The organism is Nocardia sp. NBC_00881 (assembly GCF_045207455.1).
GTDB lineage: Bacteria > Actinomycetota > Actinomycetes > Mycobacteriales > Mycobacteriaceae > Nocardia.
In genome coordinates this window covers 3,562,399-3,677,741 of sequence record NZ_CP108798.1, presented here as the reverse complement: position 1 = coordinate 3,677,741, position 115,343 = coordinate 3,562,399, and the positions used below count along the sequence as shown (strand labels likewise).

The window sequence follows — 115,343 nt, the reverse complement described above, 5'->3', positions numbered from 1 at the left end:
CAGTCATGCCGAATGGCTTCTAGCTACTGCCGAACAGGCCGGTCTGGCGGAACTGGTAGAGCGGGCCGAGCCGGCGCGGCGACTACAGGTCGACCGGGATGGCCTGGCCGCTGGAGCGTTCGCGGGTCCACAGCCGTTCGGGGTGCACGGTAAGCAGGTCGGCGACCTGGCAGATGGTGGCAGGTCGTTTGTCGACGTGCTCCAGGTCGGGGGTGATGACCAGGACGCTCGGCTTCGGCCGACCTTTCGCGGCCGCGGCGGCGTGCAGGCAATCGATGGCATCTAGCAGGCGCCCGATCGGCCGGTCCATGCGGGGCCCGATCACGACGGTGCGCACCAACTGGAAGCCGTGCTTGCAGGCCACGGATCGGATGCGTTGCTCGGCGTGGCTTTGCCGCGCGGGGGTGGCGTGGGCCAGCATGTAGCCGACCGCGATCCGGCGGGTCACCGCTCACCCGGAGCGGGTACCGCAACGTGTGTGCGGGCGCCGGTGGTGCAACAGCCGATCACGCCTCCGAGTAGCACGCCCAAGGTAAACACGAGCAGCAGGTCCAGCACGGCCACGCTCCCTCCGTCGACGGACGGCGACCCGGGGCCGGGTTGCGCCGGACCTATCGCGTCCGCTCTCGTGGACGCGACACCGTGCCCGTAGACGCAACCGGTCCAGGGTGCCTGTCGGACCGTACGGGGCGACCCCGACCGGAGGCCAGCCGAGTGCGTGAAAGTGCGCGCACCGGTGACATCGGCCTATGCTCCCGCCACGATGAGTGCAATATCCATGCACACAACGCGCTATAAGGGAGCCCTTATCATGCAGGTTCGATTCCTCGGCGGTCCGTCCGGCGGGCAAGGCTCACCGCGGCTATATGCCACCGACCGCGACACTTTCGCCGTCCAAGGGTGGAAGACCGACCGCAGCGATCAGGTCGAGATCCCGCACCGGCTGTTGGTCCACACCGAGCCGGGCACGGCTGTGGCCGGGCTCGTCGACACGGGGCACGGCACGTTCCTGCTTACCGGCGCGCCGGTCATCGACCCGGAAGCGCTAGCGACGATGAAGATCCCCGGGCATGAGGCGGCGGTGGAAGTGCCGATCGCGCGAGAGGTGACCCGGGATGATCCGCATCGAGCCGGGTGAGCGCTTCGATCAGCTGCTCGGCCGCGCCGAGCAGCTGGCGTTCCATCTCGAAACCGCAGACGACTACGACGCGGAGACCGAGACCGAGTCTTTCGCCGCCTGGCGAGGCAACGAAGCCCGCGACCCCGGCGGCGACTGGTTCACCCCCTGGACGCGGCAGGTGCGGGCGATGACCGGGCGTGGCGTCGCAGTGCGGCGCGCCCGCATCGTCACCGTCCCGCACACCACCTACACCCGCTACCTCCTTGCCCTTGGCCGCTACAACGTCGATGCCGGTGAAGATTTGCGCTACCTCACGCGCGCCCAGGCCGACCCGGATGACGCTGTTGCCGAGGACTTCTGGTTGCTGGATACCCACACTGTCGCCTACAGCCTGTTCGACGAGCGCGGCCGCTGGATCGGCGCGGCCATCACCAGCGAGCCGCGCCAGCTGCGCGCCGCGATCGCTATCCGTGACCGCGTGTGGGCGGCGGCAACCCCATACGAGCACTACCTCCTCGGCAGGTACCCATGACCGCGACCGGGGTTGATCGTGCCCGCCAAGCCCTCGGTGCCCGACTGCGCGAACTACGCCGCGCCAAGGGCTTGGACGGACGCGAATTCTCCACCGCCGCCGGATGGCACTGGTCGAAAACGTCCCGCGTCGAGCTCGGCAAACAACGCCCCAGCCGCGACGATCTCGCGGTGTGGTGCCGGCTGTGCGATGCCGAACTCGCGCTACCCGACCTCGTCGCGGCCCTCCAGAACGTTGATGCCCAATGGCAGGAATGGCGGCGGATCACCGCTGGAGGGCACGCCCGCCGTCAGCGTCGCGGCGCCGACCTCGAGGGGCGCGCCCGCTCGCTGCGCACCTACAGCATGGTGCTCATCCCCGGCCTATTGCAGACCGAGTCTTACGCGAAAGCCGTTCTCAGCCAGTGTATTCGGTTCCTCGGCACGCACGACGACCTCGACGACGCCGTAGCCGCGCGCCTGGCCCGCCAGCGCGTGCTGCGCCGAGGCGACCACCGACTCGTGCAGCTCGTCGACCAGTCCGCCCTCCACACCCACGTCGGCGACACCACCGTCATGACCGACCAACTCCAGCATCTGCTCGACACCGGATTCGGCAACCCCCGCCTCATCCTCGGCGTCGTCCCGGCCGGCACCGGATTCATCTACACCACTACCTCATTCGATCTGCTCGACCGCCGCACCGCCCTCGTCGAAACGATCAGCGCCGAACTCACCATCACCACCCCCTCCGAACTGACGCTTTACGAAAAAGCCTGGACCGGACTCTACGAACACGCCGTCTTCGGCGATCAGGCCCGCGCCCTCATCACCACCGCACAGCAGCAGATCACTACCCGAAGCTCATAACGGCGCCGGATCCGGACGAAGCCGCGAATTCGAAGAATCGCAGAAGGCCGCACAGTAGGTCGCGGTGGGCGCCTGCTCGTTACTCGCTCGTAGTGGCGCGGGGGCCTAAGGTTCTTCGAGACAACGGGGTCAGGTATACGAAGATTCTCTGCCCGAACGGATTGTGAACCTTGCCCAACTCGACGAATCTCGACCCCACCACAACCGTCCCGAGTCCGGCCTCGGCTGGTCGGCGTCCCGAGGCGATCCACCGCTTTCTCGTCAAACCTGCCGACGCCGGCATCGTGGGATCGGTCGACGGTGGCAAACTTCTCGAATGGATCGACAAGGTCGCCTACGCGGCGGCGGCGCAGTGGAGTGGCCGCTACTGCGTCACGGCCTATGTCGGCAACATACATCTCGACCGGCCGATCGCGGTCGGTGAGCTGGTCGAATTGCATGCGAATCTGGTCCACACCGGGCGCACCAGCATGCACATCCTCGTCACCGTCTATTCCACCGATCCCACGCGGGTGAAGCCGGTGCAGTCGGCCCAATGTCTCACGATCTTCGTCGCGGTCGATGACGATCGGCGCACCGTCGAAGTGCCGCAATGGAATCCGACAACAATCCTCGAGCTGCAGCGGCATCGGCAAGCGCAGGCAAGGATTTCGGTGCGCAAACACATCGAGGAGGCGATGGCCGCGCAGCGCTACACAGCCGCCGGCACCGCGCCGAGCGCCACGCTGCGGTTCCTGGCAGCGCCCTCGGACATCAACTGGGGCGGCAAGGTTCATGGTGGCCGGACGATGCGGTGGATCGACGAGGCCGCCTACGTGTGCGGCGCCGATTGGTCCGGACAACGCGTCATCACGTCCTACTTCGGCGGAATCCGCTTCTACCGGCCGATCGTCATCGGCCACGTCGTCGAGGTCACCGCCCGGCTGATCCATACCGGCCCGCGCAGCATGCACATGAGTGTGCACGTGACCTCCACCGACACCTATTCCGACGAACCCGCGCTGGCCGCACACGGTCTCGCCGTGGTTGTCGCGGTGGACAACGACGGAAAAGCGCTGGCCGCGCGGCAATGGACGCCGGTCTCCGAGGAAGATCAAGCGCTCGACGCACACGCCCGGCATCTTGTCGAATTGCGTTCGCTGGTCGAGCCGTTCACCCCGGCGAGCGTCATGCCAGCTGATGCCGAACCCAGTCATTTCCGGGTACCCGTGCATCGGTGATGCAAGGACGTAGAACCCGTTAGAGGTGTAGGTCGCGTCCGGCGGCGGGCATCCGGGACCGCGCGGTCCGCCGTAGTCATCGATGCGCTGGTTGCTCGGCGATTACGACGCGGTGTATTGGTGACTGAACGATCGTGAACTTGAAGCTATCCTGATTCACATGGTGGCGGATCCGCCCTGGACACGGGACGAGCTAATTCTGGCCTGTGATCTGGTGATGCAGAACGATTGGCATGAACTGCGGCAGAACGATCCCCGGGTTGTGGAGCTATCAGCACTGCTCCGGGCTCTGCCGATCCATCCGCCGGAACGCAGAAGCGATCGGTTCCGCAGTATCGATAGCGTCTCCCGCAAGACGACCAACTTGGCCTCCGTTCACCCGGCCTACACAGGTGCAGGCACACACGGTTCGAAGCTCGATCCCGAAGTTGTAGAGGACTTCCGGGCTTCGCCGGGGGAGATGCATGTTGTGGCTGAGGCTATCCGGAAGGCTGCGCAAACGGATGGGTTCGCGAAACAATCCACCGATGGGAGTTGGGACATAGCGTTTCTCGAGGACGTGGAAGTTCGAGAGGGTCGTCTACTGGCAGCTCGGTACTTCCGTCGGGAACGCGATCGTCGCTTGCGCGACAAGAAGATCGCCACGTTTGTGCAGCAAGAGGGCCGAGTCCGGTGTGAGATCTGCTCTTTCGATTTCGAAGCTGTATACGGTGAGCACGGAGTCGGCTACATCGAATGCCACCACGTCGTTCCGCTTCACGTGTCCGGCGAAACGAAGACAAAGCCGGCGGATCTGATCCTCTTGTGCTCGAACTGTCACCGAATGATCCATCGTGGCCCCCGTTGGCTCCAGCCGAACGAGCTGCGTGAGCTACTAAACTTGCAGTCATCGCAGAGGCCCTCCGCCGAAGACTGATTGGTTTCGCATTTGACAACCATGTGCTCCTGACCCGACCTAGGGGGTCAGGAGTGCACGTGTTCAGGGTTCGAGGTAGAGGCGCTCGTTCGGCAGTCGCGGTAGTCCTGCGGCATCGCCGGGGACGATCGCCACGGCGTCGGGACCATGATGGGTTTGCCAGTCCTGCATGAACACCAACGCGGCGGTAAAGCAGGCGGCGAAATCCATTCGAGCGTCATGGAGTCGGACCGACAGATGTATGTCGCGCTCATCTGGACGCGGCGACTCTGACGCTATCGAACGTGGCCATGTCTCGTATCCAGGTGACTCGTACTCGTAGCGGATTCGGTCCCACAGCGTGCGCGGCATCAGGCCGAAGCATTCTCCCAGCGACGGCGCGCCGGGACGCTGGATAGTCGTGCCGTCCTGATGCTGAACACTGACCACGCGGATCACTCCGCTATCTATGAACCATGTGGCTGCTACGCCGTCCCGTTCGGTGGTGTGCGTCTCGTCGCTCACGGTTCTACCGACCAAATTCCCGAGGTCCGGCACATGTGCGGATGGCTCTGATGACGGCCAGCCCGGACGGACGGTAGCTGTCGCGCGGCGGCTGTACCCACACACGAAACCCGTGCCGGTCGGTCGGCGACGGGAGTGCGATTTGGGCACCGAGGCGGGCGACAGACGCATTGAGGCGGAACAGTTCTCCGAACAAAGCAAGTTCGTCGTCGGGGACGTCGGGACGTATGAGGAATGTCCATCGCTTCGACCGAGGGTGCGAGACGATTGGGCCGAGCTGCACACCGCACGCCTGCATGTTCCCTTTCACGGCAGCACCGAGCTTCGCGGGAACGGTGATGGCGCCGACGCTGCCCGAGGGGATGAAGAGCTGTTGGAGTTCCGGTTGTACTCGCGCCGGCAGCCCGCAGACCTCTCGATAGAACCGGCACCGCGACGCCAGGGTGTCGGCGGAAATGACCGGAAAGTCCTCGGTGACATCGTCGTTCACGAGCTGTGCTCCCTGTTTCGTGCCTCATGCCGTCGTATCTCGTCGAACCAACCCATTTCCCTGCCCCTCCTTGCTCGCTCCGATCGAGGAAAGAGACCCGACGCCAGAGAGCGGTGCGACTCGTCGTCGGGTGCTGTAGCCAGATTCCGTCTCGGCGTGGGGTTGTGGGAACGCTCATTCGGGGGAGGGCAAGGGGAGGTGCGAGGGAGGGCAGACCAGTTTGGCGGCGGACGTCCCAGCTGGGTGGGATGATTCCGGGGTCAAGGTTGCCGATGAGGGGGACGGCGGGGTTGTACGAACCGAATCACCAGCTCAGCGCCGCGAGAGTGCGAATCCGTTCAGAATCGACAGGACACCCGTTGTCGCGCGCGGAACTGGCCGACGCGGTGAACGCCTGGGTGTACCGGCGGACCGGTCGGGTTGTCCAGTTGTCCGGCAACTACATCGGCAAGTTGGAGCGCGGGGTGTTCCGCTGGCCCAACCCTGATTACCGTGCAGGGTTGAGGGCTGTTCTCGGCATCGCGACGGACGCCGAACTCGGCTTCCGCCAAGCTGCGCGTCAGACGGGCCCCGATAGCATGGAGTCAGATACGAATGATCCGCCGACGTTCCTGCCGAGCGCAGGGAAAGAGGTTGACGACGTGCTCCGCCGAACCTTCCTACTCAGCGCTTCGGCCGCCGGTGTCGGTGCGACGCTCGGGTTGGAGTCGGCTCGGCATGGGCTCAATCGGGGCATTTCCGATGTCTCGGTAGATCTCGATGACTGGAACGAGGTCGTCCGCGAGTACGGAGACGCTTACGTTACGGACACATCCACCGAGTTGCGCGAGATGCTGTTGGTCGACGTTCTGAGCCTCGAACTGGCGCTGAGCACATCGCCGGGTCACAAGCAGCGCCGGGAGCTGTACAAGATCGGTGCTCTGCTGAGTCACTACATGGCTCAGGCCGTCGGCGATCTCGGCCAGCGACGCGTGTCAATGCGATGGTGGCGGACGGCCCGCTACGCGGCCGATTTCTCCGGTGACCGGCAGACGATGCTCTATGTCCGGGGACGCAAAGCAATTCGAGCCATCTACGACGGGCAGTCACCGGAAGCCATCATCGACGGCATCAGCAAGGCCGACGACCTGATAGCAGACGGTCCGACAGTGGGACGACCGAGTCTGCTCGCCGCTCGCGCGCAGTCGTTCGCATTGCTCGGTTGCGCGGAGGAGGCGGAGACGTCCTTGGTCGCACTTCGAGAGACGTTCGCCGCCTTGCCCTCCGCTATGACCAACGATCATGGATGGCACTGCTGGGCGTACCCCGAGGAACGAGTCCGGTTCGCGGAGAGCTTCGTCTACTCACACCTCGGCGACAGCCGCCGGGCCGAACGAGCACAGTCGGCGGCGCTCGACCTGTACCCGCCGCACAGTCGGCGCGGGCCTGTGCAGATCGAGCTCCAGCGCGCTTTGTGCCTGGTACGCAGCGGAGATCCCAGCCAGGGCGCCCGATACGCGACGACGACCTTGGACGGCCTGCCGACCGAGCACCGGACCCGGTTCGTCATGGGGCTGGGAGAACAAGTGATTGCGGCGGTGCCATCTGATCAGCGCCGCACGCCAGCCGCCCGGGAACTCCACGAACTTCTCCGGGACGATGCCCTGTGCGCTCAGCGGGCGATCGAGTCATGACTACCGACCCACTGGAGCTCACGCGCTACAGCGCAGCCGAAACGCTCGAATTCGCCGAAGAACTCCAGGTCGTTTACCTTGCCTCGCACCGCGACCAGCAGGACAATCCGTGGTACGCACCCGAAAAATTCTGGATACGCTTGGCAGAGATGTACGCCCCCATACCAGGTTTCGAATTGGTCGCGGGACGGATCGACGGACGCATGATCGGCTATGCCTTCGGCACCCCTTACGGCCGACCTCGGGCTGTGTGGCACAAGGCTGTTCGGATCTATCCCGAACTACTTCCCGCTACGACCGGCGCACCGGTTTACATCTTCCGCGAGTTCGCCGTACACCCCGACCAGCAGGGCCGTGGGTTCGCGCGAATCATTCACGACGCTTTGCTATCCCAGCGTCCGGAACCACTGGCTTACCTGCTGGTGCGCGTCGGCAACCCTGCCAGAGCAGCGTATGAGTCGTGGGGCTGGCGGGTGATCGGACAAGACCAACCCTTTGCCGAGTCGCCGGTGATGGACGAGATGGCTCGGCGGTTGGCCGGAGCACCGCCGCATGACGCACCTCGGCAGCACGGGTAAGGCGTTGATGTCCGTGGCGCAGGCGCGGGGCAGGGTCGATTTGGTGCACCGCGAATCGGTCAAGCCGTTGCGCTTCAGGGCTCCGACTATCCGCGACCACGGACGTTCTCGATGATGCGGTTGGCAACGCTGGCGATGCGGTGGGAGATCCGAGGGCCGCCGCAGCTATCGGCATGCAGGCAGCGCAGCAAGCAACCGCCTTTCAGTCGCACCGTATTCGGGATCAACTGCGGACCCTTGCCGAAGCTGCTGCGCCGCATCGTCGGATGACTGAAGTCGGCGAGCTGAGATGTGCACTCCTCGGCTGTTCAGCACCTGGCGCGGCGCGGTGAGTTCTGCTGGCGCCATGTCGTCTTACGAGGTGCTGGCGAAGGCGGCCCAGAGGGTGGGCATCGACGCACGGGGAGTCGAGGTGATTCGTGATGGGTCCAATACTGTCTACCGATGGCCGATGGCACTGTCGCGAGGATCGGCAAGCCGAGCAGCGCTGAGGTCGCGAGTCTCACGGTGGCTCAACAATTCCGGTATTCCCACAGTTCAACCCATATCGACGGTGGTCAAGCCGATCGTCGTCGACGATCGCCCCGTTAGATGGTGGCATCTGATACCCGACCTGCGGTCGTCGACACCGGAAGAGTTGGGCACTGTTCTCAGGGCGTTGGGCGCTCTGCCGATTCCGGCCGAGTTGATGCTCGTGCTCTACGATCCGCTTGTCGGGCTGTCGGAAAGGCTGTCTGCTGCAGCCACACCGGCGTCTGGGCCTGATCCTGCTGTGCGGTAGGCAGAATGGGGTCGTGAGCCCAATAGTGCAACAGCTCCTCACGCTTGTCGGGGTGGTCCTCGGTGCGGGCGCTACGTTCGCCGCGACGACGTTCACCGAGCGTGCGAAGTGGCGGCGGAGCCAAGACACACGGTGGGACGACAAGCGGTTGACCGCGTACATCGAATATGCGAGTGCTCTCAAAAGCTACGTGCAGGTGGCATACCGGCTGGCAGCAGCACGGGGGTACGCAACGAACTCCGAGCCGATCGACCTCGATGTCGGTGGTCGAGCGCTGGCGGAGGCGTCCACCGAACGCACGGTCAAGTGGGAAGTAGTGCTCTTACTGGGGTCTCCGGCAGCTGTCAGCGCTGCCCGAAGGTGGCATGAGGCTGCCTGGAAGTTCAGTTCGGCGACAGGAGGAGACGAGGTCGATCAGGACGCCTACGACCGTTACTACAAGGAGCTGGCGCTGCGACGCGATGATTTCTACGCATGCGCGCGTGCCGACCTCGAGGTTCGTAGCGGTGCGCTCCCGGCAAGCTACCGAGATTGGCTTCCCTCTGTTGTCAGCGGCGAGGTGGATCTCCCCGCTGGCGGACAGGAGAGCTGACACGCTGGTGGACACGGCTTTCCTCAGCGTGTGCCTGGGTTACCGGCTGGCGTGTGTGGTGGGTGTCTGCTCGGCGAGGGTGGCGGTGGCACGGTCGAGGAACTCGCAGAACAGTGCGTGCTCGTCGGGGGCGAAGCGGTGGGTGAGGGCACGTTCGAGCACGACGACTTCCTGGTAGGCGCGGTCGAGCACGTCGCGGCCGGCGGCGGTGAGGGTGGTGATCATGACTTTCGCGTGCACCGGGGAGGGTTGCCGGTCGATGAGTTCCTTGTTTTGCATGCCAGTCAGGACGGTCGCCATGCTCTGCTGGGTGACGCCGCACGCGCGGGCCAGCTGGGCGCCGGACATGCCGTCCTCGCGGGACAGGGTGAGCAGCACCGTGTATTGGATCATGGTCAGCCCGTAGCCACGCAGCACCGCCTCGTGGTGGGCCATCAGCGCTTGCTCGGCGCGACGGAGACGGGTGCACAGGTACTCCTCGACCGGCAGGTCAGCCATGTCACAACTCCCTCATTTGACTCAGGTATCTGATACTGCTTAAGTTCTCTGTATCAGGATACTGAGTCAAGACAGAAAGTTGAATGTGATGAAGGCTGTTGTTCTGGACACCGACGACCAGTTCCGGATGAGCGAGGTGGCTGAGCCTGTTCCGGGGCCCGGTGAGGTCGCGATCAGGGTCGCCTATGCCGGCGTGCAGTACGGGGATGTGCTGGTGCGCGAGGGGCATTTCCCGATCCCGCGTCCGTTCGTGCCGGGTTTCGAGGCATCGGGTGCGATCGTCGCGGTCGGCGACGGTGTGGACCAGGCCCGCCTCGGGGAACAGGTCACCGCGCTTATCAGCGGGGGCGGCTACGCCGAGTTCGTGATCGCGCCCGCGGTGCTGGCGATCAATGCCGCTGGACTCAATTTGCGTGACGCGGCGGGGTTCGGGTGGGTCGCGCCGACCGCCTATGACCTGATCAACACCGTGGCCGCAGTACGGGTTGGGGACAGCGTGCTGATCCACGCCGCCGCCGGGGGCGTCGGTTCGCTGGCGGGACAGTTCGCCGCCGCGGCGGGCGCGGAACGGATTGTCGGTGTGGTCGGCAATCCCGATCAGCTCGATTACGCCCGCCGATTCGGCTACCACCAGGTGCTGACCCGCGACGAGTTCCCCGCCGCCCTGGGTGAGGAGTCCTTCGACGTGATCCTGGATCCGATCGGCGGTCAGGCCCGCATCGCGAACCTGGCGCGGCTGGCGGCGCACGGACGGATCGTGGTCTACGGCAACATCGCCACCTTCGAACCGGTTACCGTGTCCGCCAACGACCTGCTGATGCGCGGACAATCCCTGCTTACCTATAACAGCAACCTGGCAAGCCAGACCCGTCCGCAGCGGCTGGCCGACAGCGCCGCCCGCGCCCTGGTCCTGGTCGCCGACGGGTCGGTGCGCATCGACATCACCGCCGAATATGAGTTGTCCGACGTCGAGACCGCGATCGCGAATCTGGCCGGCGGACAGACCCGCGGCAAGAGCATCGTCCGCGTCGGCTGAGCCGGGCCTTCCGGTCCGACGGACACGCCGCGGGACCGGAAGGGTGGCGTGGTTGCTCAGCGACGAAAACCGACGTGGAGATCCTGGCCGCCTACGATCTGCCCCGCCGGCAGAAGAAGCCGAAGGCCGGGCAGCTGCCGGTTTCCCCGACGTCGCCGAGGGCTTGTACACGCCTCGTCGACGCAGAGCTTGTCGCCGGTAGGCGGGCCGGCGAAGCGGAACCTCAGCGAATTTCGGCTACCTTGACCGGCCGTGCTTCCCGGCGCGATATTTCGCAAGCCTCAGCGATATAGAACGCCTCGAGGGCGTCGGTGGGGCTACATGGGTTGTCGAGATCGCCGATCGCGACGGAGACAAAGGCGGCCAATTCTTCGGTGTAGGCGCGGCGGAAGCGTTCGATGAAGCCTGGGTAGGCGGGGTGAGGGGAAGGGGTGTGGCCGGGCTCGACCGACGACAACGGTGAACGGTCGTCCAGGCCGACTATGGCGTTTCCCTTGGAGCCCAACGCTTCCAGTCGGACGTCGTACCCCGCCGCGTTGTATCGGGTGAGGGAGACGGTGGCGAGGGCGCCGTCGTCCAGACGCAGCACGACGGCGGCGGTGTCGACGTCGCCCGCGTCGGCGAAGAAGGACTCTCCGCGGTTGGCGCCGACCGCGTAGACCTCGGTGACTTCCCGTCCCGTCACCCACCGAATGATATCGAAATCATGCACCCCGCAGTCCCGGAACAACCCACCCGACCGTGCGATGTATTCGGCGGGCGGTGGCGCCGGATCGAGGGTGGTGGCACGCAGGGTATGCAGCCATCCGAGGTCGCCGGACCTGATGGCCGCACGCGCGGCGCGGTAGCCGGCATCGAAGCGGCGTTGGAACCCGATCTGGACCGGGACGGCGGAGTGCCGGATGTGGTCGATGACGGTGCGGGTGCCTTCGATGTCGGCGGCTACCGGCTTCTCGCAGAAGACGGGGATGCCCGCGTCGACGGCGCGGATGATGAGGGCGGGGTGGGAGTCGGTGGCGGTGGCGATGACGAGGCCGTCGAGGTCGGAGGCGAAGAGGGTGTCTAGGTCGGGGGCGAATTCGACGCCGAGTGCGGTGGCGGTGGCGCGGGCCCGGTCGGTGTCGGCGTCGGCGACGACGACGGTGGTGACATTCGGGAGGTGCTCGAGGGTTTCGGTGTGCAAGGTTCCGATTCGGCCGGTTCCGGCCAGGCCCAAGGTAATGGCTTTATCGGATGACATCGGCTCTCCTTCGGGTGAAATCTCGATGTGCGGTCGGTGATCGGCCGCTCGCGAGGCGGTTCAGTGGCCGGGGGCGCTCGTGGTCGAGCGGACGACGAGGGAAGGCTGTAGACGGCGTCGGATCGGGGCGGTACGTCCGTCGCGGAGGCGTTCGGCGAGCGCCTCGACGGCCAGGTGGCCCATTCGGACGCGTGGCTGGTCGATGGTGGTCAAGGCGAGGTGGCGCAGCGCGGCCAACGACGTGTTGTCGTATCCGATGACCGAAACATCTTCCGGCACGCGCAATCCCGCTTCCTCTAGTGCGGACATCGCTCCGACCGCGTTGAAGTCGTTTCCACAGACCAGCGCGGTGGGAAAGTCGCTGCGAGAGAACAGGTTCAACAATTTACGCACCGCGATCATGCCCGCGGAGTCGGTGTGCTCGCTCGGGATGACCATCGGCTCCAGACCGTGGCGTGTCATGGCGGCACGGTAGCCCTTGCGGCGCGGCGCGGAGGTGAAGGCGGCACCGCCGTCGAGGTGCACGATGCGCCGATGCCCCAGGGACACCAGGTGATCGACGGCCAGGCCCGCGCCGATCTCGCCGTCGTCGTTGACCGTGTCGATGTCGGCGACCGTGGAGCTGCGGGAGACCAGCACGAGCGGTGCCTGTTGTGCCGCTTCGCGAATCGCGGCGGCGGGCAGAATGGGGGAGAGCAGGATGACGCCGCCGGGCCGGAAGGACAGCAGGCTCTCCAGAGCGGTGCGTTCGCGGGCGGCGCTGCGGCGGCCGGTGTTGAGGATCAGTTCGAGGCCGCAGTCCTGCGCCGCGGCGTCCATGCCCTCGACGACGTCGGCGAAGAAGGCGTTGCGGAGGTCGGAGACCATGACGCCCACGATGTTGGAGGTCCGGCTGGCCAGCGAGCGCGCCAAGATGTGCGGCTGGTATCCGAGGTCTTTCGCGGCTTCCAGCACGGCCCGGCGGCGGTGCTCGCTGACTTTGGGGGATTCGCGCATGACGAGCGAAACGAGGGCACGGGAAACGCCGGCGCGCTCGGCGACGTCTTCCATGGTGGGTCGCGCCATGTCGCCTCCGTTCCCGTTCGGTGAACCGTGCCCGGTCGGACGATACAAGATCGGCGAATCCTGAGCAATAGAGCGCTCTAACAAGACATTTCCCGAAAACTATTTCTCGGAGGCTCTGCATGTATTGCGGTGTATTGCCAGGTAGTGGCGATAGAATCGGGCCACGGAGAGTTCTTGACACACTATGACCCACGTTACATAGTTGGAGCGCTCCAACCGCTTCAACTCGACACTGAAGGTCGGAGAAGTGCCGATGACGGAATCGCTCTACCCGCTGCGTATCGCGGCCGCTCCGATCTCCTGGGGAGTCTGCGAGGTTCCCGGCTGGGGTCACATGCTCGACGCGCGCACCGTCCTGTCGGAAATGGCCGAGCTCGGCCTGTCCGCTACCGAGCTCGGCCCACCTGGCTATTTCCCGCGCGACCCGGCCGCGCTGCGGAGGCTGCTCGAGGGCTACGGGATCGCCTCGGTCGGCGGGTTTCTGGCCCTCGTGCTGCACCGGAACCCCCGCGAGGCGATCGCACAGGTGAAGGACACCACCGCGCTGCTGGCGGCTACCGGCGCCGAGGTCCTCGTCCTCGCCGCCGCCACCGGACTCTGCGGCTACGATTCGCGCCCACAGCTCGACGACACCGAATGGCGCACGTTGGTGGACGCCGCCGCCGCGATCCGCGACGTCGCCGCCGAACGTGGCCTACGCACGGTACTGCACCCACACGTCGGCACGCACGTGGAGAGCGAGACCGAGGTCGAGCGTTTCCTCGCCGACTCCGAGCTCGACATCTGCCTGGACACCGGGCATTTGCTGATCGGCGGCACCGACCCTGTGCGGCTCGCACGGCGATATGCCGAACGGATCGGGCACATCCACCTCAAGGATGTCCGCAGCGCACTGGCCGACCAGGTGCGCGGCGCCACGCTGGAGTACAGCGAGGCGGTGCGGCGCGGGCTGTATGTTCCACTCGGCGAGGGCGACGTCGACATCGAGGCGCTGGTGCGCAGCGTCCGCGCCGCGGGCTACCGGGGCTGGTATGTGATGGAACAGGACACCGCCCTGCTGCCGACCGGCTCGGCGGACCTGCCGCGCCGCGACACCGAACGGAGTCTGCGTCACCTCGCGGACATCGCGCCCGCCGCGGCACGAATCTAGTTGGAAAGTGATGACAACGATGTCTCTGAGACCACCGAGCGATGCGACCGCGTGGTGGCGGCGCCAGGGTCGCCTGCTGCCGTGGGTCGCCACGGCCGCCCTCCTGGCCGCGTGCAGCGGGCCCGGCACGGACGCGCCTGCGCCGTCACAGGCACCGGTCGCGGCGGGCCGACTGGAGTCGGTAGCGGTGGTGACACACGGCAGCCCGGGCGACGCGTTCTGGAACGTCGTCAAGAACGGGGCGGAGGCCGCGGGCAAGAATCTCGGCGTCCGCGTCGAGTACAACGCCTCGGGTGACCCCGGCCAGCAGGCGAAGCTGATCGACAACGCGGTGGCACAGGGCGTCGATGGCCTCGTCGTTTCCATGGCCAACCCCGAGGCGTTGCGGCCATCCCTCGAAAAGGCCGTCGCCGCGGGCATCCCAGTGGTGACGATCAATTCCGGCGAGGCCGAGAGCGCGAAGTTCGGTGCGTTCGCCCATGTGGGCCAGAGCGAATCGCTCGCGGGCCAGGCCGCGGGTAGACGGCTCGCGGACGCCGGGCGCGGCAAGTTGCTCTGCGTGATCCACGAGGCGGGCAATGTCGGCGCCAGCGAACGCTGCGGCGGCGCGACGAAGGCCTTCGGCAACGCGACCACGCTCCAGGTGGACATCAACAACCCGACCGACGTGCAGTCTCGGATCAAGGGCGCGCTGGAGGCCGACCGCTCCATCGACGCGGTCTTGACGCTGACTTCCCAGATCGCCGCGCGGGCGGTGGACGCGGCACGAGAAGCTAGGTCGGCGGCAACGGTTGCGACCTTCGACCTGAATTCGGATGTGGTGGAAGCGATCCAGGCAGGCAAGCTCCTGTTCGCGGTCGACCAGCAGCAATACGAGCAGGGCTACCTGCCGATCGTGCTGCTGCAGCTCTACCGGTCGAATCTGAACACCGTCGGAGGCGGCGTGCCGGTGCAGACCGGCCCTGGCTTCGTCGACAAGAGCAACGTCGACGCCGTGGCCGCGCTGGTCGCGCAAGGCACGCGGTGAGGTGGACGACATGACCGTTGTGACAAAGACTTCCGACGCGACGCAGGACCAGACCGCGGGCCCCTCGCCGCTGCAGCGCCTGTTCCTGCGGCCGGAAATCGGGGCAGCGCTCGGCGCGCTGCTCGTGTTCGTGTTCTTCTCGATCATCACCGATCGGTTCCTCAGTCCGCTCGGCGTGGCGACTTGGCTGGATGATTCGTCCACGCTGGGCATCATGGCGGTGGCCGTGGCCCTGCTCATGATCGGCGGCGAGTTCGACCTGTCGGCGGGCGTGATGACCGCCTCCACCGCGCTCGTCACCGCGTTGCTCGCGGTACACGCCGGGTGGAACGTATGGTTCGCGCTGCTGGCATCGTTGGTGTTCGCCCTCGCTGTCGGCGCGTTCAACGGCTGGGTGGTGATGCGCACGGGCCTGCCGAGCTTCATCGTCACCCTCGGCACGTTCCTCGCGTTGCAAGGCTTGAATCTCGGTGTAACGCGGTTGGTTACCGACACGGTTCAGGTGTCGGGCGTGCGCGCCGCCGACGGCTACCAGTCGGCGGGCTGGGTGTTCGCCTCGACGCTGAACATCGGCGACGCCCGTATCCAGGCCTCGGTGGTGTGGTGGATCGTGCTGACCGTTCTCGCGGCGATCATCTTGGTGCGTACCAGGTTCGGCAACTGGATCTTCGCGGTGGGCGGGGAGCTGCCCAGCGCCCGTGCAGTCGGCGTGCCCGCCGATCGCACGAAGATCCTGCTGTTCATGGGTACCGCGTTCGCCGGCTGGGTGGTCGGCTCCTGCAACATCCTCCGCTTCGCGAGCGTGCAGGCCAACCAGGGCGTCGGGCTCGAGCTGCACTACATCATCGCTGCCGTGGTGGGCGGGTGCCTGCTGACCGGCGGCTTCGGCTCGGCGGTCGGCGCCGCGACCGGCGCGCTGATCTTCGGCATGGCCCGCCAGGGCATCGTGTTCGCCCGCTGGGACAGCGACTGGTTCATGTTGTTTCTCGGGGGGCTGCTGCTGGCCGCGGTGTTGGTCAACAACAGATTCCAGAAGCGGGCCGAAAGGGTACGCCGATGACCCCCCTCATCGAAGCCGTCGACCTCGGCAAGAGCTACGGCGGTGTCGTCGCGTTGCGCGAGGTGTCCACCGTAGTGAACGCGGGCGAGGTGACCTGCGTACTCGGCGACAACGGCGCGGGAAAGTCCACGTTGATCAAGATCCTGGCCGGGGTGCACCAGCACGACCGCGGCGAGCTGCGGGTGGAGGGCGAATCGGTCCGGTTCTCCTCGCCACGTGCGGCATTGGATCGCGGCGTCGCCACGGTGTATCAGGACTTGGCGGTGGTGCCGCTGATGAGCGTGTGGCGCAATTTCGTGCTCGGCTCCGAACCCACCGTCGGATACGGCCCGATCCGGCTGCTGGATCGCAAAAAGGGCGTCGAGATCGCACGAACCGCGTTGGCGGACATGGGTATCGACATTCGCGACCTGGAACAGCCGGTCGGCACGCTTTCGGGCGGCCAACGGCAGTGCATCGCTATCGCGCGCGCCGTGCACTATGGCGCGAAGGTGCTCATTCTCGACGAGCCGACCGCGGCGTTGGGCGTGAAACAGGCCGGGGTGGTGCTGAAGTACGTCGTGCAGGCGCGCGATCGCGGCCTCGGCGTCGTCCTCATCACGCACAACCCGCATCACGCCTACCCGGTCGGCGACCGATTCCTGTTGCTGAAGCGGGGCGCCGTGCTCGGTGCGTACGAGAAATCGGAGATCGACGTGCAGGAGCTGACCCGCCAGATGGCGGGCGGTGCGGAATTGGACGCCCTGCAGCACGAGCTGCGGCGGGTGGTGACGCCATGAATCCGGGCAGACAGGAGGCCAGCCGGTGACGGATCTGGAGGCGCTGACCATCGGCCGGGTCGGGGTGGACCTGTATCCGGAGCAGAGCGGCGTCGGGCTGGCGCAGGTGCGGACCTTCGCGAAGTTCCTGGGCGGCACTGCAACCAATGTCGCGGTGGCCGCCGCCCGGCTCGGCAGGCGGTCGGCGGTGCTGACCAAGGTGGGGCCCGACGGTTTCGGCGATTTCGTGCGCTCGGCGCTCGACGGTTTCGGCGTCTCGTCTCGTTACGTCACGACGGCGCCGAATCTGCTGACGCCGGTGGTGTTCTGCGAGCTCGCGCCGCCCACCGACCCGCCGCTGCTGTTCTATCGGGCGCCGATCGCGCCGGATCTCACCATCACCGAGGACGAGGTCCCGTGGGAGGTGGTGGATTCGGTACCGCTGCTCTGGGTCACCGGCACCGGCGTGAGCGCCGAGCCGGGGAGCAGTACACAGCGCGCGATCCTGCGGCGGCGCGCGCGACGCGGGTACACCGTGCTCGATCTCGACTACCGGCCGATGTTCTGGCCCGACGTGGACACCGCGCGAGCCGAGATCGGCTGGATGCTCGACCACGTGAACGTAGTGGTCGGCAACCGCACCGAGGTCCAGGTGGCGGTGGGTACCGCGGACCCGCACGCGGCGGCGGACCGGTTGCTGGCGCGCGGCGTGCGCTTCGCGGTGATCAAGCGAGGTGCCGACGGGGTGCTTGTGGCCGACGACTCCGAACGATGGACGGTACCGCCATGCCCCGTCGAGGTGGTGTGCGGGCTCGGCGCCGGCGACGGATTCGGCGGTGCGCTGATCCACGGTCTGCTGTCGGACTGGGACCCGCAGCGGATCGCCACCTACGCCAACGCCGCGGGCGCGCTGGTGGCCTCGCGCCTCGCCTGCGCCGACGCGATGCCGACCGAGGCGGAGATCGAGGAATTGCTATGCGGCTGAGTCGGAGCCGGACCGCGGAACGGAGGAAGCCGTGCATGTGACCGACGATCGCTGGCGTGAGCTGCTGCGCGTCCGCGCGACCGAACCCGCGGCGGTCGAACGGGCGTATGTGGAACGGGTGCGGCGCCCGAGCCTGCTGGCGGGCAAGCAGACCCTGTTCCTGGTCGCCGCGGATCACCCGGCCCGCGGCGCCCTCGGTGTCGGCGCGGACCGCACGGCCATGGCCGACCGGCGCACCCTGCTGGAACGGCTGCTGATCGCGTTGGAGAACCCGGACGTAGACGGCGTGCTCGGTTCACCGGACGTGGTGGAGGAGTTGCTGCTGTTGGACGCGCTGGACGACAAGGTCGTGATCGGCTCGATGAACCGTGGCGGATTGGCCGGCGCGGAATGGGAGATCGACGACCGCTTCACCGGTTACGACGCCCAATCTCTTGCGCGCTTTCGCCTCGACGGCGGCAAAATGCTGTTGCGCTTGGTCGATTCCGACGCCGGGACGGTGCCGACCCTGCAAGCCTGCGCGCAGGCGGTCTCCGAATTGGCGGCGCACGGGCTGATGGCGATGGTCGAGCCGTTGCCCTACCACCGGGACGATTCCGGCGCGCTGGTGATGAGCAAGGACGCGCCATCGCTGTCCAGGGCGATCACGGTGGCCTCCGGCCTCGGCGTCACCTCTGCCTACACCTGGCTGAAAATTCCCGCACCACAGGATATTTCGGTACTGGACGCGACAACCCTCCCGGTGGTCGTGCTCGGCGGCGCGCCCTCCGGCGACCCGGCGGCGGATCTCGCATTCTGGTACGGCGCGCTCGGCCACGACGTGGTCCGCGGTCTGGTAGTCGGACGCACCCTGCTGTATCCGCCGGACGGCGACGTCGCTCGAGCGGTGGATACCGCCGCCCGCCTGTTGAAGGAAGCCCGATGAGTCGCCGGGGTGGCGTTGGCACGCGGCGCTGGATCGAGACGCGATGACGTTGCATCGGCCTGAGGGGACGCTGCGCCGCGACGGCGACCCGATCCTGCTGACCCCCGAGGAGGCCGGATGGACCTACACGGGACTGCGGGTGCTGCGGATCGGCGCGGGAACAGCGCGGACCGTGCGGACCGGGGAATTCGAGGCGTTCGTCCTCCCGCTGGCCGGGGGATGCACCGTGCGCGTCGACGGTAGGGCCTTCACACTGACGGGACGGAAATCGGTCTTCACCCGTGTGACGGATTTCGCCTACGTTCCGCGCGACGCCGAGGTGGACATCGTGGCGGAAGGCGATCTGGAGGTGGCGTTGCCGATGGCGCGCTGCACCCGTCGATTGACACCGAAATACGGTCCGGCGGAACAGATTGCGGTGGAAGTCCGCGGCGCGGGCGTAGCAACCCGGCAGGTCACCAATTTCGGCGTACCCGGCGTCTGGGAGCACGCCGACAAGCTCAACGCCTGCGAGCTGATCACCCCGGACGGCAACTGGTCGTCCTACCCGCCGCACAAGCACGACGAGGAGAGCGACTGCGAGGTCGTCAACGAGGAGATCTACTACTTCCGCATCGCCGGACGTGACGGGATCACACCCGCACGCGAGGGGTTCGGCCTGCACCGGACCTACACGGTCGACGGAGCGTTGGACGAGGCCGTCGCAGTGCGGGACGGGGACGTGTTCCTGGTCCCGCGCGGCTACCACGGCCCGTGCGTTGCCGCGCCCGGCTACCCGATGTACTACCTCAACGTGCTGGCGGGTCCGGCGCAGGATCGGTCGATGGCGTTCTGCGACGACCCGGCGCACCACTGGGTGCGCGCGCGGTGGGACGCCGAGCCGATCGACCCGCGCTGTCCGGTCACCACTCACGAAGGACGGATCGGATGAAGCTGACCACAGCGCAGGCGCTGGTGGCCTGGCTGGTCGCCCAGCGCTCCGAGACACTCGACGGCCGTGAAGTGCCGCTGTTTCCGGCGGTGTTCGGGATCTTCGGGCACGGCAACGTGCTCGGCCTGGGCACCGCGTTGTACGAGCGGCGCGCGGAGATCCCGGTCTGGCGCGGGCAGACCGAAGAGGGGATGGCACTCGCGGCCGTCGGTTACGCCAAGGCCACGCACCGCCGCCAGGTCGGCGTCGCGACCTCCTCGATCGGTCCAGGCGCGTTGAACATGGTGACGGCAGCGGGCGTCGCGCACGCGAATCGCCTTCCGCTGCTGCTACTTCCGGGCGACACCTTCATCGGTAGGGCACCGGACCCGGTACTCCAACAGGTCGAGCACTTCGGTGACCCGACCGTCACGGTAAACGACGCGTTCCGTGCGGTGAGCCGGTATTTCGACCGCATCACCCGCCCGGAGCAGCTGATTTCCACACTGTCCCAGGCCGTTCGGGTGCTCACTGACACAGCGGAAGCCGGGCCGGTCGTCCTCGCGCTCCCGCAGGATGTCCAGGCCGAGACCTACGATTTCCCCGACGCGCTGTTCGCTCCCGTCGTGCACCGCGTCGCGCGGCCACGCCCAGATCAGCAAGCACTCACCGAAGCCGCCGCCACGCTGTGCGCCGCGCGGCGTCCGCTGTTGGTTCTCGGTGGTGGCGTTCGGTATTCGGGCGCGGGTCGCACCACCGTGGAATTCGCCGAGCACGTCGGCATTCCGATCGCGGAGACCACCGCGGGACGCACCTTGGTGCCGCACGATCATCCGCTGTACGCGGGTCCGCTCGGTATCACGGGCTCGGCGTCGGCGAACGCGATGGCGGCCGAGGCTGACTTGGTCCTCGCGGTCGGAACCAGGTTGCAGGATTTCACCACGGCGTCCTGGACCGTCTTCGCGCCGGACGTGCGCCTTGTGACGGTCAACGCGGCACGGTTCGATGCCGTCAAGCACGGTGCCATCGCCGTGGTCGGCGACGCCGAGGCCACCGTGCGGGAGCTGGCCGGGCAGCTGGGACAGTGGCGTGCGGATTCGGCGTGGACCGCGCGCGCCGCGGTTCTGCGCAGCACCTGGGACTCGCATATCGATAAGTTGCGCGCACCGACGCCCGGCACGCCGAGCTACGCCCAGGTCGTCGGGGTGGTGAATGAGCTGAGCGGGCCGAGCGACTACGTCATGACGGCATCCGGTGGTTTGCCCGGTGAGCTCGTCGGTGGCTGGCGCGCGTCGGGCGGAGCGCCCACGATGGACGTCGAGTACGGCTTCTCCTGCATGGGCTACGAGCTCGCCGGCGCGTGGGGTGCGGCCATGGCGCACCGGGACGGCGTGGTGACGACGCTGCTCGGGGATGGCTCCTATCTGATGTTGAACTCGGAATTGTTCTCGGCGGCCTTCGCTGGGCACCCGTTCGTCGCGGTGGTGTGCGACAACGACGGCTACGCCGTGATCGCCCGTCTGCAGGAGGGCCAGGGTGGCGCCGCGTTCAACAACTTCTACGCCGACTGCCGCACCAATCACCAGCAGCCGCCCCGCGTCGACTTCGCCGCCCATGCCGCAGCGCTGGGATGCGCCGTCTTCACCGCATCCGACCTGCACGAATTTCGTGCCGCCTACAGACGAGCGCGGGCGGCGGCGGCCGGCACATCCGGGCCGGCCGTGGTCGTGGTGCGTACCCAGCCGTCCGCGTGGACCGAGGCGGGCGCCTGGTGGGAGGTCGGCGTGCCGGAGTACCTGTCGGGTCGGGCCGCTTATGACGAGTCGAAGCCGAACCAAGTGCGCTATCTGCGGCCGTGAACAGAGAACTCGACACTGGTGCGTGGCCCGCCCCGACCCGTGGGCTGAAGCGTTGGAATCCGCATGCGGTAAGCTGTATCACATTGGGGCTCAAGGAAACTGGTAGCAGAAGCGTATCGGTGTCGAACCGCGTCGAAGAAGGAGTTCATGATGCCCGGCGCGGTAGCCCATGCGATCGGGGTGCGCTCGTCGAGGACGACGGCGAGCGCACCCGGCGAGAAGTGCGGGTTCTCGAGTGACTGTTCCGGTGGTTTTGTCCGGATCGTGACCCGACCGAGCGTGGGAGGTGACAGACGCAGCCCGCTGCTGAGCGTTGGATAGCTCACAGTTTTTTGGGCTGAAGGTGGAGTAATTCGTCGGATCATGGCATCGTTGATCTACGAGACCAGGGCATATCGATTTCAACACCTGGCTCGTCTACAGAAAGTATGAAATGGCTCAAGGCATTGTGAAGTGGTTCAACAGCGAGAAGGGCTTCGGCTTCATCGCGCAGGACGGCGGAGGACCCGACGTCTTTGTGCACTACTCGGCTGTTAGCGGCGCGGGTTTCCGGTCCCTCGATGAGGGGCAGCGTGTGGAGTTCGAGATCGGCCAGGGACAGAAGGGGCCCCAAGCCCAGGATGTCCGCGTTCTCTGATCGCGACTTAGCTTTCTCAAGGCCCCGAACAATGTTGCGGGGCCTTTCCCCTGTTCGGGGCATTTTTTTGGCCTTCGATCGCCGCTCCGAATCCGCGTATGGAGTACCGAACACCCGCTGGTGCAGGCCTCCCGCACAAGCGGGATGTCGAGGCCTTGGTTCGGTCCCGCGACAGATCCGTCGCGAGGGATCGACAGGTTGTACGCACAATGTCGGCGCCGTTCGCGCCGTTAGCGATTTCGGTTTGCAATTGGTTGCGCACGATGTTGGATAGACTGGTTGTCTATTGCAAGCGGCATTTGTCTATGCGGAGAGTGCCGGATGCGTGACGGCGGACGTTCGGGATGCCCGATCAACGCGACGATCGAGGTGATCGGCGATCGGCGGACGCTGCTTGTGCTGCGTGACGTGATATTCGGCGACCGTCGCCACTTCCGGGAACTGCTCGCCGGATCAGAGGGAGGCATCGCCTCCAATATCCTGTCCGATCGGCTCGATCGGCTGGGGCTGGTCTGCCAGCGCCTCGGCGCGGAAGAACTCCGCCGTGATCGCTCTGGCTCGCGCGGAATCCCGGCTGCCCGACTTGGGGAACGCGTCGGCGGCGCGGTCGAATTCGGCCGTGATGAACGCGGCGATCGGTGCGGGCGCCGTCCCGCTACCCATCTCGCGGGTGCGCGACTTCAGCTCGGTCAGCTCGGCCACCGCCGCCACGAGGTCGGCGGGTAGATCGCAGTGCCGCATCAGCGTCGGCAGATGCATCGGGGCGACCGTCGCACCGGGATGCTCGCGCAACCACCGCAGAGCCATCGCCGGACGCAACGAATAGAACACCTTCTTCAGCGACCGCGCGCGGTCGAACAATGCCCACTGCTTGGCGCCCAAATGCAGATAATGCCGCGCCACCTTGTTCCGGTCGGCGACGTCCTCTGCCACCGCGCGCAGCCGGCCGCGGAACTGGGCGTCACCGCGGTACACGATCGGCGACATCAGCCACTCGATGAGCACCGCGTTACCCTGCACCAGCAGGCGCAGTGCCTTGGCCAGGTCCCAGCCGTTCACGTCGAGCAGGCCGGCGAGCGGCGTCTCCAGCACATCGCGGGCGCGCCACGGGGAAAGATAGGTCTCCAGCCGGGCGACGTACACGAACCGGCAGTCGTAGTCCGAGTCCGGAGAGGGGAATCCCCAAGCGCGACTGCCGCTTTCGATCGCGAGTCGAATCGACACGTGGTTTTCCCGCTCGACCCGATCCAGTTCGCGATCGATGGACCCGACCACCGTCGGGTCCATCGAAGCCGGTATCGCGCGCAGGGACATGGACGCGATGGTAGATGTTCGAACGAACGCGACGCAGCTCCTTTTTCGTCGTTCGGACCCGGCTCCGGCCGCCGAATAGGTGCACCGACATGGTGCCGCTATTCCCTCTTTGGTATTCGATGCGCAATGGTGAGTTATTTGGAAGCTCTATTGTTCTATCGGCGGAGCCTCTTCCCGAGGCCGGTCGGCTCCCTCCCTTTTCGGGGCTCCTTCGATGGACGAGGTCAGCCGCGCGCCGCGACGGCGGATACGCGGGCGAGTTCGGCCGCGAGCCGCGCTGGATGGGTCAATTGCGGGTAGTGGCCGGCGCCCTCGATCGAGATCGAGTCCCGAGCTGTCGCGACAGTGACCGGATCGGTGGAACCGGCGATGATCCGCACTGGTACCTCGATCTTGTCGAGTAGCGCACGCAATTCGCCGCGCCGGTCAGGCGCGCTTGCTCGGCGCAGTGCCGCGATGGTGCGGACGGCGCCACCGGGCCTGCGCAGGCCCCACGCGGCGTTCGCGAGAGCATCGCTCTCCGGCACGCCGAGCTGTTTCGCCAAGGCGGCGGCCGAGATCCGACGCAGCGCCGCCGCCGCCAGCGGCGAGCGCAGCAGCATGCCGGACCGCGGTTGCAGGAACGCGGGCGAGACCAGCACCACACCGGAGATCCGCTCCGGATGCGCGGCCGCATACCGCAGCACCGGGCCGCAACCGAGTGAATGCCCCACCAGCACAGGGCGAGTGCGCACCGAGGGCAATCCCGGCAGCACCGCATCGATGTCGCCTGGCGCCGACCGCCCGAGCCCGGGCAGGTCGAGCACCAGGCTAGGCGCGTCGAGTTCGGCACGGACCTCGTTCCAGGACTCGCCGTCCAGTGGAAGGCCGTGCACCAGCACGTAGGCCGGATCTTCGCGTTCACCGGAAACCCAGACCCGGTCGGTGAATCCAGCGGACGGATCGGCCTCTACCGCCCCGAATCGGCTGGCTACGAGATGGTCGGCCCACGCAAGCACGGTCGCCTCCGTCGGCGGCATGGTGAGCCCGAGCCGCCGCGCGACCGCGTCCGCGGCGGACGTGTCGTAGCGGTCGTCGGCGATGAACGTCAGCGACTCCGGATCGGCGCCGGTCAGCGCGCGCGGGAGTCTCGCGACCACGCCCACCGGAATCGAGAAGCGCGGCGCGCGGACGCCCAGATGGGTGGCCAGCAGGCGAATCAGTTTCGGCAACACGGGAGTTCGGGGATCGAGCACGGTGTACGACCGGCCCGCGGTGTCCGGCAGGGTGGGCAGACCGATCAGGAAGTCGGTGAAGTAACCCAGATCGACGATCGGAACGAAGGTGTCCCGACCGCCGGGAATCGCCGCGAGCCTGCCGTGCCATAGTTCCTCGACCACGCTCGCGAGTCCGACGTATTGGCCGGGGCCGATCACGGAGCTCGGGTTCGCGATGGTCAGCGCGACCCCGAGTTCGGCGGCACGCCGCCGCAGGAGCGGATCAGATTCGAACTTGGACGCGCCGTACGCGCCCCGCTCGTAGTGCTGTTCGTCGGATTCCTCGACGGTGATCCGGTATCCGGTGATGTGCACCACGCGCCGTAGGCCAGGTAGTGCGGCGGCCCAGTCGAGGACCCGCAGCGCCCCGGTGACGTTGACCGCGTACGCATCCTCGGGTGCGAGTCCGAAGGCGAAGCGGGCCGCACAGTTGTAGACGTCGCGGATGCCGGAGGGATCGAACCCGGCGGGTAGGCCGAGGTCGGGTGCGGTGACGTCGCACGCCACCATTTCGAGCTCGTCCAGGTCAACGCCGCGTTTCCGCAGCCATCCGATGAGTCGCTCCTCGCTGCCCTGCCGCAGTGCGGCGGTGACGGAATGGCCTTGCTCGAGCAGGTGGGCGACCGCGGCGCGGCCGAGGAACCCGGCGGCGCCGAACACAATGCTGTCGGACATGACATTCTCCTGACTAGACCGGTCTACATATTCATTGGACAAAGAAAACTGCTGGTAAATCGCGTCATGGCGTCAGATCAGGGCCCGGATGGTGCGTTCTACCCGTTCCAGCGGCTCGCGGCTGCGTTGTGCGCGGGCCAAGAGCAACGCGCCCTCGACCATGGCCAGCAGCGCGGCCGCCAGATCATCGGCATCGGCACGGCCGTCGGCGCGGAGCCGAATCCGCAGCGCCTGCTCCCATGCCGCGTAGGCGGTCGCGCACTCGACTTGGATGGGGTCGTTCGCCGCCGCGATGTCCAGAGCGACCGTGGCGACCGGGCAACCCTGCTGCCACCCGGAGGCCTCCAGGCGGTCGCCGAATACCGCGAGCAGCCTGGTCGCGGCGTCGGCGATGCTGCCGGGCTCGATCGTGTCGATCAGCGCGGCGATCTCCTTGCCGGACTGGGCGATCGCCTCTGCTACGAGCTCGTCCTTGCCGCCGGGGAAATGGAAGTAGAGCGAGCCGCGCGGTGCGCCGCTGGCCGCCAGGATCTGGTTGAGCCCCGCGCCGTAGTAGCCGTGCCGCTCCACCAGCGCGCGCGTCGCGTCGACCAGCTTGCCCCGGGTCTCGGTTCCCTTTGCGCCCATTAGGCAATGGTAGACCGGTCTTCATATTTTCGCGACCCATAAGACTGACGACGGCCGCCCGCCAGGTGGTAGAAGGGACCCGAATCGCGCGGACTAAGCTGGTCGGCGGTAAATGCCGACCCCCTTTTCCTCAGGAGTACCCCACAGTGAGCCAAGCAGGCCGTCCCGTAGTTCTGATCGCCGACAAGCTCGCCCAGTCGACCGTCGACGCGCTCGGTGACGGTGTCGAGGTGCGGTGGGTCGACGGCCCCGACCGCCCGGCCTTGCTCGCCGCGGTGCCCGAAGCCGACGCACTGCTCGTGCGCTCGGCGACCACGGTCGACGCCGAGGTCTTGGAGGCCGGAAAGAACCTGAAGATCGTCGCACGCGCGGGCGTCGGCCTGGACAACGTCGACGTGCCCGCCGCGACCGCGCGCGGCGTCATGGTCGTCAACGCGCCGACCTCGAACATTCACACCGCCGCCGAGCATGCGGTCACCCTGCTGCTGGCCGCCGCGCGTCAGATCCCGGCCGCGGACGCCACCCTGCGTGAGCACACCTGGCAGCGCAGCAAGTTCAACGGCGTCGAGATCTTCGACAAGACGGTCGGCGTCGTCGGCCTCGGCCGCATCGGCCAGTTGTTCGCCGCGCGCCTCGCCGCCTTCGAGACCAAGATCGTCGCCTACGACCCGTACGTGTCCCCCGCGCGCGCCGCGCAGCTCGGCATCGAGCTGTTGAGCCTCGACGAGCTGCTCGAGCGCGCCGATCTGATCTCGATCCATCTGCCGAAGACCCCGGAGACCAAGGGCATCATCGGCAAGGAGGCCATCGCCAAGACCAAGCCGGGCGTGATCATCGTCAACGCCGCCCGCGGTGGTCTGGTCGACGAGGCCGCGCTGGCGGAGGCGATCAAGTCCGGTCACGTACGCGCCGCGGGCCTGGACGTGTTCGAAACCGAGCCGAGCACCGACAGCCCGCTGTTCGACCTGCCGCAGGTCGTCGTGACCCCGCACCTGGGCGCCTCCACCTCAGAGGCCCAGGACCGCGCGGGTACCGACGTCGCGAAGTCGGTGCTGCTGGCCCTGGCCGGTGAGTTCGTGCCCGGCGCGGTGAACGTCACCGGCGGCACCGTCGGCGAGGAGGTCTCGCCGTGGCTGGACATCGTGCGCAAGCAGGGCGCCCTGCTCGGTGCGCTGTCCAACGAGCTGCCGGTCAGCGTCGAGGTCCAGGTGCGCGGCGAACTGGCCACGCAGGACGTCGCGGTGCTGCAGCTGTCCGCGCTGCGCGGCGTCTTCTCCGCGCTGGTCGAGGACCAGGTCACCTTCGTCAACGCGCCTGCCCTCGCCAAGGACCGCGGTATCACCGCCGAGGTCACCACGGCGCCGGAGAGCCCGAGCCACCGCAGCGTCGTCGACCTGCGTGCCGTGTTCGGTGACGGCCGCACCCTCAATGTCGCGGGCACGCTGACCGAGCCGCAGCTGGTGCAGAAGATCGTCAACATCAATGGCCGCAACTACGACATGCGCGCCGAGGGCCTGAACCTGGCCGTGCTGAACTACGAGGACAAGCCGGGTGCGCTGGGCAAGATCGGCACCAAGCTCGGCGAGGCCGATGTCGACATCCTCGCCGCGCAGCTGAGCCAGGACGTCGACAAGGAAGGCGCGACCTTGGTTCTGCGGGTGGCCCGCGAGGTACCCGCCGATGTACAGGCCGCGATCGCCGAGTCGGTCGGCGCGGCCAAGGTCGTCCTGGTCGATCTGTTCTGATCGCGTCGGGATCTGGCATCCCGATACCGGAGAATCGATGCCGCGCCCGAGGTAGTTCGTGGTGCGGCATCGGTCTGCCGAAGCGCGATCGGCGCGCCGCCGTGCCGATCTGCTCGCGAGAGGCGTGCGCGATGGGTTCGCCGCAGCGCCTGGTGCTCGACCGACCGACCGCACCAAGTACCGTGACGGTGCTGCGGTCACCCGGTCGGAAAGTCGGTGCCTCACCCCGACGGCCTTACCCGTGCCGCGCGCTATGGCGGCCGCGGTCGGCAAAATCGAACGGAGCATTGTTGTCATGAAGCTTGCTGTCATCCCGGGCGACGGTATCGGGCCCGAGGTCATCGCCGAGGCGCTCAAGGTGCTCGACGTGGTCGTGCCCGGTGTCGAGAAGACCGAATACGACCTCGGTGCGCGGCGCTACCACGCGACCGGCGAGATCCTGCCGGACTCGGTGCTGCCGGAGCTCAAGCAGCACGACGCGATCCTGCTCGGCGCGATCGGTGATCCGTCGGTACCCAGCGGCGTGCTCGAGCGCGGCCTGCTGCTGCGCACCCGGTTCGCGCTGGACCACCACGTGAACCTGCGACCTTCCAAGCTGTTCCCTGGTGTGACCAGCCCGCTGGCCGGCAGCCCCGAGATCGACTTCGTCGTGGTGCGCGAAGGCACCGAGGGGCCCTACACCGGTACGGGCGGCGCGATCCGAGTCGACACCCCGCACGAGGTGGCGACCGAAGTCAGCACCAACACCCGCTTCGGCATCGAGCGCGTGGTGCGCTACGCCTTCGCCAAGGCGCAGGCTCGGCGCAAGCACCTCACGCTCGTGCACAAGAACAATGTGCTCACCTTCGCCGGTTCGCTCTGGCAGCGCACCGTGGACGAGGTCGCGGCCGAGTTTCCTGATGTCACAACGGCTTACCAGCACATCGATGCCGCGACCATCCACATGGTGAACGACCCGGGCCGGTTCGACGTGATCGTCACCGACAACCTGTTCGGCGACATCATCACCGACCTCGCCGCCGCGGTGAGTGGCGGCATCGGCCTGGCCGCGAGCGGCAATATCGATGCCTCCGGGACGAACCCGAGCATGTTCGAGCCGGTGCACGGCAGTGCCCCCGACATCGCGGGCCAGTCGAAGGCCGACCCGACGGCGGCGATCCTCTCGGTCTCTTTGCTGCTCAACCATTTCGGCGACACCGCGGCGGCAGCCCGCATCGAGTCGGCCGTCGCCGAGGACCTCGAGTCCCGCTCCGGCGCCGACTCGACCGTGCAGATCGGCGACCGCATCGCCGCCACCGTCTGACCCACCACCCGACGAAGGTCCCGTTCCCGATCCGGGAGCGGGACCTTCATTCAGTCGCCGTGCGGCCCAAGGATTTCGGTCGACGGGCTCGGTTGCCTCTTTCGATACAGACTCATCAGCTGGTCTGCCGCACGACCCCTGACCACTCGGCTCACCGGGCCCTACGCTCGTCATAGTCCGTGCGTGGAACCAAGAGTGGCGCGGCTTGTTCTTCGATGTTGCGGTGAAGCGGCTCGCGATGACGACACCGCTGACAATCGCCAGCGAGCCTCGCTGAGGAAGGTCAGGCGGCGGCGAACGCGACGCTCGGAACGAGCGGCGAAGTGGGTCGGAAGCTGGAGGGCGTGAATTCTGCGGGGGTTCCAGCTAATCGGGGTCATCGGGTACCAGCGGAATCGCCGCTATTGCCGTGGCGGCCGCGAGCAGGAACGCGGCGGGGAAGCCGCTTGCCGTGATGAGGGCGCCGAATACCGGAGGGACCGCTGCCATCGCGAAGTTCTGGCCGGTGTTCTGGATGCCGAGGCCGCGGCCGCTCCAATACGGTCCCGCGATTTCGGCGACCGCGGTGAACGCCAATCCGTTGTCGGAGACGGTGATTACCGACGCGGCGATCAGCAGCGGGATGGCGGCCCACCACCAGTGCGTCCACGCGGTCAACGCCAAGGCGGCCATCGAGATGACGGCGGCGACGGCGACAGTACGCAGCGGGCCCATCCGGCTCCCGACGCGATCCGACCACGCCCCTGCTCCGATCCGACCCAGCGCGCCCAGGAGTTGGGTGGCGGTCACCAGCACGCCCGCCGCGGCCAGCGACCAGCCGACGTCGCGGTGCAGCCACAGCAGCGCGAACGTCCAGACGGTGCCTTGCGGGACAACCAGCAGCACCGAGACCAGATGGATTCGCCATAGTGTCGCGTCGTCGCGATAAGGGTTGGCGCGCAAGGCCGAATCGGCGGCGGCGCCTTCTGGACGAGGCGGGTCGACGATGCCGATCCGACAGCCGACGGCGGCCACGCCCGCCATGATCGCGGGTACCAGAATGGCCGCAGGCACGCCGTACGTCCCGGCCATGGCCGGAATCGCCAGGGCGCCTACTCCGACGCCGAGCGGCTGCGCGGTCTGCCGGATGCCCATGGCCAACCCGCGTCGCTGCGGCGGGAACCAGCCGACGATCACCCGGCCGCTGGCGCCGTTGGTACTCGCCGCCCCGATGCCGCCGAGGAATAGCAGCGCGCCAAGGGCGATGTCATCGGTCGTGTTCGCCGCCGCGCAACCCGCCGCCAGCATCAGCAGCGGACCGCAGACCAGCACCTTGCGCTCGCCGACCCGGTCGACTACGTATCCCCACGCGATGAGCGTGCACACCAGCGCGACGGTCGGCATGGCAACCAGCAGACCGGCCGTGGCCAGTGGCATGCCGCGGTCGGTCAGCGCGGGCAGCAGGAAGGGGACGCCGTGGATGAAGACCGCGCTGGAGGCCTGTGCGAAAACCCCGAGGCCGAGCATGGACCACCGGCGAACCTCGTGGACCTGCGTGACGGTAGCCATCGGCACCACCTCGAATCTCAATATTTGGGATAACGTTCTCATCTATTGAAAAGATGTGCTTACCGTACACGCTGACCGAGCCGTTCGCCGAACAGCGGCTGTCGCACTGCTCACAGCTGATCCGGGCAGCTGCGAGCCGGGCCGGGCCGTGGTTCCGTACCACTCGGTCGGGCGCGTACGAGCAGGTGGAAGCAAGGTCGATAGACTGCCGGGCATGCGTCTAGGTCGAGTTGCCAGTCCCGATGGGGTCGCCTTCGTGAGCATCGAAGGCGATGGAAGCGACATCGCAGGAGGGGGTAAGGCAGGATCGGAGATCGCCAAGGAGATCGCGGAACACCCGTTCGGCACGCCGACGTTCACCGGCCGGAGCTGGCCGCTGGCCGATGTGCGATTGCTCGCGCCGATTCTGGCGAGCAAGGTGGTCTGCGTCGGCAAGAACTATGCCGCGCACGCGGCCGAGATGGGCGGCCCAGCGCCCGCCGACCCGGTGATCTTCCTCAAGCCGAACACTTCGATCATCGGTCCGAACGCCCCGATCATCCTGCCGCCCAGCTCCGCTCAGGTCGATTACGAGGGTGAGCTGGCCATCGTCATCGGCCGCCCGTGCAAGGACGTGCCCGCCTCTCGCGCGCTGGACGTCGTGCTCGGTTACACCGCCGCCAACGACGTGACCGCCCGCGACCAGCAGCGCCACGACGGCCAGTGGACCAGAGGTAAGGGCTACGACACATTCTGCCCGCTCGGGCCGTGGATCGAAACCTCTTTGGATCCTTCGGATCTGGAGATCGTCACCGAACTAGACGGTGAGGTCCGGCAGCGCAGCCGCACTTCTCTTCTGCTGCACGATATTCCGAAACTCATCGAGTGGATCACCACCGTGATGACGCTGCTGCCCGGTGATGTCATCCTCACCGGCACCCCCGAGGGCGTCGGCCCGCTACAGAACGGGCAGCAGGTGTCCGTGACTGTGGAGGGCATCGGAACCCTCACCAATCCCGTTGCCGCCAAACGCTGATCGAAAGAGAGCCATGACTGAAGTACGGGTCCGATTCTGCCCGTCACCGACGGGAACACCACACGTCGGCCTGATCCGGACGGCGCTGTTCAACTGGGCGTATGCCCGCCATCACGGAGGCACATTCGTCTTCCGTATCGAAGATACCGATGCCGCACGCGATTCCGAGGAGTCCTACCGGGCGATCATCGACGCGTTGCGCTGGCTCGGCCTCACCTGGGATGAAGGGCCGGAGGTCGGCGGGCCCTACGAACCGTACCGCCAGTCGCAGCGAAGGGACCTGCATCTGGACGTGGTTCGGCGTTTGCTGGAGGCCGGGGAGGCCTACGAATCCTTCTCCACGCCTGAGGAAGTCGAGGCCCGCCACCGCGCCGCTGGACGCGATCCGAAGCTGGGCTACGACAACTACGACCGCGACCTCACTCCCCAGCAGATCACGGCACATCGTGAGGCCGGGCGCCCCGCCGTGATCCGGCTCCGGATGCCCGACGCGGATCTGTCCTGGCATGATCTCGTGCGCGGCGAGACCACCTTCAAGGCGGGGACCGTGCCAGATTTCGCGCTTACCCGCGGCAATGGCGATCCGCTGTACACGCTGGTCAACCCCGTCGACGACGCGCTGATGCGGATTACCCACGTCCTGCGCGGCGAGGACGTGCTCTCCTCGACCCCGCGTCAGCTCGCGCTCTACGCCGCATTGCGCCGGATCGGGGTTACCGACTTCACTCCCGAGTTCGGCCATCTGCCCTTCGTCATAGGCCAGGGCAACAAGAAGTTGTCCAAGCGTGATCCAGAGTCGAATCTGTTCGCTCACCGCGACCGAGGATTCATCCCAGAGGGTTTGCTGAATTACCTCGCGCTACTCGGTTGGGGCCTCGCGGAGGATCGTGATGTGTTCACCATGACGGAGATGGTCGAGGCTTTCGACATATCGAAAGTAAATTCGAATCCGGCCAGATTCGACCAGAAGAAGGCGGACGCGATCAACGCCGAGCACATCCGATTGCTGGAGCACGGTGATTTCGCGCACCGGCTTCGGGATTACCTCACCGAACACGGCCACATCGGCGCGGAAATCGATGAGAAGGTGTTCACCGCGGCGGCCGAACTCGTGCAGACCAGGATCGTGGTGTTGTCGGACGCTTGGGAACTGTTGCGTTTCTTGTTCGCGCCGTCGGATCAGTTCACGATCGACCCCGTCGCGGGCGCCAAGAATCTCGGCGCCGACGCGACCGCGGTATTGCAGGCTGCTATTGCCGCAGTGGAGCCGCTGACGGAATGGATGGCACCGGCGCTCGAAGACGCGCTGAAAACGGCGCTGATCGATGATCTGGGGCTGAAACCGCGTAAGGCCTTCGCGCCGGTGCGGGTCGCGGTCACCGGCTCACATATCAGCCCGCCGCTGTACGAGTCGTTGGAACTGCTGGGCCGTGCGGTCACCGTGGACCGGCTGCGCGCGGCGCTGGCGTGGACCGCGCAGGCCTGAGCGCGCGAACTGGGCGGAAAATGCTGTCTTGACCAGGCGATTTGTAATATACCGGTAGCCGTTTGGTACTCTTCTTCTCGGTCCGGAACACGGTCTCGAGTCACCCAGATGCGAGACCGAGTGACCTGGTCATTGGGGTATGGTGTAATTGGCAACACAGCTGATTCTGGTTCAGCCATTCTAGGTTCGAGTCCTGGTACCCCAGCGGAGAGTGTTGTTCGACTTCGGTTCGCGGCCGAAATGAGTACAGCATCCGGCGATTTGGTCGCCGAGCTTCGGCCGGTTATGCTAGCCAAGCCTCCTGATCGAAAGATCACCACGGCGCTCCTCGCGCAAGCGGGAAGCAGTCCTGGCCCCGTCGTCTAGAGGCCTAGGACGCCGCCCTCTCAAGGCGGTAGCGCGGGTTCGAATCCCGTCGGGGCTACACGAGTGAAAGGTCCATGCCCATAGGGCATGGACCTTTCACGTTTCGCGGCGTTGACTGAGCCTCCAGCAGGCAGCTGGGATTGTGTTGACTGGGTGCTCGGTCCGGCAGCCGCAGACCGCGTTGGTCGGGGATTCAGTGCGGCGACGGGTACCGAGCGGTCTGGTCGGGGCCGCTGGTCAAGGGTGTCTCTGCCAGTCCGAGATGAGTTGCCAGAAATTTGCTGCTGAGGGTGGCGGGTGCGTTGCCTCGGTTTCGCGCTGTAACTGCACTGGTACGGAAGGCCCTCCTGCCGTTCGGCCGGAGGGCCGTGCCCGTCTCGCGGATCAACCGCTCTTGCGGCGGAATTCCCGCTTGTGGCTGGCCGCGGTGTGCGCCGCGGAAGCCTTGGACCGGCCGTCGAGGTGGTCGGCCGCACGGGCGTGCTGCTGATTCTTGCGCTCGAGCGCCTCGCGGAACTTGCGCTTCACCTCGTCGGCGCTGTCATGGGAACTATCCGAATCCGCCATCGCCTGCTCCTCGTCATCGCGGCCGTGCACCGCATCCCCCTCGGGCCGTGGTGCCCGGCCGATTCGTGTCGAACGCCTCGACGCTATCGGGTTCGAGGCGGTTGTGTCAGTTGGAATTCGGGCGCGTCGCTCGCCCGGATCGTGCTCGGCTCAGTCGAGCCACTGTGCGGTGGTGCCGCCGAGCGGTAGCTGTGGAAGGCCCAGTTTGCGGTGATCCCAGCTGCGTACGTGCTCGGGAACGACGCGGACGGCGACCCGCTTGTGCAGCATCGACTCCACCATCGGGCGCGTCTCTTCGCTATAGGGCCCGGTGTAGCGTTCCCAGACGCTCACACCGACCGCGAACAGTTTTCCGGCGTCCTCGACGATTTCGGCACGACCCTCGATCGACACACCGCGCAGCTGGTCGTAGGTCTGGCCCGCCTCGACCATGCAGGTGACCCGTGGATCGCGGCGCAGGTTCACCGCCTTCTGCGACTTGGCCTTGGTCTCGAACCAGATCTCGCCGTCGATGAGCGCGTACCACATGGCGGTCAGGTGCGGTGTTCCCTTTCCGCTGATGGTTGCCAGTGTCGCGATCCGGCTGCGCTCCAGGAACTCGGTGATCTCGGTGTCGGACATCACGATCTGTGCCCGTTGGTTGACTCCCATTGGCCAACCATAGAGAGTTCGACCGAAACGTGTTACAGGCGCTTGTGCAATGCCTCGGCCGCGGCGACCAGGTCCGCGGCCCAGCGGGCGCCCGGCCTGCGGCCCATCCGGTCGATCGGGCCCGATACCGATACGGCGGCGACGATGGTGCCGGCGGCGTCGCGCACCGGTGCGGAGACGCTGGCCACACCCGCCGCGCGCTCGCCTGCGCTCTGCGCCCAACCGCGCTTGCGGACCTCGGCCAGCGCCCGCTCTCCGAACACCGCGTCGGGCAGGATGGTGCGCTGCAGCTCTGGATCGGACCAGGCGAGCAGCACCTTGGCGGCCGAGCCCGCGGTGAGCGGAAGGCGCGCCCCGATCGGGACGGTATCGCGCAGTCCGACGGGGGGTTCCAGCGCCGCGACACAGATGCGCGCGTTGCCGTCGCGGCTGTAGAGCTGAACGCTCTCCCCGGTGATCTCGCGCAGCCGGGGCAGAATAGCCGACGCGGCCTCGAGCAGCGGGTCGTTGGCGCCGGTCGCGAGTTCGGCGAGGGCCGGTCCGGGGCGCCACATCCCGTTGTTGTCGCGGGCGAGCAGGCGGTGCACCTCCAGGCCTACGGCAAGACGATGGGCGGTAGCGCGAGGCAATCCGGTGCGTGCGCACAGCTCGTTGAGACCGCAGGGATGCTCGGCTACGGCGTACAGGACCGCCACTGCTTTGTCGAGGACGCCGACACCGCTATGCTGTCTCATAGAACGATACTAGCGTCCCGGATGTTGAGAAATCCATCGGCGAAAACGCACCTTCGCGGATTCCGGTCTCCATGGTCCGACCAGGCGCAGCTATCTCAACAGGTGCAACCGTCGCCGCGCCACTGCCCGGATCGCGGAACGGCTGCTCGTCCGAAAGGTGATCGACTATGGCCGAACCGCGCACGCTGGCCGAGAAAGTATGGGACCAACATGTCGTCGCTCGCGGTGCAGGTGAGGGCGCCTCGCGCGAACCCGACCTGATCTATATCGACCTGCACCTCGTCCACGAGGTGACCAGTCCGCAGGCCTTCGACGGGCTGCGCGCCGCGGGCCGGCCCGTGCGGCGACCGGATCTCACCATCGCGACCGAGGACCACAACGTTCCGACGATCGATATCGACAAGCCGATCGCCGACCCGATTTCGCGGACCCAGGTGGAGACGCTGCGGCGCAATTGCGCGGAATTCGGTGTCCGGCTGCATCCGATGGGCGACCTGGACCAGGGAATCGTTCACGTGGTCGGGCCGCAGCTCGGCTTGACCCAGCCGGGGACAACGGTGGTGTGCGGCGACAGCCACACCTCTACACACGGCGCGTTCGGCGCCCTGGCGATGGGTATCGGCACGTCCGAAGTCGAGCATGTGCTTGCCACCCAGACGCTCTCGCTGCGCCCGTTCAAGACTATGGCGATCACCGTGGACGGCGCGCTGCCTGCGGGCGTGACGAGCAAGGATCTGATCCTGGCGGTCATCGCGAAGATCGGCACCGGCGGCGGCCAAGGGTACGTCCTGGAGTATCGGGGCGAGGCCATCCGCGCCATGTCGATGGAGGCCCGAATGACCATCTGCAACATGTCCATCGAGGCGGGCGCGCGGGCGGGCATGATCGCACCGGACGCCACGACCTATGAATTCTTGAAAGGGCGGCCCCATGCCCCGCGGGGGGCCGACTGGGATGCGGCGGTGGCCGCCTGGGAGGCGCTGAAGACCGACCAGGGCGCGGTTTTCGACGCCGAGGTGCGCATCGACGCCGCCGAGCTGTCCCCGTTCGTCACCTGGGGCACCAATCCGGGGCAGGGCGCTCCGCTCGGTGCGGCGGTGCCCGACCCCGCGGGAATCGCTGACGAGGCGGCCCGCGAATCGGCAGAGAAGGCACTGCGGTACATGGATTTGGAGCCGGGAACTCCGCTTCGGGAAGTCTCGATCGACACCGTATTCGTCGGTTCGTGCACCAACGGGCGCATTGAGGATTTGCGCGCGGTGGCCGGGATTTTGAAGGGGCGCCATGTCGCCGACGGAGTGCGAATGCTGGTTGTACCGGGCTCGATGCGGGTTCGCGCACAGGCGGAAAAAGAAGGATTAGGGGAGATTTTCACCGCGGCTGGTGCCGAATGGCGGCAGGCGGGGTGCTCAATGTGTCTGGGAATGAATCCGGACCAACTCGCGCCCGGCCAGCGTTGCGCCTCCACATCGAACCGGAACTTCGAAGGCAGGCAGGGCAAAGGCGGCCGCACCCACCTGGTTTCCCCCCTCGTAGCGGCCGCGACGGCGCTCCGTGGAACTCTGTCGTCGCCTGCGGATCTGGACTGACCGGCCCCGCTACACCCAATCGAACCCAGGAGATTCGTTATGGAAGCCTTCACCGTGCACAAGGGCATCGGGGTGCCGCTGCGCCGCTCCAATGTCGATACTGATCAGATCATCCCCGCCGTCTACCTGAAGCGGGTAACCCGCACCGGATTCGAGGACGGGTTGTTCGCCGCATGGCGAACGGATCCGACATTCATTCTGAACATCGAGCCCTACAACAGGGGTAGTGTGCTGGTCGCGGGTCCGGATTTCGGTACAGGATCCTCGCGTGAGCACGCCGTTTGGGCGCTGTCGGACTACGGCTTTCGGGTGGTCATCTCGTCGCGGTTCGCCGACATCTTCCGCGGCAATGCGGGTAAAGGCGGTCTGGTGGCGGCTCAGATGTCACAGAACGATGTCGAAATGCTCTGGAAGTTGCTGGAGGAACAGCCGGGCATGGAATTGGTTGTGGACCTCCGAGCCCGCACCGTGGCGGCCGGAACCGTCGTGTTGCCGTTCGATATTGATGACTACACCCGGTGGCGTCTGCTCGAAGGATTGGACGACATCGGACTGACTCTGCGCCGGAGTGACACCATCGCCGAGTTCGAAAGCGCAAGGCCGGCATGGAAACCCACCACCCTGCCGGCACATATTTCGCATACGTAATCACCCCCGCGTGTTAGCTGTGCGGCCTGAGTGGCGGTAGCTGGACGTGTGCTAAACCACATGAATTTTGGCGTGGCACATAGACTCTTGCCCAAAGTGGGTTTACCGTGGTACCTAGTCGGTCCGACGACGGGCCATTAGTCTGCGGAGGATTCAATGAACAAGGCGGAACTGATCGACGTTCTGACCGAAAAGTTGGGTACGGACAGGCGCACGGCCACCGCGGCAGTCGAGCATGTGGTCGACACCATCGTGCGCGCGGTGCACAAGGGTCAGAGCGTCACTATCACCGGATTCGGTGTGTTCGAACAGCGTAAGCGTGCGGCTCGAGTCGCACGGAACCCGCGCACCGGCGAAACCGTGAAGGTGAAGCCCACTTCGGTGCCCGCGTTCCGTCCCGGCGCGCAATTCAAGGCGGTCATCGCGGGTAAGCAGAAGCTGGCGGCGAGCGGTCCCGCCGTCAAGCGCGGCGTGAACGCACCGGTGGCCGCAAAGAAGGCCGCCGCGAAGAAGACGGCGGCAAAGAAGGCCGCGGCAAAGAAGGCGACCGCGACCAAGGCGCCTGCCAAGACGACAGCCCGTAAGGCCGCCGCCAAGGCTCCGGCAAAGACCACCGCCCGCAAGGCGACTGCGACCAAGACCGCCGCCAAGAAGGCGCCCGCGAAGAAGGCGACGGCGGCCAAGAAGGCTCCGGCCAAGAAGACAGCTACAAAGGCTACTGCCGCCAAGAAGACCACCGCCGCGAAGAAGACCGTCGCCAAGAAGGCGCCTGCGAAGAAGACCGCGGCCAAGAAGGCTCCGGCTCGCCGCGCCCGCTGATATATCACCCCACCGTCGTATCGGCGCCGAACGGGCCCGCCCCGGAAGGCTGGGCCATTCGCCTCACCGATTGAAATGGCCCCGGGACGCACCCCCCGGGGCCATTTTCCGCGGTGCGTGGCCTGCGGCAGTGCCGCGATGTGGTTCCGACACGACGAGGCGCCGCGGTGCTGTGAGCCGTCAGGAATTCACGACGCCGGTCGAGAGCGACCGATCCAGATGGTCCGCGGCCACCAACCGCCCCTCGGCAAACGACAACACCCACACACTGCCCTTACGGTTGCGCGCCGACGGCAGCACGACGCCGTCGCGGTCGGCCCACCACTGCAGCAGGTCCGGAATCACCTTTCCCTGGCTGCAGATGACGCGAACAGCCTTGTCGGTCATCAGAGCTCGGGTGCGCTCGCGGGCCGCGTCGGGCGCCGCAGCGTAACCGGCCTCGGAAAGCAATGGCTCCAGGGTGATTTCGACGCCGAGTTTCTCGGCCAGCGGCGCCACCGTCTGCACACAGCGCAGCGGATCGGCGGAGAAGATCTCGGATGCCCCGAACGCCAGCAGGTTCGGCACCAGAGCCCGCCCCTGAGCCTCGCCCTGTCGATCCAGGGGGCGCTGCTCGTCCGGCCCGTTGAAGCGGTCTCTCCGGCCGGCTTTCGCATGCCGCACGAGCAGCAGCGTGCTCGTGCGGGCGGGCAGGCGGGCGAAGGCGCGCAGCACCTGCCGGTCCATCGGATACGACAGCTGGTCCATCACCCGGTCCAGCGGGTGCCAGCTGAGTTCGTCCACCTCGGAATTGGCGGCGAACTCACCGTCTACGACCTCGGCCGCCCAATAGTCGACCCTCTTCAATTTGCGATGGCCCGGGATCGGGTAAGTCACGTGCCCGAGGTAGCGGCCGAGCCTGCATTCCAGCCCGGTCTCCTCGGCGACCTCGCGGACCGCGGCGAGCACAGGGGTCTCTCCGGGATCCAGCTTGCCCTTCGGCAGCGACCAGTCCTGGTACTTGGGGCGGTGGACGATCGCGATCTCGACCGCTCCGTTCACTGTCCTGCGCCACGGTACCGCGCCCGCGGCGTAGATATTGGCGGTGACGCGGGGATCCCAGAACGGACCCCCGTCCATCTCGTACCCGGTGCTACCGCTCACTGCTGTTCGGGCCTCCGCAGCCGCATGAGGAACTCCTGATGGTCTCGTATCTTGTCGCCGTCGGTGGTCTGCTCGGGCCAGGCCTGCCAGGCACCGTCTGCCTGGAGTACCCAGCAGCGTGTCGTCGCAGACAGCGCCGAGTCGAATACCTCGCCGAGCTGCTCGGTCAACCGCGGATCCTTCACCTGCGCCATCACCTCGACCCGGCGGTCCAGGTTGCGATGCATCATGTCGGCACTGCCGATCCAGTACTCGTCCTGCGCCTGGAAGTGCATGATGCGCGAGTGCTCCAAGAACCGACCCAGGATCGAGCGGACCTCGATGTTCTCGCTCATGCCAGGAACACCGGGGCGCAGCCCGCAGATGCCGCGCACCACGATGCGTACCGGTACGCCTGCCTGGGAGGCTCGATACAGCGCGTCGATGACCTCCTCGTCTACGATCGCGTTGGCCTTCAACCTGATTCGGGCTTCGCGCCCCTGGGATGCCAACTCGGTCTCGTGCTGGATCCGCTCGATGATGCCTGCGCGCACGCCGTGCGGAGCGACAAGTAGGTTGCGGTAGTTCTCTTTTCGCGAGTAACCGGTCAGTGAATTGAACAGGTCGGTCAGATCGGCACCGATTTCCGGTGCGGCAGTGAGCAATCCGACGTCCTCGTATAAGCGCGCGGTCTTCGGATTGTAGTTTCCGGTCCCGATGTGGCAGTAGCGGCGGATGGTCGCGCCCTCGCGGCGCACCACCAGGCAGGTTTTGCAGTGGGTCTTGAGTCCGATGAGGCCGTAGACCACATGCACGCCCGCCTGCTCCAACGCGCGGGCCCACTTGATGTTGGCCTGCTCATCGAAGCGCGCCTTGATCTCGACCAGCGCGACCACCTGCTTGCCCGCTTCCGCGGCGTCGATGAGCGCGTTGACGATCGGCGAGTCGCCGGAGGTGCGGTAGAGCGTCTGCTTGATCGCGAGCACCTGCGGGTCGGCGGCGGCCTGTTCGATGAATCGCTGCACGCTGGTGGAGAACGAGTCGTAGGGGTGGTGCACGAGCACGTCGCCCTCGCGCAGCGCCGCGAACACGTTGCGCGGCGTCTCCCGCTCGCCGAACGCGGGCGGCGTCGCGGGGACATAGGGGGTGCCCTTCAGATTCGGCCGGTCGACGCCGTACACCTGCCAGAGGCAGGACAGGTCGAGCAGGCCGGGCACCTGGATCACGTCGCCGGGATGGACGTCCAGCTCGCGCAGTAGAAGATCGAGCATGTGCTCGGTCATGTCGTCGGAGACCTCGAGCCGCACCGGCGAACCGAACCTGCGCCGGGCCAGTTCGCGTTCCAGCGCCTGCAGCAAGTCCTCGTCGCGGTCCTCGTCGACCTCGAAGTCGGCATTACGGGTGATCCGGAACGAGTGGTGCTCGGCCACCTCCATGCCCGGGAACAGTAGCTCCAGATGCGCCGCGATGAGCGCTTCCATAGGCAGGAAAGCCGCGATGGGGGAGGCGGATTCGGTGCGGCGCACGCGGACGAAGCGATCGACGTTGTCGGGTACCTTGACGCGGGCGAAGTGCTCGCCGCCGTTGGAGTAATCCTTCACCGTCACCGCGAGGTTGAGGCTCAGCCCGCTGATGTAGGGGAACGGATGCGCTGGATCCACCGCGAGCGGGGTGAGGACCGGGAACACCTGATCCTGAAAGTAGCCCGAGAGGCGCTGGCGCTCATCGTCGTCCAGGTCGGACCAGTCGATGATCGCGATGCCTTCGCCGGTCAGCGCGGGCAGCACGTCGTCGAGGAAGACGCGGGCATGCCGCACCGCGATTTCCTGGGCGCGCGCCGCGATCAACTCCAATTGCTCCCCCGGCGAACGGCCGTCGGCCGACCGCACGAGCAGACCGGTCTCGGCGCGCCGTTTCAAGCCCGCCACCCGCACCATGTAGAACTCGTCGAGATTCGACGCGAAGATAGCGAGGAACTTCGCCCGCTCCAGCAGGGGAAGCGACGCGTCCTCGGCGAGGGCGAGCACCCGGGCGTTGAAGTCGAGCCAGCTCAGTTCGCGATTGAGGTAGCGATCACGGGGCAACCGCTGCGCCGCCGAGTCGGCGGACAGTGGTGTAGCCGCCGGAAGAGGTGGGGGAAGCAACGGTTGCTGCTTGACAATTTCCGTATCGCTCACGTCACGATCATCCCCTACCGGCGGGGCCGTGTGCAGTACTCCGTCGGGATTGCCGTCCATGGCGACCGTCTAGCATACATGCGGAACGTGCTTGTGAACGCGACCTGGCCAGCCGATGTCGTGCAGCACGGCGCGCGTCGCGTTCCCGGCCCCGAGCGCCACCGCGCGGTCCAAGTCGTCGGCGGTGTCGACGTCCAGGCGCAGGCCCGGCCAGTCTCCGGTCAGATCGACCGCACCCGCGGCGACATGGCGGCGCGCCGAGCCGGGACCGAAACGCGGCTCGAGTGCGGCGGCCGGGTCGCGGACCAGGAGCGCGGCGGTGCCGCTGCCCGCGTGGTCGACCACGATCGACCGCACGCCCCGCGGGGCGGTGGCGAGCATGTCGGACAACTCCTCCGGGCGCAGCGCGGGGAGGTCCGCCTGGAGGGCGAGCAGATCGATCGGGCCGTGCGCCCCACGCAACGCCGCGGCAGTGCTGGCCAAGGCGGTGTTGAGCCCGTCGGAGTCGGCGCCGAGAGGCTCGGGATGGACGTCGGCGCCCAGCGCGCGGGCCAGGTCGGCGACGGCGGGATCTGGGGTGACCACCGTGACCGACACGACATCGGGGACCGCCGCGGTGGCGGTCACGGTATCGGCGAGCATCGCCAGCACCAGCCGCGCCCGGTGCTCCGGGCGCAGCCGATCGGCCAGTCGGCTCTTGGCCCGATCGAGGCTCTTGACCGCGATCACGGCATGCACGGCGTGCGGGCGCATGCGACCAATCCTTCCATGGCATATTGGGCTGATGACGAGGGCGGCTGTACTTGGCGCGGGATCGTGGGGGACGGCATTCGCGAAGGTGTTGGCGGATGCGGGAACCGACGTCACGATCTGGGCCCGGCGACCCGAGGTGGCCGCGACGCTGGCCTCCGAACATCGCAATCCGGATTACCTGTCGGATATTCCGCTGCCGCCGATCGCGGCCACCCATGACCCCGCGGTGGCGCTGGACGGCGCGGACATCGTGGTGCTCGCGGTGCCGTCGCAGTCCTTGCGTGTGAATCTCGCGGAGTGGAAGCACCTCATCGGGCCGGATGCCTCGCTGCTGAGCCTGGCGAAGGGAATCGAGACCGGAACGCTGTTGCGGATGAGTCAGGTGATCGAGGAAGTCACCGGCGCCGACCAGAGCCGGGTCGCGGTGCTGTCCGGGCCGAATCTGGCGCGGGAGATCGCGGTTGGACAGCCGGCCGCGACTGTGATCGGCTGCACCGACACCGACCGCGCGGTCGCGCTGCAGCACGCCAGCGCGACCGGATACTTCCGGCCGTACACCAACACCGACGTGATCGGTTGCGAAATCGGCGGCGCGTGCAAGAACGTCATCGCACTCGCCTGCGGCATCGCCTCGGGAATGGGCTTGGGCGACAATTCGATCGCCAGCCTGATCACCCGTGGTCTGGCCGAGATCATCCGGCTCGGGGTGGCCCTCGGCGCGGAGCCGGTGACCTTGGCGGGTCTTGCCGGGGTCGGCGACCTGGTAGCCACCTGCACATCGCCGCTGTCGCGCAACCGGTCCTTCGGCCACGTGCTCGGCGCGGGTGGCTCCATGGACGCCGCGCAGTCGGCGACTCACGGCCAGGTCGCGGAGGGTGTGAAGTCCTGCACATCCATCCGAGCGCTCGCCGAGCGGCACGGGGTGGAGATGCCACTGACGACCGGGGTGCACCAGGTGTGTCACGAAGGTCTCTCCGTGCGTGAAGCTGTCGGCAACCTGCTCGGTCGGCGGATCAAACCGGAGTGATCCGAACCGGCTCGCATGCGATCGACATCGCCGTGGCCGGGACAGTCAGCGGTTAGGCGGGTCCTGGAAACGGGTACGGTTCGGGGCATGACGAACCGGATCAGGGTGGCCGTGGTGTTCGGCGGCCGCAGCAACGAGCACGCCGTGTCCTGCGTGTCCGCCGGGAGCGTGCTGCGGAACCTGGATCCGGAGAAGTACGAGGTGGTACCGATCGGCATCACCGCGGAGGGTCGGTGGGTACTAGGCGGTTCCGACGTCGCCGCGCTCGGCATCAACGACGGTGCCCTGCCGTCGGTGGACGCCACCGGCACGGCGCTGACGCTGGTCGCCGATCCGAGCCGCTCGGGGGCGCTGATCGCACTCGATGATCCGAGCGCCGCGGTCGGCTCCGTCGACGTGGTGTTCCCGATCTTGCACGGACCGTTCGGTGAGGACGGGACTTTACAGGGGATGCTCGAGCTCGCCGGGATCCCATACGTCGGTCCCGGTGTGCTGGCCAGCGCGGCGGGCATGGACAAGGAATTCACCAAGAAACTGCTGGCGGCCGAGGGACTCCCGATCGGCACGCAGGTGGTGCTGCGGCCCGGCACTGCGACGGTCGCCGAGGCGGATCGGGCGCGCCTGGGACTCCCGGTGTTCGTCAAGCCCGCGCGCGGTGGATCGTCGATCGGCATCACCAAAGTGACCGACTGGAGTGAGCTGGACACGGCGATCGCGGTGGCGCGTGCGCACGACCCCAAGGTGATCGTGGAGGCGGGCATCGTCGGACGCGAAGTGGAGTGCGGTGTGTTGGAGTTCCCGGACGGGCGGCTCTCGGCGAGTGTGGTCGCGGAGATCCGGATGCCGGAAGAGGACACCACCGCTGGCAGCCCCGAGTTCTACGACTTCGATACGAAATACCTCGATGACGTCTGCGAATTCGACGTTCCGGCCAAGCTGGACGACGACGTGTCCGATCGGATCAGGGAACTCGCCGTGCGCGCCTTCCAGGCGCTCGACTGTCAGGGTCTCGCACGCGTCGACTTCTTCGTCACCGAGCAGGGACCGGTGATCAACGAGATCAACACCATGCCGGGCTTCACCGCGATCTCCATGTATCCGCGTATGTGGGAGGCCACCGGCATCGACTACGCCGTGCTGGTCTCCACCCTCGTCGAAACCGCACTCACCCGGGGCACCGGCCTGCGCTAGCCGAGATCGCCGGGATGCCGGCCCGCACAAAAGCCGTCCGGTCAGTTGGGGAGCGGACCTGGGTCGATCGGCTGAGCGGGAAGGGTGGCGGTGATGGTGTCGGAGACCTCTTGCAACGGGGTCGGGCCGGATCCGTCGGGCACGGTCAGCGCGAGATAGGTCTCCCGGTCGACAGCGAACCAGGTGCTCGCCTTCGCAGCATGGTCGCGGACCTCGAACCACTGGACGCCGTTCACGATCTGCAGGGGTGCGGCGCGGTTGAACTCCAACGGGCGGTCCAGGCCGCAGCGCAGGACGATCGGGTCGCCGCCATCGGCGCGCTGCCACGCTCGAGTGGCGGGCGGGGCAGGCTCGACGAGCGTCGACTTCGTGAATTCACCCAGGTCCGCGGGCAAGGCAGGCAGCAGCGCGGTGCAGGCGGGACCAGGGGCGGCAGGAGCGGGAACGGGACCGAGCACCAACGGTTCACGGTCGACCGGCGCGCGGCGCGCCAGCACGGCGGCCACGAGCACGGCGACGACCAGGATGACGGGAAGGGCAACGGCGGTGGCGATCAGGGCCGGGGAGTACTGGCGTGTCGGGGCGGCCGCGGGCGAGGCGTCGATGGTGTTCCTCGCCGAAGGGTTTGTCGACTCGGAATCCCGAGCGTCGGGGTCGGAGCCCGTGGCCGCTGGTTGCTTGTCCTCGGCCGAGTCCCGGTTCGGCGAAGTCGCCGCCATGCCCACCGATCCTTCCTGCTCGCGCTGAACGGTGCCGGACGTCGGCGCCGCGGGAGCGCGGCGGCACGGTGGACCGGCCCGGTGATACCCAACTGCCCTGGAAAGGGTACCGTCGGGCCGATTCCAGCAAGCGGCGTGCCTGAAAGGATCGGTCATCAGCGAGAGCACGGGCCCGAGGACGGTGCGTGAACTGGGGGAGTTCGCGCTGATCGACCGTATCAATGCGGGCCGGGTGCAGGCGCGCGGCGTGCTGCTCGGTCCCGGCGACGATGCGGCGCTGGTGGCCGCGCCGGATGGCCGGTTCGTGGTCACCACCGACATGCTCGTGCAGGATCGGCATTTCCGGTTGGACTGGTCGAGCCCCGAGGACATCGGTCGCAAGGCTATCGCCCAGAACGCCGCCGATGTCGTCGCTATGGGAGCGGTGCCGACCGCGTTCGTCGTCGCGCTCGGCTGCCCGGCCGACACCCCGCTCGAGGTGGTCGACGGTCTCGCGGATGGCATGTGGGCCGAGGCCGTCAGGGTGGGCGGATCGATCGCGGGGGGCGACCTGGTTCGCAGCCGCGATCTGGTCATCTCCGTCACCGCTTTCGGTGACCTTCGTGGCGGGGCGCCGATCACGAGAGCCGGCGCACGCGTGGGTGACACGGTTGCCGTCGCGGGCCGCCTCGGCTGGTCGGCCGCGGGCCTCGCCGCGCTCACCGCCGGTATGACCGCCGTCGACTTCGCCGAAGCGCGTGCCGCCCATCGCATTCCGCGGCCGCCGTATGCGGCGGTGCTGGATGTGCTGCACGGCGCCGCTGATGTGGATGCGCAGGCGGAAGTGGGCAGTTCGGAGCGACCTCCGGATAATCCGGAGCAGACCTGTTCGCCGGCAGCCGGGCTGCACGCGCTGACTGATGTATCCGACGGGTTGCTCGCCGATGTGGGGCATGTTGCGGCGGCCTCCGGCGTCGCCATCGATCTGGATTCGGCGGCCCTGCGTGACCGGGCGCTCGAACAGATCGCCGCGCGACTGGATGTGGATGTGGCGCAATGGATTCTGACCGGCGGCGAGGATCATGCCTTCGTCGGTGCGTGGGCGCCGGGGCGTGTGCCGCCCGCTGGATGGGTCGCGATCGGGCGGGTTGTCGCCGGTCGCGGGGTCACCGTCGACGGCGTGGTGCACGCGGGTGACGGTGGGTGGGAATCGTTCCATGGGGCGGACTCGCCGTTCGAGGGCGGACCACGATAAGTTGTGCGGTCATGGGCGAGAAACCACTGTCGGAAGTGATGGATTCGGGATGGGCGAAGGCGCTGGAGCCGGTCACGGATCGGATCGGTGCGATGGGGGATTTCCTGCGTGCCGAGAACGCCGCGGGCCGTGGCTACCTACCGTCCGGTGAGAATGTCCTGCGCGCCTTCCAGCGTCCGTTCGACGCGGTGCGCGTGCTCGTCGTCGGCCAGGACCCCTACCCGACGCCCGGCCACCCGATGGGGCTCAGTTTCTCTGTGGCGCCCGATGTTTCGCCGATTCCGCGCAGCCTGGCCAACATCTTCGCGGAGTACACCAAAGACCTCGGGCACCCGACGCCGTCGTGCGGCGACCTGAGCCCGTGGTCGGACCAGGGTGTGTTGATGCTGAACCGAGTGCTCACAGTGTCGCCCGGTAAGCCCGCTTCGCATCGAGGCAAGGGCTGGGAGGCGGTCACCGAACAGGCGATTCGCGCCCTCGTCGCCAGGGACGAGCCGCTCGTGGCGATCCTGTGGGGCAAAGACGCGTCGACGCTGAAGCCGCAGTTGGCCGAGGCCGAAATCCCCTACATCGAGTCCGCGCATCCGTCGCCGTTGTCCGCGTCGCGTGGTTTCTTCGGTTCCCGCCCCTTCTCGCGAGTCAACGAATTGCTCGACGAACTGGGGGCCGAACCGGTTGACTGGCGCCTGCCTTGAGGGTGCCTGTATGTGATCGACCAGAAAGATATCGAGTGAGGAGCTTTTCCATGCACAACACCACCGTCCGCGGCGCGCTGCGCGGCACCACCGCGACCCTGGCCGTCTGCGCCGCGCTCACCAGCGGAGCCGCTGTCGCCGGCGCGGCCCCGCTGCGGCTCGAGCCCGCTACGGAAACCACCTCGGCGCCGGTCGCCGAGGAGTTCACCTCCACCGGCTCCTCCACCATCTCCGCGTCGGTGAACGCCAAGGTCGCGTGCCTGTTCTTGGTGGGCAACCTCGCCTGCTGAGGTCTTGATCGAGAGGTTCCCGCGAAGCCGGTACCGGCATTGTGCGATCCTCAGATCGTGAGTAATGCGAACAATCTTCTCGAACCGTCCCGGCTCCGGCTGCGCGGTTGGGGAGGAATCGAGCTGGCCGCCGATCAGTTCGGCCCGGTCGACGGCCCGCTCGTCGTCTTTCTGCACGGGGGCGGTCAGACGCGCCACTCGTGGAAGCAGACCGGCGCGCGTCTCGGCGCGTCGGGAATGCGTGTGGTCACGCTGGACGCGCGCGGGCACGGCGACAGTCAGTGGGCGCCCGACCGCGATTATCGACGCGACACCATGGTGCACGACCTGCTCCTCGTGCTCGAGCAGCTCGGCGCACCCGCCGTCGTGGTCGGCGCCAGCATGGGCGGGATCACCGGTCTGCTCGCCACCGCCGTGCCCGGCGGGGAGCCGATCACCGCGCTGGTGCTCGTCGACATCGTGACCCGGCCGGAACCGGAGGGCGTCGCCAGGGTGATGGACTTCCTCGGCAAGCACCGCGACGGTTTCGACACCCTCGATCAGGCGGCCGACGCGGTCGCCGAGTACATGCCGCATCGTCCGCGGCCGAAGAACACCGACGGTCTGCTGCGGAATTTGCGCGAGCGCGACGGTCGCTGGTATTGGCACTGGGATCCGGGCATGCTCGGCGATCGGGTCGAGGACGCGGCGGCGGCGACCGAGCAGATGGAGGGCGCGGCGCGGATGCTGACCATTCCGGTGCTGCTGGTGCGGGGCATGCGCTCGGACGTGGTGAGTGCCGAAGGAGCCGAGGCATTCCAGCGGCTGGTGCCGCATGCGCAGCTGGTGGAGATCGGCGGCGCCGCGCACACCGCTGCCGGCGACGACAACGATTCGTTTACCGACGCGGTGGCGAAATTCGTGCTGGAGACGCGGGAGTGACCCGGCGTCAGGCGAGTCCGGTGTAGTCGGGCTTGCGCTTCTCGGCGAACGCGTTCACGCCCTCGCGTCCGGCGGGGGTGTTCGCGGCCGCGGCGATCGACTCACGTTCGCGGTCGAGCTGGTCGCTCAGTGTCGTCGAATCCGACTGCCGCAGCAGCGACTTGATGCTCGCGTAGGTGGAATGCGGGCCGGCGGCGAAGGTACGCGCGAGTCGCAGCGTCTCATCCGCGACTTTCTCGTCGGCTACGAGCTTGCTGAGGATGCCGAGTCGCAGCGCCTCGTCAGCGTCCAGAACGGCGTCGGTGAGCAGGATGTCGCGGGCCCGGCCCGCGCCGACGAGGCGCGGCAGGGTCCAGGACATGCCGCCGTCGGGGCTCAGTGCGATGCCGGGGTAGGCGGGCCGCAGCTTGGTGCCCGGGCCGCCCACCGCGATGTCGGCGAGACAGACCAGGCTCATCCCGGCACCCGCCGCCCAGCCCTGGACCGCGGCCAGCACCGGAACCGTGGTCGCGTCCAATGCACGCACGAACTCGTGCAAGTCGGTAGCCAGACCGTGGATATGCGCCGAACGGTCCTGCGCGGCAGCGAACCCGCGAACGTCGCCGCCCGCGCAGAAGTTCGAACCGGTACCCCGAAGCAGCACCGCGCCCACCTCGGCACCGAGCGCGCGCAGCGCAGCGGTGCCCACGTTGATTCCGGCGAAGTCCATGGACGTGCCATGGGCGGCGGTGGCTACGGTGATCAGCAGAACGCCGTCGACGGTCGTCACGTAGTCGGCTTGCTGGGTGGATGTCATGATTTGCACCCTAGCGCGTGTCCTGCGGGGCCTCGGTGGGTGCGGAGTCGCCGTGCGGCATCGGATCGCGCACCATGCGCACCTCGATCGCGGAGGAGAGCGGCTCCGCCCTGCGCGCGCCGTCGAGCGCGAAACCGTGTCTGCGGTAGAAGGCCTGCGCGCGTGGGTTCTGCTCGAACACCCAGAGCGAGCACGGCGTCGCCGGATCGAGCGCGACGCGGATCAGATCGTCCGCGACGCCGGTGCCGTACCACGCGGAGCGCACGTAGAGCGCGTGGAGTTCGAGCGGGGTCACGGCCTGCGCGGCGCGGGGCGGACCCGCACTGGCGAATCCGATCACGGTGTCATCGACGACCGCGACATGCGTGTGGCCGGGATACCGGACCCGGTTGCGCTCCCACTGCTCGGCTCGGCGCTCGACGTCGAACGCGTCCAGCACGTGCGCGGGCACCAGGTCTCGATGAGCCTCGCGCCAGCACGCGATGTGGCACTCGGCGAGACTGCGCGTCTGCTCGGCAGCCAAGGGAAGGATGTGCCACGGAGGCTCGGTCATAGTGCTCGCTGCGCAACCGCGGTCATGACTACGCCCCGGATCACCCGATGGAGGTGCCGGGGCGTGTGTCGGTAGTACTGGCCAGCCGGGCGGATCAGCCGCGGACGACCTTGCCCGCCTTCAGGCAGGAGGTGCACACGTTCATGCGGCGGGTGTTGCCCGGCGCGACTTGAGCGCGAACGGTCTGGATGTTCGGGTTCCAGCGACGGTTGGTGCGCCGGTGCGAGTGCGAGACCGACTTCCCGAAGCCGGGGCCCTTGGCGCAGACGTCGCAGACGGCAGCCATAGTCGCGAACTCCTTCATGTCATGGTGGGGACCGCCGCATTCGCACTGCGGCATGTCCGGAAACAATGTCGTGATGTGCCTTGCCGACGAATGCCGGCCAGCGCGGACCGGCGACGGCCGCGCGAGGCAACCCTGCAAGGGTAGCTGTGCGGGTCTCGATCCACCAAACCGGTCCCGGGAAAGGAGGGCCGGAATGTTTGCTGGGCATCCGCCAGTGTAGTGGCCCGGTATCTCGCGCTCACTGTCGGTCTCGCCCGCTAACCTGGCGGACGGTGAAGGTGTCCAGGTGGCGGACGGGAAAGAGGTGACAGTGCCCGGACTGCGGGACGTGATGGACGGCACGGCATTGCTGCGCTGGGGCCGAGCCTGCCTCCAGGGCCTGGAGCATCGGCGCGAAGAGATCAACGCACTGAATGTATTCCCCATCCCGGACGGCGACACCGGGACCAACCTGCTGGCCACCATGCGCGCCGCGGTCGCGGCCGCCGAGGTGGCCGTGTTCGCCGAAAGCGCGGAACCCGGTGCGGCGTCGGCCCATACCGTCGCGGCGGCCATGGCACATGGTGCGACGATCGGCGCCCGCGGCAACTCCGGCATCATCCTCTCCCAGGTGCTGCGCGGCATCGCCGACGCCGTGCGCGGGGAATCCCTCACGGCGGACACCCTGCGCGCCGCGCTCGACCGAGCCTCGGCACTGGTGCGCGCGGGATTGAGTGTGCCGATCGAGGGCACCATCCTCACCGTGTTGGACTGCGCATCCGCGTGTGCCGCGGCCTGTTCGGATGCCTCTCTCGCGGCCGTGGCGCTGGCGGCGGCCGACGGTGCTGCGAAAGCGCTCGGGGACACGCCTTCCCAGCTCGGTGTGCTGCGCGACGCCGGGGTGGTCGACGCAGGCGCTCGCGGTCTGGTCGTGCTGCTGGACAGCTTGGTCACGGTGACTCTCGGCGAGGTGCCCGCGCGACCGGAGTACGGCCGGCGCCCGGCGGTCGCGGTTCCACCGGCGCCGGAGTTCGAGGTCGAGTCCGGTGCCGAGTCGCGGTACGAGGTGATGTACCTGCTCGCCGACACCGACGAGTCGAGGGTCGCGACGCTGCGGGTGCGCCTTGGTGAGCTCGGCGATTCGGTGGTGGTCGTCGGTGACGGCGACCGCTTCTGGTCCGCCCATGTGCACTGCGCCGACGCGGGCGCCGCGGTGGAGGCGGGGATCGCGGCGGGCACGCTCAGCAGAATCCGCATCGAGCGCTTCGCGTTCTCCGAACACCTCGACCACAGGCCCGAGCACAGCGAGATCCCGCGGCAGAAACGTGCCCGTTCAGCCGACGCCGCGCAGATCGACGCCGCAAGGTCCACCATCGCCGCGGCATCCGATTCCCCACGGGCCGTACCCGGTTCCGCCGATGTAGTGGCGGGCAACCTCGCCGCGCGCGATGTCGCGACCACGGCGAGCCCCGAGGTTCCGGCCGACCGGAGGGTTCTCGCGGTCGCTTCCGGAGAGGGCGCCGTGACGCTGTTCGAAGACGCGGGCGCTGTGGCGCTCGGCGGCCACGAGCCGGTCACCGCGCGAGCGCTGGTCGCCGCGATCCGGCGGATGCCGAACCAGGAGGTACTGGTACTGCCGAACGGCGCGCTGCCCGCGCACGAGCTGGTCGCGGTGGGCGTCGCGGCGCGCGACGCCCACCGGGACGTGCTCCTGCTGCCGAGCGCGTCCATGGTCCAGGGGCTCGCCGCGCTGGCCGTGCACGACCGGGGCCGGATTGCGGTCGACGACGCCTTCGCGATGTCGGAGGCCGCCGCCACCACGCGCTGGGGATCGCTGCGCGCCGCCACGCAGCGCGCGCTCACCATGGTCGGCACCTGTGCGCGGGGTGACGGGCTCGGTCTGGTCGGCCACGACGTGGTGGTGATCGATCGCGACGTGCGCACAGCCGGACAGACGTTGCTCGATCGGATGCTCGCCTTCGGCGGCGAGCTGGTCACCCTGCTGATGGGGGCGACGGCGCCGGACGGGCTCGGCGACGAACTTGCCGCGCACATCGCACAGAGCTTTCCCGGTGTGGAGGTCATCGTGTATCCCGGTGGGCAGCGCGGCGACCTGCTGCAGATCGGAGTGGAGTAGGCATGGCGACACTGAGCGATCGGCTCGACCACATCCTCGGCGTGAAGGCGGCCGCCTCGCTGGCGGATGCCTTCGACATGCATACCGTCGAGGATCTGCTGCGCCACTACCCGGTGCGCTACGCGACCCAGGGCCAGCCGCTCACGGAGGAAGATCCCGAGGACGGTTCGCACATCACCGTCATCGGGCGGATCACGAAAGCCGAACTGCGTCCGATGCGCAACCGCCGCGGTTCGCTGTTGAAGGTGGTCCTCGACACCGGTTCGGGGCGCGGCGTCGACGTCACGTTCTTCAACGGCGACAAGGTGAAATACGTTGTTCGCGAAGGTCTGCGGGCGATGATGTCGGGCACCGTGAACTACTGGCGCCCCGGCCACTGGAACCTCAGTCATCCCGGCTACCTGATCCTGCCCGAGATCGACGACGATGAATCGGTCGGCGCGCTGACGAAGGTGCGCGGCGGCGGTGACCTGCGTGGGCTCGCGCAGAGCGCGAAAGGTGCCGGCGGGGTGGACACTTCGTTCATGGAACGGGAGTTCATCCCGGTCTACCCGGCGACCGCGAAGGTGCAGAGCTGGGACGTGCTCGCCTGTGTGCGCCAAGTGCTCGACCAGCTCGACCCGATCGATGACCCGCTGCCGGAGCCGGTCCGAGCCGGACGCGCGCTGCTGCAGGTATCCGACGCGCTGCGCTTGATCCACCTGCCCGACCACAAATCCGACATCGAGCAGGCCAGGGAGCGGCTCCGTTTCGACGAGGCGCTGGCACTGCAACTGGTGCTGGCCGAGCGGCGGCACGAGGTGTCCGGCCGGACGGCGCGGGCGTGCATGCCGCACACCGACGGCATCGCCGCCGCGTTCGACCGGCAATTGCCGTTCGAGCTCACCGCCGGACAGAAGCAGGTGGTCGGCGAGATCTCGGCCGATCTGGCCCGCACGCAGCCGATGCATCGGCTACTGCAGGGCGAGGTCGGCTCCGGCAAGACGATCGTCGCCCTGCACGCCATGCTGCAGGTGGTCGACGCGGGGTCGCAGTGTGCTCTGCTCGCGCCGACGGAAGTGCTTGCCGCACAGCACTACCGGTCGTTGCGCGGCATGCTCGGCGAGCTGGGCGCCGCGGGCGAACTCGGCGCGGCCGAGCACGCGACCCGCATCGTGCTGGTCACCGGGTCGATGTCGGCCGCGGCTAAGAAAGCAGCGTTGTTGGAGGCGGTGACCGGCGAGGCGGGCATCGTGATCGGCACGCACGCGCTGATTCAGGACAGCGTCGAATTCTTCGATCTCGGCATGGTGGTGGTCGACGAGCAGCACCGCTTCGGCGTGGAGCAGCGAGACGCGTTGCGCGCCAAAGCGAAGGCAGGTAGCAGTCCGCATCTGCTCGTGATGACCGCGACGCCGATTCCGCGCACCATCGCGATGACGACACTCGGTGATCTGGAGACCTCCACCCTGACCGAATTGCCCAGGGGACGTTCGCCGATCACTTCGAAGGTCGTGCCGCGCAGGCAGCATCCGAACTGGGTCGATCGCGCCTGGGAGCGAATACTGGAGGAGGTCGATGCCGGTCGCCAGGCCTATGTGGTGTGCTCGCGGATAGGCGACGACGAGGAGGGCTCCGGCAAGTCCCGCAATGGGCGATCGAAGTCCGGCGGCGGCGAGAAGGAAGGGCCGACCACCCAGGCGGTGCTCGACGTCTTCGAGATGCTGCGCAGCGGCCCGCTGTCCGGCGTTCGAGTCGGTCTGTTGCACGGCAGGCTGCCCGCTGACGAAAAAGATCAGGTGATGCGCGCGTTCAACGAGGGTTCGGTGGATGTGCTCGTCTGCACCACGGTGGTCGAGGTCGGTGTCGACGTGCCGAACGCGACGGTGATGGTGATCGTCGACGCGGACCGGTTCGGCGTCAGCCAGCTGCACCAGCTGCGCGGCCGCATCGGTCGGGGCGAGCACCCGGGCCTGTGCCTGCTGGTCACCGACGCCGCACCCGGCGGTTCGGCGATGGCGCGGCTGAACGCGGTGGCCGCCACCACCGATGGTTTCGAACTCTCGGTGCTCGACTTGCGAACCCGCCGCGAGGGCGACGTGCTGGGTGCCGCCCAGTCCGGCACTGCCCGCTCGCTGCGCCTGCTGTCGCTGCTTGATGATCTCGAGGTCATCACTGCCGCCCAGGAATTCGCTCGCGAGGTGGTGGAATCCGATCCCGGTTTGCAGCGGCACCCCGGTCTGGCGGGCATGATGCACGCCGCCGTCGACTCCGAACGCCTGGAGTACCTGGCCAAGTCCTGACGGTCGGTACGGCGTAACGCCGTCGGCTGGGGCGCCGCGCGGTGTCTGGTGCGGTACTCCGAGTCCGCGCGGAGCTGTTCGAGGGGTCCTCGGGCGGTGTGGTCGGGCGCATACGACTCCCGGCCACACGTTATGGATCGCCTCAGACGGCAACGGTTTCTGCCGATCTGAATTTACCTAAATCCAACGACACGTTGTATAGCGGTACATTGCTCAGGTGGTCGGTATGGGATCGAAACCCGTCGGTACATCGTCACCTGTTCGAGAGTCGGCTGGGGTGCACCCCTGCGGCGAAGCCGCCTGCGGCCGGTCGGACGGCGTGGACGATCGAGCGCAACGGCCTCGCGTGGATCGCCGACCATGAGCGACGAGGCAAACCACGTGTGTTGTTCTGGCCGTGGGCCGCTCCGAATATCAATGTGATCTGTATTACGTTCGGCATGTATGTGGCGGCGCTCGGTCTGGGCCTGCTGCAGGCGGTGCTCGCGGCGGCGGTCGGTGCTGTGTTGTCATTTCTGCTGGTCGGTCTGGCGTCCCTGGCAGGGCAGCAGGGCGGCGCTCCGACAATGGTCGCCAGCCGGGCGGCATTCGGATTTCACGGCAACAAACTTCCCGCTGTGCTGAGTTACCTGGCGCTGGTCGGGTGGGAGACTGTGGGAGCGGTGTTCTCCGCTCTCGCCGCGAAGACCGCAGCGCTGCGTCTGGACCCTGATGTGGACACGACAGCAGTCATGGCTGTCGCCTTCATAACGGTGATCGTCGTCTCGACGGTGGTGGGGATCTACGGCTTGCACGTGATTTTGCGAGTCCAGAAATGGCTCACTCTGGCGTTCGCCGCTCTCACCGTGGTGTATCTGGCGTTGACACTGCCTCGGGTCTCGTTCGCGGCGACTAGCCCATTCAGTTGGGGCGCTTTCGCCGGCGGTGTGGCGCTCACCGCGACAGCGCTCGGCCTGGGTTGGGTGAACTGTGCAGCCGACTATTCACGGTATCTACCCCGGGCGGCGAATCGACGCGCGGTGGTCGGCTGGACCACTTTCGGCGGCAGCGCACCACCTATCGTTTTGATGACTTTCGGGATTCTTCTGGCCGCCGGGGATCCAGCGGTCGCGCACGCGGCAACCACTGATCCAGTCGGTGCGCTTGCCGCACACCTGCCGACGTGGTTCCTCATTCCCTACGTCACGTTCGCAGTGCTTGCGTTCGTGTCCGCGTCGATCATGGATCTCTATTCCTCCGGGTTGGTGTTGCTGACGATGGGTGTCCGGCTTCCTCGTCAGGCCACGGTGTTGATCGATGCCGGCCTGGTGACGATTGCTGGTGGGTACGTTGCCTTCGCGGCACCGAACTTCTTTGCCCCATTCCAGGCGTTTCTGACTGTCATCGGTGTGCCGATGGCCGCCTGGACCGGAGTTTTTCTGACCGATCTGTGGCAGCGGCGCCAGCACGGCTACGACCGCGCGGGTCTTTACAGCCCGGTAGGTGCCTACGGTCGGATCAACTGGGCCGGGGTGGGTTGTCTGGCGGCGGCCACCGCTGTCGGGCTCGGCTTGGTGACCTCTCGTGATCCGCATATCGGTCCGCTGTTGGGCTACCTGTTCACCCCGGCCGCTCGTGACGGCAGCCTCGGCACCAGCAACTTGGGCGTCTTCGTAGCACTCGGCCTTGCCGCGCTCACATACGCGGTTTCGCACCGCGTTGTGGGTGCTCGACCACAGAAGCCCGAGGATATTCCGTCGGTTGCCGCGCAGGAAAAGGAGCCGACCGCCGAGGTTCGGGCTGGGGTCGAGCGCGGCTCTGACACCGATTGATACTGCTCATCCTGCTGCCGGCTGGTTATCGTCTACGCCGTCGCTCAACGTGCATTCCTCCGTGGAATCGCCACGACAGGACTCGGCGGACGGTAATCCATCGCTGATCGATCGGGACGATCTGCCCCGGTGAGCATCGCTGGAAGCGAACACCACGACACAGTGTGGGCCGGTGCTCTCGTTCCCGGCCACACCTGTCCGTGATCCCCTAGACGGCAACGGTTTCCGATGTTTGTCCGGCTGACCGGCCCTTGTCTCCGCGCGCGTTCACCGTGCGCAACCCAAGGATCGCGGCAACCACTCCGATGACACCGCCGACGAACAGTGCCCGCCCGAACCCGGCGTTCATCGCCTCGACCGGTGCATGCCCCGCCGCGAGCTGGGCATTGGTGTGCGAGGTTGCGACGGCGGTGAGCACCGCTAGTCCCAGTGCGCCGCCGAGCTGCTGTCCGGTGTTCAGCAGCGCGGCGGCGAGACCGGCCTGATCGGCGGGTACGCCCGCGTTCGCCGCCGTGGTGTTCGCGACGAACACCGCGCCGGCTCCGACCGACATCACCAGCATCCCGGGCAGCAGATCAGTGAGGTAGGACCCGTCGGTCGACATCTGTGACAGCAGCAGCACACCGAGCCCGCACAGCAGGGAACCGACCACGGTGAACACTCGGGTGCCGGTTCTGGCGAAGAACTTCGTCGCCACTCCGGCCGCGGCGCCGATGGTGAGGCTCACGGGAAGATAGGCGAGGCCCGCCTCGAATTCCCGATAGCCCAGTACCGTCTGCATGTACAGCGTGACGAAGAAGAACATGGACATCATTCCCGCGGCGATGACCAGATGTGTCAGATTGGCCGCAGCCAGCCCGCGGATGCCGAAGATCGACAGCGGAACCAGCGGGTCGGCGGTGACGCGCTCGTTCACCACGAACCCGACCAGCAGCGTGGCGGCGATCGCGAGCAGGCCGAGTGTGCGCGCGTCGTCCCACCCGAACTCGGGTGCCTTCACCAAGCCGTAGACAAGCGTCATCAGTCCCGACGTCGCCAAAACCGTGCCGAGCACATCGAAGCCGCGTCGGACTTCGTTGCGCTGATCGTTCGGAATCAGCAGCGGAACAGTCGCGAGCACGAGCACGCAGACCGGGGTGTTGACGTAGAACACCCAGCGCCAGCCCGGTCCCTCGGTGATCACACCACCGAGGAACACGCCCGCCGCCGACGCGAGACCGGCGGCGCCGCCCCAGATCCCGACCGCGGTGTGCCGGTCGGAGCCCTCCCGAAAGCTGGTGGTCAGAATCGACAACGCGGCGGGCAGCATCAGCGCCGCCCCGATTCCCTGCGCGAGCCGGGCTCCGATCAGCAGCCCGCTGTCGTCGGCCAGCCCGCCGAACGCGGACGACAGGCCGATGACGACCGTCCCGGCAATCAAGATTCTGCGCCGCCCTAGCAGGTCCGCCAGCCTCCCGCCGAGCAGTAGCAGCCCGCCATAGGTCAGTAGGTACCCGCTGGTGACCCATTGCAGCGTCGGCACCGACATACCGAGCTCGCGCTGGATGGTCGGCAGTGCGACGTTGACGATAGAGCCGTCGACGAAGTCGAGGAAGGCGACCGTGCACAGCAGCGCCAGAGTGAGCTTGCCGCGGCGGGTCGCCAGGAATGATGGTGTATCGGTGAGTGCGGTCACTCTGATGTCCTCTCTCGGTCCGGACGCGTGTCATCCGTTGCGAACCGAGAGCCCTCGTCTCGGGGCGAACGTGACATCGCGGCGCAGTGCCGAGAGGTAGATCACACTTCGGTCATCCGCGTCACATATTGCGGTGCAGTCTCGCTCCTATTGCTCGAGACCGAAGGAGGGCCCGATGACCGAGGCAGTCGACGAGCGCGCGACGCGGGTGTTCGCCGACCACAGGGAGCTGCTGTTCTCGGTGGTCTACAACATGCTCGGCAGCGTCGCCGACACCGAGGATGTGCTCCAGGAGACCTGGCTGTCCTGGGTCGTGCGCCACCGGAGCGACACCGACGAGATCGAACACCCGAGGGCATATCTGGTGCGCATCGCGGTGAACCATGCCCTCGCCCGGCGTGCGGTGATCAACCGCAGGCGCGAAACCTACGTCGGCACATGGCTGCCCGAGCCGCTGGTCACCGACCTGCCGGTCGGGGACGGCGGTGAGGATGCCGCGGCGCCCGCGCTGCGCGCCGAGTCGGTGTCCATGGCCATGCTCGTCGTGCTGGAGACGCTTACCCCGCTCGAGCGTGCGGTGTTCGTGTTGCACGAGGTCTTCGGCTATCCGCACACCGACATCGCCGAGATCCTCGGCCGCAGCGTCACCGCGACCCGCCAGCTCGCGCACCGGGCCAGGGAGCACGTGCACGCTCGCCGGCCGCGCTGCCGGGTCGACCCGGGGGTGCAGCGGCGGGTGACCGAGGAGTTCCTCACCGCCCAGAGAGACGGCGATCTGGAAGGGTTGCTGGCGCTGCTCGCGCCCGACGTGACGTCCTGGTCCGACGCCGGCGGCAGGCAGCGCGCGGCGCTGCGGCCGGTCCACGGCCGTGACAAGGTCGCGCGCATGATCACGAGCCAGGTAGTGCTGAGCCACGTGCCCGACTTCGGCGTCAGCTACCGGTTCGTCAACGGCGACCCGTCCGCGCTGATCCTCTCGGCGGGCGCGCTGTTCGCCGTCCTCGTGCTCGATATCGATCCGTCGACCGAGCGGATCAAGGGCATCTACGCGGTCGCCAATCCGGACAAACTCACCAGGATCGATACCTGATCAGCGGCCGACGCGCGGATAGGGCAGATCGGTGCTGGTGTTCTCGGTGACCGCGAGCGGGCTGCCGATGTGTGGGAAGGCGCGCTGTCGACAGGCGGGGCGTTCGCAGACCTTGCAGCCGGCGCCGATCGGCACCGCCTCGGCCGGGTCGTCCAGCCGCAGTCCCGCCGAATAGACCAGGCGCTCGGCGAATTCGATGTCGCAGCCGAGGCCGATCGCGAAGTTCTTCGTCGTGGTGCCGAACCCGTGCGGCGCCGTCACGGCGGTGCGGGCGATCCACAGATAGCGCCGTCCATCGGGCATCTCGGCCACCTGGGTGAGGATGCGGTCGGGGTGCGCGAACGCCTCGTGCACCACCCACAGCGGGCAGCTGCCGCCCACGCGAGAGAAGTGGAACGCCGTGGCGGACTGGCGCTTCGAGATGTTCCCTGCGCGGTCGGTGCGGACGAAGAAGAACGGGACACCACGCTGACCTTGCCGCTGCAGGGTGCTGAGGCGATGACAGATGGTCTCGAAGCCGACCTCGAAACGCAGTCCGAGCAGGTCGATGTCGTAGTGCAGTTCCTCTGCCGACCGGAGGAACCGCCCGTAGGGCAGCACGAGCGCGCCGGCGAAGTAGTTCGCCAGCCCGACGCGTGCCAGCGCGCGGGATTCGCCATTGAGTGAGGGGGTTTCGGCGAGTACCCCGTCCAGCTCGGCCCTGTACAGCAGGAAGGCGAGGGTGGTGGCGATCTGGAAGGCGCGCTGGCCGGGACGCAACCGCCTCGCCAGGGTCAGCGTGCGAGTCTCCGGGTCGTAATGCCGCTTCGGGATGGTTCTGTCAGCGCCGTCACCGCGGACGAGGACCGTGACCCCGGCACGCTCTTCGGCGATCCGGGCGAGCTGGCGGTCGAGCGACCCGATGGTGAGGCCGGAGTTCTCGAAAAGCTGCTCGGCGGCGATGTCGAGCTGCGGAATGTGGTTGTGGTGGTCGTAGAAGAAGTCGCGCACGTCCTCGTAGGGCATGGGCATGCCAGGTGCGCCCGCGGGCGCGGACACGCGTGCCGAGAGGAGATCGAGTTGGTCGGTGGCGGCGCGTAGCCGCCGGTGCATCGCCACGACGATTCTGGCGACCTCCGGCTGGCGGGTCGCCAGTTCCTCCACCTCGGTCAGTGGCGATGTGTGTCCACCGGCGGCGTCCACCAGGACTTCGTGCAAGTCGGACACGAGGCGCGCGTCCGAATCGGCGGCGAAGAACTGGACGTCGAGGTCGAAGGTGGAGTTGAGTTTCAGCAGCACGGGAATGGTGAGGGGTCGTTGGTCACGCTCGAGCTGATTGAGGTAGCTGGGCGACAGGTCCAACGATTTCGCCAGGGCCGCCTGGGTCATCCTCCGCTCTTCGCGCAACCGCCGAAGCCGGGCGCCCGCATACATCTTGCGCACGTGCACGATGGTAGCGGCGAGAATTCGCAATCATCGCAATATATCGAGTTTTCCCGCATAAATATGCCTCTGTAAGGTGTTTTTCGTCCAATCCGAGATGCGTAGTGTGCGAAGAGAGTGTTTCACATTGCGCCGGAGTGGAGGATGGGGTCGCGCCGCCACCGAGGAGTTCCACGCTCGAACATCCCGCGGCGAAGAACGTCGAGTTCCGCATTCTCGCCGCCGGGGTGCCCGACGAGGCAGTAGGCGTTTCCTCGACGCGGCCCAGCGGGTGCCGGAACTGGCTGCCGGAGAACCGGATCGGTTGAGCTTCACCGTGCCGGACGAGGTGCTCTCCCGCCGCCGCGGACGATGAGGGGAGCTTTCGATGACCGCGCTACTCGTCGTCCAAGATCACGGCTTGGGCCGCGATTACGTATGTGCCGTCGAAGGTGACCGCGGGGGAACCGTGCAGCCGGTAACCCTGCTCGAGGAGGGCGCTGACCCGCTCGCAGAATCGCGCATCGTCGGCGCCGGTGATCAATCGGTAGCACAAGGGCTGGTCGTCGCTCATTTCATCAGCGTAGGACGGACCTAGCTGTGCATGTACACCGGAAACCGTCGATCTCACCTTCCCAACCGAACGATTGCTTGGTTCAATCGAGGGGCGGGCGACGTGGTCCCCTTCGGCAGCAGGAAAGTGAGTCGAGCGAATGCCAAGTCCAGACGAACTCGTGCGTGCGATGTGCCGCAGCTGGTCGGATCCCGATCCGGACCGGATCAGCGCGTATTTCGCCGAAAACGCCGTCTACCACAACATTCCGATGGAACCGATCGTTGGGCGCGTCGCCATCCGCGACTTCATCGCGGGCTTTCTCACCACTTTCGACGCCATCGACTTCGACATCCACCATCAGGTGGCGTCCGGTGCCGTGGTCATGAACGAACGCACCGACACGCTGCGCGGCGCGGGTCGTGTCACGCCGCTGCCGGTCATGGGTTTCTTCGAGGTCACCGACGGCGCGATCAGCACCTGGCGCGACTACTTCGACATGGCCGCCATCAACCGTGCCTTCGGCGGGTAGGGCAGATCTGTGTGGATGGAGTGGGAACCGAATGGGGGATGTGCGCGTCGAAGTAGGTAAGTGGGGAAAGAGAAGTCGTTGATGACCTGCGAGGAGGGTTGCGCATGGAGCGCTGTTCCGGATGTCATACGGCATGGCGTCGGGGGATGCGGGCGAGGGCGCGGGTTCTGCCGGTGACGCGCAGGGAAGAGCCGTGTGAGCGGTATACCTCGCGGCGGCGGCAGAGCCCGAAGCCGGAGCCGGAAACCGAGTAGGCGCCAGCGGATCGGCCCGGCCCGGCCCGGCCCGGCCCGGCCCGGCCCGGCCCGGAGCGTCGGGAGGCGAGGGCGTTCGCTGCCGAGCAGTCGGCGGCGTTGGTACGCGACCCGACTCGAGTGTGCCGCGGCGTGCCCGTGCCGCTGATCCGCAGCGCGTTGGCGGCAGACAAGTCCACCACCAGGCCGAGGGCGTACCGGCGCCCCCTCGGAAATCCGAAGGGGCGCCGATTCGATCAGCCGGACACGCTCAGCGCACGGCAGCCGCGGCGGCGACCATATTGCGCAGCGAGGCCTCCACTTCGGCGGGCCCTCGGGTCTTCAACCCGCAGTCCGGATTCACCCAGAGTCGTTCGCCGGGAACCGCTTTCAGTGCGGCGCGCAGCGACGTCGTGATCTCCTCCACGCTGGGCACCCGCGGTGAGTGGATGTCGTACACACCCGGTCCGACGCCGAGGTCGAAGCCCGCGGCGTTGAGGTCGTCGAGCACCTCCATGTGCGAGCGTGCCGCCTCGATCGACGTGACGTCGGCGTCCAGTCCGGCGATCGCCTCGATCACCTCGCCGAACTCGGAATAGCACAGGTGGGTGTGTATCTGCGTGGCATCCGACACACCGGAGGTCGCGAGCCGAAACGCCTGCACCGACCACTCCAGGTACGCGGGCTGATCAGCTCTGCGCAGCGGAAGCAGTTCGCGCAGCGCCGGTTCGTCGACCTGGACGATCCGGATGCCCGCCCTCTGCAGATCCACCGTCTCGTCCCGGATGGCCAGCGCCACCTGCCGCGCGGAATTGCCCAGCGGCTGGTCGTCGCGCACGAACGACCACGCGAGGATGGTCACCGGACCGGTCAGCATGCCCTTGACCGGCTTGTCGGTGAGCGACTGCGCGTAACCGATCCACTCGACGGTCATCGGCTCCCGCCGCGTCACGTCGCCGAACAGGATCGGCGGGCGCACACAGCGGGTGCCATAGGACTGCACCCAGCCCTGTTCGGTGGCCACGAACCCGTCGAGTTGCTCGGCGAAGTACTGCACCATGTCGTTGCGCTCCGGTTCACCATGCACCAGTACATCCAGCCCGAGCCTCTCTTGTAGCGCGACGACATCCGCGATCTCGGCGCGCATCCGGCGCACGTACTCGGCTTGGTCGATCTCGCCCTTGCGCAGCGCGGCCCGCGCCAACCGGATCGCGGAGGTCTGCGGGTACGAACCAATCGTCGTGGTCGGTAGTGCGGGCAGCCGCAAACGATCCCGCTGCAGTTCGCGCCGCTGCTCGGCGGGCGCGCGCCGGACGGCGTCCGGTCCGAGCGCGGCCAGCCGGGCCCGCACCCGCGGATCGTTCAGCCGGGGATCCGACCGCCGAGATTCGAGCGCCGAACGAGTCGTCGTCAATTCGGCGCCGATCGCCTCGGCGCCCTCGCTCAGCCCGGTCGCGAGCAGACGCACCTCCGCCACCTTCTCCGCGCCGAAGGCCAGCCACGACCGCAGCCGCTCGTCCAGCCGCGTCTCCGTGGCCAGCGTGTACGGCACGTGCAGCAGCGAGCACGAGCTCGAAACAGCCACGTGCGCTGCGGAACCCAGCAAAGTTCCGAGGGTCGCCAGGCCGTGGTCGAGATCGGTGCGCCATACATTGCGACCGTCCACGACACCCGCCACCACCAGCTTGCGCGCCAGAGCAGGCACCGCAGCCACCTCCGAAACCTCGGTGCCGGAGGTGAAGTCGATCGCGACACCCTCGATATCGGTGTCCGCCAGTACGGTGAGCGCGGCATCAGGGTGCCCGAAATAGGTCGCGACGAGGATCGCGGGACGATCGGTCGCGGCGGACAGATCCTCGTAGGTGACGCGCACCAGAGCGATCTCGTCCGCGGTGAGATCGGTAACAAGCGCCGGTTCGTCGATTTGCACCCACTCCGCACCCGCGGTGGCCAGCCGCCGCAGCAGCTCGCGATACAGCGGAAGCAGCTCGATCAGCCGAGCCAGTGGCGCACTGCCCGTCGCTTTCGCCAGCCTCGAGAAGGTGACCGGGCCGATCACCACCGGTCGCGCGGGCACGCCCAGCGCGAGCGCCTCCCGCAGTTCCTCCAGCAGCTTCTCGGGGTGCAGCGAGAACTGGGTTTCCGGGCCGATTTCCGGCACCAGATAGTGGTAGTTGGTGTCGAACCACTTGGTCATCTCCAGTGGCTCGACCGTGTCGGTGCCGCGCGCGGCGGCGAAGTATCGATCCAGGGGATCGGTGATCTCGGCGACCCGAGGTGGCAACGCGCCGAGCAGGACAGCTGTATCGAGCATCTGGTCGTAGTAGGAGAAGGTGCCGATCGGGATCGAGTCGAGGCCGGCGGCCAGCAATTCGGTGAGCTGGGCGTGCCGGAGGTCGCGCGCGACGGCGTGCAACTCCTCGGCGCCGATCCTGCCCGCCCAGTAGGCTTCGGTCGCCCGCTTGAGCTCGCGCCGCGGCCCCACCCGAGGTAGCCCGAGAACCGTCGCGGTGAACGGCTTCTGATGTGAAACAGTCACGATGTTTCTCCATTGCTGAGGTCGAAAAGCCATCGCCATACGGGTAGCCGGAGAACCAGTGACATGCCGGAGATGTACCCGGCTGAGGGAGCCCGACACGTCCGCGCTGGTGGTCCGCACGCCCAAATCCACGAGGCGGTGGCCGCCGGGTACGGCGTACCCGGCACGGCTGGCAGGTCTTCGGACTCGCGGGCACCGGCCGGGCGGTCCCGGCCGGTGCCGGGTCTCGCCTGATGGCCGACCTACTGGCCGTCGCTTCCCAAGTCGCGGAACCTTCCGGCTCGGTGAACTCAGTGCCTGGTGACGGCGGTCGTTCCTGCATACCGCTGCGGGACAGTCCCGGATTCCCACCGGGTTCCCTCTCGCCCCCCGTGGCGTCTCCGCACGAGTGGGCTCGACCCATTGCGCGACGTCGGGGCTCCGTCTCGTCGTGCGCCGGTGAACCAGCTGCACTCCCAGCATAGGACGGGCGGCGTCGCGGCTGCTCGACCGGCTCGGAAACCCACGTGGATCCCCGCCGATCGAAATCAGGTGTTCCCTGTGCAGGCGCTGCGTAGAGCAGGTTTCCGGCTGTTCAGGGCGGAGCCGGAAAAGTTTCGGTCGCCAGTCGCGGGAGTCGGTAAGTGATCAGTTTCGGGCTGGGAACGTGTCGCCCTGGTGAACGCGACTTCGCAACGATGCCAGCCGTCGTTGCGAAGAGTCCTGCGAAAGGGACTTCCGTGTCGGTGCGATGGGCGGTGCCGGGTACCTTAAGCCAATGTTCTCGAAAGTCTTGGTTGCAAACCGTGGCGAGATCGCCATCCGGGCCTTCCGCGCGGCTTACGAACTCGGCATCGGGACGGTGGCCGTGTTCCCCTACGAGGACCGCAATTCGGTTCACCGGCTGAAGGCGGCGGAGTCGTATCAGATCGGCGAGGCGGGCCACCCGGTGCGGGCCTACCTTTCCATCGACGCGATCATCGAGGCGGCCAAGTCGGCGGGTGCGGACGCGGTCTACCCGGGGTACGGCTTCCTTTCGGAGAACCCGGACCTGGCGGCAGCCTGCGCCCGCGAGGGCATCACCTTCATCGGCCCCTCCGCCGAGGTGCTCGAACTCGCGGGTCACAAGGCGCGCGCGATCGAAGCCGCCAAGGCGGCCGGTCTGCCGGTGCTGCGCTCCAGCGCACCGTCGGCGGACGTGGATGAGCTGGTCGCCGCGTCCCGGCAGCTCGAGTACCCGATCTTCGTCAAGGCCGTCGCGGGCGGCGGCGGTCGTGGCATGCGGCGGGTCGCCGATGCCACGCACCTGCGCGAATCGATCGAGGCGGCCTCGCGCGAGGCCGAGTCGGCGTTCGGTGATCCCACCGTGTTTCTGGAACAGGCGGTGGTGAACCCGCGCCACATCGAAGTGCAGATCCTGGCCGACCAGCACGGCAACGTGATGCACCTGTTCGAGCGGGATTGCTCGGTGCAGCGCCGCCACCAGAAGGTGATCGAACTCGCGCCCGCCCCGAACCTGGATCCCGCACTGCGCGCACGTATCTGCGCCGACGCGGTGGCCTTCGCGCGACAGATCGGCTACAGCTGTGCGGGCACCGTCGAATTCCTGCTCGACGAGCGCGGCAACCACGTCTTCATCGAGATGAACCCGCGAATCCAGGTCGAGCACACGGTGACCGAGGAGATCACCGACGTCGACCTGGTGCAGTCGCAGCTGCGGATCGCGGCGGGTGAGACACTCGAGCAACTGGGCCTGAGCCAGGACTCGGTCACGATCCGCGGCGCCGCGCTGCAGTGCCGGATCACCACCGAGGACCCGGCCAACGGATTCCGCCCCGACACCGGGCGCATCACCGCCTACCGGACGCCAGGCGGCGCGGGCATCCGGCTCGACGGCGGTGCGAACCTGGGCGCGGAGATCGGCGCCTACTTCGACTCGATGCTGGTCAAACTCACCTGCCGCGGCCGCGACTTCGGCGCAGCGGTGGCGCGGGCCCGTCGCGCGCTTGCCGAGTTCCGCATCCGCGGCGTGTCCACCAATATCCCGTTTTTGCTCGCGGTACTCGACGATCCCGACTTCAAGGGTGGGCGGGTCACCACCTCGTTCATCGACGAGCGTCCGCAGCTGCTCACCCTGCGCGGCTCCGCCGACCGTGGCACCAAGATCCTCACCTACCTGGCCGACATCACCGTGAACAAGCCGCACGGCGAGCGGCCGACCACGGTGTACCCGCACGACAAGCTGCCACCGATCGATCTGAGCGTGCCGCCGCCGGACGGTTCCCGGCAGCGGCTGCTGCGGCTCGGGCCCGACAGTTTCGCGCAGGCGCTGCGTGAGCAGAAGGCGGTCGGCGTCACCGACACCACCTTCCGCGACGCGCACCAGTCGCTGCTGGCAACCCGGGTCCGCACCAACGGCCTGCTCGGCGTGGCCGGTCACGTCGCGCGGCTCACGCCGGAGCTGCTGTCCATCGAGGCATGGGGCGGCGCGACCTACGACGTGGCGCTGCGGTTCCTCTACGAGGACCCGTGGGAGCGGTTGGCCGCACTGCGCGAGGCGGTGCCGAACATCTGCCTGCAGATGCTGCTGCGTGGCCGCAATACCGTCGGTTACACGCCGTACCCGCGGCAGGTGACCCGCGCGTTCGTCCAGGAAGCAACCGGCACCGGTATCGATATCTTCCGCATCTTCGACGCCCTCAACAACGTCGACCAGATGCGGCCGGCGATCGACGCGGTGCGCGAAACCGGGACGGCCGTCGCCGAAGTCGCGATGAGCTACACCGGCGACCTGGCAAACCCACAGGAGACGCTCTACACGCTCGACTACTACCTCAAACTTGCCGAACAGATCGTCGACGCGGGCGCGCATGTGCTCGCCATCAAGGACATGGCCGGCCTGTTGCGCGCCCCGGCCGCCACCACACTCGTCACCGCTCTGCGCAGCAATTTCGATCTGCCGGTGCATGTGCACACCCACGACACTCCCGGTGGTCAGCTGGCCACCTACCTGGCTGCGTGGCAAGCCGGCGCCGACGCGGTGGACGGCGCCAGCGCCGCGATGGCCGGAACCACCAGCCAACCCGCGCTGTCCGCGATCGTTGCGGCCGCGGCGCACAGTGCGTACGACACCGGCCTGAATCTGCAGAACGTCTGCGATCTGGAGCCGTACTGGGAAGCACTGCGAAAGGTGTACGCGCCCTTCGAATCCGGGCTGCCCGCGCCCACCGGCCGGGTGTATACCCACGAGATCCCGGGCGGCCAGCTGTCGAATCTGCGCCAGCAGGCCATCGCCCTCGGCCTCGGCGACCGATTCGAGGAGGTGGAGGCGAAATACGCTGCGGCGGACCGGCTTCTGGGCCGTCTGGTGAAGGTCACACCGTCTTCCAAGGTCGTCGGCGACTTGGCGCTGGCGCTGGTCGGTACCGGTGTCGACATCGAGAACTTCGCCACCGACCCGGGTCGCTACGACATCCCCGATTCCGTCATCGGTTTCCTGCGTGGCGAACTCGGCACACCTGCGGGCGGCTGGCCCGAGCCGTTCCGTAGCAAGGCGCTGGCCGGGCGCGGATCGGCGAAACCAGAGACCGCGCTGACGCCCGAGGACGAGGCGGGGCTCGCTGGTACCTCGGAGGAACGGCGCGGGACGCTGAACCGGCTGCTCTTCCCGGCGCCCACGGCCGAATTCCTCGCGCACCGGGAGAAGTACGGTGACACCTCCGGGCTGTCGGCGAACCAGTTCCTCTACGGTTTGCGCCGCGGCGAGGAACATCGGGTGCAGTTGGAAAAGGGAGTCACCCTGCTCATCGGCCTGGAGGCCATCTCGGAGCCGGACGAGCGCGGCATGCGCACCGTGATGTGCATCCTGAACGGGCAGCTGCGTCCGGTCGCCGTGCGGGACCGGTCCATCGCCAGCGACATCCCGGCCGCGGAGAAAGCCGACAAGGCCAACGCGGGCCACATCGCCGCTCCCTTCGCCGGAGTCGTGACCCTTGCTGTCTCCGAAGGCGATCCGGTCGCCGCAGGTGACACTATCGGCACCATCGAAGCCATGAAAATGGAAGCCGCCATCACCGCACCCCGCTCGGGTGTCGTCGGTCGCGTCGCGATCGGTCCCGTACAGCAGGTCGAGGGCGGCGACCTACTCATCGAGCTGGCCGTGCGCGAGTCTTCCGCCGAATGACGCGGATCGTCGCCGGGGCGGCAGGCGGGCGCCGCCTTCGGGTACCGCCCTCCGGCACCCGTCCGACCTCCGACCGGGTGCGGGAGGCGCTGTTCAGCGCCTTGGATGCCCGGTTGGATTTCGCGGGCGCGCGTGTGCTCGACCTGTACGCGGGCTCCGGTGCGCTCGGCTTGGAGGCGCTCTCGCGCGGCGCCGAGCACGCGCTGCTCGTCGAGTCCGACCGCAAGGCGGCCGCCGTCGTGCGCGGGAATATCGCCGACCTCGGACTGCCCGGTGCGCAGCTGCGGGTCGCGGCGGTGGCGAGCGCGCTGGAAACGGGCGGGGCGGGCGCCTTCGACCTGGTCTTCTCCGATCCGCCCTACGCGGTGGAGAACGCGGCGGTGCTGGCTGACTTGCACGCGCTGGCCGAGCGCGGTTGGCTGCGTCCCGGCGCCCTCGTCGTGCTGGAGAGGTCGGTGCGTTCACCCGAAATCGACTGGCCCGCAGGCTTCATCCCGGCCAAGTCGCGCCGGTACGGCGAGACCCGCATCGATCTCGCGCAGTTCGAGCCGTCCGCTGCAACGGGTCCGGCCACCGCTGCGGCACCGCCGCGGTCCTGCTAGCGTCGGGCCATGGCAGGAGCAATGTGCCCCGGGTCTTTCGACCCCGTGACCTACGGACACCTCGACGTCTTCAATCGGGCCGCCGCCCAGTTCGACGAGGTCGTCATCACCGTCATGATCAACAAGAACAAGCAGGGCATGTTCAGCGTCGAGGAGCGCATGCAGATGCTGCGGGAGTCGACCGCGCACCTGGTCAACGTGCGGGTGGAGTCCTGGTACGGCCTGCTCGTCGACTTCGCGCGGGAGCAGGGCATCACCGCCATCGTGAAGGGCCTGCGCGACGCGGGCGATTTCGGCTACGAGCTGCAGATGGCGCAGATGAACAAGAAGCTCTCCGGCGTGGACACCTTCTTCATCGCCACCAACCCGTCCTTCAGCTTCCTGTCCAGCTCGCTGGTCAAAGAGGTCGCGACCTTCGGCGGCGACGTCACCGACATGCTGCCCCCTTCCGTGCACAAGCGCCTACTCGAGCGCCTCGCCGAGCGCACTAGCTGACAGCTCTCCCATCCGCGGACCGTAGCGCTACACAACGACTGCTCGTCGCGCAACTATTGCTCGCTACTCAACTCTTTGATCTCATCCGCAACAAGTGATCTCAGAAGCACATGGGTAACTCGTCGGGCACGCCCAGAACTGGAGTGGCACCAAACGCAGGACCTGAGCGCAAATCCCGCGCCACCTCACTAGTACGGCCTAAAGACCCGGAGAGGCGGATCAGCACAGCTAGAAGACCAAGCCGCGCAGGGCCAGGAAGCGCATGCCGCCCACCGCGGCGGTGATGGCCAGGATCGCGACGGCCTGGGCGGTGTCCCCGAGGCCCGGCGCCCACACGCCGAGGGCGGCCAGTGCCGCGGTCGTGATGGCGAGGCCGAGCAGCGCCAGTCCGCCGCCCTCCCATTGGGCGGTGAACCAGCCGACCCTGCCCGCGGCGTGGAAGGTGAGTTGGCGGTGCAGTTCGTTCGCGATCATGGTGCTGACGAGCGAGCCGATGACGTTGGCCAACAACGGCCCAGTGCTGTGCATGGCGAAGAACAGCAGGACGTAGGCGACGTTGCTGGACCCGCCGACCAGTGCGAAGCGGATCAGCTGGGCGAAGGCACGATCGCCGCGCAGATAGTGCGTCCACTGCTCGAACTTGGCCGCGACCGGTTTCGTCGGCAGCGCGGGATACAGGCCGCCGGACGGCACGAAGAAGCTGGTGGTGCTCACTCCTGCCGGTCGCGGCAGTTCCAGAACAGTCATCGTCTTTCCGATCGAACACGAGCTTTCAGAGGGACAACAGCGACGGTCATCGCTTTGCTTTCCGCCGGCATCTGATAAGTTTTGTCGAGTTCAGTATGTACTGAACAATCAAAACATGTCAACGCTCGCGGACGTCATCCATCCCTTGGGCTTCCTCAATCCGCGGCCCCGGTGGGTCCGCGGTCCGTGTCGAAGGTCTTGTTTCGTGACCTTCCAGACGAATGTAACACGAAGCGGAGAGGTAGTCTCCACTTGTTTTCTGTGGCGTGGAAGACACCGTCACGACACACCGGAGGATGACTCGGCACAGGCCGTGACGAGGGGCACACTGGGCCTCGGCGGAGAGTTTTCGCCGTGAGTCAGCAGGAGGGTAGTGAGCATGTATCGCGTATTCGAAGCACTCGACGAGCTGGTCGCCATCGTCGAAGAGGCGCGCGGCATCCCGCCGACCCGCAGCTGCATTGTGCCGAGAGGTGACGTGCTCGAACTGCTCGACGACGTCCGTGATGCGCTGCCCGGCGAACTCGATGACGCCCAGGACGTGCTCGACCATCGGGACAAGATCGTCTCCGATGCCAGGGCCTCGGCCGAGACCACGGTGAGCGGCGCCAACCAACAGGCGGAGCACGCCATCGGCTCGGCCCGTGAGGAGGCCGACCGTATCCTCGCCGATGCCAAGGCGCACGCCGACCGGATGGTCGCCGAGGCGAGCGCGCATGCCGACCATCTGGTCGCCACGGCGCAGCTGGACGCCGATCGTGTGGTGGCCGACGGTAACGCCGAATACGAGGAGGCGACCGGTCGGGCACGCGCCGAATCGGAGCGAATGATCGAGGCGGGCAAGGCCACCTACGAGCGCGCGGTCGCCGACGGCCTCGCCGAGCAGGAGCGGCTGGTCTCGCAGACCGAGGTTGTGCGCGCCGCGCACGCGGAATCGGCAAAGGTGATCGACGCCGCGCATGCGGAAGCCGACCGGCTGCGTGAGGAGTGCGACCACTACGTGGACGGCCGACTGGCCGACTTCGAGGAGACGCTCAGCAGTGCGCTGCGCACGGTCGGGCGGGGGCGCCACCAGCTGCGTACCGGTGCGGGTGCGCCGGACTACGCGACCGAATATCGCAGGTGAGCGGCATGGTGCGTGACCGGTCCGGTTTGAGCGATGGACGCGTGCTCGCGTATTGTTGAGTGGTTGCCCATTTCCCCTCGATCGTGAGTGAGTTCGTGATGCCCGCCGGTTCCGGTTCCACGTCGCGTTCCCGTTCGGCTCAGCGCCGTACACCGGACGCGGCTTTCGTGCTGGACACCCGCAGCCTCGGCCGCAGGCCGGGGACCATGCGGGAACTGCGCCGCACCCTCACCACGAAGGAGCGAATCGGGCTCGATCTGATCGCCGTCCCAGCGGGCGCACAGGTGGAGCTCGACCTGCAGTTGCAGGCCGTATCCGAAGGTGTGCTGGTCACCGGAACGGTGTCCGCGCCGACCGAGGGCGAGTGCTCACGCTGTCTGGAGCCGTTCACCGGCGACGTAAGCCTGTACATCACCGAGTTGTTCGCCTACCCGGACAGCGCCACCGAGCAGACCACCGAGGACGACGAGGTCTACCGGATGGTCGACGACACCATCGACCTCGAACCGGTTGTGGTGGACGCGGTCGGTCTCGAGCTGCCGCTGCAACCCCTCTGCACGCCGGACTGTGCCGGATTGTGCCCGGAATGCGGTGTACGGGTGGCGATTGCGGGATCCGACCACGGGCATGAGATACTTGACCCTCGCTGGGCCGGACTGGCTGAGTTCGCCACCGGATCGCCCGGCAGCGGCAGCCCCGACGAGGGTGCGGCCGACCCAGACCACTGAGCAAGACCGATCAGCCCAATGGCGAGCAAATAGGACAGAGGAGAAGTAGTCGTGGCCGTTCCCAAGCGCCGGATGTCCCGTTCCAACACCAGGTCGCGGCGCAGCCAGTGGAAGGCCACCGCGCCGACCCTGATCACCTGCCCGAACCGCGCCTGTGGCGAGAAGACCCTGCCGCACATCGCCTGCCCATCATGCGGCACCTACAAGGGCCGCCAGGTCACCGCGGCGGTCTGATCGTTCGATCTGTCGTATCGACGTGACCGACGAACCCGGCTCGTCCGGTGAACATGCGAGCCTGCTCGCGGCGCTAGGCGTCGACGTGCGGCCGGATCTGCTGCGCCTCGCGCTGACACATCGGTCGTACGCGTACGAGAACGGTGGTCTGCCGACCAACGAGCGCCTCGAGTTCCTCGGCGATTCCGTGCTCGGTCTGAGCATTACCGAGCGGCTGTATCACGAGCACCCCTCGAAGTCCGAGGGTGAGCTGGCCAAGCTGCGCGCGAGCGTGGTGAACATGCGCGCGCTCGCCGAGGTCGCCCGTGGTCTCGGCGCGGGCGGTCTCGGTGTGCACCTGTTGCTCGGCAAGGGCGAGGAACTCACCGGCGGCCGTGACAAGGAGAGCATCCTCGCCGACGGCATGGAGTCGCTGCTCGGTGCCGTGCATCTGCAGCACGGCATCGAGGTGGCCCGCACCGTGGTGCTGCGACTGTTTGCCGAATTACTCGAGCGAGGGCCCCGCATGGGCGCTGGCCTGGACTGGAAGACCAGCCTGCAGGAATTGACTGCCGAGCGCGGTCTCGGCGTGCCCAGCTACGAGATCACCTCGACCGGGCCCGACCACGACAAGGAATTCACCGCGACCACGGTGGTCGGCGGCCTGGCCTACGGGCAGGGCGTCGGCCGGTCCAAGAAGGAAGCCGAGCAGAAGGCCGCGGGTGCCGCCTACGAGGCGCTGACCGCCGAAGCCTGACGTGCCGGAACTTCCCGAGGTCGAGGTGGTTCGGCGTGGCCTTGCCGAGCATGTGGTGGGTCGTGTCGTCCAATCGGTGGCGATCACCCATCCCCGGTCGGTGCGCCGCCATCTCGAAGGTGCCGCCGATCTCGCCGCGCGGCTGACCGGCCTGAAGGTCGAGTCGGCCGAACGGCGCGGCAAATTCCTGTGGCTGACCTTCGACGACCCCGAGGCCGCCTTGGTGGTGCATCTAGGGATGAGCGGCCAGATGCTGGTCCAGCCCGCCGACGCGCCGCTGGAGAAGCACGCGCACATCCGCGCCACCCTCAGCGACGGCACCCAGCTGCGTTTCGTCGACCAGCGCACCTTCGGTGGCTGGGCACTCGCGCCGCTGGTCGAGGTGGACGGCGCCCTGGTGCCCGAACCGGTTGCCCACATCGCCCGCGATCCGCTGGACCCGTGTTTCGACGTCGAATCCGCGGTCGCGGCTGTCCGTGGCAAGCAGAGCGAGATCAAGCGCGTACTGCTCGACCAGAGTGTGGTCTCGGGCATTGGCAATATCTATGCCGACGAGTCGCTGTGGTGCGCCGAGATCCATGGCGGCCGTCCCGCTTCGGGGCTGTCCCGGCCCGTCGTGCGCGGCCTGCTCGCCGCGGTGCGCGAGGTGATGAGCGCGGCGCTCGCCGCGGGCGGCACCTCCTTCGACGCGCTCTACGTGAACGTCAACGGCCAGTCCGGCTACTTCGAGCGCTCGCTTGCCGTCTACGGCCGCGAGAACGAGCCGTGCCGCCGCTGCGGCGCGCCGATCACGCGGGAGCGGTTCATGAACCGCTCGTCCTACTACTGTCCACGCTGCCAGCCGAAGCCTCGCCGCCGCTAGCGTGAGCGAGCTACCGTTTCTTCGAGGGCGGTTCGGATGTCGGCCGACCGTGAGGAAGGAAGCATGCGAAAGCTCACCTATTACGTCGCCTCGACCATTGATGGATTCATCGCCACCGAGGAGGGCTCGGTCGACTTCTTCCCGGTGGGCGGGGATCACGGTCCAGCGATCACCGCGCAATACCCGGAAACCCTCCCCACCAAGGTGCGGGAGGCGATCGGGGTCGACCAGCACAATCGCTATTTCGACACGGTGCTGATGGGCCGCAAGACGCATGATTTCGGGGTGCGCACCGGCACCTCGAGCCCCTACGCCCATCTGAAGCAGTACGTGGTCTCCACTACCCTGCCCGAGAGCCCCGATCCGGCGGTGGAGCTGATCGCCGAGGACCCGGTCGGGAAGGTCTGCGAGCTCAAGCGGGAGACCGGGCTCGGCATCTGGCTGTGTGGCGGTGGTGAACTGGCGCAGGTGTTGCTCCCGGAGATCGATCAGATCTTCCTCAAGCTGTATCCGATCGTGCTCGGCCATGGGCGAGCGCTGTTCGGCAACGGGCCGCGGCTGCCGGAGGCGGCCACGTTCCGGGTGATCACCAGCAGGGTGTTCGAGGACGGGGTGGCCTTCATGAAGTACAGCCGGATCCGCTAGCCCGGTGGACGGACACGTTCCGAGCGGGGAGCCGAGCCCGGGCGCGGCGCCGGGACCGGTCGAGGCATTGCGGGAAATCGGCTTCTGGTTGGAACGTTCCCGGGCGGAGACCCATCGGGTCAAGGCGTACCGGCGCGCCGCCGACATCGTCGCCGAGCTGACGGGCGACGAGCGTGCGGCGCACCGGAGGGCGCGTAGCTGGCGCGAGATCGCGGGCATCGGGCCCAAGACCGCCGCTGTCATCGAGCAGGCGTACGACGGTTCGGTGCCACGGTATCTGACCGAGCTGAGGCGCGCGGCTCAGCCGATCGGCGTGCCCGGCAAGCCGTTGCGCGCGCGGCTGCGCGGCGATCTGCACACCCACTCGAACTGGTCCGACGGCGGAAGTCCGATCGAGGAGATGATGCGTGTCGCGGCCGCCCTCGGGCACGAATACTGTGCTCTGACCGATCATTCCCCGCGGCTGACCGTCGCCAACGGACTGTCCGCCGACCGGCTGCGCAAGCAGCTGGACGTGGTCGCCGAACTCAACGAGCGGATGGCGCCGTTTCGGATCCTCACCGGCATCGAGGTGGACATCCTCGGAAACGGCGCCCTCGACCAGGCGGCTGATCTGCTGGCGGAGCTGGATGTCGTGGTGGCGAGCGTGCATTCGCACCTGCGCGACGACAGCGCGACGATGACCGAGCGAATGGTGCACGCGGTCGCCGACCCCAACGTCGACGTGCTCGGCCACTGCACCGGCCGCCTGGTGGAAGGCAGCCGCGGCACCCGGCCGGAGTCGACGTTCGACGCCGAAGTGGTGTTCGAGGCGTGCCGTGCCTACGGCACCGCTGTCGAGATCAACAGCAGACCCGAACGACGCGATCCGCCTGCACGATTGCTGCGGTTGGCTGTCGAGATGGGCTGTCACTTCGCCATCGACACCGACGCGCACGCTCCCGGCCAGCTCGACTGGCAAGGCTACGGCTGTGAGCGCGCGGTCGCGAACGGCGTTGCGCCCGAACGGGTGATCAATACCTGGCCGCTGGAGAACCTGCTGGCCTGGACTCGTAGCCCCGGGGCGTGACCGTTGGGTTAACGGTTGCCGAACAGTTGGGTCGCAGGTGTGCTGGATGTCGATCGCCCTCGAGAATGGGGGCTGTACGGATTTCTCGGGGAGTGGGATCAACTGGTGGGCGACCTTCCGCTGGAAATCGTTCTGGCACTGATCGGCATCGCCGTGCCGATCGCCGCCTTTCTGTGGGAGTTCGTCCTCGCGGGCCGCAGGCGGCTCGGGTATCGGGTGCAGATGGATACGCCGGTCACCGGTGAGATCGCCTCAGTTTTCCCCGGCGTGCTCCCACAGTTGCGTCCCTCGCTCGACGGCGCGAGCCCGGACCTGAAGGACATCTCCGTCGTCCTGGTGCGCATCGAGAACAGCGGCGTCACGACGATCGACTCCCAGGACTACAAGGCGCCAGAAGCCGCCAGGGTCGGACTGCACCTACGGTTCCCGCAGCGCAGGGTGATCGGTATGGCGGTGACCGAGCTGAGTGATCCGGCGCTCGCCGACAACCTGGATACGGACTCCGGCATCGCGGTGCGCGAGGACATCGGCGGGCACGTCGGCGTGATCGATCTGCCCAAAGTACCGCTGGGCCCTGCCGAGCACTACAAGATCCTTGCCATCCTGCAACGCTCCGAAGGATCGGGGGACTATGCGCCACCGGTGCTGCGCGGGGGAGTCAAGGGTGGTCGGGTCATCGAAACTCGCAGCCGCACCGGCGTTTCCCGCATGATGTTGGTGCTCACGGTGTTTCTGGTGACGGTGATCGTCGTTCAGCTCGTGGTGGCCGCGCTGGAGCCGTCGCCGACGCCGTTGGAGTGTGCCTCGGGGAAACTGGCTGTGGTCGGGTCCTCGGCGTTCGGCCCGGTGGTCCGAGAGGCCGCCGACCAGTACCAGAAGCGATGCACCGGTGCGGAATTCACGTTCGCCTTCGAGGGGACCGAGCGCGGTCTGGACCGGCTCGCCGAGGAAGGCGCGGGCAACCCGGGGCTGCTCGCGATCAGCGACGGGTCGAAGGGTAGTGGGTATCCGACGCTGGTGTACCGTCCGCTCGCACTGTCGCTGTTCACCATGATCATCCATCCCGGCGTCGGCGTCCGCAGTCTCACCGTGGCCCAGATTCAGGATCTCTACCTGGGTAGGATCGGCAACTGGCGTGAGGTGGGCGGCCCGGACCTGCCGGTCGTGCTGGTCGATCGCATTCCGGGATCGGGTTCGCGAAATACTTTCGAACGCAGGCTGCTCGACGGCAGGCAGCCCGATCGCCCGCACGTGAGCTGCACGGCGCTCAAGGGCACGGTCACTACCGAGGCCGCGCACTGCGACGTGCGAGTGACCGCGGATATGCGCAAGGCGATGGTCGAAATACCGGGCGCCATCGGCTATTCGGAATTCTCCGAGGCGATCGAAGCGGGCCTGCCCACCGTCGCGATCGACGCCGCCGGCGCGGGTCGCGACGCGGTCGTGCGGCGCACGTACCCGTTCTGGGGCGTCGAATATGCCTACAGCAACGGTGAACTGCCCGGCGACTCGCTCGCCGCGAGCTTCCTGCACTTCCTGATTGATCAGGTCGGCAAGGATGTGCTGCGGGCGCACGGCAACGCGCCGTGCGCCGATCTGCCCGACCCGGGACGTTGTCTGCCCGACTCGTGAATGTCACATCCACGCGCGCTCGGCTACATGGAGCGGTCACGAAGTTCGGTGCGCATGGCGTCGCCGACGGGTTTCGGCCCAGGCCGGGAAAGCACTGCGACAAGGGCACCCATGCCGGTCTTCTCGTAGGCACCGCGATGATCGACCTCTGCAGCCGCTGCGGATTCGGCCCGGCGTGGACCGAGCCCGCGCGGTCGGCCCGTGACCGGTCCGGCCCACCGATCTGTCGGTGGTCTCCGGGAAGATGGGCGCATGACGGAACTATCGCTGCGCGAGCTGAATCGGACGCTGCTGGTCCGCCAGAAACTGGTGGAGCGGGTCGCGCTGACCCCGTTCGAGCTCGTCCGGCACCTGGTCGCCGTGCAGGGTCAGGAGCCCAACTGGCCCTACGTCGGCCTGTGGACCAGGCTCGCTCAATTCCGGCACGACGACTTGGCCGCGCTCCTGCGTGACCGTAAGCTGGTTCGCTCCACCATGCTCCGCCGCACCGTGCATCTGGCGGACGGTGCGGACTTCCGGTGGTTGCGTCCGACGGTGCAGCCGGTCGTCGACGCCGCACTGAAGGCGCCCTACTACCGCGACGAGATCGACGGCGTCGACTTGGACGAGCTCGGGGCGGCCGGCCGTGAGCTGCTGGCCGGACAGCGTCTCAGCCGCGGCGATCTGGGCAAGTTGCTCGCCGTGCGTTTCCCGGACCGGCATACCCGCAGGCTGGCCGAAACTGTGGAGCTACTTGTCCCGATGGTGCACGGCCCGGAGACGGGCGCCTGGGGGCGATGGCGTAATCGGTCTGTGACGGTCGGTCTGGCGGAGGAATGGCTCGCCGCGCCGATGGCTGCCGCGCCGCGGCCGGAGACTCTGGTGCTGCGCTACCTGGCCGCGTTCGGCCCCGCCACGGTCGCCGACATGCAGGCGTGGGCGGGTATCACCCGGCTGGCCGAGGTCGTCGACGAGATACGCACGCGGCTGCGGGTGTTCACCGACGATCAGCATCGTGTGCTGTTCGACCTACCCGACGCACCCTTGGCGGAGCCGGAACTACCGGTGCCCGTGCGCTTCTTGCCCGCCTTCGACAACGCGCTGCTCGGCCATAAGGACCGCCGCCGGATCATCAGCGAGGAAGACCGCCGACGCATCGCCAAGGAAGCCTCCGCGGGCGTGCCGATGTATCTGGTCGATGGCTTCGTGCACGGTCGTTGGTCGATCGATGATGCCACTCTGCGTGTCATCCCGTGGCATCCGCTGTCCGCGTCCGACGAGGCGGCGCTGCGCGCCGAAGCGGAGGATTTGCTGTCGTTCGTCGCCGCGGGCCGGGACGGCACGGTCGTCATCGAGGACTGAGCGTCCGATCCGGTGAACCCGTCAATCGGACGAAACGCGAGTAGCTGGAGGTATGCTGACGGACGCATCTTTCGCAAGAAATGTGGTTTGAACGAAAACGTTTGAGGTACCTCCCTGTCGGCCCCCCTGATCGCGTCAGTGGTCGTGACCAGGCCAACCATGCCCCATGGACGGCGGTGCAGCTCCGGTTTCACCCCCGCCGCGGCGGCCACTTAGTTCAGTTCGGCGCCCGGTACTCCGAGTGCTGGGTGGATGCGAGTGCTACTGGTTGTCCCTGGAAGGAGGGTCATGAGCGCGTTTTCCGCGCCGGTTTCGGCGAAGAAGGCACCGTCCGATTTGCAGATGGCAGCGCCCGAGCTGCTCTCGATAGATCATGTCGGCACCCCGTTCCGCATTGCGATGGTGGTTCCTCCGTACTTCGACGTACCGCCCAAGGCGTACGGCGGCGTTGAGGCCGTGGTCGCCGATCTGGTCGACGCATTGGTGGACCGCGGCCACGACATCACTCTGTTCGGCGCGGGAGAGCCGGGCACCAAGGCCAGGTTCGTGCCGGTCTGGGATCGGGCGCAGCCCGAACGCCTCGGCGACCCGTTCCCGGAGGTCGTGCACGCGCTGCGGGTGCGCCGGGCGATCGAAAAGCTCGCGGCGACATCGGGTGTGGACCTGGTGCACGACCATACCTTCGCGGGGCCGCTCAACGCCCCCGCGTTCCAGCGCCTCGGCTTGCCGACGGTGCTGACGGTGCACGGGCCGGTGGAAGACGACTCGTACCGGTACTACCGGGAACTGGGCGACGAGGTCGCGCTGGTGGCGATCAGCGACCGGCAGCGTGAACTCGCACCGGACCTGAACTGGGCTGGACGCGTGCACAATGCGCTGCAGGTCGACGAGTGGCCGTTCCGCGTCGAAAAGGACGACTACGCCCTGTTTCTCGGCCGGTTCAATACCTGCAAGGCCCCGCACCTGGCGCTGGAGGCCGCGCACGCGGCTGGCATCCCACTGGTGCTGGCAGGCAAGTGCAGCGAACGGGCCGAGCAGGCCTACTTCGAGGAGAAGGTCCGCCCGCTGCTTACCGAAAACGACCACGTATTCGGCCTCGCCGACGCGGCCGCCAAGCGTAAGCTGCTGGCCAATGCGCGTTGCCTGTTGTTCCCGATTCGCTGGGAGGAACCGTTCGGCATGGTGATGATCGAATCCATGGTCTGTGGCACGCCGGTGGTCGCGTTGCGCGGTGGCGCGGTCTCCGAGGTGGTCGTCGACGGCGTGACCGGCCGCATCTGTGACGACCCCGCCGAGCTGCCCGCGGCCATCGCGGAGGTTCGGAGGATGGACCCGGTTGCCTGCCGGCTCCACGTGAAGGCGAAGTTCGGCGCCGACACCCTCGGTCGGGGCTACGAGCAGGTGTACCGCAAGCTGCTGTGGTCCAGGAAACGGTTCGGAGCCATGCCGTTCGAGCCGACGGCCCCGGTCGCCACGTCGGTCAGGATCCCGGCGAGCGGATTCTCGTGACGGGAACAGCACCACTGAGCCCGGCCCCCCTGAATTCCGGTGAGCCCACCGGATTCGGGGGGTGCGGCTCTGTCACCTTGGTAGAAGGCGGGACCTTCTGCCTGTCGAACCGGCTCGGCGATGTCGAGCTGGGCAAGCCGCACGGCCTGTTCTTCCGAGACGCACGCGTGCTGTCCCGGTGGGAGCTGCTGGTGAACGGCAAACCCGCCGAGCCGCTGTCGGTGCTGAGTCCTGAGGCGTTCGCCGCCAGGTTCGTGCTGCGCAGGCCGCCACAGGCGGGCCTGGCCGACAGCACGTTGCTGGTGGTGCGCGAGCGGATCGTGGCCGACGGCATGCATGAGTTGCTCACATTGGAGAACATGGGCCGTGAGCCGACAGCGGTCATGCTGGAGCTGCACGTCGACGCCGATTTCGTCGACCTGTTCGCGGTCAAGGAAGGCCGCGCCGGGCACGCACGGGCCGATGTGACGGTGGCCGACGGCGAGCTGGTGCTGCATGACCATACCGACCGGATGCGGGGCATCTCGATCTCCGCGACCGTCGAACCCGAGGTGATGCCCGGCACACTGGTGTGGCGGGTGATCGTCCCGGTCGGTGAGTGCTGGCAGACCGAGATCATCGCCCAGCCGACGTTGGGCAACCAGCGTTTTCAAGCGGTCGCCCCTGGCGAGCATTTCGGCGTCAGCGCGCCGGGACGCAAGATCGAGGCCTGGCGGGATACCGCCACCGACATCGTCGCATCGGATCCGGTCCTCACCCGGGTGCTGCGCCGTACCGAAAGCGACTTGGGCGCATTACAGATCCACGACGACTCCGGCGACGGCCGACCGTTCGTCGCCGCGGGTGCGCCGTGGTTCATGACTTTGTTCGGCCGTGACAGTCTGCTCACCGCGTGGATGGCGCTGCCGCTGGAGGTCGACCTGGCGCTCGGCACGCTGCAGCAGCTGGCGGAACTGCAAGGGCACGAGGTCAATCCGCTGACCGAGGAGGAGCCGGGGCGCATCATGCACGAGATGCGCCGCGGTCCGGCGGGCGGTCAGGTACTCGGCGGCAATATCTACTACGGAACCGCCGACGCGACACCGCTGTTCGTGATGCTGATGGCCGAATGCCATCGCTGGGGCGCGGATCCCGAGTCGATCAGGGAGCTGCTGCCCGCCGCCGACGCAGCGCTGCACTGGATCACCGACTACGGCGACCGCGACGGCGATGGCTTCGTCGAATATCGCCGCGCGACCGACCGCGGGCTGATCAACCAGGGTTGGAAGGACAGCTACGACGGCATCAACCATGCCACCGGGCATATCGCCGAGGGGCCGATCGCGCTGTGCGAGGTGCAGGGATACGTGCACGCGGCGCTGGTCGCAAGGGCCTATCTGGCCGAGGCGTTCGATGACGCCCGGCTGGCCGGGCAGCTGCGGGAGCGCGCCGCGGAGCTGCGCGGCAAGTTCGCCGAGCAGTTCTGGCTGCCCGAGCGGGGCTGGTACGCCGTCGCGCTGGACGGTGGCAAGCGTCAGGTCGACTCGCTGACCAGCAATGTGGCGCACTGCCTCTGGTCGGGGATCGCCAGCGACGAGCACGCGGCCGAACTGGTGACGCGGTTGTCGGGCCCCGAGATGGACACCGGCTTCGGGTTGCGCACCTTGGCGTCGAATATGGGCGCCTATAACCCGATGAGCTACCACTGCGGCTCCGTCTGGCCGCACGATACGGCGATCGCGGTGGCCGGCTTGCTGCGCTACCAGCACCTGCCCGGCGCAGTCGAGCTGGCGACCCAGCTGGCCTCCGGATTGCTGGACGCGGCATCGGTTTTCGACGGGCGACTGCCCGAGCTTTTCTGTGGCTTTCCGCGGTCGAGGTTCGCCAGTCCCGTTCCGTATCCGACGTCCTGCTCGCCGCAGGCGTGGGCGAGTGCCGCACCGTTGCTGCTGGTGCGCGCGTTCCTCGGCCTCGACCCGGACGTGCCGACCCGCACCCTCACCGTGCGTCCGCAGCTGCCGCTGACGTGGGGGAGGGTCTCGCTCCGGGCGTTGCGCCTCGGCGCGATCACCGTCGACCTGGAAGCGGAGGGCGGCCAGATCACCGCGGCACGGCTGCCCGACGACTGGCGGTTGGTCACCCGATGACGCGGGCAGGTTGCGGACCGAGGCGAACGGGTATGCGCCCAGGATAAAGACATTGGCAAGTCTCTCGTACTGACACCCACACGGGCTTGGAGGTGCACGATGCAGACATCGCTGGATACGCGGGACTTGTGGAGGACTCGGTACCGGGATTGCACCGCGGAACCCACTACGGATCTCGACATGGACCGCGCACTGTTCATCCGGAGTGTTCACGCGGGCCACGGTCCGGAATGCCGTCAATACCTCGCGGCGGCGGCCTACTGCCTCGAGCATATGGACGACACCTGACAGTTCGGTTTCGATCGTGAGCAGAACCGAGAATCATGGTGACTGCACCGTGGCGCTGCGTGCTCACAGCCGCCGACAAGCCGTAAACTTCGCTCTGCGAGTGAACGGAGTGAACATGATGATCGTGTCGACACGTGCTCGCACCACCTTTACGCGTGGCCGGTGTGCCGCGGTGCCAACGGGGTTCTTCGCGGCAATCCTCCGCACTCGGTTCCGGCAGGTGGGCCTACTCACTCTCCCGTAACGGGGGATGGAGCTGGAAGTCGATGACGACGCAGCTCACTTGCCCGCTTTCGGTGCGGCCGATCCAGACAGGAAAGGTTCCGTCGGGCCGGCCAGCAGGGAAAGCGATGAGGTTCGGCTCCGGCTCCGCGCCGATCAGTTCCACCGTGAAACGGTCGTAGAGGCGTTCGATCAGCTCGTCGTCGAACTCGTCTTCGTCCACTGTCCGGGTCTCATCGAGGAAAACCGCCATGCCGGTCTCCACACCGACCCCGTAGAATTCGCCGTCGCCGAGCAGTCCAGGGTCCTCGTCGGGCCGGATACCCATTTCCCACTCATTTGGTGGGGTATCCAGGAGGGTCACCCGGGCCGCGGCGACACGCGGCCCGCACATAGTATCCGCGAACCGCATCACCGACACCGTGACCGGGTACTCGCCTGGTGGTACGCCGATAGTCGGCGAAGCTTCGTCGATCGAGCCAGGGTCCACGGCAACCAGCCGCCCGGACGGGATTCGCAGCAGTCCCGCATCGATGAGCTCGACAACGGCCGGACCATGCGGAGTGTCGCGTCTACCCGGAGTGAACAGCTGCTCGATCCCAGTGGCGCGCAGCGGTCCCTGCCGTTCGCCCGTAGATATCTCGTTCAGGGTTACCGCCGGGGCGGGCTCGTGGCCCTGCTGGGCGAGGAACCGCACGAAAACCTGCCAATCTCCGAATTCCGGTGCGGGGCTGAGGAAGTCTTCGATGGGAGCCGAAAACAGCTGCACTGTGCTATTTTCCGGCTCATCGATCGGCTGGCCACGCTCTCGAGTCCCACGCCGCTCGACCAAGGCTTGTTCCGACCCGTCGAACTCGGACCTGATCTCGACCAGTCCGTCGGTCGAGACTTTCGTGGTTTCATAGACGTCCCATTCATGGGAGAAGTACTGCTGCTCGCTGGAAAACTGCCATCGGTTGATAAACCAAACCCGCAACACCCCCTCGGAGTGGCTCTCGAGGTAGATTATCTGCGTGCGATAGGACCTGTCGTCGAACAGATGCACATTCCACCACTCCTTCCCCTCGTACTGGTAGTAATCGACCATCGCTAGCGGCCGCTCCCGCGCGGCCAGCAACACCGCGTACCTATCCCCGTCAGCATGTCTGCGCGCCGCAAGCGCACGCGATATCGGTTGCGGATGAGTCGCCCCGAGCGCGGAACCCCAGGGCTCGCCATATGACACATCAAGACTGTCGAAAATCACGGACCCACTATCCCCATTCAGGACAACAACTGACCCCGAACCGTACTGCCGTGCGCCCTGAGTGATGTCCCCACCGAGGGGGGGCACCACCCGACGGAGAATTTGGCGGAGTTCGGCGAGTCTCTGGCCGGGTTGGTGGGTGCCTGGGTTGCGGTGAAGGAGGCGGCGGCTGCGCTCGTGCTGCGCCGCGCGCGGCAAGCTGTTCGGCCGGCGCGACTCCGGTGCTGGATGGATATCCTCGGCTGTGGTCAGTGCGGGCTACAGGATGGCGAAGGCGACGACCAATCCGAGGGCGAAGTGCGCGGCGGCCACGACGAGAACCTCGGTGGTGTAAGTGTCGGAGTGCAGCGCGGCGCCGATGTCGATGCCGAGCGCTCGCTCGATGACGCGGACCGAGATGACCTGCGCGACAATTCCGACCAGGCCGAAGATGAGCGAGGCGATCAGCCCTTCGGAGAGCTTGCCGCCGCCGCCGACGGCGAAGATGGCCAGCACGACGATGAACGCCATACTGATCATGCCCGCCGCCGTGACGATGATGGCGTTCGGCTTGCCCGCCACCACCAGTGTGCGCAGCTTGCCCGGCGTGGTCAGATCGATGGCGTAGAAGCCGACGAGCATGAGCACCAAGCCGACCAGGGCGTAGAGAATGATCGCTCCCACGCCCTCGCCGAGCGAGCTCCAGTACCCCGATTCGAGGGCGACTGCGGTCATCTTGGTCCTTCCGGGTGAGTGGCGATGCGGCTGAGGTCGATTCGGGCTATTCGGAAATGATGCGGTGCGGAACGAAGGCGGAGCCGTCGTCGGTGATCAGGCCCGCGGTCTCGCGGATGCCCAGGCCCGCCGCGGTATCGCCGACGATCCAGGCGCCGAGCACCGGGCGCATGTCGTCGAATTCCGGGAGCGGGTCGAGCAATTGGTAGACGTAGCCTTCTTCGCCGTATACCCCGCCGGTGGCGGTTTCCAAGCCCGCACCGACGATGGTCATGTTGGCTCCTTCGCGTCCGAGCTTCGGTTTGCGGATGTACTCGGTCAGCTCGTTGGGTTGATCGAGATAGGCCGGCAACAGGTTCGGGTGCCCCGGGTACATCTCCCACAGCACGGCGAGGATCGCCTTGTTGCTCAGCAGGGTCTTCCACAGCGGTTCGACCCACATGGTCTGCGGCAGGCTGTCGACAACCCGCTTGCCGAAGTCGTCGTCGAGCGCCCACTCCCAGGGGTAGAGCTTGAAGATCGCCTCGATCGGCGCCTCGGCCAGGTCGACGAAACGTTCCAGTTCCGAATCGAATCCGACCTCCTCGATCGGAAGCGCGATGGTGTCGAACCCGGCCTCGGCGGCGGTCTCCTGCAGGTACGCCGTGGTGACGTTGTCCTCACCCGTCGCGTCCGCGCCGGACCAGGTGAAGTGCAGCTGGGGCGTGGGTAGCACGTCGCGCAGCGCGCTCCAGCGCTCGACCAGCTTCTCGTGCAACGAGTTCCACTGGTCGCCACCCGGGTAGCGGTCGGTGAGCCAGTGCCACTGCACGATCGCCGCCTCCAGCAGTGAGGTCGGCGTATCCGCGTTGTACTCCAGCAGTTTCGCGGGCCTGCGCGCGTCGTAGCGCAGATCGAAACGCCCGTACACGTACGGGTCGGAGCGCTTCCAGGATTCGGCGATCGGGCCCCAACTCCACTCGGGTAGACCGAAATCGGCGAACCGTTCGGTGAGCACGATGTGCTCCACCGCGTTCAGGCACATCGAGTGCAGCAGTTCGACGTCGGCCTCCAAGGCGAGGATCTCCGGCATGTCGAACGCGTAGTGGACGGACTCGTCCCAGTACGGCCTCGGCTGGCCGCTCGCGTCCCGTCCCGGTGAACCGTAGACCAGGCCCTGGCCCTCGATGGTCTGCTGCCAGCCCGGGCGGGGCGTATCGCGCACGCGCCGCATCTACGACCCCCCGCCGGTGCTCTTGCTGCCGAGCCCGCCGCGCTGCACCGTGGTTCCGCTCTTGGTCTTGATCTCGGCGCTGCGCGGTTTGACCGTGGTACCGCCGGTAGGCGGCTTGCCGACGGTGCCCGTTCCGCCGTAGTAGTAGCGGTACTGCGGTCCGCCGCCAAGGATGATCACGCCCGGGCCGCCACCGCTATTGCTGACGAAGCCGGGTCGGCCGTCGCCACAGTGGTCGTCGTCGACCACGATCTCCTGGCCGTTCTCCGTCTTCACGCAGTGCGCCGTGACCCGGTCGGGTGCGGTGAGCGCACGATAGGCCAGGTAACCGCCGCCGACCAGACCGGCGACGCCGACAATGGCGACACCACCGATCATGACCCGCTTGCGCTTGCGCTTCTTGCTCTCCTCAGCCGCGGCGGCGGCCTGCTGTGCCTGCTCGGCGTGCTTGCGCGCCTTGTCTCTGGCCCTCGCTTCGGCCACCGTGGGTGGGCGCGGCTTGGTGACCCCCGCTTCCTGTCGCTGCACGCTGCCGCGGCGGGGTGGACCAGGAGTGCCGGGAGCCGCGCCCAAACCGGCGAGCCCTTCCGTACCGCTCGCTGCTCCGGGCGGCACCGAGCCCGGCGTAGACCAGTCGACGTCCGACGGGGCGCCGGTTTCGCTCGGCGCGCCCGAATCGGGCGTCGTGCCCGGGACACTCGACGTGGAAGCCGACTGATCCTGCGCTTCGGCCGAATCGGCCGGCGCGGACTCCGGGGCCGATCGCGCACCGGCGCGTTCGGAATCGGCTGCGGCGGGAGTGGCCGGATGCTCCGAAGCGGACGACCGCTCGGGTTCGGGGTTGTCGGGACGCGTGCCGTCACCCGGATGCTGCGTGTTCACCGCTGCGCCCCCTCGTCGCCCGAACTACCACTACCGCTCCTCGAAACCGGTCACATCGCCCCGCGCGGGCTCCCAGCTTTCCACAACCAAGGTCACCCGACCAGGTGGAGTCCCCGAACGCAGGAGCTGGAGCAACCTTTCGCAAGCTTGTCGCGGTCCTTCCGCGACCACGTGCACGCGGCCGTCCCTGGCGTTGGTCGCGTGCCCGACCAGCCCGAGCTCCAACGCGCGTGCCCGGGTCCACCAGCGGAAACCCACTCCCTGGACCCAGCCGTGCACCCAGGCGCTCAACCGAATGGCGTCGTCCATCAGGCCTCGACGTCGAACGACAAGGTCACCTTCGACCCGGCTCGCAGCGTCCGCCCGACGGTGCACACCTTGTCGATCGCGCGCTGCACGGTGACGAGCAACCGCTCGCGGGCCTCGTCGTCGAGTTCACTGAGGTCGAGCTCGAACACCTCTTCCAACTGCGGGTAGACCTCGTTCTCCCGATCGGCGTCGCCGGACACCCGGATGGTCGCGTCGAAGTTGTCGCCGAGCTTGCGCGACAGCGGGAAGTCCGCACTCAGGCCCGAGCAGGCGGCCAAGGCGATTTTCAGCAGCTCACCCGGTGTGAACACACCGGCGACGCCCTGCGACCCGACCCGGACCTCGGCGCCGCGGGAGCTGCGGCCGGTGTAGGCCCTGGTCCCGGTGCGCTCGACCCACAACGTGGTCGGGCCCAGGTCGACCGGCGCAGAGGTGGCGGGTGTAGCGGTCTGTTCAGCCATGGTTCGATCCTGCCATTCTCGTCGGAATCAGCTCGCTCGCCTGGCAACGCCGATGTCGCGTGCGCCATTCCTGGCGTTCACCGGCCGGTGGCTGGGACTACTACTCCTGGAACCGGTAACCCATCCCGGCCTCGGTGATCAGGTGCCTCGGCTGGGAGGGATCCACTTCCAGCTTGCGTCGCAGCTGCGCCAGATATACCCGCAGATAGTGCGTCTCCGTGGCGTAGGACGGACCCCACACCTCGCGCAGAAGCTCGCGTCGGCCGACCAGCTTGCCGCGGTTGCGCACCAGCATCTCGAGCATGCCCCACTCGGTCGGGGTCAGGTGCACGATCTCGCCGTGCCTGGTGACCTTCTTGGCGGCCAAGTCGACGGTGAACGACGCGGTCACCACGACCGGGTCCGACGCGTCGGTATCCGTGGCGCCCCGGCGAACCGCGGCGCGCAGCCGGGCAAGCAACTCATCCATCCCGAACGGCTTGGTGACGTAGTCGTCGGCGCCCGCGTCGAGCGCCTCGACCTTGTCGGCCGAGTCCGTCCGCGCGGACAGCACGATCACCGGCGCCGACGTCCAGCCGCGCAGCCCGGCGAGCACCTCGATGCCGTCCATGTCCGGTAGGCCGAGGTCGAGGATCACCACGTCCGGATGCTTGTCGGCGGCCGCACGCAGGGCGGCGCCACCGGTCGCCGCGGTGATCACCTCGTAGCCGCGAACCGACAGGTTGATCCGCAGCGCGCGCACGATCTGCGGTTCGTCGTCGACCACGAGCACTTTGGTCGCCACCGCCTCGGGCGTTTTCGTCACCACCGCCTCCTGTGCCGTCGGGGACACCTCACTCACCTGCGCTTGTCGTCTCACGCGAGACATTCGCGCCCGCGTTGTCGGGGGTCGATACCTCGTCCGCGGGCAGATCGACCAGCATGGTCAATCCTCCCCCCGGCGTCGGATCGGCGTGCACTGTCCCGCTCATCGCCTCGACGAACCCGCGCACCACCGACAGTCCGAGCCCGACACCCGTGGTGTTGTCCCGGTCGCCGAGGCGCTGGAACGGCTCGAACAGCTGCTCCTCCGCACCGTGCGGGACGCCGGGGCCGGTGTCGACGACCGCGATCGTTACGCGGTCTCCGGTGCGCTCGGCGGTGATCCGGACCGGGGTATCGCGCGGCGCGTGACGCAGCGCGTTGTCGATCAGGTTGGCCAGCACTCGTTCCAGCAGGCCGCTATCGGCCCGCACCGAGACGTCGCCGACCTCGACCCCGACCCGGTCCATTGCCGCGCGCCGCAGCCCGCGCGCGCCCATTCCGACGCTCACCAGCGCGCGGTGCACCACCTCGTCCAGGTACACCCGCCGCAGCTGCGGCGTCACCACGCCGACCGCGAGCCGCGACGAGTCGAGCAGGTTGCCGACCAGCGCGGTGAGCTGATCCACCGACTCCTCTATTGTCTCCAGCAGCTCGGCGGTGTCCTCCGCGGAGAATTCGATGTCGTCGCTGCGCAAGCTGGAGACGGCGGCTTTGGCCCCGGCCAGGGGCGTGCGCAAGTCGTGGCTGACCGCCGAGAGCAGCGCTCGACGCAGCCGGTCGGCCTCCAGCAGCGCCGCCGCGGCACTGGCCTCCTCGGCGAGGCGGGACTGCCGCACCAGTCCGACGGCCTGATTAGCCACCGCGTTGAGGACTGTACGGTCGGCAGCAGCCAGCGGCCGGCCCGCGAGCAGCAGCCAGTGGTGCGCGTCGCCCGCCTCGACCACGGTGCTCGCGTCGGCGGGCAGGCGTGGCGGGTCGACGCCGATCTCGGCCAGCACCCGGTCGCCCGCCACCAGGCTGACCGCGCGTTGAGCGAAGGTCTCCCTGATCTGCTCCAGCAGCTTGGGCAGATCGGCGCCGTGCAGGATGGCGCCGGAGAACATGGTCAGCAGCTCGGCCTGCCGAGAGGCCTTGCGCGCCTGTCTTGTCCGCTTCGCGGCCACGTCGACCAGTGCCGCGACCGCGACGGCGACGATGAGCAGTACAACCACCGTGACGAAGCTGTCCGGCTCGGCAATGGTCAGGCTGTGGCGCGGCGGCGCGAAGAACCAGTTCAACAGCAGGCCGGACAGCAGCGCCGAAACCGACGCGGGCACGATGCCGCCCAGCAACGCCACCGCGACGACGCCGACGACGAACACCGCGCTGAGCCCGCCGAGATCCAGCACATCGTCGAGGTAGGCGGCGCTGATCGCGCACACCAGCGTGGGCACGAGAACCGCGGCGAGCCAGGCGGCCACGGGTCTGCGCGGTCTCAGCGCGTAGCGGCGCAAACCGCGGTGAGCCTCCTCGTGCGTCACCATGTGCACGTCGATCTTGCCCGAGAGCTGCACCACAGTGGACCCGATGCCCTCGTCGAAGATCCGCGCCCAGCGCGAGCGCCGCGAGGTGCCGAGCACCAGTTGAGTGGCGTTCGCCTCGCGCGCGAATTCGAGCAGGGCCGAGGGCACGTCGTCGCCGGTGACGGTGTGCAGCGAGGCGCCGAGGCTGGCCGCGAGCTCGCGCAGCCGGGTGCGGCGCTCGGTGGAGACCCCGGCCAGCCCGTCGCCGCGCACGACGTGCACGACCACCAGGTCTGCGCTGGATTTCGTGGCGATCCGGCTGGCCCTGCGCACGATGGTCTCCGATTCCGGGCCGCCGGTCACCGCGACCACGACCCGCTCGCGCGCCTCCCACAGCTCGGTGATCTTGTGGTCGGCGCGGTACTTGGCCAGCGCTGCGTCGACCTGGTCGGCCAGCCACAGCAGCGCCAATTCGCGCAGCGCCGTGAGGTTTCCCGCCCGGAAATAGTTGCGCATCGCCGCGTCGATCCTCTCGGCGGCGTACACGTTGCCGTGGGAGAGTCTGCGCCGCAACGCTTCCGGCGTGATATCGACCAGCTCCACCTGGTCCGCGCCGCGCACCACGGCGTCCGGCACGGTTTCGCGCTGCTGGATGCCGGTGATCTGCTCGACGACGTCGTTGAGGCTCTCCAGGTGCTGCACATTGACCGTGGAGATCACGTCGATGCCGGCGTCTAGCAGGTCCGCCACGTCCTGCCAGCGCTTCTCGTGCGTGCTGCCCGGTGTGTTCGTGTGCGCCAGCTCGTCGACCAGCACCACCGCGGGCGCGCGCCGCAGCACCGCCTCGACGTCGAGTTCGGGAAGCGTGGTTCCGCGATAGTCGATCAGCTTCGGCGGAATGCGTTCGATGCCCTCGAGCAGCCCTGCGGTCTTCTCCCTGCCGTGTGTCTCGATGACCGCGGCGACCACGTCCCGGCCGCGCTCCAGCCGCCGGTGCGCCTCGCCAAGCATCGCATAGGTCTTGCCGACTCCCGGCGCGGCACCCAGGTAGATGCGCAGCTGGCCGCGTTTCACGCCTTCATCATCGCGCGCCGCGAGTCCCGGGCCGAGCAACCCTCCATCGAACCGGCGTGCTGCGCCCGGCGCTCAGACATCGAACGTACCCGGCTTGTTCGTGCGCCACCGCTCGGCGCGGTCGCCCGCGACGACCACAACCTGCGGTCGGCGCGGCTGCGCGCGGCTGCCCAGCACCCGGATGACCAGTGCACAGCACACGAACCCGACGAGAACGGCAATGGTGACTGCCGACATGACGACCTTCTTCCGATGAGACACCGCCGGTTGCGCTGGAGTCGTCCGCCTGACCGGCCCTTCACTTCTACCGTCGGGGTACCCACCGACCCCGATCTTTACGGTCTGTTTACGGTCCAGCGCTCTTCCTTGACAGCTTCCTTTCGGCGGTTCCGACCGATCGCCCTGGTGGGACACGGTCGTATCGGCCGACGGGCACAACGAACCGGTGATCGCTTCTGCGCCGGACGGTGTGCCGTGTGTGCAGGTGGCGACCGCTGACGTGCACCGGCCGACGGTCGATCGCTGGTGGCCGGTGGTGGGCAGCCGACTACCGGAGATCGTGCCAGCCGGCGCGGACATTCTGATCGATCCCGGGGGTTCGGCGCAGTTCCCGGCTCGTCACCACAGCACTGCGTGGCACTCGTGGGTGCAGCAATACCGTTAACGAACCGCAAATGCGGAGTTCCGGGGCGCTAAGGAGTTGTAAGGAACCGCCTCCTACGGTCGCCCGGGCGCTTGACTCGCTCTGGCGTGCTCCAGCATGGCGCGCGGATGGAGGTTGTCGAGTCATGTCTGTCGTGCTGTTCACGGCGCTCACCGTGGCTGCGTTCGCGCTGCTGGGACTGATCCAGCGCGGGGTGGAGAAGCTGTGATCGCGAACCTGGCCGGACTGGTTCTCGCCGTCGGCATCGCCGTCTACCTGGTCGCGGCACTGCTGTTTCCCGAGAGGTTCTAGGTGAGCACGACAACCGCGGGGATCGCCTTCGTAGCGTCGCTGGTCCTCGCGCTCGCGCTGGTCCACGTGCCGCTCGGCGACTACATGTACCGGGTGTACAACGGCCGCAAGCATTCTCGCGTGGAACGCGTCGTCTACCGGGCGATCGGCGCCCAGCCCGATGTCGAGCAGACCTGGTCGGTGTACGCCCGCAGCGTGCTGGCTTTCTCGGCGGTCGGCATCCTGTTCCTGTTCTTCTTCCAGCTGAGCCAAGGCAGACTTCCACTGCACCTGAACGACCCCGGTACCGAGATGACGCCCACGCTGGCCTGGAACACCGCGGTCAGCTTCGTGACGAACACGAACTGGCAGAACTACTCCGGTGAATCGACCCAGGGACACCTGGTGCAGATGGCCGGGCTCGCGGTGCAGAACTTCGTCTCCGCCGCGGTCGGGATGGCGGTGGCGGTGGCGCTGGTGCGCGGGTTCGCGGGCAGGCGCACCGGCGACCTCGGCAACTTCTGGGTGGACCTGGTGCGCGGCACGCTCCGCATCCTGCTGCCACTCGCCTTCGTCTTCGCGATCGTGCTGGTCGCGGGCGGCGCGATCCAGAATTTCCACCTGCACGACCAGGTCGCGCAGACGCTGAACGGCACCCAGCAGACCCTCACCGGCGGTCCCGTGGCCAGCCAGGAGGCGATCAAAGAATTGGGCACCAACGGAGGTGGCTTCTACAACGCCAACTCGGCGCACCCGTTCGAGAATCCGCGTACCTGGACCAACTGGGTGGAGATCTTCCTGCTGCTGGTGATCAGCTTCTCGCTGTCGCGCACGTTCGGAAGGCTGGTCGGCAGCCGTAAGCAGGGCTACGCGATCGTCGCGGTGATGGGCACGATCGCGCTGATCAGCGTGACGCTGACCAACCTGGTTCAGCTCCAGCACCACGGGACCGTGCCGACCGCGATCGGCGCGTCGATGGAAGGTGTGGAACAGCGCTTCGGGGTGGCGAACTCGGCCACCTTCGCGTCCGCGACGACGCTGACCTCGACCGGCGCCGTCGACTCGTCCCACGACTCCTACACCAGCCTCGGCGGCCTGCTGGCGATGTTCAACATGCAGCTCGGCGAGGTCGCGCCGGGCGGGACGGGCTCCGGGCTCTACGGCATGCTGATCCTCGCGGTGATCACGGTGTTCGTCGCGGGTCTGATGGTCGGCCGCACACCGGAATATCTCGGTAAGAAGATCACGCCGAAAGAGATCAAGCTCGCCGCCTCGTATTTCCTGATCAGCCCGTTGATCGTGCTCGTGGGCACGGCGCTGGCGATGGCATTGCCGGGGCAGCGGGCGGGCATGCTGAACTCCGGGCCACACGGCCTGTCGGAGGTGTTGTACGCCTTCACCTCAGCGGCCAACAACAACGGTTCGGCGTTCGCGGGCCTGACCGGAAAGACCGACTGGTACAACACGGCGCTCGGCCTCGCCATGCTGTTCGGCCGCTTCCTGCCGATCATCTTCGTGCTCGCGCTGGCAGGTTCGCTGGCCCAGCAGGGCACCACCCCCGAGTCGATCGGCACCCTGCCGACGCATCGGCCGCAGTTCGTCGGCATGGTCGTCGGTGTGACGGTGATCCTGGTCGCGCTCACCTTCCTGCCCGCACTCGCGCTCGGGCCGCTCGCCGAAGGAATCCACTGAAATGACCAGTCCCGCAATCGAAAAGAACATCTCCGCGGAGTCCGAGCCCGAAAGACAACGGCGGGACAAGGGCATCCCGAAGGGTGTGCTCGACCCCACGATGCTGGTGACCTCGCTGCCGGACGCGGTGCGCAAACTCGATCCGCGCAGCCTGTGGCGCAACCCGGTGATGCTGATCGTCGAACTGGGCGCGGTCTGGTCGACCGTCCTCGCTCTGACCGATCCGAGCTTTTTCGCCTGGGCCATCGTCGTGTGGTTGTGGCTCACCGTGATTTTCGCGAACCTGGCCGAGGCGGTCGCCGAGGGCCGCGGCAAGGCTCAGGCGGACGCGCTGCGCAAGGCCAAGACCGACACGGTCGCGCGGCGGCTGCCCGACTGGTCGCCGGGTGCCCGGGCGGACGAAGAGTCGGTCGCCGCGCCGGATCTACGCCGCGGCGATCACGTGGTCGTCGAGGCAGGGGAGGTCATTCCTGGCGACGGCGACGTGGTGGAGGGCATCGCATCCGTGGACGAGTCGGCGATCACGGGTGAATCCGCGCCCGTGATCCGGGAGTCCGGTGGCGACCGTTCGGCGGTGACCGGCGGAACCACCGTGCTGTCGGACCGGATCGTCGTGCGCATCACCCAGGAGCCGGGTCAAAGCTTCATCGACAAGATGATCGCGTTGGTGGAGGGCGCGAGCAGGCAGAAGACGCCGAACGAGATCGCGCTGAACATCCTGCTCGCGGCGCTGACGATCATTTTCGTCTTCGCGGTCGTCACCCTGCAGCCGATGGCGATGTTCAGCAAGGCGAATAACCCTGGGGTGGCGGACACGTCGGCGCTGGACGTGCACGGCGTCACCGGCATCGTGCTGGTCTCGCTGCTGGTGTGCTTGATCCCGACGACGATCGGCGCGCTGCTGTCGGCCATCGGCATCGCGGGCATGGACCGGCTGGTGCAGCGCAACGTCCTGGCCATGTCAGGCCGTGCGGTCGAGGCCGCGGGCGACGTGAACACGCTGCTGCTGGACAAGACCGGCACCATCACCCTCGGCAACCGCCAGGCGTCGGACTTCGTCCCGGTGCCCGGCGTGAGCAAGGACGAATTGGCCGACGCCGCACAGCTTTCCAGTCTGGCCGACGAGACACCCGAAGGCCGTTCCATCGTGGTGTACGCCAAGCAGGCATACGGGCTGCGGGAGCGGACGCCGGGCGAACTGACGCACGCGCAGTGGGTGGAATTCACCGCCCAGACCCGGATGTCCGGGGTCGACGTCGACGGGCGCCTGCTGCGCAAGGGTGCGGCGAGTGCGGTCACCGAATGGGTACGTGCGCATGGTGGTTCAGTGCCCGACGAACTCGGAGCGACGGTCGACGGCATTTCCGCCGCGGGTGGAACTCCGCTGGTTGTCGGACAGGTCGCGGACGGAGCGGCCAGGGTGCTCGGCGTGATCCACCTCAAAGATGTGGTGAAGCAGGGCATGCGGCAGCGGTTCGACGAGATGCGCAGGATGGGCATCCGCACGGTGATGATCACCGGCGACAACCCGTTGACCGCCAAGGCGATCGCCGACGAGGCCGGGGTGGACGACTTCCTCGCCGAGGCGACGCCGGAGGACAAGCTGGCGCTGATCAAGCAGGAACAGGACGGCGGGCGGCTGGTCGCGATGACCGGCGACGGCACCAACGACGCCCCTGCGCTGGCCCAGGCCGACGTGGGTGTCGCGATGAACACCGGCACCTCGGCGGCCAAGGAAGCCGGCAATATGGTGGACCTGGATTCCGATCCGACCAAGCTCATCGAGATCGTGGAGATCGGCAAGCAGTTGCTCATCACCCGCGGCGCCCTCACCACCTTCTCCATCGCCAACGACGTCGCTAAATACTTCGCGATCATTCCCGCGCTGTTCGTCCCGCTGTTCCCCGGCCTGGATCGGCTCAATGTCATGCGCTTGGCCAGCCCGCAGTCGGCGATCCTGTCAGCGGTGATCTTCAACGCGATCGTCATCGTCGCGCTGATCCCGCTGGCGCTGCGCGGCGTGCGCTACCGGCCGTCGAACGCGTCGGCACTGTTGAGCCGCAATCTGACCGTCTACGGCCTGGGCGGCATCATCGCGCCGTTCATCGGTATCAAACTCATCGACCTCGTCGCCCAACTCCTCCCCGGGATGTCCTGACATGCGCCTTTCAACCTTGATCCGGCAGCATCTCGCCGCGCTGCGCGCGGTGCTCGCGCTCACCGTAATCACCGGAATCGTCTATCCACTGGCGGTTTTCGCCGTCGCGCAGCTGCCGGGACTGCACGACAAGGCGGATGGTTCGCTGCTCGCGGAGAACGGAAGAGTGGTGGGCTCCAGCTTGATCGGGCAGTCGTTCACCGACTCCGGCGGCGCGGCGCTGGTGCAGTACTTCCAGAGCCGCCCCTCCGCGGCGGGGGACGGCTACGACCCGATGTCCACGGCCGCGAGCAATCTGGGTCCGGAGGACATTGTCGACACCGCCTCACGCACCAGTCTGCTCACCACGGTGTGCACCCGCAGCAAGGGGGTCGGCGAGCGGGAAGGGGTCGATGGCAGCCGCCCGTACTGCACGAAAAGCGGTGTGGGCGCGGTACTCTCGCTGATCGGGCCGCGGGATGCCTACGGTGAAGTGCCGCATCCGGTGCGGGTCGTCAGCGTCAACGAGGCGTGCCCGGCGCGGCCGTTCCTGGTCGACTACCGCGGGGTCCGGGTCGAATGCGCCGAGCCGGGCCGGGACTACTCCATCGGCCGCATCATCCCGATCTCGGGCGATGCCCCCGCCGACCCGCCCGTGCCTGCCGACGCCGTCACCGCGAGCGGTAGCGGGCTGGACCCGAACATCTCCACGGCGTTCGCGGCGATCCAGGTGTCTCGGATCGCGAAGGCACGCGAAATTTCCGAGGAGCAGGTTCGTGCGGTGGTGGACGCGCATACCAGCGGGCGAACCATGGGTTTCCTCGGTGAGCCGCGGGTTGATGTTTTGCGACTGAATCTGGATCTGGACCGCAGCTACCCGTATCGCGGCTGACCAGCGCACGAACGCGGTCGTCAGCTACGGTTGCCGACCGCGTTCGCGTTGCTGTCGGTGGCCAACGGCGATCCAGTCGGCCGGTTGACGAACCGCGCGCAGGTTGACATTCCACATTGGAGGGTTATGCTGTAATAATATTCCACTATGGAGTGTGAAAACGTCGATAGGAACGGCATGGACATCGCGACCGGTACCCGCGCCTCGAACGCCGAACGGGACAAGGTGGTGCGGCTGCTCGGCAGGCACCTGTCGGACGGACGAATCGATCTCGCCGAATACGACCAGCGCGTCGGCCAGGTGTATGCCACCACCACCCGCGACGACCTGAACCTGGTGCTGTCCGATCTGCCCGAGCTCGCCAAGGAGGTCGCCGAACCGGCCGACGTGTGGACCCGCCTCCCGCTCTGGCAGCGGATCGAGGGCACGACCTGGCTCGGTGTGAGCCTGCTCGTGCTGGCTGTCTGGGCAGCGATCTCGCTCTCTGTCGGCGAGTTCACCTATTTCTGGCCGATGTGGGTGATCGGCCCGTGGGGCGCGGTGCTCGCGTTCCGTATGGTGGCCGGCTTCGAGGGTGGCCGCCGTACGGGCTGAAGCCCTTTCGGCGCTGTCGGTCGAATCGTCCGGGGCAGCGCCGATTCGCGTCTCGGGTCGCGCCTACCACCTGCGCCGGGAGGTCGGCTCATGCGCTGGGGGCGGCTGGTCGCGCCCGCCGCGGCGTCCGGGGGCGGGTTGGTCGTGCGACGGTTCGGCATGGTGGTCGGACGGCGCGAACCGAGCACGGGGCCGGGATGTGTGCTCATTCGGAGTCGGCGGCGTCGCACGGCGTCGCGCGGGCTCGAAATCCATGGGCGGGTAGGGATCTCGCTGCCGCCCGGGTTGGCGATCTGTGGGCGGCCGGCGGTGTGTCGCGGCCTCGTAGGCGGGCGATGGGTATTGCCTGGATCGGCGTGCTCGCTCATCGCGAGTGTCCGGTCGGTCGTCGGGTGTGGCGAATTCGTCGTAGTCGGTGCGGTCGTCGCGTCGACGATCTGGCTGATCGGGACGAGCGGGTGGACGACGCCGCGAACGGCTCGACTGTTCTGCGCCGGTCTGCGGCAAGGGACCGCTCGACCTAGCCCTTTCGGAATCGGTGCGGCGGCGCGCGGTCCGCTCGGAGGGCGCCGGCTCGGCGCCGCCGGACCACGTCTCTGGCTGCGCGGTGGTGGGCCACTCGTGGCCTCGTGGTCGTCGGTCGGGACTGGAAGCAGGCGCGGGCAGGCCGGGCCGGAGCACGGGAAGTTCCCGGGTCACCTCGGCGGCGCTGACGCCCTTCTCGCGGTACATCGCCGGAATGTCGTGGGCGCGCAGCCAAGCACCCGGATCGTGGCGGGCACCCGGCTCCAGCCTTGGAATGGCCTGTTCGAGTAGGTCCAGAAGATCGCCGGTCGTGGCGCCGAGCGCGGTGCGGATCGCGGGGAACGCGTCGGGGTGGAACGTCCACTTCCATTCGGGTTGCGGGTGCGCGCCACCGCGCTCACGTCGGTGGAAGACGAGATCGCCGGAGCGGACGATTCTGGCACGCATGGTCCATCTGCTGGATTCGACTACAAGCTCCCCGGTTTCGGTGCGCTCGACGTGGTCGATATCGTCGTCGACGAGATCGACATCCGGCTCGGTGCGGCGCACCCATTTCGTCAGGGCACTCCACTTGGCGAGCAATGGCGGCGCGGGCTCGTCGGCATCCGCTGTGTCGGCCCAGCCGCCCCGCAACGTGCGTGGAATCCACGCGGTGAGGTTGGCGCGCGTGGAGGTATCGAGCCGGTCGTCGTCCTCGAGCGACAGCACGGAATCCGGTCGCGCAGGCCGGCCGGTTCGCTCGGCGCGGTCGCTTCGTGCGTTCTCGTCGTCCAGCCCCGTGGACCGGCCGGAGAAATTCCCATGAATGGGAGCCTCGTCGTGTTCCTCGTCGTCGTCCCATGCGCTGTCGGCGCGTCGCCGGTCCGCGTCCTCTTGCCGGTTTCGCGCATTCAGTGCGATCTCGAACCACGCCGCGACCAGTCCGGCCACGCCGAACCCGCCCGCGACGGCCACCTCCACCCACACATCGCTCAGCACCGCACTTTTGCTGCGCTCACACGCGTAGAGGAACACCAGGCAGCCGAGCACCAGCGCCGTGATGCGGGCAAGGCGGAACGCTGTGCTGGTCCCTGGTGAGGGGGCAGGCATGCTGTTGCGCTCCGAACATTCCGCTGGCGAGTCAGTGGGATCGTATGTGGCCGGACGCCGCCGCGTCAGTGCATGTTCGAGACTGCTCGGGATCCATGGACGTCGTCCTTTCGTGTGCGAACGGCGGCAGGTATCTCCCGTACCGCTCGGCCGTCAGATGTACGCTGCGCCGAGGCGCTGGCAACGGTGACACAGCTGCGGCAGCGCGGATTCAACACCGACGTGTATCACCAGGACGACAAACTCGCGAAGCAACTCCGTTACGCCTCCCCGGGCTGTGGACCAACGCGTAGGCGGAGTTCGTGCCATTTCCGCAGTTCGACAAGTCCATCGGCGTCCTGATCTGCACGACAAACGCCATCGAGAACTTGAACGCGCGGCTCCGCTGGGCAGTCAACGCCCGCGCGGTAAGCCTCGCGCAGGTGCGTCGAGATTTCCCCCGATGGTCGAGCCCTTGGCCGTCGTCCATTGTCAGCACGGGCTTGCCGACCTTCTCAGTCACAACTGCATCCATCGTCCTCTGGAGTTACATCGGAGAATTTACAGACCGAAGGAAGCCCTCAACATCTTCGACATGACGTGTGACCGCCGCCTGGCCGAAGGACGAAAGTAGCTACGTATCAACCACTTACGCCGCTATCTCTTGACGGACCTGTGAACGTCGAGAGTGTTGGCGGGGTATCGTTTGAGCGTACTGACAGGGCGGGTGTGTTCGGAGTGGATGAGAGGTGGCAATGATGGCGGTTGGGGAGGTCGAGGTCTTGACGGGGAAGCTTCGGGCCGCTGGTGTGGACGTTGCCAAGGTTCGTGATGACTTGCTCGGTATTGTGGCCGCTGCGGAGGGGGCTGCGAGGCGGGCGAGTGTTGCTGCGGGGCCGGATAAGTTCGGTAGCCGGTTTCGTGATGGCGAGCAAGGTTTCGATAACACGATGACCGGTATCAGCGAGGGTGGGCGGAGTGCGGCCGCATCGTTTAAGGAAATGTCGCAGGGCCTGCACGATGCTGCAGGCGTGCTCGATCGTGTCGAGCAAGTTTCGGCCGAAGATTTCGATCGTCTGACCTGATCGGCGAGAAGGGCTTTCGATGAGTATCGTGCCAGGCGAGGACGGGGATGTGGCCTCGATTCTGGATGAATTCCAGAAGCAGATGCGTGTTATCGCCGAGGCTCAGGACAAGCGTAGGAAGCTTGTCGGGACGGCGACCTCACGCGACCGGATGGTGTCGGTGTCGGTGAACGCTGACGGTGTGGTGATCGAGACCAAGTTTTCTGCGGCCATCAAAAATGTGAGTTGTGAACGTCTGGCCAAGATGGTGACCAAGGTCGCCCAGGACGCTGCGGCGGATGTGGCGCGTAAGAACAGTGAGCTTGCCGCTCCGATTGTGGATCGGCGTGCTCGGTTACCGAAGCTTTCGGAGTTGATCGACGGTGTGCCCGATTTTGCGGGTGAGATGCCGGTCGAGGCGCCGGTGTCGCTTGCGGCGCCGAGGTCGGGAGAGCGCGCGCAAGCCGAGGGTGATGCCGCGGTGACGCGGTTCACCGATGTCGAGAAGTTCGACCACGATGGACACAGGGCCCGATCCCGCGTCACCGATTTCGGCCGGTAGCACGAGGGTGAGGGTTGCGCGGTCGTGGCGTACTCGTCGATAACGATTCCGTCGTGGTTGCAGTGGTTGAGTTGGGTGTTGGGGTCGGAGTGGCCCGAAGGTCTCGAGGGGGACTTGAAAGAAGAGGGGGAGGAGCTGCAGCGGCAGGCCGGTGAGCTGCGCAGGGTTGTGCGGTCGGGGGGAGAGGGTGTGGACGGCGTCGTCCGGGCTGCTTATCCGGCCGGTGAGGGCGGCGACGCTATCGAAGCAGCTCTGAAGAGTGTGCTGGATGTTGTCGAGGAGCTGGCGGAGGCTTACCACGGGTCGGGGCAGCGTGCGATCGCCGCTGCGGGCGAGATGCGTTCGACCAAGCACAGCTTCCTCATCGCGTTGGCGTGGTTGGCGCTGCAATTGGTGTATGCGGCATTCCTCGGTCCCGGGGCGCCGTTCGCGCAGGCGTGGGCTCTCGGTGCGACCCAGGCAGTGAGCCGGTTGCTCGGTGGTTTTCTGCTACACAGGCTCGAAGCACTTCTGGGTAAGGCAGCGTTGTCTCAGGCGGGCCGCCTCGCTGTCAAGTTCGGGTACGAGACTATCTCGGAGGGAATCAGCGAGGTCGTCGAGGACAGGCTGCAGCAGGCGCTGAATCAGTTCGCGAAGATCGTGGCCGGCTACCAGGACGGCGGTTTCGACTGGGGCGCGCTCGGTGAGAACCTGGGAGTCCCGTTGATCGCCGGCGGTGCCGGGGGTGCGGCGGGGCACGGTCTGCACGGTGTGGTGAGCCGGCTGCCGGGTGATCACAGTGGATGGGTGGGGATGGGTAAGGGCGCGGTCACCGGTGGTGGTGCGGGTGCGGCGGGTGCGAGTGCGGCCTATGTGGTGACCGGGCTGTCCAGCGGTGTGTGGGAATTCGATCCACGAATGCTCACCAGTAGTGTGATCTCCGGTGCCGGGCCGAGCGCGATCTACGGCTGGGGGGGCAGGTCGAACTATGAAGGTGGGCCCATGGCCGATGGGCCCGGACTGCCATCGGATGGTACGAGCCCGAAACCGGCTTCCCCCCACCACGGCGGCATCGGTGATGGGGCCGCGGTCACCGGCGGCGGTGCTGGTGCTGGCATTCGTGATGCGGGTGCCAAGACACACTTCGCGGGCACGCATCATACCGATACCCCGGCAAACACCTCCGGTGGTGCGCTCAGCACCGGAGGTGCCTCGGTCGGTTCGCGCGACACCGGTGACCCGGGAACGGCCACCGCAAGCACACCGAACACGGTAGACTCCGCAGCCCGGCAAGCCGGACCCGCCGATCCAAGTGTCACCGGTGACCGATCCGCTCTGGCGGCGCACCGACCCGAACCAGATGCGAAAAACCCCAACCCCAGCGTGTACGGGGGTGGCGTTATGGACGAGCCCCCCGCAGGGCCCGCTGCCTCCACCCCGCCTTCCACTACCGTCGGCCCGCAGGGTCTCGACCCTGTCACGGAAAAACCAACCGCCACCCCAGCCGCCGAATCGGGAAAGACACCAGTCGAATCAGGAACGACACCAGCCGCCACAACCGTCCCGGACGGCAGGGCAGGGGTGGGCGCCGCAACCGCGGCAGGGGCAGGAACGCCGTCGAGTGCCGCACCGAACCCGCCCGCGTCCGTGGCCGGTCCGCCACCGACGCCTGGCGCGTCAACCCGCCCGGGTAAAGCCCCAAAGGTGGTGCTGAGCAGCGCTTCTCACGGCCCGGAAAACCACGCTGGGGTGCCCGATCCAGTCTTACCGGACAACATGCGGCCGGGCGCCGGTGCCGCGGACCCAGGTACCGGGCCGCAAGACAGCCCAGGGCCCGTGCAAGCCCGGCTGGCAGATTCCGAACTTGCCAGCGCGCAGCCAGCCGAGCAGGATGGCCCGCTGGCGGAACTGATCGAATACATGGTCGAGGAAGCCGACTTCCCGTTCCCGCGTCGGTTGGAGACTTGGGCGCCCAACACCGAAGAGGCCGTACAGAAGGGGGCCGAACTGCGGGAGTTCGCCAGGTGGATGGCCAATAAAGCGAACACCATAGTCAACCGCCTACGCCACTCGGGCAGAAAGCCGACACCCGAGGACTGGGAGGCTGAGTACTGGGACCTGATTGAGGAGCGGTCCAAGGTGAGGGGCTATAAACCCAACGCCCGGCTAAAACTGAGACTCACCGACGCGGAATATCCGAATGTCAACCGATTCTCGTCAAACGCCGAACGCGACGGGTCCGTATTGGACCCTCGAATAGGGCGGTGGGTGGGTGGACTCCCGACACCCTTCAGTGAACTTTGGGCGGAGACATGTGAGCGAGCTTTGGCGCGATTTGATACCGGGGGTGTCACCGGGGAAGAACTCCAAAACAAGATTCGCCTATCCGACGGAACGGTAATCAACGGGAACCGGATCCTTAAGGGCAAAGCCGCAGAAGAGATTCTTCATTTCGTGTGGGAAGCAAAAACCTCCCCTAATGGATGGGAGTTTGCGCCCGGGGACGTCATCACGGTCTCGGGGACTGAGGCCAACCGACGACGGATACTCCACGATGCTTTCGAACAACTCGCCAGACCTGGTGAATTCACCGTCGAGACGTGGGCAGACGTCGCCTACAAACTTTTTCAGGCGCCGCAGACGAAGAGCGGATCCGATGCGACGATCAGAACGTTCCTCGTCGGCGCCGCCGCATACCGACTGGGTCGGGTGCCGGATTTTCCGCACGATATCGACCTGCGCGCGATGACGATGAACCAAGGAGACTTCGTGAGATACGTCGTGGATCACGACGCGCGCGCATACAGTAAGGACCGTAAGGACCCAACCGCGGACACCGGGGCGATAGGCATCCGCGACCGTCCGACCGACCCACAGGGTCCGGGTTCGGCCTCGCCCAGCGGAGTTTCGCCTCTGCGTCGCCTCTCGACGTTGTCAGAGAGCCTCGACCAACTGGGTAGGGATGTGGCTTCGCAGCTCATCGTGGTCGGCAGCACAGGCATGCACGCCGCTTTCGGAGTAGAGGCACTGCTGCGGGCTTCCGCGGATATCGATGTGCTAGCGCCGATCGATATAGTCAATTACTTCCGGGGTCGACCTGGGTGGGAATTCAGTACACTGCCGGACGGGACCCCGATAGTCAAAAACGGCGACTTCGATATCATGGGTGTGCGGTTGGGGGAAGAAGGTTCCTCGTACGATGAAGTCCGGGGTGACTCGTATACCATCGCGGACGGCCGCGTCACGGTTGCCGGGTTGCACCGTATTTATTCTCGAAAGGAATGGCGTGTTGTCGACGATCTCGTAAGGGCCAAGGACGTCGCGGACATGGACATGATGAAGAGTTTGCTCTTGAATCGGGATCGCCCGCCATTGCCGAGGAATGCCCTGGAGCGGCAAATTCGGATGGTTATGGAGGTCATGCCCGAATGGCTGCTCGGGCACCCTATGGCGCAGAGTGCGGTGCACCTTGCCGCGAATGCTGGCCTAATTTTGGAGACGCTGTACGGCGCGGATGGTATCGAGTTCGTCAACCTTGCGGCCGGGAGTTTCGATGTACGGGCAAGCAGAGTGCCCATGACCTATCATAATGGGAGGGGGTTTATCGAACCCATCCGGATGCTCTTCCATCACCTGGACTTCTTGAGACTGCACACAAATATAAAAGTAACTCCAGAACATTATCTTATCGCCATGGTTGCCGATCTGTACAGCGACGGCAACTACAACGATGGTCGCGAGAAAGACAATCTCAATAATCCGGCCGGCCATGACGAGGCAAAGTCGGCCAGCCTTGCTCGTGCACACGCACTGAGCCTCGGATGGAGTAAGTCGATGGCGGATCTCCTGTACGAGTGCATTGCAAATACGGCGTTCGATCAACACACCGGGACACAGAAAGGCCGACATCATCCGCACTTCCTTGTGCGGGCGATATCCGCCATTGACCTGCAAGGCCTATCTCGCTTCGGCGGATTGCGCAGGGCTGGCGAGCTGGGACCCGAAGATTTGGCAGCCCGGCGAGCAGCCGGCTTCCACCAGCAAATACTCAGCAGAGCTTTGGTGCAGACGAATACCTTCGTCAGGAACGCAGAGGAAGCCTACCTTTTCATCCAGAAGTATTCCAAAATGCGACCGATCATGGACGACGGTGCCCCTTCGTCGAAGACGCTCGGAGAAGCCCTGGCTGGATTCTACATTGGAAACGGTATATTCATGGACCCTGCACATGAAAAGGGTTATAAATATCCCGACGAATGGCCACACGAACACAAGCAGGTTCGCGCAGCGCATGCAGAGGAATCAGTAAACATAGGAACCGATCTTCTCGCGGGAAAATTGAAACCCGACGGAGTGTTGGAGCGGATCGATATATACGAGAATGGTCTGAGAAGAAGATTCCCGGAATTCGTGAACATTCCAGTCTGACACCGTCCGATTCGGGACGAATACCAAGTGCCGGGTACCGCTCCGGGCGTCTACGGTCGAGGCTTTCGCTCGATTGGGCCGAACGACTCAACGTGCTGCGCACCAGCCTGACAAACGACAGATCCCGGCCACACAGGGGAACAGGACCTCCCGGCCGGGCTACTTTGGGCCATGTTCGACCTCCCGCTGAAGGCCACGCCTACCTCAGCGACCCACAGCGCATCCTGTCCCGGCTCGCCGACACCCTTCATAGCAATCCAGAACGCCTTCGAGTACTAGCGGAAAGGCATCGCCGCCGGGCGGGTGGGCTCCGGCAATCGCTGCCTATGGGGTATAACCTGATCACCACACCGGTAACCGGCCGGAACGGCGTCAGGACAACGTCTTTCGCCGGATTTCTTGACGCAAGTCCGCCAGGCTCGCAGAGGCAATCCAGGGCTTCATCCGTGGCGATGAGCACGGTGGGCGCAGCTACATCGGAGACTCACGCCAGGCGCGATCACAGTTCTTTCGGCGGCACCTCGCCGAGTGGCTCGCCGCCGAACCAGGTGGGTGGGATTGGGTTGGTGTTTCCGCAGGTGGATCGGGTGGGAGAGATGATCCGCCGAGATTGGCGCTCTCAAACGGTAAGGGCGGTAGACACTGAAGCAGACCATTTCGGCAAACCTCGAGCACATCGAACTGCGCGCGATCCCTGGTGACTCGATAACCTACGTGTGTCGCCGAGCCGTCGCTCGGCTGCGTGCGCCGTCCCGCGTCGGGAGTACCCGGCACTCGACGGATACCATGACTGGTCGCCGGATCCTCTGATCACCAGGCAGAACACGGAAAGGTCGTCGACTTTGCACCTGAAGAGTCTGACGTTGAAGGGCTTCAAGTCTTTCGCGTCCGCGACGACGCTGCGGTTGGAGCCCGGCATCACGTGCGTGGTCGGTCCGAACGGATCGGGCAAATCGAACGTCGTCGACGCGCTCACCTGGGTCATGGGCGAGCAGGGTGCGAAGGCGCTGCGCGGCGGCAAGATGCAGGACGTGATCTTCGCGGGCACGACGGGTCGCGCACCACTCGGCCGCGCCGAGGTAACACTGACCATCGACAACTCCGACGGCGCGCTGCCGATCGATTACGCCGAGGTGTCCATCACCCGACGCATGTTCCGCGACGGTGCGGGCGAATACGAGATCAACGGCAGCTCTTGCCGGCTGATGGACGTGCAGGAACTGCTGAGCGACTCCGGCATCGGCCGTGAGATGCATGTGATCGTGGGACAGGGACAACTGTCGGCAATCCTGGAATCGCGCCCGGAGGACCGCCGCGCCTTCGTCGAAGAGGCTGCCGGGGTGCTCAAACACCGCAAGCGCAAGGAAAAGGCGGTGCGCAAGCTCGAGGCAATGCAGGCCAACCTGGCCCGCCTCACCGACCTCACCACCGAGCTGCGCCGCCAGCTCAAACCACTGGGCAGGCAAGCCGAGGTGGCCCGAAGAGCACAGACCGTGCAGGCCGATCTGCGCGATTCCCGCCTGCGCCTCGCCGCCGACGACCTGGTCACCCGCCGCCAGGAGCTGGCAAGCCGGCAGAGCAAAGAGGCCTACGCCCGCGAGCAGCAGATCACCGTGCAGTCCGAGCTGGACGCCGCCAACGCCGCGCTGGCCCAGCAGGAGTTCCAGCTGTCCCGCCTGACCCCGAGCGCCGAGGCCGCCGCACAGATCTGGTTCCAGCTCTCCGCGCTGGCCGAGCGGGTCAATGCGACGATCCGGATCGCGGGCGACCGTGCGCGTCATCTCGACACCGAAACCCCGGTTGGCACCGGCCGCGACCCCGAACAGTTGGAGGCAGAGGCCGAACGCGTCGAAGCCGAGGAAGCCGAACTGCGTGAGGCCGTCGAGATCGCCGCCGAAACCCTCGATGCGGCCAGGGAGCAGCTGGCCGAACGTGAACAGGCCGCGAAGGCCGCCGAGCAGGCGCATCTGGCCGCCGTGCGGGCGATCGCCGATCGGCGTGAGGGGCTGGCCCGGCTGTCCGGCCGGGTCGACACGCTGCGCACCAAGGCCCAGTCGGTGGACGCGGAGATCGCCAGGCTCTCGGTCGCCATCGCCGACGCCAGGCACCGCGGCGAGGCCGCGCAGGCCGAATTCGATGCCGTGCAGGTCGAACTCGGCGAATTGGACGCAGGTGAGGCGGGGCTGGACGCGCAACACGAGCACGCAGTGCAGGCGCTGACGCTGGCCGATCAGCGTGTCACCGAGCTGCGTGAGCAGGATCGTGACGCGAGCAAGCGGGTGGCGTCGCTGACCGCGCGGATCGAGGCGCTCGGCATGAACCTGGCACGCCGCGATGGCGTGGCCTGGCTGGTGGAGAACCGCGCGCAGGGGCTGCTCGGCCCGCTGTCGGCGCTACTGCGCGTGCACGGCGGTTTCGAGGCGGCGGTCGCCGCCGCGCTCGGCCCGCTCGCCGATGCCGTCGCGGCTGACACCGGTGAATCCGCCCATGCCGCGATCCGCGCGCTCAAGGGCGGTGATGGAGGGCGTGCCGCGGTGGTATTCGGAGTAGACGGCGAGCACCGGCCCCAGCTCGGCGCGTTACCCGGTTCCGCCCGGTGGTTGACCGACGTGGTGGACTGCCCGGACAGCGTGCGCGGCGCGATCACGGCGCTGACCGCGGGAATCGCCGTCGCTGACGACCTGGCCGCGGCTCAGGCGGTCGTGGCCGCAGCGCCCGGCGTCCGTGTGGTCACCCGCGACGGCGATCTCGCCGGAAACGGTTGGCTGCTGGGCGGTTCCGATCGTGCGCCGAGCCAGCTGGAGATACAGGCCGATATCGACGCGGCAAAGGCGGACTTGGTCGCCTCGCAGCGCCGCGCCGAGGAACTGGAGGCGGCGCTGTCCGGCGCCCTCGCCGAGCAGGCCGACCGCAAGGACGCGGTCGACCATGCGTTGCTGGCGCTGCACGAATCCGACCAGGCGCTGATCGCGATCTACGACCGGCTCGGCAGGCTCGGCCAGACCGCACGCACCGCGCACGCCGACAGCGAGCGTCTGCTGGTACAGCGCGCCGAAACCGAGGCGAGCCGGGAGGAAGCGCTCACCGCGCTCGCCGAGCTCGAGGATCGCCTGCGGCACGCGGAACTCGAACAGTCCGAGGTCGACGCCGACGGCATCGGCGCGGCGGGTACCGAATCCGCGGGCCGCGAGCGCGAGGAGGCGGCGGCGGCACTCGCGGAGGCGCGTTCGATGGAGGTCGAGGCCCGGCTCACCGTGCGCACTGCCGAGGAACGCGCGGAATCCGTGCGCGGCAAGGCGGATTCGCTGCGCAGGGCCGCTCGCGCCGAACGGGAGACCCGTGCTCGCGCCGAGCGCGCCCAGGCAGCGCGCAAGAGGGCGGCCGAGGTGGCCGCCGCTGTGGCGGAATCCGGTGCGAAGATCGCCGCTGAACTGGAAAAGGTGGTCGGCGAGGCGGGTACCCGACGCGACGAGCTGGTGCGCAGGCGCGCCGAATGCGCCGCCCAGGTCGAGCAGGTCAAGGAGCGTGCGCGCGCGCTGACCGCGCAGCTGACCCAGCTCACCGACGCGGTGCACCGCGACGAGGTGGCCAAAGCCCAGGCGGCGCTGCGCATCGAACAGGTGGAGGCGACCATCGCCGAGCAGTTCGGCATAGCGCTGACCGACCTGATCGCCGAGTACGGTCCGGACGTGCCGCTGCCGCCGTCGGAGCTGGAGATGCAGGAGTACGAACAGGCCAAAGCGCGCGGCGAGCAGGTCAGCGTCCCCGCCCCGATGCCCTACGATCGGCAGACTCAGGAGCGGCGCGCCAAGCGCGCGGAGAAAGACCTCGCCACCCTCGGCAAGGTGAATCCCCTTGCGTTGGAAGAGTTCGCGGCCCTGGAGGAACGCTACAACTTCCTGGCCACCCAGCTGGAGGACGTCAAGAGCGCCCGCAAGGACCTGATGGACGTGGTCGCCGACGTCGACGCCCGCATCCTGCAGGTGTTCACCGAGGCCTACGCCGACGTCGAGCGCGAGTTCGTCGGGGTGTTCGCGAAACTGTTCCCCGGTGGCGAGGGCAGGTTGCTGCTGACCGACCCCTCCGACATGCTCACCACCGGCATCGAGGTGGAGGCCAGGCCGCCGGGCAAGAAGGTCAAGCGGCTCTCACTGCTGTCCGGCGGAGAGAAGTCGCTCACCGCGGTCGCTCTGCTGGTGGCCATCTTCCGCGCAAGGCCTTCGCCGTTCTACGTGATGGACGAGGTGGAGGCCGCGCTGGACGACACCAACCTGCGCCGCCTGATCGGTCTGTTCGAGCAGTTACGCGAGAAGAGTCAGCTGATCGTCATCACCCACCAGAAGCCGACGATGGAGATCGCCGACGCTCTCTACGGCGTCAGCATGCGCGGCGACGGCATCACCCAGGTGATCTCCCAGCGGATGCGTGGGCAGAACCTTGCGCCCGTCGGCGCGGCGGGCTGAATTGACGCGCGGGCGGCGGTTAACGTGACGGCGCCGGAGTCCGGACAGACCCCGTGTGTGTCGACGATGCGCCTGATGGGTCGAATCCCGCTGTGACCAGAGGAATACCTTGTCCGCCGTGCATCCGACCGCCGTGACGGTCGGATGCACGGCCGTACTCGGTGCGCAATCGCCCAGCGCCCAGACATCGGGGGTCTCGCGGACCAGCACCGACGCGAGCCCGCGCATTACCGTCCGGCGCGGATCACCGCGACGTGCGCACTGTGTCGCTGTCCAGCAGTGCTTTGATCTGGGCCGCACCGGTTTCGGACAGCCAGGTGGCGAACGTCCGCAAGCCGGGGTGGATCTCGCGGATCTGCTCGACGTCGGCGATCCAGCCACCGGCGTGGCGGAGTAGGCGCCAGGTGTTGCCGATCTCTCCGCCGAGCGCGTCCGCGTCGGCCTCGCTGATCTCCTGATAGCGGACCTGGTGTCCGGTGATCCTGCTGATCGCCGCGGCGGCCGCGGGCGGTGTGATCGCATCGCCCGCGAGTTCGAGGACGCGGCCGTCGAAGCCTTCCGGGTCGGCGAACGCGCGGGCGGCGATATCGCCGATATCCGCAAGGGCGATCACCTTCATCGGCCCGTTGGCGGGGAAGAGGTGCTGGTGCACCCCGTCGATGATCCCGTCGACCGGTGACGTGCGCAGCAAATAATTCTCCATGAAGCGCACCGGGCGCAGCAGCGTATAGCGGGCTCCGCTGGAGGCTATCGCATCTTCGATGCGCTTCTTGCCGGTCGCACCCCATGAGGTGTCGTCGCCTATCGACGCGATGCCGGTGAACACGATCTGTTCGACACCCGCACGGCGCGCCGCGTCTACGAGTGCCTCGCCGCGCGCGGCTTCCAGTTCGACGTCCCAGCCTCGGGGGCCGAACGCGGCGGGTGGAACCACGAAGAGTCCGGAGGCACCGTCCAGCGCGGTGGGAAGGGTGTCGGGCGAGTCGAAGTCACCGACAACGAGTTCTGCGCCCGCTGCGGCCAATTCCCGTGCGGCGGGTGCCTGCGCATCGCGAACCAGCGCGCGCACCGCCCTGCCGTCCGCCAACAGCCTTCGGGCGGTGGCTCCGCCCTGTTTGCCGGTGGCTCCGGTGACCAGGATGAGGTTCTGCTGAAGGGACATGCTTCGCCTTCTGTTGGATAGAATCGGGTCGGATAACCCGGTTCGGACAATACGGGTGGTCCGACCCGGTTGACCAGGTCGTACAGTGGAAGGCCGTAACGAAATGACCGCATCCGTCGACGCGGGCACGGTGTCGCGCGCCGATGCCCGGCGCAACCGCGCACTCGTGCTCGCCGCCGCGCAGCGTGCCTTCGCCGAGCAGGGTGTCTCGGTGTCGCTCGCCGAGGTCGCCCGCCGGGCCGGCGTCGGTGCCGGCACGGTCTACCGACACTTCCCGACTAAATCCGATCTGCTGGAAGCGGTTATGCAGCAGCGCATCGACCGGTTGGCGAAACTGGCCGCCGATCACCTCGGCGCGCGGGACGCGGGAGCCGCCTTCTTCGCCTTCTGTCGTGCCGTGATCGCCACAACGCCGGGCAACCAGGCGTTATGCGACATTGTCCAGTCCGACGACGGCTGGCCGCGCACGCTCTTGGCTGGTGCCGGCGTGCGATTCCATCGCGCGGTGGCCGCGCTGCTGGCATCCGCCAAGCAGCAGGGCGCGGTCCGCGCCGACATCGAACTCGACGACGTGCTCGCCATCTTCACCGGATGTGTTGCGATCCAACAGCTCCGGAAGACCGAGGGCGGCGTGGACCGTACCGCCGCGATCGTGCTGGACGCTTTGCGGGCACAGCCGGGCGGCGTGAGCGTAACGAAACAAGTCGACGAAACCCGTAACGAATCGGCTGATCGTAACGGAAGCGGCGGCGCCGATGAGCACTGCCCGATATGTCACGCGCTGGTGCCGCAGACCGGGATCGGCCGCCGCGCCAGGTACTGCTCGGCGGCGTGCCGTCAGAAGGCGCATCGGCGGCGCGTCGCCACCGCGGGATAGTGCCCAGATGGCGCATATGTGTCAGATGTGCCATATCGGTCGCCGACCCCGCCGTAGACCGACGCCGCCCGCGGGCCGACGGAAGGGGATCGGCCCCGCAGCCGTCGGCGCCGCCGAGCTGGGCACCGCGGTTGCTTCGCCTCCTCGCGGGTGAGGGGGTACGCCTGGCGCACCTATGGGACGCCCGCCTTGTTCGGAAGCCGCGGTCGACCTGATGCTGCCGGGCTCCTCAGAGCAGGTCGCTGACGTCGTCCGGCACGTCGACGGCGTACTTGCGCAAGATATCCATCGAGATCACTTCCAGAGCGTTCTCGTGCGTGGCGGCCAGCACGACAGGCGCGGCGACGCCGTCCTCGTGCGCGTGCAGCCACCGCACAGCTACGACACACCACCGGTCGCCTGGTTGCAAGCCCGGAAAGTTGTTCTCCGGCCGCGGCGTGCTGAGATCGTTGCCGATGGACGCCTGATGCTCCAGAAACTCTGCCGTGACGACGGTGCACACGGTATGGCTGCCGAGATCCTCCGGACCGGTGCTGCAGCAGCCGTCCCGGTAGAAGCCGGTGAGAGGATCGGTGCCGCACTCTTCCAGCGGCCCCCCAAGCACGTTTCGATCAGTCACGTCGCCGATCCTATTGTCACTTCGCGAGAAGTTCCGCAGGACAAGAAATCTCGGGGGCTGTGTCGGTGCTCGAGCGGTCGCGCCGTTGGCCCGGCGTGTCCGGCGTTTGCCGAGCTCACGCCCTCGCCGTCGGGACCGCCGCTGGTACTTCCGACGGGCACGGCGGCCGAGCCGGCGATGTCCTTCTGCAAGGATGGTCCGTGTGAGTCCCCAAGCTTGGATCCTGATTGCCGCGGTCGCCGCCCTGCTGTTCGTGGTGCTTGTCGCCGGTTTCGTCCGGTACAAGCGCGGCCGCGTGTCGCTGACCCGGCCGACGCAGGACAAGGAGGTAACCGACCGGTCCGGTGGTTACACGGCGTCCGGCGGATTCAGCTTCAGCCGCGGCGGCACGGCGACCACGACCGAGCCGGCGCCGGTCGAACGCACCGACACCGACGGGCAGCCGCACGTCGGTGACGACGCGGCGATCCCGCGCGACGCGCCCAGACGCGGCATTACCAATGTGCCACTTCCGGAAGCGGACGTCGCCGAGGCGTCCACTGCCCCGGGCGACACCTCCGACGGGTCCGCGACGGCACCCCCAGCGCCCGATACCGCAGCGGATGCTCCCACCGCCGGTACGGCCGCGCCCACGACGACCGACAGCGCGGACACGGCCCCAGCCGAGAAGGCCGCGCTGGACGAATCGACGGCGACCACGACGGAGAGCGCGACTGTCGAGCCGGGCACGACCGCGGAGCCGGGCTTGGCCGCGGAGCCGGGCGTGGCCGCGGAGCCGGGCGTGGCTGCCGAGCCGGGTACCGACGCGGTCGAGGCCGGCACGGTCCCTGCCGCATCGGACACGAGCACCGCAGCCGACGCCACGGTGCTGCCCGCACCGGACACCCCCGCGGGCGTGGAGACCGTCGCTCCGCTCGAGGAGATCGAGCCCACCGAGGGGCGTCTGGTCCGCCTGCGCGGACGCCTGTCCCGGTCGCAGAACGCGGTCGGCAAGAGCCTGCTCGGCCTGCTCGGCGGCGGCGACCTCGACGACGACTCCTGGGAAGAGGTCGAGGACACGCTCGTGCTGGCCGACCTCGGTACCGCCAGCACTGCCGCCGTCGTCGCCCGTCTGCGCGAGGAGATGGCGGCCCGCAGCGTGCGCACCACCGACCAGGCGCGTGCGGTGCTGCGCGATGTGCTGATCGAGCAGCTGCGCCCGGAACTGGACCGGTCGGTGCGTGCGCTGCCGCACGCCGATCACCCCTCGATCCTGCTGGTCGTAGGTGTGAACGGCACCGGAAAGACCACCACCACCGGCAAACTCGCGCGGGTGCTGGTCGCCGACGGTCGCCGCGTGCTGCTCGGCGCGGCCGACACCTTCCGTGCCGCGGCCGCCGACCAGCTACAGACCTGGGGTGAGCGGGTCGGCGCGGAGACCGTTCGCGGACGCGAGGGCGCCGATCCGGCCGCCGTCGCGTTCGACGCGGTGGCCGCGGGTATCGAGGGCGGCGTCGACGCGGTGCTCATCGATACCGCGGGCAGGCTGCATACCAAGACCGGTCTGATGGACGAGCTGGGCAAGGTCAAGCGTGTCGTGCAGAAGAAGGCCGACGTCGACGAGGTGCTGCTGGTGCTGGACGCCACCGTGGGCCAGAACGGCCTCACCCAGGCGCGGGTGTTCGCCGAGGTGGTCGACATCAGCGGAGTCGTGCTCACCAAGCTGGACGGTACGGCCAAGGGTGGCATCGTCTTCCAAGTGCAGCACGAGCTGGGTGTGCCGGTGAAGCTGGTCGGCCTCGGCGAGGGCGCCGACGACCTGGCTCCGTTCGAGCCCGGCGCGTTCGTAGATGCGCTGCTGGGCTGATCGGGATCCCACCGGGCAAGGCCCGCGGCGGTACTTCGCACGAGGTTGAGCCGCGGGCTTCCTGCCTCGGCACGTGCGGGATGACCACGTCCGGCTCGATCTCGATCGAGCCGACAACCGAATGTTTGCCAGCTCCTGCTTGTCGGCAACGAATGTTCGACCTCACCGACGCGCGTCTCACGCCGTGCGGAAGCCTCCGGTGTACGCCATGAAATCTGGTAGCAACACAGCTGCGCCATCCGTTCACGTAGGCGAAACACGGCAGCTCTACGGATGAAACACCGAATGAGGACCCTTCTGTGCAGGTCCATTCGCCGGAATCGGCAGGGCCCGAGATGAGGAGGACATTAAGGTGGCATTTCCCCTTACCGGTGCACCGGACACCGGTGACACCGCCTGGATGCTGGCGAGTTCGGCACTCGTGCTGTTGATGACGCCGGGCTTGGCGTTCTTCTACGGCGGCATGGTTCGGTCGAAGAACGTGCTCAACATGATCATGATGAGCGTCAGCGCCATGGGCTTGGTCGGTGTGCTGTGGTCGCTGTACGGATACTCGACGGCATTCGGTGACAACAAGTTCGGCGTGATCGGCGATCCCTCGCAATTCTTCGGCCTCAAAGGCTTGATCGGAGGCAACTCGGTTGCCGAGGTCAAGGACGCGGCGGGCGTCGTTACCACGGAGGCAGTGAACATTCCGCTGGCAGGCACCATTCCGGCGACCGTCTTCGTCGCGTTCCAGCTGATGTTCGCCATCATCACGGTTGCCCTCATCTCGGGTGCGGTTGCCGACCGCCTGAAGTTCAGCGCGTGGCTGCTGTTCGCTGGCATCTGGTCCACGGTCGTCTACTTCCCGGTCGCGCACTGGGTGTTCGACTTCGATGTCAAGGACGCCGACGGCACTGTCGTGCACGAGGGCGGCTGGATCGCCAACAAGCTGCTCGCGGTCGACTTCGCCGGTGGTACGGCCGTGCACATCAACGCCGGTGCGGCCGGTCTGGCGCTGGTGCTGGTGCTCGGCAAGCGCAAGGG

At 67.2% G+C, this 115,343-nt stretch carries 102 protein-coding genes, 2 tRNA genes and 1 riboswitch (1 of these 105 running past the window's edge); of the genes, 66 read left to right on the top strand and 38 right to left on the bottom strand.

The features are described 5' to 3' along the window. Positions 1 to 82: 82 nt before the first annotated feature. Positions 83 to 448, bottom strand: a complete 366-nt coding sequence (locus OH799_RS15350; RefSeq protein WP_406280776.1) for a hypothetical protein — start codon at positions 446 to 448, stop codon at positions 83 to 85. A 363-nt stretch (positions 449 to 811) separates the two neighbouring features. Between OH799_RS15350 and OH799_RS15345 the strand changes: the two genes are divergently transcribed. The 5 genes from OH799_RS15345 (at position 812) to OH799_RS15325 (ending at position 4,636) form a co-directional block, all read left to right on the top strand. Continuing rightward, positions 812 to 1,138, top strand: a complete 327-nt coding sequence (locus OH799_RS15345) for a hypothetical protein (protein ID WP_406280774.1) — start codon at positions 812 to 814, stop codon at positions 1,136 to 1,138. Further along, on the top strand, positions 1,116 to 1,652 hold the full coding sequence (locus OH799_RS15340; RefSeq protein ID WP_406280772.1) for a DUF6879 family protein: 537 nt from the start codon (positions 1,116 to 1,118) through the stop codon (positions 1,650 to 1,652). The genes OH799_RS15345 and OH799_RS15340 overlap by 23 nt, the downstream gene beginning before the upstream one ends. Further along, positions 1,649 to 2,500 (top strand): helix-turn-helix domain-containing protein, encoded by an 852-nt coding sequence (locus tag OH799_RS15335; RefSeq protein ID WP_406280770.1) that lies wholly within the window; start codon positions 1,649 to 1,651, stop codon positions 2,498 to 2,500. Before OH799_RS15340 ends, OH799_RS15335 begins: the two co-directional genes overlap by 4 nt. 245 nt (positions 2,501 to 2,745) lie before the next feature. Then, positions 2,746 to 3,720 carry an acyl-CoA thioesterase gene (locus tag OH799_RS15330; protein ID WP_406282140.1) on the top strand — a complete coding sequence of 325 codons (975 nt, stop codon included), beginning with the start codon at positions 2,746 to 2,748 and terminating at the stop codon, positions 3,718 to 3,720. Positions 3,721 to 3,880: 160 nt separating this feature from the next. Further along, positions 3,881 to 4,636 carry an HNH endonuclease gene (locus OH799_RS15325; protein ID WP_406280768.1) on the top strand — a complete coding sequence of 252 codons (756 nt, stop codon included), beginning with the start codon at positions 3,881 to 3,883 and terminating at the stop codon, positions 4,634 to 4,636. A 63-nt stretch (positions 4,637 to 4,699) separates the two neighbouring features. Here the strand turns inward: OH799_RS15325 and OH799_RS15320 are convergent, their stop codons facing one another. Both OH799_RS15320 and OH799_RS15315 read right to left on the bottom strand, forming a co-directional pair. Continuing rightward, complete coding sequence (locus OH799_RS15320; RefSeq protein ID WP_406280766.1) at positions 4,700 to 5,140, bottom strand: hypothetical protein; 441 nt, start codon at positions 5,138 to 5,140, stop codon at positions 4,700 to 4,702. Positions 5,141 to 5,144: 4 nt separating this feature from the next. Further along, positions 5,145 to 5,630: a DNA-directed RNA polymerase subunit beta gene (locus OH799_RS15315; RefSeq protein WP_406280764.1), complete on the bottom strand. Its 486-nt coding sequence runs from the start codon at positions 5,628 to 5,630 to the stop codon at positions 5,145 to 5,147. A gap of 359 nt (positions 5,631 to 5,989) precedes the next feature. Here OH799_RS15315 and OH799_RS15310 point away from each other — a divergent pair, with 359 nt between their 5' ends. The 3 genes from OH799_RS15310 (at position 5,990) to OH799_RS15300 (ending at position 9,254) form a co-directional block, all read left to right on the top strand. After that, positions 5,990 to 7,303, top strand: coding sequence for a hypothetical protein (locus tag OH799_RS15310; protein ID WP_406280762.1), 1,314 nt, complete (start codon positions 5,990 to 5,992; stop codon positions 7,301 to 7,303). Beyond that, a complete protein-coding gene (locus tag OH799_RS15305) occupies positions 7,300 to 7,881 on the top strand; it encodes a GNAT family N-acetyltransferase (protein ID WP_406280760.1) in 582 nt (193 codons plus the stop codon). The genes OH799_RS15310 and OH799_RS15305 overlap by 4 nt, the downstream gene beginning before the upstream one ends. A 794-nt stretch (positions 7,882 to 8,675) precedes the next feature. Next, positions 8,676 to 9,254 (top strand): hypothetical protein, encoded by a 579-nt coding sequence (locus OH799_RS15300; RefSeq protein ID WP_406280758.1) that lies wholly within the window; start codon positions 8,676 to 8,678, stop codon positions 9,252 to 9,254. A gap of 39 nt (positions 9,255 to 9,293) precedes the next feature. Here the strand turns inward: OH799_RS15300 and OH799_RS15295 are convergent, their stop codons facing one another. After that, positions 9,294 to 9,752, bottom strand: a complete 459-nt coding sequence (locus OH799_RS15295) for a MarR family winged helix-turn-helix transcriptional regulator (protein ID WP_406280756.1) — start codon at positions 9,750 to 9,752, stop codon at positions 9,294 to 9,296. Between the two features lie 88 nt (positions 9,753 to 9,840). Here OH799_RS15295 and OH799_RS15290 point away from each other — a divergent pair, with 88 nt between their 5' ends. Beyond that, a complete protein-coding gene (locus tag OH799_RS15290; RefSeq protein ID WP_406280754.1) occupies positions 9,841 to 10,788 on the top strand; it encodes a zinc-binding alcohol dehydrogenase family protein in 948 nt (315 codons plus the stop codon). A 223-nt stretch (positions 10,789 to 11,011) separates the two neighbouring features. Here the strand turns inward: OH799_RS15290 and OH799_RS15285 are convergent, their stop codons facing one another. Beyond that, positions 11,012 to 12,028: a Gfo/Idh/MocA family oxidoreductase gene (locus OH799_RS15285; protein ID WP_406280752.1), complete on the bottom strand. Its 1,017-nt coding sequence runs from the start codon at positions 12,026 to 12,028 to the stop codon at positions 11,012 to 11,014. A 60-nt stretch (positions 12,029 to 12,088) separates the two neighbouring features. Further along, positions 12,089 to 13,093 carry a LacI family DNA-binding transcriptional regulator gene (locus tag OH799_RS15280; RefSeq protein ID WP_406280750.1) on the bottom strand — a complete coding sequence of 335 codons (1,005 nt, stop codon included), beginning with the start codon at positions 13,091 to 13,093 and terminating at the stop codon, positions 12,089 to 12,091. Between the two features lie 253 nt (positions 13,094 to 13,346). On the opposite strand from OH799_RS15280, the gene OH799_RS15275 reads away from it, so the two are divergent. The 9 genes from OH799_RS15275 to OH799_RS15235 all read left to right on the top strand — a co-directional run bounded on the left by OH799_RS15275 (position 13,347) and on the right by OH799_RS15235 (position 22,404). Next, positions 13,347 to 14,243 carry a TIM barrel protein gene (locus OH799_RS15275; RefSeq protein ID WP_406280748.1) on the top strand — a complete coding sequence of 299 codons (897 nt, stop codon included), beginning with the start codon at positions 13,347 to 13,349 and terminating at the stop codon, positions 14,241 to 14,243. Positions 14,244 to 14,262: 19 nt separating this feature from the next. Next, positions 14,263 to 15,270 (top strand): sugar ABC transporter substrate-binding protein, encoded by a 1,008-nt coding sequence (locus OH799_RS15270; RefSeq protein ID WP_406280746.1) that lies wholly within the window; start codon positions 14,263 to 14,265, stop codon positions 15,268 to 15,270. A 10-nt stretch (positions 15,271 to 15,280) separates the two neighbouring features. Next, positions 15,281 to 16,330 (top strand): ABC transporter permease, encoded by a 1,050-nt coding sequence (locus tag OH799_RS15265; RefSeq protein WP_406280744.1) that lies wholly within the window; start codon positions 15,281 to 15,283, stop codon positions 16,328 to 16,330. After that, positions 16,327 to 17,109 (top strand): ATP-binding cassette domain-containing protein, encoded by a 783-nt coding sequence (locus tag OH799_RS15260; RefSeq protein ID WP_406280742.1) that lies wholly within the window; start codon positions 16,327 to 16,329, stop codon positions 17,107 to 17,109. Before OH799_RS15265 ends, OH799_RS15260 begins: the two co-directional genes overlap by 4 nt. A 25-nt stretch (positions 17,110 to 17,134) precedes the next feature. Next, positions 17,135 to 18,073 carry a 5-dehydro-2-deoxygluconokinase gene (iolC, locus tag OH799_RS15255; protein WP_406280739.1) on the top strand — a complete coding sequence of 313 codons (939 nt, stop codon included), beginning with the start codon at positions 17,135 to 17,137 and terminating at the stop codon, positions 18,071 to 18,073. 37 nt (positions 18,074 to 18,110) lie between these two features. Next, positions 18,111 to 18,998, top strand: a complete 888-nt coding sequence (locus OH799_RS15250) for an aldolase (protein ID WP_406280737.1) — start codon at positions 18,111 to 18,113, stop codon at positions 18,996 to 18,998. A 43-nt stretch (positions 18,999 to 19,041) separates the two neighbouring features. Further along, the gene (iolB, locus tag OH799_RS15245; protein WP_406280735.1) at positions 19,042 to 19,929 is read left to right on the top strand and encodes a 5-deoxy-glucuronate isomerase; all 888 of its coding nucleotides are present in this window, start codon (positions 19,042 to 19,044) and stop codon (positions 19,927 to 19,929) included. Beyond that, positions 19,926 to 21,767: a 3D-(3,5/4)-trihydroxycyclohexane-1,2-dione acylhydrolase (decyclizing) gene (iolD, locus tag OH799_RS15240; protein ID WP_406280733.1), complete on the top strand. Its 1,842-nt coding sequence runs from the start codon at positions 19,926 to 19,928 to the stop codon at positions 21,765 to 21,767. Before iolB ends, iolD begins: the two co-directional genes overlap by 4 nt. A gap of 433 nt (positions 21,768 to 22,200) precedes the next feature. After that, entirely contained in the window at positions 22,201 to 22,404 is a 204-nt protein-coding gene (locus OH799_RS15235) for a cold-shock protein (RefSeq protein ID WP_054814460.1), read from the top strand. Between the two features lie 453 nt (positions 22,405 to 22,857). On the opposite strand, the gene OH799_RS15230 is transcribed toward OH799_RS15235, so the two are convergent. The 3 genes from OH799_RS15230 to OH799_RS15220 all read right to left on the bottom strand — a co-directional run bounded on the left by OH799_RS15230 (position 22,858) and on the right by OH799_RS15220 (position 26,276). Further along, a complete protein-coding gene (locus tag OH799_RS15230) occupies positions 22,858 to 23,718 on the bottom strand; it encodes a DNA polymerase beta superfamily protein (protein ID WP_406280730.1) in 861 nt (286 codons plus the stop codon). Positions 23,719 to 23,942: 224 nt separating this feature from the next. After that, a complete protein-coding gene (locus tag OH799_RS15225; protein WP_406280728.1) occupies positions 23,943 to 25,649 on the bottom strand; it encodes an alpha/beta fold hydrolase in 1,707 nt (568 codons plus the stop codon). A 72-nt stretch (positions 25,650 to 25,721) separates the two neighbouring features. Beyond that, positions 25,722 to 26,276, bottom strand: coding sequence for a TetR/AcrR family transcriptional regulator (locus tag OH799_RS15220; RefSeq protein WP_406280726.1), 555 nt, complete (start codon positions 26,274 to 26,276; stop codon positions 25,722 to 25,724). A gap of 146 nt (positions 26,277 to 26,422) precedes the next feature. On the opposite strand from OH799_RS15220, the gene serA reads away from it, so the two are divergent. Both serA and OH799_RS15210 read left to right on the top strand, forming a co-directional pair. Then, the gene (gene serA, locus OH799_RS15215; RefSeq protein ID WP_406280724.1) at positions 26,423 to 28,021 is read left to right on the top strand and encodes a phosphoglycerate dehydrogenase; all 1,599 of its coding nucleotides are present in this window, start codon (positions 26,423 to 26,425) and stop codon (positions 28,019 to 28,021) included. A gap of 295 nt (positions 28,022 to 28,316) precedes the next feature. Beyond that, positions 28,317 to 29,324 carry a 3-isopropylmalate dehydrogenase gene (locus OH799_RS15210; RefSeq protein ID WP_357264153.1) on the top strand — a complete coding sequence of 336 codons (1,008 nt, stop codon included), beginning with the start codon at positions 28,317 to 28,319 and terminating at the stop codon, positions 29,322 to 29,324. A gap of 366 nt (positions 29,325 to 29,690) precedes the next feature. On the opposite strand, the gene OH799_RS15205 is transcribed toward OH799_RS15210, so the two are convergent. Further along, positions 29,691 to 30,872 (bottom strand): MFS transporter, encoded by a 1,182-nt coding sequence (locus tag OH799_RS15205; protein ID WP_406280722.1) that lies wholly within the window; start codon positions 30,870 to 30,872, stop codon positions 29,691 to 29,693. A 214-nt stretch (positions 30,873 to 31,086) separates the two neighbouring features. Between OH799_RS15205 and OH799_RS15200 the strand changes: the two genes are divergently transcribed. The 4 genes from OH799_RS15200 to OH799_RS15185 all read left to right on the top strand — a co-directional run bounded on the left by OH799_RS15200 (position 31,087) and on the right by OH799_RS15185 (position 33,797). Beyond that, positions 31,087 to 31,887, top strand: a complete 801-nt coding sequence (locus OH799_RS15200) for a fumarylacetoacetate hydrolase family protein (RefSeq protein WP_357264158.1) — start codon at positions 31,087 to 31,089, stop codon at positions 31,885 to 31,887. 13 nt (positions 31,888 to 31,900) lie between these two features. Further along, entirely contained in the window at positions 31,901 to 33,373 is a 1,473-nt protein-coding gene (gene gltX, locus OH799_RS15195; RefSeq protein WP_406280719.1) for a glutamate--tRNA ligase, read from the top strand. Positions 33,374 to 33,506: 133 nt separating this feature from the next. After that, positions 33,507 to 33,578: transfer RNA gene (locus tag OH799_RS15190), tRNA-Gln, on the top strand. A gap of 146 nt (positions 33,579 to 33,724) precedes the next feature. After that, positions 33,725 to 33,797 (top strand) — tRNA-Glu (locus OH799_RS15185). A gap of 326 nt (positions 33,798 to 34,123) precedes the next feature. Here OH799_RS15185 and OH799_RS15180 read toward each other — a convergent pair. From OH799_RS15180 to OH799_RS15170, 3 genes are all read right to left on the bottom strand, one after another. Continuing rightward, positions 34,124 to 34,306, bottom strand: coding sequence for a DUF5302 domain-containing protein (locus tag OH799_RS15180; RefSeq protein ID WP_406280717.1), 183 nt, complete (start codon positions 34,304 to 34,306; stop codon positions 34,124 to 34,126). A gap of 150 nt (positions 34,307 to 34,456) precedes the next feature. Beyond that, positions 34,457 to 34,957: a pyridoxamine 5'-phosphate oxidase family protein gene (locus tag OH799_RS15175; RefSeq protein ID WP_406280715.1), complete on the bottom strand. Its 501-nt coding sequence runs from the start codon at positions 34,955 to 34,957 to the stop codon at positions 34,457 to 34,459. A gap of 32 nt (positions 34,958 to 34,989) precedes the next feature. After that, positions 34,990 to 35,691 carry an IclR family transcriptional regulator gene (locus OH799_RS15170; RefSeq protein ID WP_406280713.1) on the bottom strand — a complete coding sequence of 234 codons (702 nt, stop codon included), beginning with the start codon at positions 35,689 to 35,691 and terminating at the stop codon, positions 34,990 to 34,992. A 167-nt stretch (positions 35,692 to 35,858) separates the two neighbouring features. On the opposite strand from OH799_RS15170, the gene leuC reads away from it, so the two are divergent. The 3 genes from leuC to OH799_RS15155 all read left to right on the top strand — a co-directional run bounded on the left by leuC (position 35,859) and on the right by OH799_RS15155 (position 38,747). Next, complete coding sequence (gene leuC, locus OH799_RS15165) at positions 35,859 to 37,280, top strand: 3-isopropylmalate dehydratase large subunit (protein ID WP_406280711.1); 1,422 nt, start codon at positions 35,859 to 35,861, stop codon at positions 37,278 to 37,280. A gap of 39 nt (positions 37,281 to 37,319) precedes the next feature. Then, positions 37,320 to 37,928, top strand: a complete 609-nt coding sequence (leuD, locus tag OH799_RS15160; protein WP_406280709.1) for a 3-isopropylmalate dehydratase small subunit — start codon at positions 37,320 to 37,322, stop codon at positions 37,926 to 37,928. Between the two features lie 156 nt (positions 37,929 to 38,084). Further along, positions 38,085 to 38,747, top strand: a complete 663-nt coding sequence (locus OH799_RS15155; protein WP_406280707.1) for an HU family DNA-binding protein — start codon at positions 38,085 to 38,087, stop codon at positions 38,745 to 38,747. A gap of 180 nt (positions 38,748 to 38,927) precedes the next feature. Here the strand turns inward: OH799_RS15155 and OH799_RS15150 are convergent, their stop codons facing one another. From OH799_RS15150 to cofC, 3 genes are all read right to left on the bottom strand, one after another. Next, positions 38,928 to 39,866 (bottom strand): NUDIX domain-containing protein, encoded by a 939-nt coding sequence (locus OH799_RS15150; protein WP_406282137.1) that lies wholly within the window; start codon positions 39,864 to 39,866, stop codon positions 38,928 to 38,930. Between the two features lie 20 nt (positions 39,867 to 39,886). Next, a complete protein-coding gene (locus tag OH799_RS15145) occupies positions 39,887 to 42,046 on the bottom strand; it encodes an RNA degradosome polyphosphate kinase (RefSeq protein ID WP_406280705.1) in 2,160 nt (719 codons plus the stop codon). A 69-nt stretch (positions 42,047 to 42,115) separates the two neighbouring features. Next, positions 42,116 to 42,799, bottom strand: a complete 684-nt coding sequence (gene cofC / locus OH799_RS15140; RefSeq protein WP_406280703.1) for a 2-phospho-L-lactate guanylyltransferase — start codon at positions 42,797 to 42,799, stop codon at positions 42,116 to 42,118. 31 nt (positions 42,800 to 42,830) lie between these two features. Between cofC and OH799_RS15135 the strand changes: the two genes are divergently transcribed. Both OH799_RS15135 and OH799_RS15130 read left to right on the top strand, forming a co-directional pair. Then, positions 42,831 to 43,826, top strand: a complete 996-nt coding sequence (locus tag OH799_RS15135) for an NAD(P)H-dependent glycerol-3-phosphate dehydrogenase (RefSeq protein WP_357264186.1) — start codon at positions 42,831 to 42,833, stop codon at positions 43,824 to 43,826. An 87-nt stretch (positions 43,827 to 43,913) separates the two neighbouring features. After that, complete coding sequence (locus OH799_RS15130) at positions 43,914 to 45,017, top strand: D-alanine--D-alanine ligase family protein (protein WP_406280700.1); 1,104 nt, start codon at positions 43,914 to 43,916, stop codon at positions 45,015 to 45,017. Between the two features lie 41 nt (positions 45,018 to 45,058). Here the strand turns inward: OH799_RS15130 and OH799_RS15125 are convergent, their stop codons facing one another. After that, positions 45,059 to 45,736 (bottom strand): DUF3515 domain-containing protein, encoded by a 678-nt coding sequence (locus tag OH799_RS15125; protein WP_406280698.1) that lies wholly within the window; start codon positions 45,734 to 45,736, stop codon positions 45,059 to 45,061. A 181-nt stretch (positions 45,737 to 45,917) separates the two neighbouring features. Between OH799_RS15125 and thiL the strand changes: the two genes are divergently transcribed. Genes thiL through OH799_RS15105 form a run of 4 tightly spaced genes read left to right on the top strand, consistent with a single transcriptional unit; the run spans position 45,918 to position 48,876 of the window. After that, complete coding sequence (gene thiL / locus OH799_RS15120) at positions 45,918 to 46,970, top strand: thiamine-phosphate kinase (RefSeq protein WP_406280696.1); 1,053 nt, start codon at positions 45,918 to 45,920, stop codon at positions 46,968 to 46,970. Between the two features lie 11 nt (positions 46,971 to 46,981). Then, positions 46,982 to 47,665: a uracil-DNA glycosylase gene (locus OH799_RS15115; protein ID WP_406280694.1), complete on the top strand. Its 684-nt coding sequence runs from the start codon at positions 46,982 to 46,984 to the stop codon at positions 47,663 to 47,665. 50 nt (positions 47,666 to 47,715) lie between these two features. Then, positions 47,716 to 47,955, top strand: a complete 240-nt coding sequence (locus OH799_RS15110; protein ID WP_406280692.1) for a hypothetical protein — start codon at positions 47,716 to 47,718, stop codon at positions 47,953 to 47,955. A gap of 57 nt (positions 47,956 to 48,012) precedes the next feature. After that, entirely contained in the window at positions 48,013 to 48,876 is an 864-nt protein-coding gene (locus OH799_RS15105) for an alpha/beta fold hydrolase (protein WP_406280690.1), read from the top strand. A gap of 7 nt (positions 48,877 to 48,883) precedes the next feature. Here OH799_RS15105 and OH799_RS15100 read toward each other — a convergent pair whose 3' ends face one another. The 3 genes from OH799_RS15100 to rpmB form a co-directional block, all read right to left on the bottom strand. Next, complete coding sequence (locus OH799_RS15100) at positions 48,884 to 49,672, bottom strand: enoyl-CoA hydratase/isomerase family protein (protein WP_406280688.1); 789 nt, start codon at positions 49,670 to 49,672, stop codon at positions 48,884 to 48,886. A gap of 10 nt (positions 49,673 to 49,682) precedes the next feature. Next, positions 49,683 to 50,225, bottom strand: a complete 543-nt coding sequence (locus tag OH799_RS15095) for a GNAT family N-acetyltransferase (protein ID WP_406280686.1) — start codon at positions 50,223 to 50,225, stop codon at positions 49,683 to 49,685. Positions 50,226 to 50,319: 94 nt separating this feature from the next. Beyond that, the gene (gene rpmB / locus OH799_RS15090; RefSeq protein ID WP_011210730.1) at positions 50,320 to 50,511 is read right to left on the bottom strand and encodes a 50S ribosomal protein L28; all 192 of its coding nucleotides are present in this window, start codon (positions 50,509 to 50,511) and stop codon (positions 50,320 to 50,322) included. 331 nt (positions 50,512 to 50,842) lie between these two features. Between rpmB and OH799_RS15085 the strand changes: the two genes are divergently transcribed. From OH799_RS15085 to OH799_RS15075, 3 genes are all read left to right on the top strand, one after another. Beyond that, entirely contained in the window at positions 50,843 to 52,627 is a 1,785-nt protein-coding gene (locus OH799_RS15085) for a DAK2 domain-containing protein (RefSeq protein WP_406282135.1), read from the top strand. 2 nt (positions 52,628 to 52,629) lie between these two features. Beyond that, positions 52,630 to 54,909, top strand: coding sequence for an ATP-dependent DNA helicase RecG (gene recG / locus OH799_RS15080; RefSeq protein WP_406280683.1), 2,280 nt, complete (start codon positions 52,630 to 52,632; stop codon positions 54,907 to 54,909). A 209-nt stretch (positions 54,910 to 55,118) separates the two neighbouring features. Next, positions 55,119 to 56,720 (top strand): purine-cytosine permease family protein, encoded by a 1,602-nt coding sequence (locus tag OH799_RS15075; protein WP_406280681.1) that lies wholly within the window; start codon positions 55,119 to 55,121, stop codon positions 56,718 to 56,720. Positions 56,721 to 56,928: 208 nt separating this feature from the next. Here the strand turns inward: OH799_RS15075 and OH799_RS15070 are convergent, their stop codons facing one another. Beyond that, positions 56,929 to 58,395 (bottom strand): DHA2 family efflux MFS transporter permease subunit, encoded by a 1,467-nt coding sequence (locus OH799_RS15070; protein WP_406280679.1) that lies wholly within the window; start codon positions 58,393 to 58,395, stop codon positions 56,929 to 56,931. A 175-nt stretch (positions 58,396 to 58,570) separates the two neighbouring features. Here OH799_RS15070 and sigJ point away from each other — a divergent pair, with 175 nt between their 5' ends. After that, complete coding sequence (gene sigJ / locus OH799_RS15065) at positions 58,571 to 59,485, top strand: RNA polymerase sigma factor SigJ (protein WP_406280677.1); 915 nt, start codon at positions 58,571 to 58,573, stop codon at positions 59,483 to 59,485. Here sigJ and OH799_RS15060 read toward each other — a convergent pair whose 3' ends face one another. Next, complete coding sequence (locus OH799_RS15060; RefSeq protein WP_406280674.1) at positions 59,486 to 60,907, bottom strand: short-chain fatty acyl-CoA regulator family protein; 1,422 nt, start codon at positions 60,905 to 60,907, stop codon at positions 59,486 to 59,488. 137 nt (positions 60,908 to 61,044) lie between these two features. Between OH799_RS15060 and OH799_RS15055 the strand changes: the two genes are divergently transcribed. Next, entirely contained in the window at positions 61,045 to 61,215 is a 171-nt protein-coding gene (locus tag OH799_RS15055; RefSeq protein ID WP_406280672.1) for a hypothetical protein, read from the top strand. A gap of 68 nt (positions 61,216 to 61,283) precedes the next feature. Here OH799_RS15055 and OH799_RS15050 read toward each other — a convergent pair whose 3' ends face one another. Beyond that, positions 61,284 to 61,460 (bottom strand): DUF1737 domain-containing protein, encoded by a 177-nt coding sequence (locus OH799_RS15050; RefSeq protein ID WP_406280670.1) that lies wholly within the window; start codon positions 61,458 to 61,460, stop codon positions 61,284 to 61,286. A gap of 139 nt (positions 61,461 to 61,599) precedes the next feature. On the opposite strand from OH799_RS15050, the gene OH799_RS15045 reads away from it, so the two are divergent. Then, positions 61,600 to 61,971 (top strand): nuclear transport factor 2 family protein, encoded by a 372-nt coding sequence (locus OH799_RS15045; RefSeq protein ID WP_406280668.1) that lies wholly within the window; start codon positions 61,600 to 61,602, stop codon positions 61,969 to 61,971. 124 nt (positions 61,972 to 62,095) lie between these two features. On the opposite strand, the gene OH799_RS15040 is transcribed toward OH799_RS15045, so the two are convergent. Continuing rightward, complete coding sequence (locus OH799_RS15040; RefSeq protein ID WP_406280666.1) at positions 62,096 to 62,407, bottom strand: hypothetical protein; 312 nt, start codon at positions 62,405 to 62,407, stop codon at positions 62,096 to 62,098. A 68-nt stretch (positions 62,408 to 62,475) separates the two neighbouring features. Continuing rightward, entirely contained in the window at positions 62,476 to 64,776 is a 2,301-nt protein-coding gene (gene metE / locus OH799_RS15035; protein ID WP_406280664.1) for a 5-methyltetrahydropteroyltriglutamate--homocysteine S-methyltransferase, read from the bottom strand. Positions 64,777 to 64,917: 141 nt separating this feature from the next. Further along, positions 64,918 to 65,106: riboswitch (cobalamin riboswitch) on the bottom strand. Positions 65,107 to 65,500: 394 nt separating this feature from the next. On the opposite strand from metE, the gene OH799_RS15030 reads away from it, so the two are divergent. From OH799_RS15030 to coaD, 3 genes are read left to right on the top strand one after another with little or no spacing between them, the layout of a single operon-like run. Further along, positions 65,501 to 68,905: a pyruvate carboxylase gene (locus OH799_RS15030; RefSeq protein WP_406280662.1), complete on the top strand. Its 3,405-nt coding sequence runs from the start codon at positions 65,501 to 65,503 to the stop codon at positions 68,903 to 68,905. Continuing rightward, positions 68,902 to 69,507, top strand: a complete 606-nt coding sequence (gene rsmD / locus OH799_RS15025; protein ID WP_406280660.1) for a 16S rRNA (guanine(966)-N(2))-methyltransferase RsmD — start codon at positions 68,902 to 68,904, stop codon at positions 69,505 to 69,507. The genes OH799_RS15030 and rsmD overlap by 4 nt, the downstream gene beginning before the upstream one ends. A gap of 9 nt (positions 69,508 to 69,516) precedes the next feature. Beyond that, positions 69,517 to 70,002, top strand: a complete 486-nt coding sequence (coaD, locus tag OH799_RS15020; protein WP_406280658.1) for a pantetheine-phosphate adenylyltransferase — start codon at positions 69,517 to 69,519, stop codon at positions 70,000 to 70,002. A 228-nt stretch (positions 70,003 to 70,230) separates the two neighbouring features. On the opposite strand, the gene OH799_RS15015 is transcribed toward coaD, so the two are convergent. Then, complete coding sequence (locus OH799_RS15015) at positions 70,231 to 70,749, bottom strand: GtrA family protein (RefSeq protein WP_406280656.1); 519 nt, start codon at positions 70,747 to 70,749, stop codon at positions 70,231 to 70,233. A 379-nt stretch (positions 70,750 to 71,128) separates the two neighbouring features. Here OH799_RS15015 and OH799_RS15010 point away from each other — a divergent pair, with 379 nt between their 5' ends. The 11 genes from OH799_RS15010 to OH799_RS14960 all read left to right on the top strand — a co-directional run bounded on the left by OH799_RS15010 (position 71,129) and on the right by OH799_RS14960 (position 82,757). Continuing rightward, positions 71,129 to 71,875 carry a DivIVA domain-containing protein gene (locus OH799_RS15010; RefSeq protein ID WP_406282132.1) on the top strand — a complete coding sequence of 249 codons (747 nt, stop codon included), beginning with the start codon at positions 71,129 to 71,131 and terminating at the stop codon, positions 71,873 to 71,875. A 98-nt stretch (positions 71,876 to 71,973) separates the two neighbouring features. Continuing rightward, positions 71,974 to 72,603, top strand: coding sequence for a YceD family protein (locus tag OH799_RS15005; protein WP_406282129.1), 630 nt, complete (start codon positions 71,974 to 71,976; stop codon positions 72,601 to 72,603). A gap of 51 nt (positions 72,604 to 72,654) precedes the next feature. Next, positions 72,655 to 72,837, top strand: a complete 183-nt coding sequence (rpmF, locus tag OH799_RS15000; protein WP_014987105.1) for a 50S ribosomal protein L32 — start codon at positions 72,655 to 72,657, stop codon at positions 72,835 to 72,837. A 22-nt stretch (positions 72,838 to 72,859) separates the two neighbouring features. Next, positions 72,860 to 73,573, top strand: coding sequence for a ribonuclease III (gene rnc / locus OH799_RS14995; protein WP_406280654.1), 714 nt, complete (start codon positions 72,860 to 72,862; stop codon positions 73,571 to 73,573). Between the two features lies 1 nt (position 73,574). After that, positions 73,575 to 74,435 carry a bifunctional DNA-formamidopyrimidine glycosylase/DNA-(apurinic or apyrimidinic site) lyase gene (gene mutM / locus OH799_RS14990; protein WP_406280652.1) on the top strand — a complete coding sequence of 287 codons (861 nt, stop codon included), beginning with the start codon at positions 73,575 to 73,577 and terminating at the stop codon, positions 74,433 to 74,435. Between the two features lie 63 nt (positions 74,436 to 74,498). Further along, complete coding sequence (locus OH799_RS14985; protein WP_406280650.1) at positions 74,499 to 75,080, top strand: dihydrofolate reductase family protein; 582 nt, start codon at positions 74,499 to 74,501, stop codon at positions 75,078 to 75,080. Positions 75,081 to 75,084: 4 nt separating this feature from the next. Further along, positions 75,085 to 76,149 carry a PHP domain-containing protein gene (locus tag OH799_RS14980; RefSeq protein WP_406280648.1) on the top strand — a complete coding sequence of 355 codons (1,065 nt, stop codon included), beginning with the start codon at positions 75,085 to 75,087 and terminating at the stop codon, positions 76,147 to 76,149. A gap of 15 nt (positions 76,150 to 76,164) precedes the next feature. Continuing rightward, positions 76,165 to 77,781, top strand: coding sequence for a PstS family phosphate ABC transporter substrate-binding protein (locus OH799_RS14975; RefSeq protein ID WP_406280646.1), 1,617 nt, complete (start codon positions 76,165 to 76,167; stop codon positions 77,779 to 77,781). 252 nt (positions 77,782 to 78,033) lie between these two features. Then, a complete protein-coding gene (locus OH799_RS14970; RefSeq protein WP_406280644.1) occupies positions 78,034 to 79,122 on the top strand; it encodes a winged helix DNA-binding domain-containing protein in 1,089 nt (362 codons plus the stop codon). A gap of 342 nt (positions 79,123 to 79,464) precedes the next feature. Then, complete coding sequence (locus tag OH799_RS14965) at positions 79,465 to 80,631, top strand: glycosyltransferase family 4 protein (protein WP_406282127.1); 1,167 nt, start codon at positions 79,465 to 79,467, stop codon at positions 80,629 to 80,631. Beyond that, positions 80,628 to 82,757, top strand: a complete 2,130-nt coding sequence (locus OH799_RS14960) for a glycogen debranching N-terminal domain-containing protein (protein WP_406280642.1) — start codon at positions 80,628 to 80,630, stop codon at positions 82,755 to 82,757. The genes OH799_RS14965 and OH799_RS14960 overlap by 4 nt, the downstream gene beginning before the upstream one ends. A gap of 514 nt (positions 82,758 to 83,271) precedes the next feature. Here the strand turns inward: OH799_RS14960 and OH799_RS14955 are convergent. From OH799_RS14955 to OH799_RS14915, 9 genes are all read right to left on the bottom strand, one after another. After that, positions 83,272 to 84,513 carry a DUF4241 domain-containing protein gene (locus OH799_RS14955; protein ID WP_406280640.1) on the bottom strand — a complete coding sequence of 414 codons (1,242 nt, stop codon included), beginning with the start codon at positions 84,511 to 84,513 and terminating at the stop codon, positions 83,272 to 83,274. 258 nt (positions 84,514 to 84,771) lie between these two features. Beyond that, positions 84,772 to 85,227 carry a DUF350 domain-containing protein gene (locus OH799_RS14950; protein WP_406280638.1) on the bottom strand — a complete coding sequence of 152 codons (456 nt, stop codon included), beginning with the start codon at positions 85,225 to 85,227 and terminating at the stop codon, positions 84,772 to 84,774. 46 nt (positions 85,228 to 85,273) lie between these two features. Continuing rightward, entirely contained in the window at positions 85,274 to 86,440 is a 1,167-nt protein-coding gene (locus tag OH799_RS14945) for a glutathionylspermidine synthase family protein (protein ID WP_406280636.1), read from the bottom strand. Then, complete coding sequence (locus OH799_RS14940; protein WP_406280634.1) at positions 86,441 to 87,322, bottom strand: hypothetical protein; 882 nt, start codon at positions 87,320 to 87,322, stop codon at positions 86,441 to 86,443. A gap of 30 nt (positions 87,323 to 87,352) precedes the next feature. Next, positions 87,353 to 87,631: an acylphosphatase gene (locus OH799_RS14935; RefSeq protein WP_406280632.1), complete on the bottom strand. Its 279-nt coding sequence runs from the start codon at positions 87,629 to 87,631 to the stop codon at positions 87,353 to 87,355. Beyond that, positions 87,631 to 88,092: an OsmC family protein gene (locus OH799_RS14930; protein ID WP_406280630.1), complete on the bottom strand. Its 462-nt coding sequence runs from the start codon at positions 88,090 to 88,092 to the stop codon at positions 87,631 to 87,633. Before OH799_RS14930 ends, OH799_RS14935 begins: the two co-directional genes overlap by 1 nt. Positions 88,093 to 88,192: 100 nt before the next feature. Then, the gene (locus tag OH799_RS14925; RefSeq protein WP_406280627.1) at positions 88,193 to 88,897 is read right to left on the bottom strand and encodes a response regulator; all 705 of its coding nucleotides are present in this window, start codon (positions 88,895 to 88,897) and stop codon (positions 88,193 to 88,195) included. Positions 88,898 to 88,925: 28 nt separating this feature from the next. Beyond that, positions 88,926 to 91,472, bottom strand: a complete 2,547-nt coding sequence (locus OH799_RS14920; RefSeq protein WP_406280625.1) for an ATP-binding protein — start codon at positions 91,470 to 91,472, stop codon at positions 88,926 to 88,928. 72 nt (positions 91,473 to 91,544) lie between these two features. Then, the gene (locus OH799_RS14915; protein ID WP_406280623.1) at positions 91,545 to 91,709 is read right to left on the bottom strand and encodes a hypothetical protein; all 165 of its coding nucleotides are present in this window, start codon (positions 91,707 to 91,709) and stop codon (positions 91,545 to 91,547) included. Between the two features lie 208 nt (positions 91,710 to 91,917). Here OH799_RS14915 and OH799_RS14910 point away from each other — a divergent pair, with 208 nt between their 5' ends. From OH799_RS14910 to OH799_RS14885, 6 genes are all read left to right on the top strand, one after another. Then, complete coding sequence (locus OH799_RS14910; protein WP_406280621.1) at positions 91,918 to 92,136, top strand: hypothetical protein; 219 nt, start codon at positions 91,918 to 91,920, stop codon at positions 92,134 to 92,136. Between the two features lie 96 nt (positions 92,137 to 92,232). After that, the gene (gene kdpF / locus OH799_RS14905; protein ID WP_406280619.1) at positions 92,233 to 92,427 is read left to right on the top strand and encodes a K(+)-transporting ATPase subunit F; all 195 of its coding nucleotides are present in this window, start codon (positions 92,233 to 92,235) and stop codon (positions 92,425 to 92,427) included. Continuing rightward, the gene (kdpA, locus tag OH799_RS14900; protein WP_406280617.1) at positions 92,428 to 94,098 is read left to right on the top strand and encodes a potassium-transporting ATPase subunit KdpA; all 1,671 of its coding nucleotides are present in this window, start codon (positions 92,428 to 92,430) and stop codon (positions 94,096 to 94,098) included. It abuts the gene before it with no gap. A gap of 100 nt (positions 94,099 to 94,198) precedes the next feature. Then, positions 94,199 to 96,256 carry a potassium-transporting ATPase subunit KdpB gene (gene kdpB, locus OH799_RS14895; protein WP_406282124.1) on the top strand — a complete coding sequence of 686 codons (2,058 nt, stop codon included), beginning with the start codon at positions 94,199 to 94,201 and terminating at the stop codon, positions 96,254 to 96,256. 1 nt (position 96,257) lies between these two features. Further along, positions 96,258 to 97,127, top strand: coding sequence for a potassium-transporting ATPase subunit C (locus tag OH799_RS14890; RefSeq protein WP_406280615.1), 870 nt, complete (start codon positions 96,258 to 96,260; stop codon positions 97,125 to 97,127). Positions 97,128 to 97,304: 177 nt separating this feature from the next. Then, entirely contained in the window at positions 97,305 to 97,721 is a 417-nt protein-coding gene (locus tag OH799_RS14885; protein ID WP_406280613.1) for a DUF1707 domain-containing protein, read from the top strand. 63 nt (positions 97,722 to 97,784) lie between these two features. Here OH799_RS14885 and OH799_RS14880 read toward each other — a convergent pair whose 3' ends face one another. Next, a complete protein-coding gene (locus OH799_RS14880; protein ID WP_406280611.1) occupies positions 97,785 to 99,335 on the bottom strand; it encodes a hypothetical protein in 1,551 nt (516 codons plus the stop codon). 728 nt (positions 99,336 to 100,063) lie between these two features. On the opposite strand from OH799_RS14880, the gene OH799_RS14875 reads away from it, so the two are divergent. The 4 genes from OH799_RS14875 (at position 100,064) to smc (ending at position 109,810) form a co-directional block, all read left to right on the top strand. Beyond that, positions 100,064 to 100,399, top strand: coding sequence for a hypothetical protein (locus OH799_RS14875; RefSeq protein WP_406280609.1), 336 nt, complete (start codon positions 100,064 to 100,066; stop codon positions 100,397 to 100,399). Positions 100,400 to 100,418: 19 nt separating this feature from the next. After that, positions 100,419 to 100,940 (top strand): YbaB/EbfC family nucleoid-associated protein, encoded by a 522-nt coding sequence (locus tag OH799_RS14870; protein WP_406280607.1) that lies wholly within the window; start codon positions 100,419 to 100,421, stop codon positions 100,938 to 100,940. A gap of 189 nt (positions 100,941 to 101,129) precedes the next feature. Continuing rightward, on the top strand, positions 101,130 to 105,347 hold the full coding sequence (locus OH799_RS14865) for a hypothetical protein (RefSeq protein ID WP_406280605.1): 4,218 nt from the start codon (positions 101,130 to 101,132) through the stop codon (positions 105,345 to 105,347). An 842-nt stretch (positions 105,348 to 106,189) separates the two neighbouring features. Next, entirely contained in the window at positions 106,190 to 109,810 is a 3,621-nt protein-coding gene (gene smc / locus OH799_RS14860) for a chromosome segregation protein SMC (RefSeq protein ID WP_406280603.1), read from the top strand. 244 nt (positions 109,811 to 110,054) lie between these two features. On the opposite strand, the gene OH799_RS14855 is transcribed toward smc, so the two are convergent. Next, positions 110,055 to 110,972 (bottom strand): NmrA family NAD(P)-binding protein, encoded by a 918-nt coding sequence (locus OH799_RS14855; protein WP_406280601.1) that lies wholly within the window; start codon positions 110,970 to 110,972, stop codon positions 110,055 to 110,057. 103 nt (positions 110,973 to 111,075) lie between these two features. On the opposite strand from OH799_RS14855, the gene OH799_RS14850 reads away from it, so the two are divergent. After that, the gene (locus tag OH799_RS14850) at positions 111,076 to 111,849 is read left to right on the top strand and encodes a TetR/AcrR family transcriptional regulator (RefSeq protein WP_406280599.1); all 774 of its coding nucleotides are present in this window, start codon (positions 111,076 to 111,078) and stop codon (positions 111,847 to 111,849) included. A 229-nt stretch (positions 111,850 to 112,078) separates the two neighbouring features. Here OH799_RS14850 and OH799_RS14845 read toward each other — a convergent pair whose 3' ends face one another. Continuing rightward, positions 112,079 to 112,468, bottom strand: coding sequence for a DUF2237 family protein (locus OH799_RS14845; RefSeq protein WP_019048221.1), 390 nt, complete (start codon positions 112,466 to 112,468; stop codon positions 112,079 to 112,081). A 193-nt stretch (positions 112,469 to 112,661) separates the two neighbouring features. Here OH799_RS14845 and ftsY point away from each other — a divergent pair, with 193 nt between their 5' ends. Both ftsY and OH799_RS14835 read left to right on the top strand, forming a co-directional pair. Further along, positions 112,662 to 114,314, top strand: coding sequence for a signal recognition particle-docking protein FtsY (gene ftsY, locus OH799_RS14840; RefSeq protein WP_406280596.1), 1,653 nt, complete (start codon positions 112,662 to 112,664; stop codon positions 114,312 to 114,314). A gap of 352 nt (positions 114,315 to 114,666) precedes the next feature. Next, positions 114,667 to 115,343, top strand: the beginning of a protein-coding gene (locus tag OH799_RS14835; RefSeq protein ID WP_406280594.1) for an ammonium transporter. 703 nt of this gene lie beyond the right edge of the window; only the first 677 of its 1,380 coding nucleotides appear in the window; its start codon is at positions 114,667 to 114,669; its stop codon lies beyond the right edge, outside the window.

Bases quoted from the DNA above. Each gene is read 5' to 3' on its own strand.
- OH799_RS15345 (WP_406280774.1), top strand. From the start codon at position 812: ATGCAGGTTCGATTCCTCGGCGGTCCGTCCGGCGGGCAAGGCTCACCG.
- OH799_RS15340 (WP_406280772.1), top strand. From the start codon at position 1,116: ATGATCCGCATCGAGCCGGGTGAGCGCTTCGATCAGCTGCTCGGCCGC.
- OH799_RS15335 (WP_406280770.1), top strand. From the start codon at position 1,649: ATGACCGCGACCGGGGTTGATCGTGCCCGCCAAGCCCTCGGTGCCCGA.
- OH799_RS15325 (WP_406280768.1), top strand. From the start codon at position 3,881: ATGGTGGCGGATCCGCCCTGGACACGGGACGAGCTAATTCTGGCCTGT.
- OH799_RS15305 (WP_406280760.1), top strand. From the start codon at position 7,300: ATGACTACCGACCCACTGGAGCTCACGCGCTACAGCGCAGCCGAAACG.
- OH799_RS15295 (WP_406280756.1), bottom strand. From the start codon at position 9,752: ATGGCTGACCTGCCGGTCGAGGAGTACCTGTGCACCCGTCTCCGTCGC.
- OH799_RS15290 (WP_406280754.1), top strand. From the start codon at position 9,841: ATGAAGGCTGTTGTTCTGGACACCGACGACCAGTTCCGGATGAGCGAG.
- OH799_RS15285 (WP_406280752.1), bottom strand. From the start codon at position 12,028: ATGTCATCCGATAAAGCCATTACCTTGGGCCTGGCCGGAACCGGCCGA.
- OH799_RS15280 (WP_406280750.1), bottom strand. From the start codon at position 13,093: ATGGCGCGACCCACCATGGAAGACGTCGCCGAGCGCGCCGGCGTTTCC.
- OH799_RS15275 (WP_406280748.1), top strand. From the start codon at position 13,347: ATGACGGAATCGCTCTACCCGCTGCGTATCGCGGCCGCTCCGATCTCC.
- OH799_RS15270 (WP_406280746.1), top strand. From the start codon at position 14,263: ATGTCTCTGAGACCACCGAGCGATGCGACCGCGTGGTGGCGGCGCCAG.
- OH799_RS15265 (WP_406280744.1), top strand. From the start codon at position 15,281: ATGACCGTTGTGACAAAGACTTCCGACGCGACGCAGGACCAGACCGCG.
- OH799_RS15260 (WP_406280742.1), top strand. From the start codon at position 16,327: ATGACCCCCCTCATCGAAGCCGTCGACCTCGGCAAGAGCTACGGCGGT.
- iolB (WP_406280735.1), top strand. From the start codon at position 19,042: ATGACGTTGCATCGGCCTGAGGGGACGCTGCGCCGCGACGGCGACCCG.
- iolD (WP_406280733.1), top strand. From the start codon at position 19,926: ATGAAGCTGACCACAGCGCAGGCGCTGGTGGCCTGGCTGGTCGCCCAG.
- OH799_RS15235 (WP_054814460.1), top strand. From the start codon at position 22,201: ATGGCTCAAGGCATTGTGAAGTGGTTCAACAGCGAGAAGGGCTTCGGC.
- OH799_RS15230 (WP_406280730.1), bottom strand. From the start codon at position 23,718: ATGTCCCTGCGCGCGATACCGGCTTCGATGGACCCGACGGTGGTCGGG.
- OH799_RS15225 (WP_406280728.1), bottom strand. From the start codon at position 25,649: ATGTCCGACAGCATTGTGTTCGGCGCCGCCGGGTTCCTCGGCCGCGCC.
- OH799_RS15220 (WP_406280726.1), bottom strand. From the start codon at position 26,276: ATGGGCGCAAAGGGAACCGAGACCCGGGGCAAGCTGGTCGACGCGACG.
- OH799_RS15210 (WP_357264153.1), top strand. From the start codon at position 28,317: ATGAAGCTTGCTGTCATCCCGGGCGACGGTATCGGGCCCGAGGTCATC.
- OH799_RS15205 (WP_406280722.1), bottom strand. From the start codon at position 30,872: ATGGCTACCGTCACGCAGGTCCACGAGGTTCGCCGGTGGTCCATGCTC.
- OH799_RS15200 (WP_357264158.1), top strand. From the start codon at position 31,087: ATGCGTCTAGGTCGAGTTGCCAGTCCCGATGGGGTCGCCTTCGTGAGC.
- gltX (WP_406280719.1), top strand. From the start codon at position 31,901: ATGACTGAAGTACGGGTCCGATTCTGCCCGTCACCGACGGGAACACCA.
- OH799_RS15180 (WP_406280717.1), bottom strand. From the start codon at position 34,306: ATGGCGGATTCGGATAGTTCCCATGACAGCGCCGACGAGGTGAAGCGC.
- OH799_RS15175 (WP_406280715.1), bottom strand. From the start codon at position 34,957: ATGGGAGTCAACCAACGGGCACAGATCGTGATGTCCGACACCGAGATC.
- OH799_RS15170 (WP_406280713.1), bottom strand. From the start codon at position 35,691: ATGAGACAGCATAGCGGTGTCGGCGTCCTCGACAAAGCAGTGGCGGTC.
- leuC (WP_406280711.1), top strand. From the start codon at position 35,859: ATGGCCGAACCGCGCACGCTGGCCGAGAAAGTATGGGACCAACATGTC.
- leuD (WP_406280709.1), top strand. From the start codon at position 37,320: ATGGAAGCCTTCACCGTGCACAAGGGCATCGGGGTGCCGCTGCGCCGC.
- OH799_RS15155 (WP_406280707.1), top strand. From the start codon at position 38,085: ATGAACAAGGCGGAACTGATCGACGTTCTGACCGAAAAGTTGGGTACG.
- OH799_RS15150 (WP_406282137.1), bottom strand. From the start codon at position 39,866: ATGGACGGGGGTCCGTTCTGGGATCCCCGCGTCACCGCCAATATCTAC.
- cofC (WP_406280703.1), bottom strand. From the start codon at position 42,799: ATGCGCCCGCACGCCGTGCATGCCGTGATCGCGGTCAAGAGCCTCGAT.
- OH799_RS15135 (WP_357264186.1), top strand. From the start codon at position 42,831: ATGACGAGGGCGGCTGTACTTGGCGCGGGATCGTGGGGGACGGCATTC.
- OH799_RS15130 (WP_406280700.1), top strand. From the start codon at position 43,914: ATGACGAACCGGATCAGGGTGGCCGTGGTGTTCGGCGGCCGCAGCAAC.
- OH799_RS15125 (WP_406280698.1), bottom strand. From the start codon at position 45,736: ATGGCGGCGACTTCGCCGAACCGGGACTCGGCCGAGGACAAGCAACCA.
- OH799_RS15115 (WP_406280694.1), top strand. From the start codon at position 46,982: ATGGGCGAGAAACCACTGTCGGAAGTGATGGATTCGGGATGGGCGAAG.
- OH799_RS15110 (WP_406280692.1), top strand. From the start codon at position 47,716: ATGCACAACACCACCGTCCGCGGCGCGCTGCGCGGCACCACCGCGACC.
- OH799_RS15100 (WP_406280688.1), bottom strand. From the start codon at position 49,672: ATGACATCCACCCAGCAAGCCGACTACGTGACGACCGTCGACGGCGTT.
- OH799_RS15095 (WP_406280686.1), bottom strand. From the start codon at position 50,225: ATGACCGAGCCTCCGTGGCACATCCTTCCCTTGGCTGCCGAGCAGACG.
- rpmB (WP_011210730.1), bottom strand. From the start codon at position 50,511: ATGGCTGCCGTCTGCGACGTCTGCGCCAAGGGCCCCGGCTTCGGGAAG.
- OH799_RS15085 (WP_406282135.1), top strand. From the start codon at position 50,843: ATGGACGGCACGGCATTGCTGCGCTGGGGCCGAGCCTGCCTCCAGGGC.
- recG (WP_406280683.1), top strand. From the start codon at position 52,630: ATGGCGACACTGAGCGATCGGCTCGACCACATCCTCGGCGTGAAGGCG.
- sigJ (WP_406280677.1), top strand. From the start codon at position 58,571: ATGACCGAGGCAGTCGACGAGCGCGCGACGCGGGTGTTCGCCGACCAC.
- OH799_RS15050 (WP_406280670.1), bottom strand. From the start codon at position 61,460: ATGAGCGACGACCAGCCCTTGTGCTACCGATTGATCACCGGCGCCGAC.
- OH799_RS15045 (WP_406280668.1), top strand. From the start codon at position 61,600: ATGCCAAGTCCAGACGAACTCGTGCGTGCGATGTGCCGCAGCTGGTCG.
- metE (WP_406280664.1), bottom strand. From the start codon at position 64,776: ATGGCTTTTCGACCTCAGCAATGGAGAAACATCGTGACTGTTTCACAT.
- OH799_RS15030 (WP_406280662.1), top strand. From the start codon at position 65,501: ATGTTCTCGAAAGTCTTGGTTGCAAACCGTGGCGAGATCGCCATCCGG.
- rsmD (WP_406280660.1), top strand. From the start codon at position 68,902: ATGACGCGGATCGTCGCCGGGGCGGCAGGCGGGCGCCGCCTTCGGGTA.
- coaD (WP_406280658.1), top strand. From the start codon at position 69,517: ATGGCAGGAGCAATGTGCCCCGGGTCTTTCGACCCCGTGACCTACGGA.
- OH799_RS15015 (WP_406280656.1), bottom strand. From the start codon at position 70,749: ATGACTGTTCTGGAACTGCCGCGACCGGCAGGAGTGAGCACCACCAGC.
- OH799_RS15010 (WP_406282132.1), top strand. From the start codon at position 71,129: ATGTATCGCGTATTCGAAGCACTCGACGAGCTGGTCGCCATCGTCGAA.
- OH799_RS15005 (WP_406282129.1), top strand. From the start codon at position 71,974: ATGCCCGCCGGTTCCGGTTCCACGTCGCGTTCCCGTTCGGCTCAGCGC.
- OH799_RS14985 (WP_406280650.1), top strand. From the start codon at position 74,499: ATGCGAAAGCTCACCTATTACGTCGCCTCGACCATTGATGGATTCATC.
- OH799_RS14970 (WP_406280644.1), top strand. From the start codon at position 78,034: ATGACGGAACTATCGCTGCGCGAGCTGAATCGGACGCTGCTGGTCCGC.
- OH799_RS14965 (WP_406282127.1), top strand. From the start codon at position 79,465: ATGGCAGCGCCCGAGCTGCTCTCGATAGATCATGTCGGCACCCCGTTC.
- OH799_RS14950 (WP_406280638.1), bottom strand. From the start codon at position 85,227: ATGACCGCAGTCGCCCTCGAATCGGGGTACTGGAGCTCGCTCGGCGAG.
- OH799_RS14945 (WP_406280636.1), bottom strand. From the start codon at position 86,440: ATGCGGCGCGTGCGCGATACGCCCCGCCCGGGCTGGCAGCAGACCATC.
- OH799_RS14935 (WP_406280632.1), bottom strand. From the start codon at position 87,631: ATGGACGACGCCATTCGGTTGAGCGCCTGGGTGCACGGCTGGGTCCAG.
- OH799_RS14930 (WP_406280630.1), bottom strand. From the start codon at position 88,092: ATGGCTGAACAGACCGCTACACCCGCCACCTCTGCGCCGGTCGACCTG.
- OH799_RS14915 (WP_406280623.1), bottom strand. From the start codon at position 91,709: ATGTCGGCAGTCACCATTGCCGTTCTCGTCGGGTTCGTGTGCTGTGCA.
- kdpF (WP_406280619.1), top strand. From the start codon at position 92,233: ATGGCGCGCGGATGGAGGTTGTCGAGTCATGTCTGTCGTGCTGTTCAC.
- kdpB (WP_406282124.1), top strand. From the start codon at position 94,199: ATGCTGGTGACCTCGCTGCCGGACGCGGTGCGCAAACTCGATCCGCGC.
- OH799_RS14890 (WP_406280615.1), top strand. From the start codon at position 96,258: ATGCGCCTTTCAACCTTGATCCGGCAGCATCTCGCCGCGCTGCGCGCG.
- OH799_RS14885 (WP_406280613.1), top strand. From the start codon at position 97,305: ATGGACATCGCGACCGGTACCCGCGCCTCGAACGCCGAACGGGACAAG.
- OH799_RS14880 (WP_406280611.1), bottom strand. From the start codon at position 99,335: ATGCCTGCCCCCTCACCAGGGACCAGCACAGCGTTCCGCCTTGCCCGC.
- OH799_RS14870 (WP_406280607.1), top strand. From the start codon at position 100,419: ATGAGTATCGTGCCAGGCGAGGACGGGGATGTGGCCTCGATTCTGGAT.
- OH799_RS14855 (WP_406280601.1), bottom strand. From the start codon at position 110,972: ATGTCCCTTCAGCAGAACCTCATCCTGGTCACCGGAGCCACCGGCAAA.
- OH799_RS14850 (WP_406280599.1), top strand. From the start codon at position 111,076: ATGACCGCATCCGTCGACGCGGGCACGGTGTCGCGCGCCGATGCCCGG.
- ftsY (WP_406280596.1), top strand. From the start codon at position 112,662: ATGGTCCGTGTGAGTCCCCAAGCTTGGATCCTGATTGCCGCGGTCGCC.